103 protein-coding genes, 1 tRNA gene and 4 pseudogenes (2 of these 108 only partly in view) are annotated in these 115,343 nt (G+C 51.2%); 56 read left to right on the plus strand and 52 right to left on the minus strand.

Annotation, left to right across the window (positions count from 1 at the left end; translation table 11 throughout):
- The 4 genes from mukB to NAL19_RS08890 all read left to right on the plus strand — a co-directional run.
- A protein-coding gene (gene mukB / locus NAL19_RS08875; RefSeq protein WP_263059455.1) for a chromosome partition protein MukB crosses the window boundary here: on the plus strand, positions 1-2,577 show its 3' portion. 1,863 nt of this gene lie to the left of the window's left edge; only the last 2,577 of its 4,440 coding nucleotides appear in the window; its start codon lies beyond the left edge, outside the window; its stop codon occupies positions 2,575-2,577.
- 551 nt (positions 2,578-3,128) lie between these two features.
- The gene (ldtD, locus tag NAL19_RS08880) at positions 3,129-4,868 is read left to right on the plus strand and encodes a L,D-transpeptidase (protein WP_263059456.1); all 1,740 of its coding nucleotides are present in this window, start codon (positions 3,129-3,131) and stop codon (positions 4,866-4,868) included.
- A 185-nt stretch (positions 4,869-5,053) separates the two neighbouring features.
- On the plus strand, positions 5,054-5,602 hold the full coding sequence (locus NAL19_RS08885; protein WP_263059457.1) for a YcbK family protein: 549 nt from the start codon (positions 5,054-5,056) through the stop codon (positions 5,600-5,602).
- Between the two features lie 80 nt (positions 5,603-5,682).
- Positions 5,683-6,330 carry an MBL fold metallo-hydrolase gene (locus NAL19_RS08890; RefSeq protein WP_263059458.1) on the plus strand — a complete coding sequence of 216 codons (648 nt, stop codon included), beginning with the start codon at positions 5,683-5,685 and terminating at the stop codon, positions 6,328-6,330.
- Positions 6,331-6,409: 79 nt separating this feature from the next.
- Here the strand turns inward: NAL19_RS08890 and NAL19_RS08895 are convergent, their stop codons facing one another.
- The 4 genes from NAL19_RS08895 to pncB form a co-directional block, all read right to left on the minus strand.
- Entirely contained in the window at positions 6,410-7,600 is a 1,191-nt protein-coding gene (locus NAL19_RS08895; RefSeq protein ID WP_225087872.1) for an amino acid aminotransferase, read from the minus strand.
- A gap of 319 nt (positions 7,601-7,919) precedes the next feature.
- Positions 7,920-9,023 carry a porin gene (locus tag NAL19_RS08900; RefSeq protein WP_284144956.1) on the minus strand — a complete coding sequence of 368 codons (1,104 nt, stop codon included), beginning with the start codon at positions 9,021-9,023 and terminating at the stop codon, positions 7,920-7,922.
- 295 nt (positions 9,024-9,318) lie between these two features.
- Complete coding sequence (asnS, locus tag NAL19_RS08905; protein ID WP_102116306.1) at positions 9,319-10,719, minus strand: asparagine--tRNA ligase; 1,401 nt, start codon at positions 10,717-10,719, stop codon at positions 9,319-9,321.
- Positions 10,720-11,175: 456 nt separating this feature from the next.
- Positions 11,176-12,381 carry a nicotinate phosphoribosyltransferase gene (pncB, locus tag NAL19_RS08910; protein WP_225087873.1) on the minus strand — a complete coding sequence of 402 codons (1,206 nt, stop codon included), beginning with the start codon at positions 12,379-12,381 and terminating at the stop codon, positions 11,176-11,178.
- A gap of 223 nt (positions 12,382-12,604) precedes the next feature.
- Between pncB and pepN the strand changes: the two genes are divergently transcribed.
- The 3 genes from pepN to NAL19_RS08925 all read left to right on the plus strand — a co-directional run bounded on the left by pepN (position 12,605) and on the right by NAL19_RS08925 (position 17,388).
- Positions 12,605-15,220, plus strand: coding sequence for an aminopeptidase N (gene pepN / locus NAL19_RS08915; RefSeq protein WP_225087874.1), 2,616 nt, complete (start codon positions 12,605-12,607; stop codon positions 15,218-15,220).
- 368 nt (positions 15,221-15,588) lie between these two features.
- Positions 15,589-16,599: a quinone-dependent dihydroorotate dehydrogenase gene (gene pyrD, locus NAL19_RS08920; protein ID WP_263059459.1), complete on the plus strand. Its 1,011-nt coding sequence runs from the start codon at positions 15,589-15,591 to the stop codon at positions 16,597-16,599.
- Positions 16,600-16,800: 201 nt separating this feature from the next.
- The gene (locus NAL19_RS08925) at positions 16,801-17,388 is read left to right on the plus strand and encodes a cell division protein ZapC (protein WP_263059460.1); all 588 of its coding nucleotides are present in this window, start codon (positions 16,801-16,803) and stop codon (positions 17,386-17,388) included.
- A gap of 94 nt (positions 17,389-17,482) precedes the next feature.
- On the opposite strand, the gene NAL19_RS08930 is transcribed toward NAL19_RS08925, so the two are convergent.
- Both NAL19_RS08930 and NAL19_RS08935 read right to left on the minus strand, forming a co-directional pair.
- On the minus strand, positions 17,483-18,586 hold the full coding sequence (locus NAL19_RS08930; RefSeq protein ID WP_263059461.1) for a YcbX family protein: 1,104 nt from the start codon (positions 18,584-18,586) through the stop codon (positions 17,483-17,485).
- Between the two features lie 65 nt (positions 18,587-18,651).
- Positions 18,652-19,859 (minus strand): IS3 family transposase gene (locus tag NAL19_RS08935; protein WP_263059643.1). Its coding sequence is split into 2 segments (ribosomal slippage): positions 18,652-19,538 and positions 19,538-19,859, totalling 1,209 coding nucleotides; the frame shifts between segments, so codons are not numbered across the junction.
- Positions 19,860-20,046: 187 nt separating this feature from the next.
- Here NAL19_RS08935 and rlmKL point away from each other — a divergent pair.
- The 7 genes from rlmKL to NAL19_RS08970 all read left to right on the plus strand — a co-directional run bounded on the left by rlmKL (position 20,047) and on the right by NAL19_RS08970 (position 30,376).
- Complete coding sequence (gene rlmKL, locus NAL19_RS08940; RefSeq protein ID WP_263059462.1) at positions 20,047-22,164, plus strand: bifunctional 23S rRNA (guanine(2069)-N(7))-methyltransferase RlmK/23S rRNA (guanine(2445)-N(2))-methyltransferase RlmL; 2,118 nt, start codon at positions 20,047-20,049, stop codon at positions 22,162-22,164.
- A gap of 3 nt (positions 22,165-22,167) precedes the next feature.
- On the plus strand, positions 22,168-24,096 hold the full coding sequence (locus NAL19_RS08945; RefSeq protein WP_225087879.1) for an ABC transporter ATP-binding protein: 1,929 nt from the start codon (positions 22,168-22,170) through the stop codon (positions 24,094-24,096).
- Between the two features lie 304 nt (positions 24,097-24,400).
- Positions 24,401-25,708, plus strand: a complete 1,308-nt coding sequence (gene pqiA, locus NAL19_RS08950) for a membrane integrity-associated transporter subunit PqiA (protein ID WP_225087880.1) — start codon at positions 24,401-24,403, stop codon at positions 25,706-25,708.
- The gene (gene pqiB, locus NAL19_RS08955; RefSeq protein WP_225087881.1) at positions 25,695-27,335 is read left to right on the plus strand and encodes an intermembrane transport protein PqiB; all 1,641 of its coding nucleotides are present in this window, start codon (positions 25,695-25,697) and stop codon (positions 27,333-27,335) included. The genes pqiA and pqiB overlap by 14 nt, the downstream gene beginning before the upstream one ends.
- Positions 27,335-27,901, plus strand: a complete 567-nt coding sequence (gene pqiC, locus NAL19_RS08960; RefSeq protein WP_225087882.1) for a membrane integrity-associated transporter subunit PqiC — start codon at positions 27,335-27,337, stop codon at positions 27,899-27,901. Before pqiB ends, pqiC begins: the two co-directional genes overlap by 1 nt.
- Before the next feature lie 319 nt (positions 27,902-28,220).
- Positions 28,221-28,388, plus strand: coding sequence for a ribosome modulation factor (gene rmf, locus NAL19_RS08965; RefSeq protein WP_010276992.1), 168 nt, complete (start codon positions 28,221-28,223; stop codon positions 28,386-28,388).
- A gap of 428 nt (positions 28,389-28,816) precedes the next feature.
- Positions 28,817-30,376 carry a methyl-accepting chemotaxis protein gene (locus tag NAL19_RS08970; RefSeq protein WP_225087883.1) on the plus strand — a complete coding sequence of 520 codons (1,560 nt, stop codon included), beginning with the start codon at positions 28,817-28,819 and terminating at the stop codon, positions 30,374-30,376.
- A 453-nt stretch (positions 30,377-30,829) separates the two neighbouring features.
- Here NAL19_RS08970 and NAL19_RS08975 read toward each other — a convergent pair.
- Positions 30,830-30,919, minus strand: a tRNA-Ser gene (locus NAL19_RS08975).
- Positions 30,920-31,198: 279 nt separating this feature from the next.
- On the opposite strand from NAL19_RS08975, the gene NAL19_RS08980 reads away from it, so the two are divergent.
- Positions 31,199-31,936: a phosphatase gene (locus NAL19_RS08980; protein ID WP_225087884.1), complete on the plus strand. Its 738-nt coding sequence runs from the start codon at positions 31,199-31,201 to the stop codon at positions 31,934-31,936.
- A gap of 63 nt (positions 31,937-31,999) precedes the next feature.
- A complete protein-coding gene (locus tag NAL19_RS08985; protein WP_263059463.1) occupies positions 32,000-32,578 on the plus strand; it encodes a molecular chaperone in 579 nt (192 codons plus the stop codon).
- Positions 32,579-32,656: 78 nt separating this feature from the next.
- Here NAL19_RS08985 and NAL19_RS08990 read toward each other — a convergent pair whose 3' ends face one another.
- The 3 genes from NAL19_RS08990 to mdtH all read right to left on the minus strand — a co-directional run bounded on the left by NAL19_RS08990 (position 32,657) and on the right by mdtH (position 35,458).
- Positions 32,657-33,223 (minus strand): lipoprotein, encoded by a 567-nt coding sequence (locus NAL19_RS08990; protein WP_225087886.1) that lies wholly within the window; start codon positions 33,221-33,223, stop codon positions 32,657-32,659.
- Between the two features lie 200 nt (positions 33,224-33,423).
- Positions 33,424-34,071 carry a glutaredoxin 2 gene (gene grxB / locus NAL19_RS08995; RefSeq protein ID WP_225087887.1) on the minus strand — a complete coding sequence of 216 codons (648 nt, stop codon included), beginning with the start codon at positions 34,069-34,071 and terminating at the stop codon, positions 33,424-33,426.
- Positions 34,072-34,252: 181 nt separating this feature from the next.
- On the minus strand, positions 34,253-35,458 hold the full coding sequence (gene mdtH / locus NAL19_RS09000; protein ID WP_225087888.1) for a multidrug efflux MFS transporter MdtH: 1,206 nt from the start codon (positions 35,456-35,458) through the stop codon (positions 34,253-34,255).
- Positions 35,459-35,773: 315 nt separating this feature from the next.
- Between mdtH and rimJ the strand changes: the two genes are divergently transcribed.
- The 4 genes from rimJ to murJ all read left to right on the plus strand — a co-directional run bounded on the left by rimJ (position 35,774) and on the right by murJ (position 39,664).
- Positions 35,774-36,358 (plus strand): ribosomal protein S5-alanine N-acetyltransferase, encoded by a 585-nt coding sequence (gene rimJ, locus NAL19_RS09005; protein ID WP_225087889.1) that lies wholly within the window; start codon positions 35,774-35,776, stop codon positions 36,356-36,358.
- A 9-nt stretch (positions 36,359-36,367) separates the two neighbouring features.
- Positions 36,368-37,006, plus strand: a complete 639-nt coding sequence (locus NAL19_RS09010) for a YceH family protein (RefSeq protein WP_263059691.1) — start codon at positions 36,368-36,370, stop codon at positions 37,004-37,006.
- Between the two features lie 29 nt (positions 37,007-37,035).
- Positions 37,036-38,001 carry a Gfo/Idh/MocA family protein gene (locus tag NAL19_RS09015; RefSeq protein WP_225088142.1) on the plus strand — a complete coding sequence of 322 codons (966 nt, stop codon included), beginning with the start codon at positions 37,036-37,038 and terminating at the stop codon, positions 37,999-38,001.
- A gap of 127 nt (positions 38,002-38,128) precedes the next feature.
- Positions 38,129-39,664, plus strand: coding sequence for a murein biosynthesis integral membrane protein MurJ (gene murJ / locus NAL19_RS09020; RefSeq protein WP_225087892.1), 1,536 nt, complete (start codon positions 38,129-38,131; stop codon positions 39,662-39,664).
- A 215-nt stretch (positions 39,665-39,879) separates the two neighbouring features.
- Here the strand turns inward: murJ and argS are convergent, their stop codons facing one another.
- The gene (gene argS / locus NAL19_RS09025) at positions 39,880-41,610 is read right to left on the minus strand and encodes an arginine--tRNA ligase (protein ID WP_263059464.1); all 1,731 of its coding nucleotides are present in this window, start codon (positions 41,608-41,610) and stop codon (positions 39,880-39,882) included.
- A 658-nt stretch (positions 41,611-42,268) separates the two neighbouring features.
- Between argS and NAL19_RS09030 the strand changes: the two genes are divergently transcribed.
- Both NAL19_RS09030 and cutC read left to right on the plus strand, forming a co-directional pair.
- Complete coding sequence (locus NAL19_RS09030; RefSeq protein ID WP_263059465.1) at positions 42,269-42,817, plus strand: VOC family protein; 549 nt, start codon at positions 42,269-42,271, stop codon at positions 42,815-42,817.
- Positions 42,818-43,226: 409 nt separating this feature from the next.
- Entirely contained in the window at positions 43,227-43,985 is a 759-nt protein-coding gene (gene cutC, locus NAL19_RS09035; RefSeq protein WP_263059466.1) for a copper homeostasis protein CutC, read from the plus strand.
- Between the two features lie 165 nt (positions 43,986-44,150).
- Here cutC and cmoB read toward each other — a convergent pair whose 3' ends face one another.
- From cmoB to NAL19_RS09060, 5 genes are all read right to left on the minus strand, one after another.
- Positions 44,151-45,137, minus strand: coding sequence for a tRNA 5-methoxyuridine(34)/uridine 5-oxyacetic acid(34) synthase CmoB (cmoB, locus tag NAL19_RS09040; RefSeq protein ID WP_263059467.1), 987 nt, complete (start codon positions 45,135-45,137; stop codon positions 44,151-44,153).
- Positions 45,134-45,877: a carboxy-S-adenosyl-L-methionine synthase CmoA gene (gene cmoA / locus NAL19_RS09045; protein WP_225087897.1), complete on the minus strand. Its 744-nt coding sequence runs from the start codon at positions 45,875-45,877 to the stop codon at positions 45,134-45,136. Before cmoA ends, cmoB begins: the two co-directional genes overlap by 4 nt.
- 170 nt (positions 45,878-46,047) lie before the next feature.
- Positions 46,048-46,443 carry an MAPEG family protein gene (locus NAL19_RS09050; RefSeq protein ID WP_225087898.1) on the minus strand — a complete coding sequence of 132 codons (396 nt, stop codon included), beginning with the start codon at positions 46,441-46,443 and terminating at the stop codon, positions 46,048-46,050.
- A 154-nt stretch (positions 46,444-46,597) separates the two neighbouring features.
- Complete coding sequence (locus tag NAL19_RS09055) at positions 46,598-47,410, minus strand: DUF72 domain-containing protein (protein ID WP_225088143.1); 813 nt, start codon at positions 47,408-47,410, stop codon at positions 46,598-46,600.
- Positions 47,411-47,499: 89 nt separating this feature from the next.
- Positions 47,500-48,717 carry an EAL and HDOD domain-containing protein gene (locus tag NAL19_RS09060; RefSeq protein ID WP_263059468.1) on the minus strand — a complete coding sequence of 406 codons (1,218 nt, stop codon included), beginning with the start codon at positions 48,715-48,717 and terminating at the stop codon, positions 47,500-47,502.
- A gap of 457 nt (positions 48,718-49,174) precedes the next feature.
- Between NAL19_RS09060 and aspS the strand changes: the two genes are divergently transcribed.
- The 6 genes from aspS to ruvB all read left to right on the plus strand — a co-directional run bounded on the left by aspS (position 49,175) and on the right by ruvB (position 54,489).
- Complete coding sequence (aspS, locus tag NAL19_RS09065) at positions 49,175-50,971, plus strand: aspartate--tRNA ligase (protein WP_263059469.1); 1,797 nt, start codon at positions 49,175-49,177, stop codon at positions 50,969-50,971.
- Between the two features lies 1 nt (position 50,972).
- Positions 50,973-51,416 carry a dihydroneopterin triphosphate diphosphatase gene (gene nudB, locus NAL19_RS09070; protein WP_010275904.1) on the plus strand — a complete coding sequence of 148 codons (444 nt, stop codon included), beginning with the start codon at positions 50,973-50,975 and terminating at the stop codon, positions 51,414-51,416.
- 23 nt (positions 51,417-51,439) lie between these two features.
- A complete protein-coding gene (locus NAL19_RS09075; RefSeq protein WP_015840062.1) occupies positions 51,440-52,183 on the plus strand; it encodes a YebC/PmpR family DNA-binding transcriptional regulator in 744 nt (247 codons plus the stop codon).
- A gap of 63 nt (positions 52,184-52,246) precedes the next feature.
- Positions 52,247-52,768, plus strand: coding sequence for a crossover junction endodeoxyribonuclease RuvC (ruvC, locus tag NAL19_RS09080; RefSeq protein ID WP_263059470.1), 522 nt, complete (start codon positions 52,247-52,249; stop codon positions 52,766-52,768).
- Positions 52,769-52,859: 91 nt separating this feature from the next.
- Entirely contained in the window at positions 52,860-53,477 is a 618-nt protein-coding gene (gene ruvA / locus NAL19_RS09085) for a Holliday junction branch migration protein RuvA (RefSeq protein ID WP_263059471.1), read from the plus strand.
- A gap of 7 nt (positions 53,478-53,484) precedes the next feature.
- Complete coding sequence (gene ruvB / locus NAL19_RS09090; RefSeq protein WP_225087905.1) at positions 53,485-54,489, plus strand: Holliday junction branch migration DNA helicase RuvB; 1,005 nt, start codon at positions 53,485-53,487, stop codon at positions 54,487-54,489.
- Positions 54,490-54,560: 71 nt separating this feature from the next.
- Here ruvB and NAL19_RS09095 read toward each other — a convergent pair.
- From NAL19_RS09095 to NAL19_RS09105, 3 pseudogenes are all read right to left on the minus strand, one after another.
- Positions 54,561-54,752 (minus strand): annotated as a pseudogene (locus tag NAL19_RS09095) (carbohydrate porin); the annotation flags it as partial.
- A gap of 3 nt (positions 54,753-54,755) precedes the next feature.
- Positions 54,756-55,055 (minus strand): annotated as a pseudogene (locus NAL19_RS09100) (PTS lactose/cellobiose transporter subunit IIA); the annotation flags it as partial.
- Positions 55,056-55,072: 17 nt separating this feature from the next.
- Positions 55,073-56,209, minus strand: a pseudogene (locus NAL19_RS09105) (PTS sugar transporter subunit IIC); the annotation flags it as partial.
- Between the two features lie 458 nt (positions 56,210-56,667).
- On the opposite strand from NAL19_RS09105, the gene NAL19_RS09110 reads away from it, so the two are divergent.
- A complete protein-coding gene (locus tag NAL19_RS09110) occupies positions 56,668-57,627 on the plus strand; it encodes a LacI family DNA-binding transcriptional regulator (RefSeq protein WP_225088145.1) in 960 nt (319 codons plus the stop codon).
- Positions 57,628-57,706: 79 nt separating this feature from the next.
- Here NAL19_RS09110 and znuB read toward each other — a convergent pair whose 3' ends face one another.
- Both znuB and znuC read right to left on the minus strand, forming a co-directional pair.
- On the minus strand, positions 57,707-58,492 hold the full coding sequence (gene znuB, locus NAL19_RS09115) for a zinc ABC transporter permease subunit ZnuB (protein WP_263059472.1): 786 nt from the start codon (positions 58,490-58,492) through the stop codon (positions 57,707-57,709).
- On the minus strand, positions 58,489-59,247 hold the full coding sequence (znuC, locus tag NAL19_RS09120) for a zinc ABC transporter ATP-binding protein ZnuC (RefSeq protein WP_263059473.1): 759 nt from the start codon (positions 59,245-59,247) through the stop codon (positions 58,489-58,491). Before znuC ends, znuB begins: the two co-directional genes overlap by 4 nt.
- A 76-nt stretch (positions 59,248-59,323) precedes the next feature.
- On the opposite strand from znuC, the gene znuA reads away from it, so the two are divergent.
- The 3 genes from znuA (at position 59,324) to lpxM (ending at position 62,964) form a co-directional block, all read left to right on the plus strand.
- Positions 59,324-60,343, plus strand: coding sequence for a zinc ABC transporter substrate-binding protein ZnuA (gene znuA / locus NAL19_RS09125; protein WP_263059474.1), 1,020 nt, complete (start codon positions 59,324-59,326; stop codon positions 60,341-60,343).
- A 12-nt stretch (positions 60,344-60,355) separates the two neighbouring features.
- On the plus strand, positions 60,356-61,678 hold the full coding sequence (mepM, locus tag NAL19_RS09130; protein ID WP_263059475.1) for a murein DD-endopeptidase MepM: 1,323 nt from the start codon (positions 60,356-60,358) through the stop codon (positions 61,676-61,678).
- 314 nt (positions 61,679-61,992) lie between these two features.
- The gene (gene lpxM / locus NAL19_RS09135) at positions 61,993-62,964 is read left to right on the plus strand and encodes a lauroyl-Kdo(2)-lipid IV(A) myristoyltransferase (protein WP_263059476.1); all 972 of its coding nucleotides are present in this window, start codon (positions 61,993-61,995) and stop codon (positions 62,962-62,964) included.
- Between the two features lie 138 nt (positions 62,965-63,102).
- Here lpxM and pyk read toward each other — a convergent pair whose 3' ends face one another.
- Together pyk and NAL19_RS09145 are read right to left on the minus strand one after the other, a co-directional pair.
- Positions 63,103-64,545: a pyruvate kinase gene (pyk, locus tag NAL19_RS09140; protein WP_263059477.1), complete on the minus strand. Its 1,443-nt coding sequence runs from the start codon at positions 64,543-64,545 to the stop codon at positions 63,103-63,105.
- Between the two features lie 256 nt (positions 64,546-64,801).
- Positions 64,802-65,671 (minus strand): MurR/RpiR family transcriptional regulator, encoded by an 870-nt coding sequence (locus tag NAL19_RS09145; protein ID WP_010275858.1) that lies wholly within the window; start codon positions 65,669-65,671, stop codon positions 64,802-64,804.
- 367 nt (positions 65,672-66,038) lie between these two features.
- Between NAL19_RS09145 and zwf the strand changes: the two genes are divergently transcribed.
- Both zwf and NAL19_RS09155 read left to right on the plus strand, forming a co-directional pair.
- The gene (gene zwf, locus NAL19_RS09150; protein ID WP_015840076.1) at positions 66,039-67,514 is read left to right on the plus strand and encodes a glucose-6-phosphate dehydrogenase; all 1,476 of its coding nucleotides are present in this window, start codon (positions 66,039-66,041) and stop codon (positions 67,512-67,514) included.
- Between the two features lie 167 nt (positions 67,515-67,681).
- Entirely contained in the window at positions 67,682-68,323 is a 642-nt protein-coding gene (locus NAL19_RS09155) for a bifunctional 4-hydroxy-2-oxoglutarate aldolase/2-dehydro-3-deoxy-phosphogluconate aldolase (protein WP_263059478.1), read from the plus strand.
- Between the two features lie 84 nt (positions 68,324-68,407).
- Here NAL19_RS09155 and purT read toward each other — a convergent pair whose 3' ends face one another.
- The gene (gene purT / locus NAL19_RS09160; RefSeq protein WP_263059479.1) at positions 68,408-69,586 is read right to left on the minus strand and encodes a formate-dependent phosphoribosylglycinamide formyltransferase; all 1,179 of its coding nucleotides are present in this window, start codon (positions 69,584-69,586) and stop codon (positions 68,408-68,410) included.
- A gap of 200 nt (positions 69,587-69,786) precedes the next feature.
- On the opposite strand from purT, the gene NAL19_RS09165 reads away from it, so the two are divergent.
- Positions 69,787-71,838, plus strand: a complete 2,052-nt coding sequence (locus tag NAL19_RS09165) for a S9 family peptidase (protein ID WP_263059480.1) — start codon at positions 69,787-69,789, stop codon at positions 71,836-71,838.
- Positions 71,839-72,207: 369 nt separating this feature from the next.
- Here the strand turns inward: NAL19_RS09165 and NAL19_RS09170 are convergent, their stop codons facing one another.
- The gene (locus NAL19_RS09170; protein ID WP_225087915.1) at positions 72,208-72,438 is read right to left on the minus strand and encodes a DNA polymerase III subunit theta; all 231 of its coding nucleotides are present in this window, start codon (positions 72,436-72,438) and stop codon (positions 72,208-72,210) included.
- A gap of 371 nt (positions 72,439-72,809) precedes the next feature.
- Here NAL19_RS09170 and ftnA point away from each other — a divergent pair, with 371 nt between their 5' ends.
- The 4 genes from ftnA to NAL19_RS09190 all read left to right on the plus strand — a co-directional run bounded on the left by ftnA (position 72,810) and on the right by NAL19_RS09190 (position 75,263).
- The gene (ftnA, locus tag NAL19_RS09175) at positions 72,810-73,316 is read left to right on the plus strand and encodes a non-heme ferritin (protein ID WP_225087916.1); all 507 of its coding nucleotides are present in this window, start codon (positions 72,810-72,812) and stop codon (positions 73,314-73,316) included.
- A gap of 282 nt (positions 73,317-73,598) precedes the next feature.
- On the plus strand, positions 73,599-73,955 hold the full coding sequence (locus NAL19_RS09180; protein WP_225087917.1) for a YebY family protein: 357 nt from the start codon (positions 73,599-73,601) through the stop codon (positions 73,953-73,955).
- Between the two features lie 559 nt (positions 73,956-74,514).
- Complete coding sequence (gene cspG / locus NAL19_RS09185) at positions 74,515-74,727, plus strand: cold shock protein CspG (RefSeq protein ID WP_010275831.1); 213 nt, start codon at positions 74,515-74,517, stop codon at positions 74,725-74,727.
- A 389-nt stretch (positions 74,728-75,116) separates the two neighbouring features.
- Positions 75,117-75,263: a hypothetical protein gene (locus tag NAL19_RS09190; protein ID WP_225087919.1), complete on the plus strand. Its 147-nt coding sequence runs from the start codon at positions 75,117-75,119 to the stop codon at positions 75,261-75,263.
- 47 nt (positions 75,264-75,310) lie between these two features.
- Here NAL19_RS09190 and NAL19_RS09195 read toward each other — a convergent pair whose 3' ends face one another.
- Together NAL19_RS09195 and NAL19_RS09200 are read right to left on the minus strand one after the other, a co-directional pair.
- Positions 75,311-75,793, minus strand: coding sequence for a hypothetical protein (locus tag NAL19_RS09195; RefSeq protein ID WP_263059481.1), 483 nt, complete (start codon positions 75,791-75,793; stop codon positions 75,311-75,313).
- 264 nt (positions 75,794-76,057) lie between these two features.
- Positions 76,058-76,285: a YdgH/BhsA/McbA-like domain containing protein gene (locus NAL19_RS09200; RefSeq protein WP_263059482.1), complete on the minus strand. Its 228-nt coding sequence runs from the start codon at positions 76,283-76,285 to the stop codon at positions 76,058-76,060.
- A 204-nt stretch (positions 76,286-76,489) separates the two neighbouring features.
- Between NAL19_RS09200 and NAL19_RS09205 the strand changes: the two genes are divergently transcribed.
- Both NAL19_RS09205 and NAL19_RS09210 read left to right on the plus strand, forming a co-directional pair.
- The gene (locus tag NAL19_RS09205) at positions 76,490-77,557 is read left to right on the plus strand and encodes a malate/lactate/ureidoglycolate dehydrogenase (RefSeq protein WP_263059483.1); all 1,068 of its coding nucleotides are present in this window, start codon (positions 76,490-76,492) and stop codon (positions 77,555-77,557) included.
- A 39-nt stretch (positions 77,558-77,596) separates the two neighbouring features.
- A complete protein-coding gene (locus NAL19_RS09210) occupies positions 77,597-78,292 on the plus strand; it encodes an extensin family protein (RefSeq protein WP_263059484.1) in 696 nt (231 codons plus the stop codon).
- Between the two features lie 19 nt (positions 78,293-78,311).
- Here the strand turns inward: NAL19_RS09210 and NAL19_RS09215 are convergent, their stop codons facing one another.
- The 4 genes from NAL19_RS09215 to yebS all read right to left on the minus strand — a co-directional run bounded on the left by NAL19_RS09215 (position 78,312) and on the right by yebS (position 84,144).
- Positions 78,312-78,503: a YebW family protein gene (locus NAL19_RS09215; protein ID WP_263059485.1), complete on the minus strand. Its 192-nt coding sequence runs from the start codon at positions 78,501-78,503 to the stop codon at positions 78,312-78,314.
- Between the two features lie 116 nt (positions 78,504-78,619).
- Positions 78,620-80,074, minus strand: a complete 1,455-nt coding sequence (gene rsmF / locus NAL19_RS09220; protein ID WP_263059486.1) for a 16S rRNA (cytosine(1407)-C(5))-methyltransferase RsmF — start codon at positions 80,072-80,074, stop codon at positions 78,620-78,622.
- Between the two features lie 144 nt (positions 80,075-80,218).
- Positions 80,219-82,861 (minus strand): PqiB family protein, encoded by a 2,643-nt coding sequence (locus tag NAL19_RS09225; protein WP_263059487.1) that lies wholly within the window; start codon positions 82,859-82,861, stop codon positions 80,219-80,221.
- A gap of 2 nt (positions 82,862-82,863) precedes the next feature.
- Positions 82,864-84,144 (minus strand): membrane integrity lipid transport subunit YebS, encoded by a 1,281-nt coding sequence (gene yebS, locus NAL19_RS09230; RefSeq protein WP_225087927.1) that lies wholly within the window; start codon positions 84,142-84,144, stop codon positions 82,864-82,866.
- A 307-nt stretch (positions 84,145-84,451) separates the two neighbouring features.
- Between yebS and NAL19_RS09235 the strand changes: the two genes are divergently transcribed.
- The 3 genes from NAL19_RS09235 to prc all read left to right on the plus strand — a co-directional run bounded on the left by NAL19_RS09235 (position 84,452) and on the right by prc (position 87,836).
- Complete coding sequence (locus tag NAL19_RS09235; protein WP_263059488.1) at positions 84,452-84,958, plus strand: GAF domain-containing protein; 507 nt, start codon at positions 84,452-84,454, stop codon at positions 84,956-84,958.
- Between the two features lie 84 nt (positions 84,959-85,042).
- Entirely contained in the window at positions 85,043-85,801 is a 759-nt protein-coding gene (gene proQ / locus NAL19_RS09240) for an RNA chaperone ProQ (RefSeq protein WP_263059489.1), read from the plus strand.
- 19 nt (positions 85,802-85,820) lie between these two features.
- The gene (gene prc, locus NAL19_RS09245) at positions 85,821-87,836 is read left to right on the plus strand and encodes a carboxy terminal-processing peptidase (RefSeq protein WP_263059490.1); all 2,016 of its coding nucleotides are present in this window, start codon (positions 85,821-85,823) and stop codon (positions 87,834-87,836) included.
- A 121-nt stretch (positions 87,837-87,957) separates the two neighbouring features.
- Here the strand turns inward: prc and NAL19_RS09250 are convergent, their stop codons facing one another.
- From NAL19_RS09250 to potA, 6 genes are all read right to left on the minus strand, one after another.
- Entirely contained in the window at positions 87,958-88,824 is an 867-nt protein-coding gene (locus NAL19_RS09250; protein ID WP_263059491.1) for a helix-turn-helix transcriptional regulator, read from the minus strand.
- A gap of 44 nt (positions 88,825-88,868) precedes the next feature.
- A complete protein-coding gene (locus NAL19_RS09255) occupies positions 88,869-89,501 on the minus strand; it encodes a YbhB/YbcL family Raf kinase inhibitor-like protein (RefSeq protein WP_263059492.1) in 633 nt (210 codons plus the stop codon).
- 320 nt (positions 89,502-89,821) lie between these two features.
- Positions 89,822-90,865 carry a spermidine/putrescine ABC transporter substrate-binding protein PotD gene (potD, locus tag NAL19_RS09260; RefSeq protein ID WP_263059493.1) on the minus strand — a complete coding sequence of 348 codons (1,044 nt, stop codon included), beginning with the start codon at positions 90,863-90,865 and terminating at the stop codon, positions 89,822-89,824.
- A gap of 84 nt (positions 90,866-90,949) precedes the next feature.
- On the minus strand, positions 90,950-91,726 hold the full coding sequence (potC, locus tag NAL19_RS09265) for a spermidine/putrescine ABC transporter permease PotC (RefSeq protein WP_263059494.1): 777 nt from the start codon (positions 91,724-91,726) through the stop codon (positions 90,950-90,952).
- The gene (potB, locus tag NAL19_RS09270) at positions 91,723-92,583 is read right to left on the minus strand and encodes a spermidine/putrescine ABC transporter permease PotB (protein ID WP_263059495.1); all 861 of its coding nucleotides are present in this window, start codon (positions 92,581-92,583) and stop codon (positions 91,723-91,725) included. Before potB ends, potC begins: the two co-directional genes overlap by 4 nt.
- Positions 92,567-93,697, minus strand: a complete 1,131-nt coding sequence (potA, locus tag NAL19_RS09275; RefSeq protein WP_263059496.1) for a spermidine/putrescine ABC transporter ATP-binding protein PotA — start codon at positions 93,695-93,697, stop codon at positions 92,567-92,569. The genes potB and potA overlap by 17 nt, the downstream gene beginning before the upstream one ends.
- 370 nt (positions 93,698-94,067) lie before the next feature.
- Between potA and pepT the strand changes: the two genes are divergently transcribed.
- Positions 94,068-95,300 carry a peptidase T gene (pepT, locus tag NAL19_RS09280; RefSeq protein WP_263059497.1) on the plus strand — a complete coding sequence of 411 codons (1,233 nt, stop codon included), beginning with the start codon at positions 94,068-94,070 and terminating at the stop codon, positions 95,298-95,300.
- Between the two features lie 77 nt (positions 95,301-95,377).
- Here pepT and NAL19_RS09285 read toward each other — a convergent pair whose 3' ends face one another.
- The 8 genes from NAL19_RS09285 to rluE form a co-directional block, all read right to left on the minus strand.
- Positions 95,378-96,499, minus strand: coding sequence for a cupin domain-containing protein (locus NAL19_RS09285; protein ID WP_225087937.1), 1,122 nt, complete (start codon positions 96,497-96,499; stop codon positions 95,378-95,380).
- A gap of 135 nt (positions 96,500-96,634) precedes the next feature.
- Positions 96,635-98,089, minus strand: coding sequence for a two-component system sensor histidine kinase PhoQ (phoQ, locus tag NAL19_RS09290; protein WP_263059498.1), 1,455 nt, complete (start codon positions 98,087-98,089; stop codon positions 96,635-96,637).
- Complete coding sequence (gene phoP, locus NAL19_RS09295; RefSeq protein ID WP_263059499.1) at positions 98,086-98,775, minus strand: two-component system response regulator PhoP; 690 nt, start codon at positions 98,773-98,775, stop codon at positions 98,086-98,088. Before phoP ends, phoQ begins: the two co-directional genes overlap by 4 nt.
- 241 nt (positions 98,776-99,016) lie before the next feature.
- A complete protein-coding gene (gene purB, locus NAL19_RS09300; RefSeq protein ID WP_263059500.1) occupies positions 99,017-100,387 on the minus strand; it encodes an adenylosuccinate lyase in 1,371 nt (456 codons plus the stop codon).
- 130 nt (positions 100,388-100,517) lie between these two features.
- Positions 100,518-101,156: a high frequency lysogenization protein HflD gene (hflD, locus tag NAL19_RS09305; RefSeq protein WP_180741147.1), complete on the minus strand. Its 639-nt coding sequence runs from the start codon at positions 101,154-101,156 to the stop codon at positions 100,518-100,520.
- A 2-nt stretch (positions 101,157-101,158) separates the two neighbouring features.
- Positions 101,159-102,265 (minus strand): tRNA 2-thiouridine(34) synthase MnmA, encoded by a 1,107-nt coding sequence (mnmA, locus tag NAL19_RS09310; RefSeq protein WP_010275749.1) that lies wholly within the window; start codon positions 102,263-102,265, stop codon positions 101,159-101,161.
- A gap of 138 nt (positions 102,266-102,403) precedes the next feature.
- Positions 102,404-102,850: an NUDIX hydrolase gene (locus NAL19_RS09315; RefSeq protein ID WP_225087942.1), complete on the minus strand. Its 447-nt coding sequence runs from the start codon at positions 102,848-102,850 to the stop codon at positions 102,404-102,406.
- Positions 102,843-103,469 (minus strand): 23S rRNA pseudouridine(2457) synthase RluE, encoded by a 627-nt coding sequence (gene rluE / locus NAL19_RS09320; protein ID WP_225088146.1) that lies wholly within the window; start codon positions 103,467-103,469, stop codon positions 102,843-102,845. The genes NAL19_RS09315 and rluE overlap by 8 nt, the downstream gene beginning before the upstream one ends.
- Before the next feature lie 131 nt (positions 103,470-103,600).
- Between rluE and icd the strand changes: the two genes are divergently transcribed.
- Complete coding sequence (icd, locus tag NAL19_RS09325) at positions 103,601-104,854, plus strand: NADP-dependent isocitrate dehydrogenase (protein ID WP_015840115.1); 1,254 nt, start codon at positions 103,601-103,603, stop codon at positions 104,852-104,854.
- Between the two features lie 134 nt (positions 104,855-104,988).
- Here the strand turns inward: icd and NAL19_RS09330 are convergent, their stop codons facing one another.
- The 7 genes from NAL19_RS09330 to NAL19_RS09360 form a co-directional block, all read right to left on the minus strand.
- A complete protein-coding gene (locus NAL19_RS09330; RefSeq protein WP_263059501.1) occupies positions 104,989-106,128 on the minus strand; it encodes a phage integrase Arm DNA-binding domain-containing protein in 1,140 nt (379 codons plus the stop codon).
- On the minus strand, positions 106,118-106,354 hold the full coding sequence (locus tag NAL19_RS09335; protein ID WP_116166573.1) for an excisionase: 237 nt from the start codon (positions 106,352-106,354) through the stop codon (positions 106,118-106,120). Before NAL19_RS09335 ends, NAL19_RS09330 begins: the two co-directional genes overlap by 11 nt.
- A gap of 78 nt (positions 106,355-106,432) precedes the next feature.
- Entirely contained in the window at positions 106,433-106,909 is a 477-nt protein-coding gene (locus NAL19_RS09340; RefSeq protein WP_263059502.1) for a hypothetical protein, read from the minus strand.
- A gap of 46 nt (positions 106,910-106,955) precedes the next feature.
- A complete protein-coding gene (locus NAL19_RS09345) occupies positions 106,956-107,141 on the minus strand; it encodes a hypothetical protein (protein WP_263059503.1) in 186 nt (61 codons plus the stop codon).
- A 98-nt stretch (positions 107,142-107,239) separates the two neighbouring features.
- A complete protein-coding gene (locus NAL19_RS09350; protein WP_263059504.1) occupies positions 107,240-107,992 on the minus strand; it encodes a hypothetical protein in 753 nt (250 codons plus the stop codon).
- A complete protein-coding gene (locus NAL19_RS09355; protein ID WP_263059505.1) occupies positions 107,989-108,189 on the minus strand; it encodes a hypothetical protein in 201 nt (66 codons plus the stop codon). The genes NAL19_RS09350 and NAL19_RS09355 overlap by 4 nt, the downstream gene beginning before the upstream one ends.
- A complete protein-coding gene (locus NAL19_RS09360; protein WP_263059506.1) occupies positions 108,186-108,512 on the minus strand; it encodes a hypothetical protein in 327 nt (108 codons plus the stop codon). Before NAL19_RS09360 ends, NAL19_RS09355 begins: the two co-directional genes overlap by 4 nt.
- 289 nt (positions 108,513-108,801) lie before the next feature.
- Between NAL19_RS09360 and NAL19_RS09365 the strand changes: the two genes are divergently transcribed.
- The 10 genes and pseudogenes from NAL19_RS09365 to NAL19_RS09410 all read left to right on the plus strand — a co-directional run.
- A complete protein-coding gene (locus NAL19_RS09365) occupies positions 108,802-110,010 on the plus strand; it encodes an IS256 family transposase (protein ID WP_263059507.1) in 1,209 nt (402 codons plus the stop codon).
- 22 nt (positions 110,011-110,032) lie between these two features.
- Entirely contained in the window at positions 110,033-110,752 is a 720-nt protein-coding gene (locus NAL19_RS09370; protein WP_263059508.1) for an N-acetylmuramidase family protein, read from the plus strand.
- Positions 110,753-111,073, plus strand: a complete 321-nt coding sequence (locus NAL19_RS09375; RefSeq protein ID WP_015840528.1) for a hypothetical protein — start codon at positions 110,753-110,755, stop codon at positions 111,071-111,073.
- Positions 111,070-111,312: a hypothetical protein gene (locus NAL19_RS09380; protein WP_044202447.1), complete on the plus strand. Its 243-nt coding sequence runs from the start codon at positions 111,070-111,072 to the stop codon at positions 111,310-111,312. Before NAL19_RS09375 ends, NAL19_RS09380 begins: the two co-directional genes overlap by 4 nt.
- An 84-nt stretch (positions 111,313-111,396) precedes the next feature.
- Positions 111,397-111,924 (plus strand): hypothetical protein, encoded by a 528-nt coding sequence (locus tag NAL19_RS09385; RefSeq protein ID WP_263059509.1) that lies wholly within the window; start codon positions 111,397-111,399, stop codon positions 111,922-111,924.
- 78 nt (positions 111,925-112,002) lie between these two features.
- Complete coding sequence (locus NAL19_RS09390) at positions 112,003-112,344, plus strand: hypothetical protein (protein ID WP_263059510.1); 342 nt, start codon at positions 112,003-112,005, stop codon at positions 112,342-112,344.
- A gap of 85 nt (positions 112,345-112,429) precedes the next feature.
- Positions 112,430-112,819 (plus strand): annotated as a pseudogene (locus NAL19_RS09395) (Gp49 family protein); the annotation flags it as partial.
- 192 nt (positions 112,820-113,011) lie between these two features.
- Positions 113,012-113,218 carry a RyR domain-containing protein gene (locus NAL19_RS09400; RefSeq protein WP_263059692.1) on the plus strand — a complete coding sequence of 69 codons (207 nt, stop codon included), beginning with the start codon at positions 113,012-113,014 and terminating at the stop codon, positions 113,216-113,218.
- A gap of 64 nt (positions 113,219-113,282) precedes the next feature.
- Positions 113,283-114,155 carry a terminase gene (locus NAL19_RS09405; RefSeq protein ID WP_263059511.1) on the plus strand — a complete coding sequence of 291 codons (873 nt, stop codon included), beginning with the start codon at positions 113,283-113,285 and terminating at the stop codon, positions 114,153-114,155.
- A 47-nt stretch (positions 114,156-114,202) separates the two neighbouring features.
- Positions 114,203-115,343 carry the 5' portion of a terminase gene (locus NAL19_RS09410; protein WP_263059693.1) on the plus strand. Its footprint extends 524 nt past the window's final position, so the window shows 1,141 of its 1,665 coding nt (coding positions 1-1,141); it begins with the start codon at positions 114,203-114,205; its stop codon lies beyond the right edge, outside the window.

The following is a 115,343-nucleotide window of genomic DNA, read 5'->3' on the forward strand; positions in this document are numbered from 1 at the left end:
TTTGAAGATAGCCGTCAGGTGACGGAATTCATGCAGCAGTTGCTGGAGCGTGAACGTGAAACTACGGTTGAGCGTGATGACATCGCTACCCGCAAACGGCAAATTGAAGCGCAGATTGAGCGGCTGAGCCAGCCCGGTGGTTCCGAAGATCCGCGCCTGAATGCGCTGGCGGAACGCTTTGGTGGGGTGCTGCTGTCTGAAATTTATGATGATGTCACGTTGGATGATGCGCCGTACTTCTCGGCGCTTTATGGCCCCTCTCGCCATGCCATTGTGGTCGCCGATCTCTCGCTAGTACGTGAACAGCTTGCTGGCCTGGAAGACTGCCCGGAAGATCTGTATCTGATCGAAGGCGACCCGCAGTCGTTTGATGACAGCGTGTTTGCCGTTGAAGAATTGGAACGTGCCGTGGTGGTAAAAGTCGCGGAGCGCCAATGGCGTTACTCGCGCTTCCCGGAAGTGCCGCTGTTTGGCCGCGCCGCGCGAGAAATGCGCCTGGAAAGCCTGCGTGATGAGCGAGAAGCACTGGCCGAACAGTATGCGACGCTGTCGTTTGACGTGCAGAAAACGCAGCGCTTGCACCAGTCCTTCAGCCGTTTCATCGGTACGCATCTGGCTGTCGTTTTTGATGAAGATCCCGAAGCGGAAATTCGTACGCTCAGTTCCCGCCGCGGCGAGCTGGATCGCGCCATTGCCAACTTTGACGGCGAGAACCAGCAGCAGCGCCAGCAGTATGATCAAGCGAAAGAGGCCAGCGCACAGCTGAATAAACTGATTCCGCGTATTAGCTTGCTTTGCGACGAGACGTTGCAGGATCGCGTGGAAGAGATTCGTGCCGAGCTGGATGAAACCGAAGAATCTGCCCGGTTCATTCAACAGCATGGGGCGACGCTGGCTAAGCTGGAACCGCTGGTTTCTGTCTTACAAAGCGACCCGCAGCAGCATGAGCAGTTGCAGGAAGATTATACTCTGGCACAGAACGCACAGCGGCAGGCAAAACAGCAGGCATTTGCGCTGACTGAAGTGGTACAGCGTCGTGCGCATTTCAGCTATGCCGATTCGGCTGGCATGCTGGGTGAAAATGCCGGCCTGAATGACAAACTGCGCCATCGTCTGGAACTGGCTGAGGCGGAACGGACAAAAGCGCGCGAACAGCTCCGCCAGCATCAGGCACAGCTGACGCAGTACAGCCAGGTTCAGGCGTCGCTGAAAAGTTCTTACGATGCCAAGCAGGATATGCTGAAGGAGCTGACGCAAGAGCTTCAGGATATCGGCGTACGTGCGGATGCCGACGCCGAAGAACGTGCCCGCCAGCGCCGTGATGAACTGCATGCGGCATTAAGCACTAACCGTTCGCGGCGTAACCAGTTGGAAAAACAGATTACGTTCTGTGAAGCCGAAATGGACAGCTTGCAGAAGAAACTGCGCAAGCTGGAGCGTGATTATCACCAGATGCGCGAGCAGGTTGTCACCGCGAAAGCCGGTTGGTGTGCGGTCATGCGTTTGGTGAAAGATAACGGCGTCGAACGCCGCCTACACCGCCGCGAGTTGGCGTATATGGAAGGCGATGAATTACGTTCCATGTCGGATAAGGCGCTGGGTGCGCTGCGTCTGGCGGTGGCGGATAACGAACATCTGCGTGATGTGCTGCGGCTTTCGGAAGATCCGAAGCGACCAGAGCGCAAAATCCAGTTCTACATTGCCGTTTACCAGCATCTGCGCGAGCGTATCCGTCAGGATATTATCCGCACTGATGATCCGGTAGAAGCGATTGAGCAGATGGAGATTGAACTTAATCGTCTGACTGAAGAGCTGACGGCGCGTGAGCAGATGCTGGCAATCAGCTCACGCAGCGTGGCAAACATCATCCGTAAAACGATCCAGCGTGAGCAGAACCGCATTCGGATGCTGAATCAGGGGCTGCAAGCGGTGGCGTTTGGTCAGGTGAAGAGTGTTCGTCTCAACGTCAACGTGCGGGAAACGCATACTACGCTGCTTAATGTGTTGTCCGAACAGCAGGAAATGCATCAGGATCTGTTTAACAGCAATCGCCTGACCTTCTCGGAAGCGTTGGCAAAACTGTATCAGCGCCTGAATCCTGAAATTGATATGGGACAGCGCACGCCGCAAACGATCGGTGAAGAGCTGCTGGACTACCGAAACTACCTTGAAATGGAAGTTGAGGTAAACCGTGGCGCGGATGGTTGGCTGCGAGCGGAAAGTGGGGCGCTGTCTACCGGGGAAGCGATTGGTACCGGGATGTCAATTCTGGTCATGGTCGTGCAGAGCTGGGAAGAAGAGTCTAAGCGCCTGCGTGGTAAAGATATTATTCCATGCCGTCTGCTCTTCCTCGATGAGGCGGCACGTCTGGATGCCAAATCGATTGCCACGCTATTCGAGCTTTGCGATCGTCTGGAGATGCAGTTGGTTATCGCAGCACCGGAAAATATCAGCCCCGAAAAAGGGACGACGTATAAGTTGGTGCGTAAAGTCTACCAAAATAACGAGCACGTCCATGTGGTCGGGCTGCGTGGTTTTGGCGCAGACGCGCCTGAGACGCAAGAGCAAGCCTCGTAGTGAAGCGCAATAACGTTTATCGTTGCCAACGTGGCAGCACTTTTCCTCTATAATGATAAAGCCGCTTTTTTAAGCGGCTTTATTTTTTTCATAAAAACCTACGTAAAGAAAATGCTGCCAGCGAATAGGTGCATCAAACTCGTAAGATAATAACCAGAAGAAGAAGCAAAAATATTTTTCTCTTTATATACTGACGATAAAACGAGTGCAGGCTGTAGAAGGATTTGCGGTTGTATATTGTACCGTTGCGACCATGAATAGCGGGCGCTATATAAAAAACGATCATCTTTCATTCTTTATCGTTTTCTACAATAGGAAACGAAAAAATGAGCTTACGCCAGTGCGAGCGAATTCGGTTTGTTATTTCCATGTTCAATGTGGATTGTCGTAAAAGCATATACCCTAAATAATTCGAGTTGGGTGAAGGCGGCAACCGAGCGAATCCCCAGGAGCTTACACAGGTAAGTGACTGGGGTGAGTAAGGGCGGCCAACGCACAAGCAGCTTAAAGTATGACGGGTATAGTGATTAATAAGTACAGGGGATAAATGGATGTTGTTGTTACATAAACGAAAAATGGTCAGGCTGCTGTTGCGCGTGGGTTGTATTTGGGTCGGAAGCCTGTCTCCTTCGTTTTCGGTGCTGGCAGCATCTCCGACGGTGGTATCTGGCTTAGCACAAAGCTCAGGCGTGGTGTCCGTCGAAAATAGTCGTGCAGGGCTTCTGTCAGCGCTGCCGCACGGTATGACGTTACATTATCTCTCTGATTTATCATCGCTTTATGCCCAACATCAGATGCAACCGATGTGGGCGGATAACCGCGCGGTACAACAGTTTCAACAGCAGCTTGCTGAAGTAGCGATCGCGGGCGTACAACCGCAGTTCACCACGTGGGTGACCTGGCTGACCGATCCGCAATTGACCGGGTTTGCGCGTGATGCTGTTTTATCCGATGCGATGCTGGGCTATTTGCAGTTCGTCTCTGGCGTCGAACGCAACGGCAATGACTGGTTGTACAGCAGTGTGCCTTATCGTTTGCAATCGCCAGCAATCAATATTGTGTCTCAGTGGCAACAGGCCGTTAAATCCGGTACCAGCGCCGCCTATGTGGTTTCGCTGGCACCGCAGCACTCGCAGTACGCCAAAATGCATGAGGCGCTGAAAACGATGCTGACGGATAATCGTCCGTGGCCGAGCCTGAATATGACGGAGTCTCTGCGTCCGGAACAACAGAGCCGGGAGCTGGCGGTACTGCGTGAAATTCTGCAACGTACCGGTATGCTGTCGTCAACGGAGAGTATTACGCTGTTTAACGAAAATGCCGCCGCGACAACGGTAGCGAACGTGCAGGCTCCGCTGGCCTATAGCGATGCGGCGGATGGCGATCTCTACTCGGGAGAACTGGTTGAGGCGGTGAAACGTTTCCAGCATTGGCAAGGGCTGGAGGACGACGGCGTCATTGGTAAGCGTACGCGTGATTGGCTCAATGTGTCCCCGCAAATGCGTGCGACGCTGCTGGCGCTGAATATTCAGCGTCTGCGCCTGCTGCCGGATAATGTGCACACCGGGATTATGGTGAATATCCCCAATTATTCGCTGATCTATTATCAGGATGGTGCTGAGCGTTTATCGTCGCGTGTCATTGTTGGGCAACCTAAGCGTAAGACGCCGTTGATGAGCAGCTCGCTGTATAACGTGGTGGTCAATCCGCCGTGGAATGTCCCGACGACGCTGATTCGACAGGATATCATTCCTAAAGTGGTGCGCGACCCCGGTTACCTACAGCGGCATGGTTATACGGTGTTGTCCGGCTGGAGTCAGGATGCAGAAGTGATTGATCCCTCAATGATCGATTGGCAAGTTGTGTCACCAGAGCGCTTCCCTTATCGCCTGCGTCAGGCACCTGGGGCGAATAACTCTCTGGGACGTTATAAATTCAATATGCCAAATTCGGAAGCCATTTATCTGCACGACACGCCTAATCACAATCTGTTCCAACGTGATATTCGGGCGCTGAGCTCCGGCTGCGTTCGGGTCAATAAGGCATCGGAATTGGCTAGCATGCTATTGCAGGATGCGGGATGGAATAATAGTCGTATTTCTTCCACCTTGGATCAGGGGAATACCACCTTTGTTTCAATGAAACACCGGATTCCAGTCAATCTCTATTATCTGACGGCGTGGGTAGCGGAAGATGGCAGGCCGCAGTTCCGCACAGATATTTACAATTATGATGATACTGCCCGAGCCGGGACGAAAGTGCTCTCCAGAGCCGGGCTGTTGCTTCAGTAAGTATTGAAAATACGGACATTAGTGGTATTGATATTTTATCGTTTTGCGGGGGATCGATGCGATCTCCCGCAAACCCGTAAGCAAAGCGGGTTGACTCACTTTTCTCTGGCAGTTAAGGTTCAAGGCGGTGCGTTTTGCGCCCCCTTTTATACTTATTACCGTTTTTTAGCCAGGGTACTTGTTCTATGGATCACATTGACAATCATCGCCGTAAGTGGCTTGCACTGGGTGGTGCCGCGTTGGGCATCGCACTGCTTCCCGGTCAGGCATTTGCAACGTTATCTACGCCCCGACCACGAATTTTGACGCTGGACAATCTGAATACCGGAGAACGGCTAAAAACGGAATTTTTTGATGGTAAACGGTATAACAAATCAGAACTCTCCCGCCTGAATCACTTTTTCCGCGATTATCGCGCCAATAAAGTCAAAACGATTGACCCCCAGCTTTTCGATCAGCTTTATCGTTTACAGGTTATGCTGGGCACCAATAAGCCCGTACAGCTGATTTCCGGTTATCGCGCGATAGATACGAATAATGAATTACGTGCGCATAGCAAGGGTGTGGCAAAGCAGAGTTACCACACGAAAGGGCAGGCGATGGATTTCCATATTGAAGGCGTTCAACTGGCTAACATTCGTAAAGCAGCGATGAAGATGCGTGCAGGTGGGGTGGGCTACTACCCACGTAGCGATTTCGTTCACATCGATACCGGCCCCGTCCGTACCTGGTAATTCGCTATGCAGCGCTACACTTTTTTGATTCGGCTCGCGAAGACATCGCGAGCCGCTCAGTTTATTCAACATGGAGTGATATGAAATATCAAATTGTCCCAGTGACGGCATTTAGCCAGAACTGCACGTTGTTATGGTGTGAAAAAACGAATGAAGCGGCGATTGTCGATCCCGGTGGTGATGCAGAGAAAATTAAACGTGCCGTTGCGGATGCAGGGATTTCGGTTAAACAGATTCTGTTAACGCACGGTCATTTGGATCATGTGGGCGCGGCTGCCGAATTGGCTGAACACTATCAGGTCGCGATTATTGGCCCGCAGATTGAAGATGCCTTCTGGCTGGAAGGGTTACCTGCACAAAGCCGGATGTTTGGTCTGGAAGAGTGTGCACCGCTGACGCCATCACGTTGGTTACAGGAAGGGGATGAAGTGACGGTGGGAGAGACAACGCTGGCAGTTTTTCATTGCCCTGGTCATACCCCCGGCCATATTGTTTTCTTTGATGCGGAATCGCGTCTGGCACAGGTGGGCGATGTTATTTTCAATGGCGGCGTGGGTCGTACCGATTTCCCACAGGGGAATCATCAGGCGCTGATTGCGTCTATCAAAAATAAACTGCTACCGCTGGGTGACGATGTGACGTTTATTCCAGGGCACGGCCCGATGTCAACGTTAGGACATGAGCGCAAAACCAATCCTTTTCTGCGGGAAGATGCCGCGATTTGGTAGTTTCAGCTCCCTCTATCAGTAAGAGGGTAGAAATGAAAAAGCCGACACACTGTGTCGGCTTTTTTGATCGCTAAATGCATCAGAGTACGGCAACAATCGCTTCGCAGAGCGGTGCCATGTTTTCCGGCGTCATTCCCGCAACGTTGATACGGCCAGAGTTCACCGCATAAACGCCGAATTCGTCACGCAGACGCAGAACCTGCTCTTTAGTCAAACCGCTGAATGAGAACATTCCATTCTGGTCGATGATGAAGGAGAAATCCTGCTGCGCGCCTTTTTCCTGCAAGGTGTTCACGAACAGCTGACGCATGCGTTGGATGCGCTCACGCATCGCCGTCAATTCCTGCTCCCAAATGGTCTTCAGGGCGTCGTTGCCCAGAATGGTCGCTACAACGGTCGCACCGTGTGACGGAGGGTTAGAGTAGTTTGCGCGAATAGCGGCTTTCACCTGGCTGAATGCTTTATCTGCCGTTGCGGCATCGGCAGCAACCAGCGTACAGGCACCGACGCGCTCATTGTACAAACCGAAGTTTTTAGAGTACGAACTGCATACGATCAGCTCATCGTGCTGCGCGGCGAAGAGTCGCAGGCCTTCAGCATCTTCTTCCAGACCGCGGGCAAAGCCCTGATAGGCGAAGTCAAACAGCGGCAACCAGCCTTTCGCTACTGACAGTTCAGCCAGCGTAGCCCATTGCTCAGCGGTAGGGTCGATACCGGTTGGGTTATGGCAACAGCCGTGGAACAGCACCACGTCACCCGCTTGGGCAGCGTTCAGGCTGTTTAGCAAGCCATCAAAATCCAGCGCGTGGTTCGCTGCATCGTAGTAGTCATACTGGCACACTTCCAAACCGACGGCAGAGAAGACGTTGTTGTGGTTTGGCCAGGTTGGGTTGCTGATCCAAATGCGTTTTGCAGACGTCTGATTGGCAATGAAATCGGCTGCTACGCGCAACGCGCCGGTTCCGCCTGGGGTTTGCGCTGTACGGGCACGTTTGTCTGCAATGATGGCGTTCTGCTTGCCAAACAATAGCTCCTGCGTGCGCTGACCGAATGCTGGCAGACCGTCAATGCCCAGATAATTTTTGGTGGTTTCATTTTCCAGCAGATACTGTTCTGCTTTTTTGACGCTGGTCAGAACCGGCGTTTTGCCGGTTTCATCTTTATAGACACCAATACCCAGATTGATTTTATTCGCGCGGTCATCGGCGCGGAAAAGATCGGTCAGCCCGAGAATAGGATCGGCCGGTGCGGCAGAGATATTTTCAAACATTGCCAGAATGTTCCATAACTGAGATGAAATAAGAATTCTCAGAGTACCGTCAGTAAAAGGCTTTGCCAACCGTTGATGTCAAAAAGAAAGGGAAATAACAGGGAGGAGGAAAGAGACGAAATAAAAGACTGGCTAGACGAGAATAATTGGCGCAGCGTGGCGTAAAGCTGGAACCAAAAAAACGCGGTAAGCGTTTTTCAACATTGCTAGTGAGGACACCGAAGGAGGGTTATCTGGCACTCAATAAAAAAGACAGAACCGAAGCTCTGTCTTTTCATGCAAGACGAACGATTAACTCGTTACGTTATGCGATGCCAACTTAGAACTGGTAAGTCAGGCCAAGAGCAACTTTATCGTCGTCGTTGATGCCGTAAACATTGTCAGACTTGATCAGGTTGATGTCGTATTCAGTGTAAACAGACATGTTTTTGTTGAATGCATAGGTTGCACCCAAGCTAACATATTTATTGATATAGTCATTCACACTAGCTGCGCCGTTAGATGATTTTGCCTTAGCTTGAACGTAGCCCAGAGAAGGTGTCAGACCAAAATCAAAATTGTATTGAGCGACGGCTTCAAAAATTTCAGTTTTGTCAGCGAATGTGTCGATTGTACCGCCGGTAACCGGGATATCTTCAATGAAACTGACATTGCGGTACTCGCCATATGTTGCTGCTAAATAGATGCTGTTTGCATCATATTTCAGGCCAGTAGCCCAAGCTTCTGCTTTTTTACCTTTACCTGTAATGGTAGCATTTTGATCAGCAGTACGGTTAATTGCAGCGTAAGAACCAACAACACCTAAACCGATATCTGATGTGTAAGAGGAAGAAATACCCCAGCCGTCGCCATTCTGACGAGACAGTTTACGAGTGTTACCTTCGTTCAAGGTATCAGAATCGTTTTTACCTTGGTATTGAACAGCAAAATTCCAACCATCAACCAGACCGAAGAAATTAGCGTTACGGTAAGTAGCAACACCAGTAGAACGGCCAGTCAGGAAGTTATCGGAGTTAGACTGATCGCCACCCCATTCAGGAAGAACGTCAGTATAAGCGATACCATCGTATGCAATGCCCAGATTACGGCCATAATCGAAAGAACCGTAATCAGCGAATTTCAGGCCGGCAAACGCATAACGCGTTCTGGTGCTTTGCCCTTCTTCTTTGTTGCCCGCAAATTGCGCTTCATAACGACCAAAGCCAGTCAAGCCACTCGCGATTTGAGTTTCACCCTTGAAGCCCAGACGAGCATAGGTGTCATCACCATTGTTATTCTTGTCATCAGAAAACAGGTGTTTAGCAGTAACTTTACCAGTCAGATCCAGCTTGTTGCCGTCTTTGTTATAAACTTCTGCTGCGTTGGCGGTGCCCGCGACTAACAGAGCTGGGATTACTACTGCAAGAATGTTGCGTTTCATCATTATTACCCTCATTGGTGTTATTTAGACACCTGCCACTGCCATAAATAATTCTTTACGGAACTATTCCTGAAAGTTTGGTGTCTTCCTGTGTCTGAACGCAGTTTTCCATTCACACGTCCGTTAATCCACCCTAAAGATGCTACAAACTTCGTAATCACGTAATAAATGGAAATAATGTGTGTCTAAATGTAAATTTCAGGGAACTTTGTGAGACATAACAAAAATTAAAAAAAAAGAGCCGGAAAACCCGACTCTTCTTTTCTACATATTTGTTTTACTTATATTAAATTTTTATTTAGAAACTGGCGTTCCTCGGTGTGCGCGGGAAAGGAATCACATCGCGCACATTTTGTACACCGGTAACATAGGCAATCAGTCGTTCAAAACCTAAACCGAAACCGGAATGGGGAATGGTGCCGTAACGACGTAAATCGCGATACCACCAGTAGTCTTCTTTATTCAGACCCATCTCTTCCAGACGGCTATCCAACTGCGCCAGACGCTCTTCACGCTGAGAGCCGCCGATGATTTCACCGATGCCCGGTGCCAGAACATCCATCGCGGCAACGGTTTTACCGTCGTCATTCATACGCATATAGAAAGCTTTGATGTCTTTCGGGTAGTTTTTAACCACAACCGGTGCTTTGAAGTGCTGCTCCGCCAGATAACGCTCATGTTCGGAGGAGAGGTCAACACCCCAGTAAACCGGGTTCTCGAACTGTTTTCCGCAGTTCAGCAGGATTTCGACGGCATCGGTGTAATCCACCTGAGCGAAATCGGAGCTGACGAATTTTTCCAGACGGGTGATAGCTTCTTTATCGACGCGCTCGGCAAAGAACGCCATATCATCGGCACGCTCGTTCAGTACGGCCTGGAAAACATATTTCAGCAGGTTTTCAGCCAGACCGGCTACATCATCCAGCGTGGCGAAAGCAACTTCCGGTTCGATCATCCAAAACTCAGCCAGATGGCGGCTGGTGTTTGAGTTTTCCGCGCGGAACGTTGGGCCAAAGGTGTACACATTGGACAGCGCACAGGCGTAAGTTTCGCCATTCAACTGGCCAGATACGGTCAGGAACGCTTCTTTGCCGAAGAAATCTTCGCTGAAATCCACTTTGCCTTGTTCAGTACGCGGCAGATTTTCCAGATCGAGGGTAGAAACGCGGAACATTTCACCCGCACCTTCGGTATCGGATGCGGTAATCAGCGGGGTAGATACCCAGAAGTAGCCGTTCTCATGGAAGAAACGGTGAATGGCCTGTGCCAGCGTATGGCGAACGCGCGCAACGGCACCGATCAGGTTGGTGCGTGGACGCAAATGCGCCACTTCACGCAGGTATTCGATACTGTGACGCTTTGCCGCCATCGGGTAAGTATCGGGATCGTCAACCCAGCCGACGACGTTGACGTGGGTGGCTTGCAGCTCGAAGCTCTGTCCTTCACCCGGAGAGGCGACGACGTTACCGGTGATTTCTACGGAGCAACCGGTGGTCAGGCGCAGTACGTCATCCTGATAATTGGAGAGATTATTATTAACGACAGCCTGTAACGGATTAAAGCAGGAGCCGTCATAAACGGCGATAAAGGAGATACCGGCTTTAGAATCTCTCCGGGTACGTACCCAGCCGCGCACGGTGACTTCGCTGTCAACGGCGACACGGCCTTGCAGTACATCGACTACAGGCACTACGCTCATAAAATTCTCTCTTTAATTAATCGTGTTTAAGAAATATATCGTGGTTAAAACGCCAAATGGCCCAATCCGAGCCATTTGCTATGTTACTTGCGATGCAACAGGACACAAGCAGAAATCACCGGAATGGCGCGAAGTTTTCGCGTATCACAGTGAATCTGCTGCAAAGTTGGTCAAATACCCGTCATACTTCAAGTTGCATGTGCGTTGGCTACGCTACTCGGCACACTAACGTGTACCTCGCCCCGTTGGGGCCGCTGCAAGCAGCGTTCAAATCTGCCTCTGGCAGATTTGTCAGTCACCCGAATCACTTACTTAAGTAAGCTCGTCGGGATTCCCTCTCTTGCCGCGTTACGATGCTCATAAATGAGCATCGCCCTAAAGGGCTAACGCTTCGCGTTATTCAAAACGAACTCGTTTTGTCCTGAAACTCGAATTATTTAGGGTATATGGGAAAGCTTAACTGGCCTTTTTCACACGAGGCAGGTCAAACGCTTTGCGTAACTCACACACGAAGTTCTGATCCTGGCAGATGGTTTTACCCGGGCTATCGGAGAGCTTTGCCACCGGTTTGCCGTTGCATTCCACCAGTTTGATGACGATATTCAGCGGTTTCACGCCGGGGATATCGCATGTCAGGCGCGTGCCGATACCAAACACCAGATTCACGCGTTGCCCGAAATGACGGTACAGCGTCAGCGCTTTATCCAGATTCAGATTGTCGGAGAAGACCAGCGTTTTGCTCATTGGGTCGATATTCAGGCGCTGATAATGTGCAATGGCTTTCTCTCCCCAATCGACCGGATCGCCGGAATCGTGACGCAGCCCCTGATAGGCTTCAGCGAACGGCAAATCGAAATCACGCAGGAAGGCGTCCATGGTGATGCAGTCGGTTAATGCGATGCCTAAATGCGAGGGATATTCATGCAGCCACATTTGCAGTGCGGCGCGCTGGCTGTTGGCCAGTGTTGGGCTGATTTGCTGATGAGCCTGAAACCACTCGTGCGCCTGTGTGCCGACCGGTGTGATACCCAAACGGCGTGCCAGATCGTAATTACTGGTGCCGATGAGGTAAGGGAAATCAGCTTGCAGTGCCGTCACAATCGTCTGCTGGACATCACGAGAGAAACGCCGACGCGTGCCGAAATCCATCAGCTTGAAGCGACTGAGATCCACATCCGCGCTGTTTTGGCGGAAGCTCTCCAGCGAGGCGGAGAGTCGGGCGAGAGCCTGCTCGGTTGTGACGTCGGGCGAGCGATGCCGATGCACGACTTCACTGATGACCGCCAACAGGGGAACTTCCCACAAAATCACTTCACGCCACGGTCCGGTGATGCGGATATCCAGCTTGCCAGCGTTATTCTTGATCGAAACCTGCCGCGGATTAAAGCGAAAGCCTCGCAGCCAGTGCAGGTAATCCGGCTTAAAGAACGGCAGAGAAGAAAGATAGGTAAACTCGTCATCACTTAATGACAAGAAGCGCATCAGATCGACCTGATGGGCTATTTCGTCGGCGTAAACGCCTAATAACTCATCACCGCGGCAGCGAAATTCAGCTGCAACGTCAACATCATAATAGTGATGATACACCGCCTGTTGCATGTGCAGCTTGTAGGCGTCGGTATCCAGCAATGCGTGTAGAATCGGGGAAGTGTGCAAAGTCATAATGCGTTACAGCATCCTCGTAAGATGCATATCCACCATCGGGACAATCAGCAATGTCCGGCCAGTATACCTTGATTATCCGTTTATTACATTACGACAACATAGCGAGACGTGCGGGCGCGAACCACGGTACGATGATTATCCTCATTATTTTGTCGTGGTAACATTAAGATAACAGGCTTAGACTTGATCTTTGATGCTTATGACGAGGTGGAAACTTTATATGAATCAACAGCCGCAAATAAAATATCGCCATGACTACCGTGCGCCGGATTATACCATTACCGATATTGCACTGGATTTCGATCTCCATGCCGAGAAAACGCGCGTAAAAGCCGTGAGTCAGGTGGTGTTGCAAGGGGAGGCTGGCGCGCCGTTGAAGCTGGATGGGGAAGGGCTGGTTCTGATCGGGCTGAGCGTTGATGGGCAGCCGTGGACACATTATCAGCAGCAGGACGATGGCCTGATCCTGACGCAACTCCCTGCGCGTTTTACGCTCAGCATCGAAACGGAAATCAATCCCATCGCCAATAGCGCGCTGGAAGGGCTATATCAATCCGGTGAAGCCCTGTGTACGCAGTGTGAGGCCGAAGGTTTCCGTCATATTACCTACTATCTTGACCGGCCGGATGTGCTGGCAAAATTCACTACGCGCATTACGGCGGATAAAGCACGCTATCCTTATTTACTCTCTAACGGCAACCGCATGGCGCAAGGGGAGCTGGAAGGCGGCCGCCATTGGATTGAGTGGCAGGATCCATTCCCGAAACCGGCCTACCTGTTCGCGCTGGTTGCCGGCGATTTTGATGTCCTTCAGGATCGTTTCACGACACGTTCTGGCCGTGATGTGGCGTTGGAGCTGTACGTTGACCGTGGCAATCTCGATCGTGCCGGCTGGGCGATGACTTCGTTGAAGAATGCGATGAAGTGGGACGAAGAGCGCTTTGGCCTGGAATACGATCTCGACATTTATATGATCGTTGCTGTTGATTTCTTCAACATGGGGGCGATGGAAAATAAAGGGCTGAACGTATTCAACTCTAAATACGTGCTGGCCAAGGCAGAAACTGCGACGGATAAAGATTATCTGAACATTGAAGCGGTGATCGGCCATGAATATTTCCACAACTGGACGGGTAACCGCGTGACCTGCCGCGACTGGTTCCAGCTTAGCCTGAAAGAAGGGCTGACGGTGTTCCGCGATCAGGAGTTCAGTTCCGATCTGGGATCGCGTCCGGTGAATCGTATTGATAATGTGCGTGTCATGCGCGGCGCGCAGTTTGCCGAAGATGCCAGCCCGATGTCGCATCCGATTCGTCCCGATCAGGTGATCGAGATGAATAACTTCTACACGCTGACGGTCTATGAAAAGGGATCGGAAGTGATCCGCATGATGCACACCTTATTAGGTGAAGACGGTTTCCAGGCAGGTATTCGTCTGTATTTTGAGCGTCATGACGGCAGTGCGGCAACCTGTGATGACTTTGTGCAGGCAATGGAAGACGCCTCCGGTGTCGATCTCACGCAGTTCCGCCGTTGGTACAGCCAGTCAGGTACGCCGGTGCTGACCGTGCGTGATGACTACGATCCGCAGACGCAACAATATCTGCTGAGCGTGAGCCAAATGACGCCCGTTGGTGCCGATAAACAAGCCAAACTGCCGCTGCACATTCCGCTGGATATCGAACTGTACGATCCGCAAGGGCAGGTGATTCCGTTACAGAAAGACGGCCAACTGCTGGCGTCGGTGCTTAATGTCACCGAATCCGAGCAAACGTTCATTTTCGATCAGGTGCCTTGCCGTCCGATTCCTTCTTTATTACGTGAGTTTTCTGCGCCAGTAAAACTGAACTATGCCTGGAGCGATGAACAGCTGACGTTCCTGATGCGTCATGCGAGCAATGCGTTCTCACGGTGGGATGCAGCACAGAGCCTGTTGGCTAACTATATCCGTCTGAACGTTTCCCGTTATCAGCAGAAGCAGCCGCTTTCCGTGCCGATGCATGTCGTCGATGCTTTCCGTGGCGTACTGCTGGATGAAAAACTGGATCCGATGCTGGCCTCTCAGATTCTGACATTACCAAGCGAAAATGAGATTGCCGAGCTGTTTGACGTCATCGATCCGACGGCGATCGCCGCTGTACGTGAGAGCATGACGCGCACAATAGCGAAAGAGATGGCGGATGAGTGGCTGGCGGTGTATCACGCCAATCAGGCACCACAGTATCGCATCGAGCACGCGGATATGGGTAAACGTGCGCTGCGCAACGTCTGCCTGCATTATCTGGCATTTAGCGATGAAGCGCAGGCGAATAAACTGGTGCAGGCGCAGTTCCGTCAGGCGGATAACATGACTGATTCGCTGGCCGCGCTGTCGGCGGCGGTTGAGGCACAGTTGCCAGTGCGTGATGAATTGCTGACGCAGTTTGACAACCGCTGGCATCAGGATGGTTTGGTTATGGATAAATGGTTTGTGCTGCAAGCCACTAGCCCGGCCGCCGATGTGCTGACCCGCGTGCGTGAGTTGCTGCAACACCGTTCATTTAGCCTGAATAACCCTAACCGTCTTCGTTCGCTGGTAGGGGCGTTTGCGGCCGCTAATCCGTCGGCTTTCCATGCTGAAGACGGCAGTGGTTATCGCTTCCTGACGGAGATTCTGAGCGATCTGAACACCCGCAATCCGCAGGTCGCGGCTCGGGTGATCGAACCGTTGATCCGCCTGAAACGCTATGATGCTAAACGTCAGGCGCAAATGCGTCAGGCGCTGGAGCAACTGAAGACGTTGGAAAATCTGTCCGGTGATTTGTTCGAGAAAATCAGCAAGGCACTGCAAGACTAATCCTGCCACGCTATTAGCACAGCCACACGCGGTATCCTGCCGGGTGTGGCATTCTCTCTTATGCCATTTCTCACTTCCGCAAACGTTTTACTTTCCGCAGAGATGGCACTACCATCACCGACCGTGAATTCATAATCTTAGATTGTGACGATTATTTTTTGCGGAATGATAACGGTGGTAGGGGATAGAAGAGTAAAGCGTCCGCGCCAGGGATGGCGCGGCTCGAGCTTACAGGGATGTACTTGCAGCGTCTTTACGATCTATCCCTTACCACAGCGTGACGTAACGTTATTATCAAGCGCTAATCCACTATTGCTTACTTTCAGCGTAGGCAAGATACCTTTGCGATAGGGGTCTCAGGAGACAATATGTTCTATCCCGTTATCAAAAAAGCCCTGTTTCAGCTTGATCCAGAGCGTGCACATGAGCTGACCTTCCAACAATTACGCCGTATTACCAACACGCCTTTTGAATTTCTCGTCCGTCAGTCTGTTCCGACTAAGCCGGTTACCTGCATGGGATTATCTTTTAAAAACCCACTTGGTCTGGCGGCGGGATTAGATAAAGACGGCGAATGTATTGATGCATTAGGCGCAATGGGGTTTGGTTTTATTGAAGTAGGGACGGTAACGCCGCGCCCACAATCTGGTAATGATAAGCCGAGATTATTCCGCGTAGTGGAAGCGGAAGGGTTGATTAACCGGATGGGTTTCAATAATAAAGGCGTGGATTATCTGGTTGAGAATGTAAAGCAAACGCGCTTTGGCGGTGTATTAGGGATCAACATTGGCAAGAATAAAGATACGCCAGTTGAGCAAGGTAAAGACGATTATTTGATCTGCATGGATAAAGTTTATCCTCACGCAGGCTATATCGCGATCAACATTTCGTCACCCAATACGCCGGGATTACGCAGCCTGCAATATGGTGAAGCACTGGACGATCTTTTGCTGGCGATAAAGAACAAGCAGGCGGAATTAAAAGAGAGACATCAGAAATATGTCCCCGTGGCGGTAAAGATCGCGCCGGATCTTTCTGAAGAAGAATTGATCCAAATTGCCGATAATCTGGTTCGGCATAACATCGACGGGGTGATTGCCACGAATACCACGCTTGATAGAAAACTGATTCAGGGATTAAACCACTGTGGGCAGACCGGGGGATTAAGCGGTCGTCCATTGCAGACCAGCAGCACGGAAATTATCCGCCGTTTGTCACAGGAATTAGCCGGACGTTTACCGATTATTGGCGTTGGCGGAATTGATTCTTTGGTCGCCGCACGTGAAAAAATGGCGGCTGGTGCATCGCTGGTGCAGATATATTCTGGCTTTATTTTCCACGGTCCTCGTCTGATTAAAGATATCGTTACACATATTTAATCCGACATTCCTTTCATTTTTAGCTGGGGGTTTATTTATCCCCCCAGCTAGTCTATATTTTATCCGTTTGCGTAAATAATCTATCAACCGATGTCTGATTTTCTTACCGCGACGTTTATGTCGATGAACACTTAATGAAGTGTAAGAAAACACAATCAGCCATTTCTGATATTTCTACTGTGAAGACGAAGGGTAAATAATATGAAGTTAAAACCTGACGATAACTGGCGCTGGTATTTTGATACCGAACACGATCGCCTGATGTTGGATCTGGCTAACGGCATGTTATTCCGTTCTCGTTTTCCCTCTAAAATGTTAACGCCGGATGCTTTCAATGAATGTGCTTTCTGCGTTGACGACGCCGCGTTATTTTTTACTTATAACGACAAATGCCAGAGAGCGGCGTTGCACCGCGACCTTCAAGGCGAATTAGTCTTGAACGCGCTGGTGGCGACCCGATTCCTCAAACCGTTAATGCCGAAAAGCTGGCACTTCATCCAACAGCCGGATGCTGTGACCCATTCGCCGCAGGCGGGGGATATTGTGCAGGTACAGCTCACTGAGACCCATGAAACGGCCTGTTTTCTGGTGGCGGAAGCAGGAGATAAAGCCTGTCTCTGCTTGCTGGCGCAAGAACAACTGTCATTAAATGGGAAGACGATGGGGTTGGGTGATGCCATAAAAATCATGCACGACAGATTAATGCCTGCCGCTGTGCAGAATAGCGCTGATTGGGAAACCACATTGGGTGAAGGCACGTCGGCATTTGAGTACGCCAAGGTCGTCTAAACCCTCGGCTATACCCGTCATATTTCACGCTGCACGTGCGTTGGCTTGTCTTTGGTTATTACAGTACAGAGGTTCTTGCAGTACAGATGCTTTTCTATTGCAAATGAAGGTCACTCTGCGGAATACAGCTACAGCTAAGAATTTCGCCGTTTCCTTTGATAGCGCTTTGCTTCAGTGCGGAAACCTCCCCGCTGACTAACGTCAATTTACAGCACCCGCATAGTCCTGCCCGGCAAGAATAGGGGACGCGAATGCCCTGTTGCTCCAACTGCTCCAGCAAAATCTGCTGATTGTTCCCTTGCAATACTTTTCCCTGATAGTGAAGGGTGACAGCTTGTTCACTTTTTTCGGGAACCGAAAGGCTTTCGACCACCTGACCTGAACCGTAAGGACGTGGCGGTTTGGTGGCTAAGACTTCCAGCGTGTCACCTACGCGAATGATGCCCGTATTTCTGGCGACCAGATTTTGTCCAAAATCAACATCGCCGTTTTCCGCAGTGCGGAACGATTGCAGCGTTGCCAGCGGTTCTCCTGATGGGTGCTTACGGCCACGTTCGATGCTGACGGTGGTGAAAATACAGCGGCTACAGGGTTTGACGACGTCAAAAATAACCTCGCCAATACGAATGGTCTTCCAGCTATCTTCGGCAAAGGCGTCCGCGCCTGTCACCACCAGATTGGGGCGAAATTGCTCGATTTTAATGCCGGCGGGGCAACGCTGGCGTAACGCCTGAAATGAGGCGTCATTGATTAACAGAAACGGATAGCCGTCAGCAAATGCCAAAGGCACTTCTGGATAATGCTTAACCCGTCGCGACGGTTCATTGCCCACCCAGCGCAGCTGGACGGCGCGCTGAAAATAGTGGCTTAACCAGACATTGATGGAATCAGGCGCGACGAGTGCCGTAAAGTGCGTTCCCCAGACTTCTGTCGGCTGCGGTGCTGCGGTGAAGTCGGCAAAACGTATGGTGGCGGTTTGGCCATCCGGCGCGGCAATAAACAGCCCGTCCGGCAGCAGCGCCGGTGTAAACAACACCATTTGTGGATACTGGCGAGCGGTAATAAAGGTTCCATCAAGTTCGGTAATCATAAAGGCACGATCGTTCGCCAACCCGCTGACAGATGCCATCGCGTGGGACAGTTGTAGCCCTCGCATTGATTTTACCGGATGAATATAAAGCCGCGTTACGCCAATCACTGACCTGTTCCTTGCCAAAGTAAAACGGTGATCTTGACCCGCCATCTCCGGACAGCTTTTGTATCTTAAGTTAACGATGCCCGCTGCCGCCGGTATTCCCTCGGAGAGTGATATCCCAGCGCACTGTGCGGGTGGTTCTCATTGTAATGCGTGAACGCTGCTGCAAGGTTTTTCAGTGCTGTTCTCACATCCGGTTTTGGCATAAACGCGATATAATCTTCCTTCATCGTTTTCACGAACCGCTCGGCCATGCCATTGCTCTGCGGGCTGCTCACCGCTGTTGTGCAGGGCTCCAGATTTAGTTCTCTCGCGAACCTGCGCGTTTCATGCGCGCTATACGCTGAACCGTTATCCGTCAGCCACTGCACCGGGATGTCCGGCAACCTGTCTCCGAAGCGCTTTTCCACTGACCTCAGCATCACATCCTGCACGGTCGAACTATCGTAGCCTCCCGTGCTCGCCGCCCACTCTATGGCCTCCCGGTCACAGCAGTCCAGAGCGAACGTAACCCGTAGTTTTTCACCGTTGTCGCATCCGAACTCGAAGCCATCTGAGCACCAGCGCATATCGCTTTCTGCCACCGCGATTTTACCCTTATGCTCGCGCTGCGGCCGCTCTGGTTTGTCATGCAGTAACAACAGCTTATGTTTGCGCATTATCCTGTAAAGCCGTTTGGCATTTACCGGCGGCTGCCCCTCTGCACGACGTTGCTTACGCAGGATACCCCACACACGTCGATAGCCGTAGCTGGGCATATCGCTGATGATACCGAGGATGGCCGACAGTATTTCAGCGTCAGCTTCGTCATTACGCCGGTTACAGCGACTGTCCTGCCAGTCGGCAGAACGCTTAATCCGCAGTGACAACTGCGCACGCGACACGCCCATGGTACGGCTGACCTGAGCTATTCTCCGTCCTTTGGCAACAAGGGCGCGTGCGCTATCCATTTTCGCGACTGACTGTACTCCACAGCTTCTTTCAGGATCTCAACTTCCATCGTCTTCTTGCCCAGAAGGCGCTGAAGCTCCCGGACCTGCTTCAGAGCAGCGGTAAGCTCGGAAGCAGGAACGACTTCCTCTCCGGCCGCAACGGCGGTGAGGCTGCCTTCTTGATATTGCTTCTTCCACTTAAACAGCAGGCTGGGCTGGATACCATGCAGACGGGCGACATGGGAGACATTCATGCCCGGCTGCATCGTCTGCTGGATAATGGCGATCTTCTCCTGTGGAGTTTTACGTTTACGGACTTCTTGCCCTAACAGGATCCCGGTCATCTCAAAATTGGCGTTAGTATTAGACATATATTCAAGCCTATCTCTTATCTGGAGATACAGCTACTGTCTGGTGTTTCAGGGGGCTAGATCAGCCAAAGTAAAACGGCAACTTTATGACAAGCGTCTCGGATTAGCTATAATGCGCCTCAATTTCTTTTATGAATCTATTTTTGGTGATAGTGACGACATGAATGCTTTGTTTGCCAGCACGGCGCGGGGACTGGAAGAGTTATTAAAAAGCGAACTCGAATCATTGGGTGCGCAGTCCTGTACAGTGGTGCAGGGTGGTGTCCATTTTGAGGGTGATAACCGCCTGATGTACCAGAGCCTGCTGTGGAGCCGTCTGGCGTCGCGCATTCTGCTACCGCTGAATGAATTCAAGGTACACAGCGACCTGGATTTGTATCTGGGCGTGCAGGCGATTGACTGGTCAACGGTTTTCAGCATCGATAAAACCTTTGCCGTCCATTTTACCGGCACCAATGAAGATATCCGCAACAGCCAGTACGGCGCGTTAAAAGTCAAAGATGCGATTGTGGATAGCTTTACGCGCAAAACCGGACAGCGGCCCGATGTGGCAAAGCAGCAGCCGGATATTCGTATTAACGTCTTTTTACAGCGTGATACAGCGAGTGTCTCGCTGGATTTAAGCGGCGAAGGGTTGCATCAACGTGGCTACCGCGATCTCGCGGGGCTGGCACCGCTGAAAGAAAATCTGGCTGCGGCGATTGTGTTACGTTCCGGCTGGCAAAACGGCACGCCGTTGGTAGACCCGATGTGTGGTTCCGGGACGTTGCTGATCGAAGCGGCGATGATGGCTGCCGATCGTGCACCCGGTTTACACCGTACGCACTGGGGATTTAACGCCTGGTTAAAACACGACGCCGAACTCTGGCGCGAGGTGACGGCGGAAGCACAAGTGCGCGCCCGTCAAGGCTTGCAGGCAACGACCTCACGCTTCTTCGGATCGGATAATGACCGCCGGGTGATTGATATCGCTAAGGCCAATGCACGTCGTGCAGGCGTAGCTGAACTGATTTCTTTCGGTGTAAAAGATGCGGCACAGCTCCAGAACCCTTTGCCGGAAGGCCCTAAAGGTACGGTCATCAGTAACCCGCCTTACGGTGAGCGTCTGGAAAGTGAACCCGCACTGATTGCCCTGCATAATATGCTGGGTCGTAAAATGAAAAGTGATTTTGGCGGCTGGCAGCTCTCGCTGTTCAGTGCGTCGCCGGAGCTGCTGAGCTGTCTGCAACTGCGTGCTGAACGCCAATTCAAGGCGAAAAACGGCCCGTTAGACTGCGTACAGAAAAATTACCAACTGGCAGAAACGCAAAGTGCATCCGCAGGGCAAATCGCGGAAGATTTTGCCAACCGCCTGCGTAAGAACCTGCGTAAGCTGGAGAAATGGGCGGGTCAGCAGGGTATTGAATGCTATCGCCTCTATGATGCCGATCTGCCTGAATATAATGTGGCGGTTGACCGCTACGGCAGTTGGGTGGTTGTACAAGAGTACGCGCCACCGAAAACCGTTGATGCGCAAAAAGCCCGTCAGCGCCTGTTTGATGTTATTAACGCGACGCTGAGCGTGCTGGAATTGCCGTCAAACCGTTTGGTGCTGAAAACGCGTGAACGTCAGAAAGGCAAAAACCAGTATGAGAAACTAGCGCAGAAAGGTGACTTCCTGCTGATGGAAGAGTTTGGCGCCAAGCTGTGGGTCAACCTGACCGATTACCTCGATACCGGTTTGTTCCTCGATCACCGTATCGCCCGCAAAATGTTGGGTGAGATGAGCCGTGGCAAAGATTTTCTCAATCTGTTTGCCTACACCGGCACGGCGAGCGTACACGCCGGATTGGGCGGCGCACGTTCAACGACCACTGTCGATATGTCACGTACCTATCTGGAATGGGCGGAGAAAAACCTGCGGGTGAATGGCCTGACCGGACGTCAGCACCGCCTGATTCAGGCGGATTGCCTGTCATGGTTGCATAATGCGAATGAACAGTTTGATGTGATCTTCATCGACCCGCCGACCTTTTCTAACTCAAAACGGATGGAAGAATCGTTTGATGTCCAGCGCGATCATCTGGCGCTGATGAAGGATCTCAAACGTCTGCTGCGTCGTGGCGGCACCATCATGTTCTCGAATAATAAACGTGGCTTCCAGATGGATAGCGCTGGTTTGGCCGCGCTGGGGCTGAGCGCGAAAGAAATCACCGCGCAGACCCAGTCACAGGATTTTGCCCGTAATCGTCAGATTCATAACTGCTGGCTGCTGACGCACGCCGGTGAGGAAAAGTAACCGATGTCTTTAATCAGTGTTTCAGGTGCGTGGCTGTCGTTCAGCGATGCACCGCTGTTGGATAACACCGAACTCCATATCGAAGAGAATGAGCGCGTTTGTCTGGTTGGGCGCAACGGTGCGGGCAAATCAACCCTGCTGAAAATTCTGGCCAAAGAGATTCCGCTGGATGATGGCCGCATTACCTATGAACAGGATCTGATTGTTGCACGTTTACAACAGGATCCTCCCCGTGATGTCGCGGGCAGCGTCTTTGATTTTGTCGCCGAAGGGGTCGCTGCACAGGCGGACTACCTGAAAAATTATCACGCCATGCTGCGTTTGGTAGAAAGCGACCCGAGCGAAAAGAACCTGAATCAACTGGCTAAGTTACAGGACGTTCTGGAGCATCAGGGTTTGTGGCAATTGGAAAGTCGCATTCACGAAGTGCTGGAACAGCTTGGCCTGTCCGCTGATGCGCCGCTGGCGTCACTTTCCGGCGGCTGGCTGCGTAAAGCCGCACTCGGCAGAGCGCTGGTGAGTTCGCCGCGTGTACTGTTGTTAGATGAACCGACTAACCATCTGGATATTGAGACGATAGACTGGCTGGAAACGTTCCTGAAAACGTTCCAGGGCAGCATTATCTTCATCTCCCATGACCGCTCGTTTATTCGCAATATGGCGACTCGTATTGTCGATCTCGATCGCGGCAAGCTGGTTTCCTGGCCGGGTAACTACGATAAGTATCTGGAAGGAAAAGAAGAAGCGCTTCGGGTGGAGGATCTGCAAAATGCGGAATTCGATCGCAAGCTAGCGCAGGAAGAAGTGTGGATCCGTCAGGGCATAAAAGCCCGCCGTACCCGTAACGAAGGCCGTGTGCGTGCGCTGAAGGCCATGCGTCAGGAACGCGCACAGCGCCGCGAAGTGATGGGCTCGGCGAAAATGCAGGTTGAAGAGGCCGCCCGCTCTGGCAAGATTGTGTTTGAACTGGAAGACGTGAACTATCATGTCGATCAGGGTGCGCAGGGGGATAAGAAAGTCCTGACGCGCCATTTCTCCGCTCAGGTACAGCGCGGCGACAAAATTGCGTTGGTGGGGCCGAATGGCTGCGGTAAAACCACGCTGCTAAAATTGATGCTGGGTGACCTGGAACCGGTCAGTGGACGCGTGCACTGTGGCACGAAGCTGGAAGTGGCCTATTTCGATCAGCACCGCGCCGAACTCGATCCGGAACGTACGGTGATGGACAACCTGGCGGAAGGCAAGCAAGAAGTGATGGTCAACGGCCGCTCACGTCATGTATTGGGTTATTTACAGGACTTCTTGTTCCATCCGAAACGCGCGATGACGCCGGTAAAAGCGTTGTCGGGTGGGGAACGTAACCGCCTGCTGCTGGCGCGTTTGTTCCTCAAGCCCAGCAACCTGTTGATTCTTGATGAACCAACCAACGATCTGGACGTGGAAACGCTGGAACTGCTGGAAGAGTTGATCGAAAGCTATCAGGGAACCGTTTTGCTGGTCAGCCACGATCGTCAGTTTGTTGATAACTCGGTGACCGAATGCTGGATCTTTGAAGGTGAAGGCAAGATTTCTCGTTTTGTCGGCGGGTATTACGATGCACAGCAGCAGCGTGCCACAGCAACGCCACTGCGAACGGCAGCAGCGCCAACGCCAGCGGCAAGCACGACGGCAACGAGCACCGCACCGTCCGCTAAACGAAGCACGGGAAAATTAAGTTATAACCAGCAGCGCGAATTAGAGCAGTTGCCACAGCGCCTTGAGCAACTGGAGCAGGACATTGCGTCGCTACAGGCGCAGATGAATGATGCGGGTTTCTTTAGCCGTCCACGTGAAGAGACACAGCAAGTCTTAAACGCGCTGGCGGAAGCGGAAAGCGCGTTGGAAACCTGTTTCGAACGTTGGGAAGAGCTGGAAGCACAGAAAAACGGCTAATTCATTCAGATTTCTGGCAAGCTTATTTCTCGAACGAGAACGGTGATAATGGGATAGAAGAGTAAAGCGTTTGCGCCAGGGACAAAAACGTCAGGAACGTTTTTGAACGTCGCTAGCGACGGCCCTAAAAGGGTGAATCTCAGGGATGAGATTCATATCTGCGCAATCCGAGCGTACAGGGACGTATTTACAGCGTCTTTACGATCTACCCATTATCACCGCACGATGTACTTTACCTGTGCACTTATGGCATTGGTGACGATGCTTTCAGTCAGAAGCTGACGAGTTTTGAAGGAGAGGATGTATGTGTTCCCATCACGATCGGCATGACTGTCATCTTCAACACGATCCTCATCATGATGACTATATGCTTTGCCCGCAGTGTGACCTGCTGGTGGAGTTGCCTGAACTTTTGCACGGTCAGAAGGCGACCTGTCCGCGTTGTAAAACGGCGCTAACCAGCAGACAGACGGAACCGCGCAAACGGCCGGTTGGCTACGCGCTGAGCGCGCTATTCATGCTATTGCTGGCAAACCTCTTTCCCTTCGTTTCTATGCGCGTGGCGGGCATCACTAGCGAAATTACCCTGATACAGATTCCTAAAGTGATGGTGGCAGAAAATTATGCCAGCGTCGCGACGCTGTTTATGCTATTTGTGCAACTGGTTCCGGCCTTAAGTATGGCGACCCTTATTCTGCTTTGCTTGCATGCCTCGCTGCCGCTGGCGTTGAAAAAAAGCATGGGCAAGATGCTATTCCATCTTAAGAGCTGGGGTATGGCGGAGATTTTTCTGGCTGGCGTGCTGGTCAGTTTTGTTAAACTGATGTCCTATGGCGATATCGGTATCGGCACCAGTTTTATGCCTTTTGTCCTGTTCTGTGTATTGCAACTGCTGGCTTTCCAAAGTCTCGACCGTCGCTGGTTATGGAATGACATCGTGCCGCCTCCTTCCTTGCCTGCGCCCCCTGTCTTGGGGGAAAGTGGGCTGTCACAAGGGCTGCGTTCGTGCTCATGCTGCACCGCTATCCTGCCAGCCAACCAGTTAACTTGCCCGCGCTGCCACTCACGTGGACATGCTCGTAAGAAGCATAGCCTGCAATGGACACTGGCTCTGCTGATCACATCTGTGATGTTGTATATCCCCTCTAATCTGATGCCGATTATGGTGACCGAAGCCTTCGGCGATCGCATGGGATCGACGATCATGTCGGGCGTCATCCTACTGTGGGGGATGGGGTCTTACCCCGTTGCAATGGTCATTTTTGTCGCTAGCGTCATGGTTCCATCGCTAAAAATGTTGGCGCTAGGTTGGCTTTGTTGGCAGGCCAACGGCAAAACCAAAAACACGGAGGACAGCGAGCGGATGCATGTCATCTATGAGATGGTTGAGTTTGTCGGACGCTGGTCGATGATTGATGTGTTCGTGATTGCCGTCCTGTCTGCGATGGTGCGGATTGGTCGACTGATGAGTATTTATCCCGCCGTTGGGGCGGTGTTGTTTGCGGCCGTGGTCATTTTGACCATGTTTGCCGCGATGATGTTTGATCCCCGTCTGTTGTGGGATCGTCGCAATGATGTTCTTCATAAGGAGCCTGCCGTTGGCGAAAAATAATCATGCCGTTGCGGATGTAGAAACGATTAAACGCTGGTCGCCGGTCTGGATTGTGCCGATTGTCACGGTGCTGATCGGCGCCTGGATACTGTTTTACCATTTCAGTCATCAGGGGCCGCAAATTACGTTGATTACCAGCAACGCTGAAGGCATTGAAGCGGGCAAAACCGCGATCAAGAGCCGTAGCGTAGATGTTGGGGTGGTTGAAAGCGTGGTGCTGAGCGACGATCTTCATCGGGTACAGATTAAAGCTCGTCTGAATGACGGCATGGAGAAACTGTTAAAGCAGGACTCTGCTTTCTGGGTGGTGAAACCGAAAATTGGTAGCGAAGGGGTTTCCGGTTTAGGGACTCTGTTATCCGGCGCTTATATCGAGTTGCAGCCCGGAGTCCATCAGGAAGATAAACGCGAGTTTACCCTGCTGGATGCTCCGCCGCTGGCCTCGCCGGATGCGAAAGGCATCAGGGTGATACTGGACAGTGAACAATCCGGGCAATTGAATGCGGGCGATCCGGTTCTGTTCCGCGGCTATCGGGTGGGGTCGGTGGAAACCAGCGCATTTGATCCGAAAGCGCGTAAGATGCGCTATCAGCTGTTTATCTCTGCACCGTATGACGGTCTGGTCACGACCAATGTTCGTTTCTGGAAAGACAGCGGCGTCGCGTTTGATATGTCGGCACAGGGAATGCGTGTCGAAATGGGCTCGCTGACCACGTTGTTCAGCGGGGGCGTCAGTTTTGACGTGCCTGCTGGATGGGAACTGGGCGATGCAGCCCAGACCATGGCGCAGTATCGACTGTTTGATAGCCAGCGCAGCATTCAGGACTCGCTATACACCGAATATAAAGAGTATCTGCTGTTCTTCAGCGAATCGATTCGTGGTCTACAGGCGGGCGCGCCGGTTGAATTTCGTGGTATTCGTCTGGGCACGGTTGCCGAAGCGCCATTTTTCCCAAAAAATATGAAGCAGGATCTGGATGATGATTATCGTATTCCGGTACTGATTCGTATTGAACCTGATCGCTTCGAGAAGAAGATTGGTGGCTCTTTCGACTTTGAACAGCATCTGAAGCAGGCGCAATCGCTGGGGCTACGCGCCTCGATGAAGTCGGCTAACCTCCTCACGGGAGCGCTCTATATCGATCTCGATTTTTATCCAAAAGAGAAAGGGGATAAACCGCTGTTCGTTATGGATGGCTACCCGGTTCTGTCGACCATTGACGGCGGCCTGTCGCAGATTCAGCAGAAGCTTATGGCGGTGTTAGATAAGGTGAACAACCTACCGCTGAATCCGATGGTCAATGAAGCGACGAAGACACTGACGGAAAGTCAGGCCACGCTGCGTGAAATGCAGAAAACGCTGGCGACGTTAAACAAGCTGACGTCCAGCAAAGCGATGCAGGATCTGCCTGAAGACATGCAAAAAACGCTGCTTGAACTGAATCGCAGTATGAAAGGCTTCCAACCCGGCTCGCCGGCGTATAACAAGATGGTGGCGGATATGCAGCGCTTGGATCAGGTGTTACGGGAGCTACAGCCTGTGCTACGCACTCTGAATGAGAAAAGTAACGCGTTGGTGTTTGAAGCCTCGGGTAGTCAGGATCCTCAGCCGAAGAGGGCAAAATAATGATGAAAGCATGGACACTGGCTTTGGCGCTGGTATTGAGCGCGTGCAGCAGTAGCAATACCCAGAAAACGTATTATCAGCTACCGACAATAGCAGATACCAACACGACGCAGGCTGCGGTGACTCAGGGACACCCGCTTTGGGTTGAACATGTCAGCGTGGCTGACTATCTCGTCAATGCAGGCTTGGTCTACCAGACTAACGATGTGCAGTATGTCATTGCCAGCAACAACCTGTGGGCCAGCCCTCTGGATCAGCAATTACAGCAGGCACTGGTGACGAACCTGGGGCATAAACTGCCCGGTTGGGTCGTGACCACACAGCCGCAGGGAAGCGATCAGGCAGTGCTGAACGTTGCGGTTACGGGCTTTCACGGTCGTTATGATGGCAATGTCATCGTGCGTGGAGAGTGGATGCTGACCTATCAGGGGAAAGTGGTTAAGCGCCCCTTTAGCGTCGTGCTGCCACAAACGGAAGACGGTTATGACGCGCTGGTCAGAACGTTGGCGCAAGGTTGGCAGCAGGTTTCTCAGTCGGTTGCCCAGCAGGCCGCGACGCTGAACTAGCTGTTACTTGGCAATAATCGTTGCAGGTGCTCGGTATCGTCCGATCATAATTTGAAACAGCGGCGTTTCTAAAAAAGCAGGCCTCTAAAGATGTAATGCTGTGATTGCATTACGTTTTTAGAGGTTTTTTATTATTTTCAATTAGTTACGATTTTCCACTGTTGAGTGAGGAAAATTCCTATTTTGGATCACAAATATGACACTGGCGTGAATTTTGCGCCTTGACCTTTGGCGACAGAATCGGTATTGATAGTCTGTGGTTGCTTATAAAGTAATCATTGTTTTCTTTCCACCAGATAAATAATGAGGGAAATAAGGCATGAAGAGACAGAAACGCGATCGCCTGGAACGGGCTCATTCACGTGGTTATCAAGCAGGTATTGTCGGTAGACCGAAGGAATTTTGTCCTTATCAATCTATTAATGCCCGGTCTTACTGGTTGGGAGGCTGGCGAAAAGCCATGGAAGACAGGGCTGTTACCGCTTAGCGCGCCTTGTCATTAGAAGGAACGCCTCCGCTTTTGCGGAGGCTTTTGTTTTTTAGCGGCGAAATACGCTGATTCTTCTTCTCTCTGTTCATCGATGTCGATCCATCGATAGATACGACTCATGAACACCATCAACGAACGCGATAGATAAACACGATCGGCAAACCGATGGGACCTCAGATAACAATCTGGGGCGTTGGTCATTTCTGTAACGTTATTTACCTGTTAATTTCGATTTCGATCATTTTTATCACTTTTTTCTGTCTTTACTGCTCGATATCGTCTTTAAATTGAGCGAATAGGATAATTTTTCATTATTTATTGTTAAAAAATCTATCATTACTCTCTGGATGGTATGGTTCAGGACGGCAATGTAGTGTAATTTTTTGTTCGGAATTTTCTGAAAAGCGGTTAGGGAGAAATATATAGTGAAATTACGAACCAGAATTGCACTGCTATGCGGTACAACCTTATTAGGGATGTTAATTTTATCTGCGGTAGCGCTGAATACGCTCTATAACACGATGATGAGCGAACGCATCGGTCAGCTTTCTACTTTAGTTGAACTGGCTCATTCGGCGGCACAAAAGGCGTATGATCTTGAGAAAAGCGGTCAACTGTCGCATGAGGAAGCGGAAAAAGAGGCCAAGCGCACGATCGGCCGTTTCCATCAGGGCGATCGCTATTTCTTTGTGCGCGGTTATACGAATGATGTGAACTACGTTCATCCTAACCCTAAACGTATTGGCATCGTCGACGCCAATGGCGGCAAAGAAGCAGGAGAACGCTACCGCGCTTCGCTTCAGGGCAATACGATCGGCACCGTGATTGCAGAAGGAACGCGTCCGGGGCAGCAGAATAAGGTTGAGAAACTTTATGCCGTCATGAAATTCGAGCCGTGGGATTGGACGATTGGCTACGGTGATTACATTGACGATATCCAGCAAACATTCTGGCGTAATGCACTGATCCTGTTGTCCTTAGGGTTGGTTCTGCTGTTAATCATCTCTGCGTTTGCGTGGAACATGTTGCGTACGCTGATGCGCCAGCTCGGCGGTGAGCCGCAGTATGCCGTGGATGTTGTACGCGAAATTGCGGAAGGTAATTTACGCGTCGATGTTGAAACAAAGCCGGGCGATCAAACCAGTATTCTTTACGCTATCCGCGCGATGCGCGACAACCTGTCTCATTTGGTTAATCAGGTGCGCAGCAGTACCAATTCCATTGCTACCGCTTCAACGCAGATCGCATCAGGTAACGGCGATTTGTCTGCTCGTACCGAATCGCAGGCCAGCGCATTAGAACAGACGGCGGCGGCAATGGAACAGCTGACCGCGACAGTGAAACAGAATGCGGACAATGCACGCTATGCGAATGAACTCGCGGTATCGGCGTCGGATGTGGCTGTGCGCGGTGGTGACGTTGTCAGCCGCGTTGTCGTGACGATGGATTCCATCAGCCTATCATCACGCAAAATTGTGGATATCATCGGTGTTATCGACAGCATAGCTTTCCAGACCAACATTCTGGCGTTGAATGCGGCGGTAGAAGCGGCACGCGCTGGTGAACAGGGCCGGGGCTTCGCCGTGGTCGCGAGTGAGGTTCGCACGCTGGCACAGCGTTCAGCATCTGCTGCCCGGGAAATTAAAGGCCTGATTGATGACTCTGTGGCCAAGGTGGGCGAGGGCACGGATTTCGTGAAGCAGGCGGGCGATACGATGAATGAGGTGGTTGAAAGCGTGCATCGCGTCACGTCTATGATGGGCGAAATCAGTGTGGCAAGCGCAGAACAGCGCTCTGGGATTGAACAGGTCAATCTCGCGATATCGCAGATGGATCAAAGCACTGAGCAGAATGCGGCACTGGTTGAAGAAGCGCTGGCCGCAGCGAGATCGCTGAGTGAACAGGCGCAGGAGCTGTCACGCACCGTTGAACAGTTCCGCGTTGATGAATCTGCAGGCAGCTATCTGGCGTTGGGGGCAAGATAGTTGCCATAAACTGGCGGGGTCAGGTATCCGGCTGACCCCCGTCAAGGTTTCTCATCCGTTTCAGCACCATAAAAGAAAACGCCCCTGACTTACGTCAAGGGTGGTTGGGATGAGTATATTGGGGGGATTGACTCGCGGCGTCCTGCCGCTCGCCCTGCGGGCCGCCGTTGGCGGTCCAAAACGCCAATCCTGTCGTTTTGTCGAACCCTGTCAAGACTTCTCATCCGCTCCAGCACCATAAAAGAAAACGCCCCTGACTTACGTCAAGGGCGTTTGGGATGAGTATATTGGGGGGATTGACTCGCGGCGTCCTGCCGCTCGCCCTGCGGGCCGCCGGTGGCGGTCCAAAACGCCAATCCTGTCGTTTTGTCGAACCCTGTCAAGGCTTCTCATCCGTTCCAGCACCATAAAAGAAAACGCCCTTAACTTGCGTCAAGGGCGTTTTCTTTTATATGGCGGTGAGGAAGGGATTCGAACCCTTGATACGTTTTCACGTATACACACTTTCCAGGCGTGCTCCTTCAGCCTCTCGGACACCTCACCGGGGTCTCGCCGTCTTACATCTCAGCGGACGGCGCTAATGTAGGTAAATTGCCGAACAGCGTCAACAAACTTCTGCATTCAATGCGCGCAATTAGCTAAAGTTAACGCAATTTGTTGCTTTGCTCACCGTTTTTGCGCTCGCCTTCCATTCATTCCCCGTCGTGACGCAAAAAACTGATGTTTCATTTGTGTTAATCATGCGTTGTAATTTCGCTCACTGGCTGCGGAATATCCCTGAAAATGGTATGCTGCCTTGCAAACGTTGACTCAGGAGAATCTATGTATCCCGTCGATTTACATATGCACACCGTTGCCAGTACGCACGCTTACAGTACCCTGCATGATTACATTGCTGAAGCTCAGCAGAAGAATATCCGCCTGTTCGCCATTACCGATCATGGCCCGGATATGGCGGATGCACCGCATTACTGGCACTTCATGAATATGCGCGTTTGGCCTCGTCTGGTTGATGGCGTAGGTATCCTGCGCGGTATCGAAGCGAATATTAAAAACATTGAAGGCGAGATCGACTGCACCGGCCCCATGTTGGATCAGGTGGATGTGATTATCGCGGGCTTTCATGAGCCGGTTTTTCCACCACAGGATAAAGATACGCACACTACGGCGATGATCGCGACTATGGCACGCGGCGACGCACATATCATTAGCCACCCCGGTAACCCAAAATTTCCTGTCGATATCCGCGCAATTGCGGAAGCCGCGGCGAAATACAATGTGGCACTGGAGCTGAATAACTCCTCTTTCATGCATTCGCGCAAAGGCAGTGAACCAAACTGTCGGGCGATTGCGGAAGCCGTTCGTGATGCAGGTGGATTACTTTCTTTAGGTTCTGATTCCCATATTGCGTTTTCTCTGGGAGACTTTACCCACTGTGAACGTATTTTGCAGGAAGTGAATTTCCCGCAGGATCGGATATTGAATGTAAGCCCTCGGCGCGTGTTGGATTTCCTCGAACAGCGTGGAATGCCGGTTATCGCTGAGCTTGCTGATTTGTGACACTGTCACTTAAAGGGATCGTCACATAAAGGCATCGTCACTTAAAAATAAATAGGGTTATCAATGAACGAGTTTTCTATTGTGTGCCGCCTATTGGGCACGCTGTTTTATCGCCAGCCGCAGGATCCTTTGCTGACGCCGCTGTTCACGCTGATTAAAGAGGGGAAATTGGCGCAGCATTGGCCGCTGGAGCAGGATGCCTTGTTGGCCCGTTTGCAAAAGGGATTGGATTTACCCGCAATGGCGGCGGATTATCAGGCACTGTTTGATAGTGAAAACGGCTCGGTGTCGCCGCTGCGCTCATCCTATGACAGCGATGCGGATGATGCGGAAATTCGTACTTTTCTACAACAGCGCGGTATGCCGTTAAATGACGGCGCGGTTGGTCATTTCGGCAGCTTGCTTCTTGCGGCGTCATGGCTGGAAGATCAGGCACAAGAAGACGAAACGGCGGCGCAGATTACCCTGTTTGATGAGTATCTCTTGCCGTGGAGCGATCGTTTTCTCGGGAAAGTGGAAAGCCACGCCACCACCGCATTTTATCGTACGCTGGCAATAGTGTGCCGTGAAGCGCTGGAAGCCATGCGAGATGAACTGGGTGAAAGCGATGAAGAAGAAGACGAGCCGGAAGCAGAAGAATAATCCGCGGGTATGAAACCTCGCAGTATGAAAACGAGTACGCCGATAGCAGACACGATGTGTGCTATCGGCGAGTAGGCATTAGTCAGTAAACAGGATAACGATCTGGCCAGGTTTGATTTCGATGCCTTTCGCCATCTTCTTCGCCAGTGATTCTGTTGTGCTCTTATCCGCATTCAACACGTAAGCCGGTTTTTGGTCAAAATAGCTTTTCAGCGATTGATTGAGGTAAGGGCTTAGCGTTTTCATTATCGTCTGCATTTTTTCAGGCTGTACCGTGTAATCAACCAATTCCATGTCTTTCAGGTAAATCGCGCCCTGCGCTTTATCAAATACCGGCTGCGCTTTTAGCGTCAGTTTCATATCGGCAGCCTGATTGCCCAACAGGGATGAAATATCGACCTTTGCATTGCCCGCTAACGTGACTTTCCCCGGTTCTGCCCGACCAATCTGGCTGGATAGCTCGGTTAAAACGATGTGCGCATCCACCACGCCAGGCACGCCCAGCTCTTTCTGGTAATCATTGTGTTTTTGCAGGTACTCATTCACTTCCTGTTCACTGAGCGTGTATTGCGTGAGTTTATTACAGCCGCTGAGTGTAAAAGCCAGCAGCACTGCGGCCGCGGCCATCCATCCTGATTTTTTCATTATTCTGACCTCTTAATGCTATTGACGCGCACAACCCACCCATCGGTGGCGTGTGTTCATACGGGCAATCTATTTGTGTTAGCAACCAACACGATTACGCATCGGCAGCGTGCGCCTGATGCACAGGGTAAACAATAGGATAGCACTGAAACAGCAGAGAAACGCCGCTTCAGGACGAAGCGGCGGAGTAAATCGAAGGGTTAGATTGCCAGGCTGCTGAGCAGCGTTACCTGAGTCTGTTTCGCCATGTTATCCCGATAGTCTGCAACGCGCGAAGGAGGCGTGACGCCCGCCACGATAGACAGCGAGCGGAGCAGTGGGAAGAGGTCGATATCATCTGTCGATAGCTCGCCGTTACAGGCGTTTGGCTGGACAATCAGCGGATCCAGATCCTGCAAGTCATTGTTCAATTTCTTAATCAGCCCCTGAGAATGGCTCAGGTGATCGGCAAAACTGCCTAGCTGGGCTTCCTTCTTATTAATAAAGTATTGCCGGGCGGAAGCGGAGGCAAATTCTTCAAAGGCTGCCTGAGCAAAGCGGGGGATAATCAGACGTGGCGTATATTCGGTAACTTTACGCAGCCAGGCAGCGATGGCGGGGTTGGTGGAACCGGTCAGCAGCGGCTTGCGGTCATAATGATCAATGAAATGAACAATGTCCATGCTTTCAGGCATGTGGCTGCCATCGTCTTTTTGCAGAATAGGCACCATTTTTTGGCCGATTAACCGCTCTGGTGTTGCGGCGTCATCATTCGCCAGTATTTGCAGTTCGACAGGGAGATTCTTCAGGCCGAAGATCATGCGCGCCTTAACGCAGTAGGGACAGTGATCGTAAATGTAGAGCTTCATACGTCGTCTCCTAAATTACAGGTTTTAGACAAAGACCGCAGAGCGGCCACGCGTGTAACCCATCATCAAACAAGGTGAACCGAACGTGCGAGAAGGCTCGCGACGAAACAATTGTTTGAATGTATTAGGAAAGTATAGGAGGGCTTTACCGACGAGATCAAACTCGTCGGTAAAATTCAGACTAATGACCACCCAGCATCGCAGGCTCGATGCGGCGTTGATTGAACTGCCAATACAGAGCGGCTAACGTCAGGAACCCGATAGTACCGAGCATGAACCACGGCAGTTCCGGCTGGTTCAACGCATGTCCGGTATCGAACAGCCAACCGCCGCCGCTATAACCAATCGCACCACCGAGCGCCAGCCCAAGCCGACTGAACCCCATATAGCTCCCTCTGGCTCTGGAATCCGCCAGCGAGGCGCTCAAGGTTTCACGCGCGGGTTCGGCGATAATCGAACCAACGTAAAACAGGCTGATTAGCAGCAGCAGGGTTTGCAGTTCTGTTGTCATCCCAATAGGGAACATGCTGACGGACATGATAAAAAGCCCCGCCATCAGACGTTGTTCCAGCCGGAAACGTTTCTCACTCCAGCGGGCGATAGGGTACAGCAGCGTCAACGACAGCGTTGCTTCAATGGCGTACATCCATTTCACCGCAGACGGCGTTCCGGCGATTTCGTTGACCATAATCGGCAGCATTAACAGCACCTGCACGGCCAGCATGTAGTAGCCTGTCAGGGTTAACACATACATGAGAAAACGACGGTCGCGAATAACGCGTGTCAAACCTTCCACTATCGGCGTTTTGACCGTTGAGATGCGATAGGCTGGCAGCAGCCAGGCATTGAGCGCTGCCGCGAGCACGAAGATGACGGCACCCGCCCAGCAGACGATCTCAAAATCGTACTGGAGCAACCAACTGCCGATAAGGGCGCCGATAACGGCACCTGCACTGTCCTGCATCATTAACAGCGAGTAAAAACGGCCGCGTTCCTGCGGGCGCACCAGTTTGATAACCAGTGCGGTGCGCGGCGGGTCGAAGAGCGTGCCGCCGAGACCGGACAGTGCGCAAGACAGCCAGAGTAGCCAAGGCTCGTCGGCAATGGCCATGAACACAAAACCGGAGGCGCGTAGCAGCATCCCGGTAATAATCATCGGTTTGGCACCAAAACGGTCAGCAATGGCCCCGCCGAAAATACCGAGCCCTTGCTGAATAAACTGGCGCAATCCTAACGCGATACCGACTAATAATGCCGCCCAGCCGAGATCGTCGACAAAACGAATGGAAATAAGGGGAAAGACAACAAAGAATCCCAGAACCACCAGCATATTATCGAGTAATAAAAAATATTTACCCAAGCTCCGAGCTTGCGACATCAGAGGCATGTTTCACCACAACGAAGAAAGGAGGAAAATAACAGACGTGACTATTTTGTACTCTAATTCGACTTTGGTATAGCCTATTGTTGGATAATATTTTTTTATCGATTTAACGTTATCCGAGTAGCATTTCGGCGAGAAAAAATGGCTTTCCTGATTCAACTGCGCAATAACTCGGCGACGAGGATTTTACGTCTCTGAATTTATGTGGTTATAGTAAGGATTATCGGAAATGCCGATATTTTCTGCTTATGTGGAATAGTGATTTTTTCAGCGGCGATTAATTTTACTTATCGATAACATGGAGAGGCAGGGGGAAAAATGTTTGGCTATCGTTCAACGCCAGCAAGAGTGCAATTGACAACCGACAGGCTGGTGGTGCGTCTGGCCCATGAACGTGATGCATGGCGTCTGGCTGAATACTATTCTGAAAACCGTGATTTCCTTAAGCCGTGGGAACCCGTGAGAGACGCCAGCCATTGCTATCCATCAGGCTGGCAGGCGCGGCTGAGCGTGATTAACGATATGCATAAGCAGGGCAGCGCCTATTACTTCCTCCTGTTGGATCCGAATGAAAACGAAGTGTACGGCGTGGCGAATTTCAGCAACGTGCTACGGGGATCGTTTCATGCCTGCTATCTGGGCTATTCGCTTGGCCAAAAATGGCAGGGACAGGGGCTGATGTACGAAGCGCTGCAACCGGCAATACGTTATATGCAGCGTCAGCAGCATATGCACCGCATCATGGCTAACTATATGCCGCATAACCAGCGTAGTGGGAATTTGCTGGCACGTTTGGGGTTTGAACGTGAGGGCTATGCGAAGGATTATCTGCTGATTGACGGCAAATGGCAGGATCATGTATTAACCGCGCTGACCAACGCCGAGTGGAAGTCTCCGCGTTAAGGAAAAATGATGAAATTCCAATTGGATGCTCGTGAAGCCCGCGTGATTGGCTGCATGCTGGAAAAGCAGATCACCACGCCGGATCAATATCCGATGTCGTTAAACGGCATCACCACGGCTTGTAATCAGAAAACCAACCGCGAACCTGTGATGGAACTGAGTGAAAGCGAGGTGCAGCAAACGCTGGATTTACTCGTGAAGAAGCATTTTCTGCGCACGCTCAGCGGTTTTGGTAATCGTGTCGTGAAGTATGAACATCGTTTTTGCAATTCTGAATTTGGCGACCTGAAACTGTCACCAGCGGAAGTGGCGTTGGTGACAACGCTGCTTTTGCGAGGCCCTCAGACGCCAGGTGAACTGCGTACGCGCGCGGCCCGACTGTATGAATTTTCAGATGTCAGCGAGGCTGAATCCACGCTTGAACAACTACAGCAGCGCGACGATGGGCCGTTTGTCGTCCGACTGGCGCGGGAAGCGGGTAAGCGAGAGAGCCGCTATCGACACCTTTTCAGCGGTGAAGCCACTGATGCGGCGACGCTTGATGCGCAAAGCGCAAACGATGATTCACATACGCTGACCGAACGGGTTGAGGCGTTAGAAAAAGAGGTCGCTGAACTCAAACGTCAGCTTGCCGCGCTGTTAGCGTAATCAATCGGTATCAGGGAGAAAAATCAATGATGAAGCCTCAGCTTACGTCTGCGCAAAGCGTCTCGGAGAATAGCGGTGTTAGCCAATGTCCCCGTATCGGCGTTGTCGGGCTGGGTTCTATCGCGCAGAAAGCGTATTTGCCGATTCTTAGCCAAGCCGAACGCTGGGAATTGGTTGGCGCATTTTCTCCCGACCAGCAAAAGACACAGCGGATTTGTCAGCACTATCGGATGACGAGTTTCTCTGCGTTGGACGTGCTGGCTGCACAATGTGATGCCGTTTTCGTGCACAGCAGCACCGCCAGCCATTTTTCTGTTGTGAGCCAACTGCTGAAAGCTGGCGTCGATGTTTATGTGGATAAACCGCTGGCAGAGACATTGGAGCAGGCGGAAGCGTTGGTTGAATTGGCAGAGCAACGACAAAAAATTCTGATGGTCGGCTTTAATCGTCGGTTTGCGCCGTGCTATCAGCAGCTAAAACAGCGGCTGGATCAGCCCGCATCGCTACGCATGGATAAACATCGGGTTAATGGTGTTGGGCCACAGGATGTGCGTTTTACTCTGCTGGATGACTACCTGCACGTGGTGGATACGGCGCTCTGGCTGGCGGGAGGCGAGGTCCAACTGATTGATGGCGTTTTGCATGCGAATGCGGAAGGCCAACTGCTGTATGCCGAGCACCATTTCCAGAGTGGTAGCTGTCAGGTAACGACCAGCATGCATCGTCAGGCTGGCAGCCAGCGGGAATGGGTTCAGGCCGTTACCCATGGCGGTCTCTATCAGGTGGATGAGATGCGTGAATGGCGTGAAGACCGCGACGGTGTGACGCTCCGCCCTGCCGTGCCATCCTGGCAAACCACGCTGGAACAGCGCGGATTTGTCGGTGCGGTGCAGCATTTTATGGCGGCGATTGAACAACGGAAACCAGCGGAAACATCCGGTAACCAGGCGTTGCTGTCCCAGCGCATGATTGAAAAATTGCTGGGAAAAAGCTGAAAAGTTCAGCGGTTATGACAATGCGCGGTAGCTATTGCTCGCGCAATGCGTAGACTAGTCGCACCTCGCAATCAGGATGACCTCAACGGGTTACTAATCGGTCCTGAACCATTCAGAACATAATCGGATGAATTTACTTAAATCACTGGCTGCCGTCAGTTCCATGACCATGCTATCGCGCATTTTAGGATTCGTGCGCGATGCGATCGTCGCCCGTATTTTTGGTGCCGGCATGGCGACGGATGCCTTCTTTGTGGCGTTCAAACTGCCTAACCTGCTCCGGCGGATTTTCGCGGAAGGCGCATTCTCACAGGCATTTGTGCCTATTCTTGCTGAATATAAAAGCCAGCAGGGTGAAGAAGCCACCCGAACGTTCCTCGCTTATGTTTCCGGTATGCTGACGCTGATTCTGGCGTTGGTCACCGTCGCGGGAATGGTTGCCGCACCCTGGGTTATTATGGTGACCGCTCCCGGTTTTGCCGCGACGCCAGAGCGCTTTGAGCTGACCTCGGATCTGTTAAGAGTCACGTTTCCCTACATCCTGCTGATTTCGCTGACCTCTATGGTGGGGTCGGTGCTGAACACCTGGAACCGTTTCTCGGTGCCGGCGTTTGCCCCGACATTGCTTAACGTCAGCATGATTGGTTTCTCGCTGTTTGCCGCGCCATATTTTAACCCACCGGTGATGGCGCTGGCCTGGGCGGTGTTGGTTGGCGGTTTACTGCAACTCGGCTACCAGTTACCGCATCTGAAAAAGATTGGCATGCTGGTATTGCCGCGCCTGAAATGGCGGGAACCGAGCGTCTGGCGAGTCATGAAACTGATGGGGCCTGCGGTTCTGGGCGTCTCGGTAAGCCAGATTTCACTCATCATCAACACCATTTTCGCGTCCTTCCTCAGTGAAGGTGCGGTGTCATGGATGTATTACGCCGATCGCCTGATGGAGTTCCCATCCGGTGTTCTGGGCGTGGCGCTGGGAACGATCTTACTTCCGTCTCTGGCGAAGAGTTTTGCCAGTGGTAACCATGATGAATACTCCCGTCTGATGGATTGGGGGCTTCGCCTGTGTTTCCTGTTAGCGCTGCCGAGTGCGGTCGCATTAGGTATTTTGGCTAAACCGTTGACGGTGTCGCTGTTCCAGTACGGCAAATTTAGCGCCTTTGATGCGCTGATGACCCAGCGGGCGCTGATAGCTTACTCGGTTGGGCTGATGGGATTGATTGTCGTTAAAGTGTTAGTACCTGGCTTTTATTCCCGACAGGATATCAAGACGCCAGTCAAAATCGCGATAGTCACGCTGATTCTGACGCAGGTGATGAACCTGATCTTTATCGGCCCGCTGCAACATGCCGGTCTGGCGTTGTCCATCGGTCTGGCCTCCTGCCTGAATGCAGGGCTGCTGTACTGGCAACTGCGTAAGCAGGATATTTTCCAGCCACAGCCAGGTTGGCGGCGTTTTCTGATACGCCTGCTGGCCGCGGTTATTGTGATGTCGCTGGTTTTACTGGGGATGCTGTGGTGGATGCCCGCGTGGGATGACGGCAATATGACGATGCGAATCTTGCGTTTGCTGCTGGTTGTGGTTGCGGGGGCGGGCTCTTATTTTGCCACGCTGGCGCTGTTGGGATTCCGTCCGCGGGATTTTGCCCGCCGTAGCGTGTAACAACGTTATTGAATACAACGGTGATAATGGAATAGAAGAGTAAAGCGTTTGCGCCATGGATGGCGCAAGCCGAGCGTACAGGGATGTATTTACAGCGTCTTTACGATCTATCCATTATCGCCGCGTGACTGTCTTTGCCTGTAACGCAAAACGCCATTGGTGGCAGCACCAATGGCGTTTGTGTTTCAATGCATCCGTTTTCAGTCGATGGAGACTTACATCTTCTCGACGGTTTCGATGCCCAGCGTATCCAGACCTTGCTTCAGCGTTTTCGCCGTCAGCAGCGCCAGTCTCAGACGGCTTTGACGCACGTCGTCACTGTCGGCATTGAGAATCGGGCAGTGCTCGTAGAAACCAGAGAACAGACCCGCCAGATCGTACAGGTAGCTACACATCACATGCGGTGTGCCTTCGCGGGCGACGGTGGTGATAGTTTCTTCGAATTGCAGCAGACGCGTGGCAAGGGCAAATTCGCGCTCATCGCTCAGCGTAATCGGCTGCGTTAAGCTGTCTTCCTGTATGCCCGCACGTTTGAAAATTGACGCGACGCGGGTGTAGGCGTATTGCATGTAAGGTGCCGTGTTACCTTCAAACGCCAGCATATTGTCCCAATCGAAAACATAATCCGTGGTACGACTTTTCGACAGATCGGCGTATTTGATCGCGCCGATGGATACGACTTGCGCCAGCGCGGTTAACTCATCGTTTTCCATTTGTGGATTTTTCTCTGCGATGAGCTTCAGAGCACGATCGTAGGCTTCATCTAACAACTCGGACAGTTTAATCGTCCCGCCTGCACGCGTTTTGAATGGCTTACCGTCTTTGCCCAGCATCATGCCGAACATATGGTGTTCCAGACTGACGGAATCAGGCACATAGCCCGCTTTACGCACGATGGTCCAGGCTTGCATCAGGTGTTGATGCTGGCGGGAGTCGATGTAGTAAAGCACACGATCGGCGTTCAGGGTTTCATAACGGTATTTGGCGCAGGCGATATCCGTTGTGGTATAGAGGTAGCCGCCATCCTTTTTCTGGATGATGACGCCCATCGGTTCGCCTTCCTTGTTTTTATATTCATCAAGGAAAACCACCGTAGCGCCTTCGCTTTCTACCGCCAGACCTTTTGCCTTCAGATCGGCGACGATACCCGGCAGCATGCTGTTATACAGGCTTTCACCCATCACATCCTGCTTGGTCAGCGTGACATTGAGGCGTTCATAGTTGATCTGGTTTTGCGTCATGGTGATATCGACGAGCTTGCGCCACATCTGGCGGCAATATTCATCGCCACCCTGCAATTTCACCACGTAAGCGCGTGCGCGTTCGGCGAAATCGGCGTCTTCATCGTAGTGTTTCTTCGCTTCACGATAGAAGGCTTCAAGATCGGACAGATCCATCTCGCTGGCGTTTTCGTTTTGCATTTTTTCAAGATAGGCAATCAGCATGCCAAACTGCGTACCCCAGTCACCGACGTGGTTGGCACGAATGACATTGTGACCCAGAAACTCCAGCGTACGGGCCGCGGCGTCACCAATGATGGTCGAACGCAGGTGGCCGACGTGCATTTCTTTCGCGACGTTGGGGGCAGAATAGTCAATCACGATCGTTTGTGGTTCAACCGGCGTTAAACCCAGTTTGGGTGCATTCAGGGCGTTCTCAACCTGGCTCGCAACCCACTGCTTATCGAGAAAAATATTAATAAATCCCGGGCCTGCGATTTCTGTTTTTTCTGCAATGCCCTCCAGCGCCAAAAGCTGGACGACTTTTTCGGCCAATTGTCGCGGCGGCATGCCCAGTTTTTTTGCCACGGCCATAACGCCATTGGCCTGATAATCACCAAACTGTGCTTTTGCCGACTGACGAATCTGAGCTTCGCTGTCTGCTGGCGCGCCCGCGGCGGTTAACGCCTGGCTGACTTTTTCGGAGAGAAGAGCCTGAATATTCACCGGTTTACCTTAAATAAAAAATTAAGCCTTGCTTATACCATATTTGCCTTTCTTCGTCAGCAGACGGGGAGGTGGAGCGGGATGTTCAGGCGAAAAAATGCCCGCCAGGCAGGATAGGAAAAAGGAACGATGAGAAGGAAAAAAGAGATAAGGAGAACACGACAAAAAAGAAAATGCGGCTTGAGGTAGAATTAAAATAAATAAAAATTACGATCTTAACGTTTTCTTGAACGATTATTTACACCAATTTTATGTGAGTCTCTGGTTTTAAAATGACGAAAAATAGCGTATGCCGCAATAGCGATAAGCGCGATGGATATAATGAGTAAAACCATGATGATATCTCTGCGTTATTATTTGTTTTCTTAATTTATACGTTTTCTTTTAGGCGTTCAATGGGGTAACTCTTATTTAAGATTCCTCCCAGAATAGATTGCGAGAAGTATCGCAGATTAACGCCGGGTAAAAAACATTTCCGTTTATTAATCAAGCAGCACGGTTGTCTTTTCTTTGCATTTAATGCGTTTCACGTAACGGAGGTGTAAATAAATGTACAGGGAGAAAAGTAGAATTTAATTAGAATGTGTCACGGGTGTGATATTCTCACCGCGCGAATGGTTAGTGATAATGTGAGATGCCGCGAGGAGTTTTACCCGATATGTTACCCAATGATTTGATAACGGATTTAGCGCGTTTTGAGCACGCGTTGCAGGAATTGGCCGATGTACTACAGCTGGATTTAGGCGCATTTCATGCTGACCATATTTCTCTGCGCTGTAACCAAAATACGACGGCTGAATCCTGGAAAGCGGCGCTGCTAAAGACGGGCCGCCTACTGTCTGAAAACCAGATCAATGGTCGCCCAATCTGCTTGTTTATACTGGATAAGGCTATCGCGGTCGGCCCTTGGGAAATGACGTGTATCGAGCTACCGTGGCCGGGGAAAAAACATTATCCGCATGAAGGATGGGAGCATGTAGAACTGGTGCTGTCTGGGGAGGCGGAAACGCTGCATCAGCGTGCGCTGGCCTGTTTGTCTGATGATGCGCTGCGTACGCCGGGTATCAAGCTGAAATTCAGTTCTCCACAAGGTGAAAAGGAACGAATACCTAATCCGACGCTGGCGATAACCAATGGGAAAGTGACAATAAAATTCCATCCATTTGATATACGCGATGTTGTCGCGAGCGAAATGTCTTCACAATGAAAATAGTGAAGAATGTGTACGTAGAGTAATCAGAAAGATAACATTGGTTGAAAGTTAAAATGGCATGTCACGTTATTCATGCCATTTTCTTTTGCTGTATACCCTAAATAATTCGAGTTTCAGGCAGGCGGCAAGCGAGTGAATCCCGATGAGCTTACACAAGTAAGTGATTCGGGTGAGTGAACGTAGCCAACGCACCTGCAATTTGAAGTATGACGGGTATAGAACAGATTAATAAAACTGTGGTTTATGTCATGTTTATTTCGGCAATCTATCGCGCTCATTGTGACTCCTGTCTCCTCACGATATGGATGTGAATGCCATAGTTATTACTTTAATCGGCCTGATGATTCGCCGATTCTTCGCTAATTAAGAAAAGTAGTCTGAGAGTTTACATGGAGGAGCAGCGATGACGAAACTGGAAGTATGCTGTTATAGCGTTGATTGTGCCATAACAGCAGCGCAGTCTGGGGCTGACAGGATTGAACTCTGTGCAGGACAACGGGAAGGCGGATTAACCCCCTCCTATGGTGCGCTGCGTGGTGCTCGTGAAAAGGTCGCGATTCCTGTGCACCCGATTGTGCGTCCGAGAGGCGGTGATTTTTGCTACAGCGCGACAGAACTGGCTGCCATCAAATACGACATTGAGCAGATTCGCGAAATGGGGTTCCCCGGCGTCGTTGTCGGTGTGCTGAATGAGGAAGGACATATTGATTTGCCCAAAATGCGTGAAATCATGGCAGTAGCGCAAGGCATGGCAGTAACCTTTCATCGCGCGTTCGATATGTGCCTGAACCCTTACATTGCGCTGGAACAACTCACTGAACTCGGCGTATCGCGCATATTGACCTCCGGACAGCAGCAGACGGCGGAGAATGGGCTGCGGCTATTGCGTGAACTAACACAGGCCAGTCGCGGTCCAATTATTATGGCGGGCTCTGGCGTGCGGTTGACTAACTTGCACAAATTTCAGCAGGCCGGTATTCGCGAACTGCACAGTTCCGCTGGTCAATGGACCCCATCCCCTATGCGCTACCGAAAAATTGGCGTGTCGATGTGTTCTGATACAGAGCTAGATGAATTTAGCCTGTATTGCGTGGATGGCGATGTAGTGGCTGCAATGAAACGGGCGGTCAGTCCGGATCGTGAAATGCAGTACGTGTCATAACCTCAGGCATGTCGTGGGGTGGCGATAGACGTAGTGTGTAAACAGCATCGCAATCAACACGGCATCATCATTCTTCAATTTTGCCGCGCAGCATACCCTTCGGTTTGCATGGCAAGTACCAGGCCCCAACGTGTTGTTGGGGCTTTTTTTGTCGAGCACAGTAATTTAGGGCTGGTAGATACCGGGTTTACGAGCAACCAGTACGGCTCGTACCGGTGCGGGGTAGCCTTCCACCGTTTTGGTCGGATCTTCAGGATCGAGGAACTCAGCCAGCGATTCTGTGATCATCCAGTCTGTCCGACGCTGCTCCTGCGTTGTCGTGGTGCAAATATCGACGACGCGGACATCAACAAATCCGCATTTCTCAAGCCATGTGGTCAAGGCAGTCGCGGAAGGGATGAAATACACATTGCGCATTTGCGCGTAGCGTTCTCCTGGCACCAGCACCTGGTTTTCATCGCCTTCAATGACGAGGGTTTCCAGCACCAGTTCACCGCCCGCTACCAATTGATTCTTCAATTGCCACAGGTGATCGAGTGGGGAACGGCGGTGATACAGTACGCCCATCGAAAACACCGTGTCAAAAGCGGCCAGTTCGGGGAGTTGCTCAATGCCGAGCGGCAGAACGTGCGCACGTTGATCGTTGCCTAGCAGTTTACGTACCGCTTCAAATTGACATAAAAACAGCTGCATAGGGTCAATGCCGACCGCCATCGTGGCGCCTTCACCGACCATCCGCCACAGGTGATAGCCGCTGCCGCAGCCCACATCCAGAATCAGACGATTCTTCAACGGGCTGATATGTGGCAGAACGCGCTGCCATTTCCAGTCAGAGCGCCACTCTGTGTTGATATCTACACCGTAAAGCGAAAAGGGCCCTTTACGCCAGGGCATCAGGTTACGCAGCAGCTTTTCAATACCTTCACGCTGCCCCTCGGAAATATCGGGTTCCATGCGCGCGGTGACACTGTCGTTTAAATCCAGGGCGGTTGGCGTCAGCGAGGGGAGATGTTCCAGCGAGTTAAACCAGAGTTTGAACTTACCGTGCAAGGATTCCTGCTGCCAACTGCTGAGCTGTGAAGGCAGCGTGTTAAGCCAGTGGCTGAGCGGGCCTTTTGCGATTTGCTGATAAAAATTGCCGAAATCGATCACGCCTTTTCCTCTGCTTTCACGGCTAATAACGAACCAAAATTAAAACATTGAAACCACGTTTCGCTATGCTCAAAACCGGCGCTCGCCAGCCGAGCCTTATGAGTTTCTACCGAATCGGTCAGCATGACGTTTTCCAGCATGCTGCGCTTCTGGCTGATTTCTAACTCGCTGTAGCCATTTGCCCGTTTGAAATCGAGGTGCATGTTGAACAGCAATTCGCCGACGTCTTTGTCTGCAAAATTGAATTTTTCAGAGAGGACGAGCACACCGCCGGGATTTAATCCCTGATAAATACGTTCAATAAGTACCTGACGCTGAGAAGGTTCCAGAAATTGAAGCGTAAAATTCAGCACCACCATCGACGCATTTTCGATATCAATGTTCAGGATATCGGCTTCGATAATCTCGACGGGCGTATCGGAACGAAAAGCGTCGATATGGCTACGGCAACGTTTCACCATGGCCGGAGAATTGTCGACCGCGATAATTTTGCAACCGGGAACAGAGATATTGCGTCGCATGGACAGCGTCGCAGCGCCCAGCGAGCATCCCAGATCATAGACGTGACTATCTGGACGGACGAAGCGTTCTGCCAGCATGCCAATCATCGAGATGATGTTGGAATAGCCGGGAACAGAACGTTGGATCATATCGGGAAATACGTCAGCAACGCGTTCGTCGAATGTCCAGTCGCCTAAATTGGCAATTGGCACAGAAAAAAGCATATCGCGGTTTGGCATGGCGGAAAGTTGTACTGAGAGTAATAAAGAGGCGCGTATTCTAGCAGAATACGCCGTAGCCTTCACCTTTCACATTGTGTCGGCGTAGGATTATGGACGCGGCTTTTGATGCCCGGGCGCAGGAATGTTCGTGCGACCGGGAAGGCAGTTGGCGTTCTTGTTTCGCGCCATCAATACAGCGTGAAAACCAGATCCCAGGGGAGGTAATAGAGGTTTGCTGCAATCATCAGGATAAGCGAGGCATACGTTGCCGCCATACCTGAACGCCGCCAGCGAAATTCGCGGTGCCGAAGGCCGTAATAGTGAACTAAACGTCCGGTAATCAATAAGATGCCGCAGAAATGGATCATAATGACAAGGGCGCCGTTCATTTCCATCAGCACCAGCAAAATCGCCGCAATCGGGATATATTCAACCGCATTGCCATGTACTCGGATGGCGGTTTGCAATTCATAAAATCCGCCGTCGCCATAGGCCACGCGATACTGCATTCTGAGTTTCACAACATCAATAGACAGCTTTATCAACAAGATTGCGCCAAGCACGATATAGAGCGCACTTACCATGTTTTACTCCGTAACCTAACCGAAAACGGCTTGCAGAATAATAGCTTTACCTAACGCAACTGTCGCCTATAAAGGCCGATTTTTTTAGCGGAAATGCGTTGCGTTGCCAAATGGTTTATAACCAAACGGGCTAACACCTGCCTGAGCGGGTGGATCAAAAGAGCGTTGCCTGCTGTGGCCAATCCGGCTGGGGCGGCAAGGTTGGGTCGATCTCAGCGAGTAGCGGCCAAAGCTGTTGCGCCAGTGGAGGAGCATCACCAATATCCGGTGTGTGAATGAAGAAGAAGGGATTGGCCTCGTTCCATTGCGGCAGTTTGTTACGCCACGACTCGAACCAGCGAAGATTTTCTTCCGGCGTTTCACTACCGATAAAGCGGATAAGCGGCTGTGTGGCGGTGAGCACGGCGTGTACTGGCACGCGAGGTTTCTTACGCTGGGCCTCACGCATGGCTGCACTGTCTGGCGCGGCATGGTGAACCGGACGGCTGTCGAGAATCACGCGGTTAATGCCGCGCTGCTGCAATCCCTGATTCAGCGCGCGCTCCTCATCACCTTTGGCAAAAAATAGCGGGTGACGCACTTCCACGCCGTAGCCAAATCCCTGCGGTAAGGCATCGAGAAAACGCCATAGAACGGGGAGTTGCGCAGGGCCGAAAGCGGCAGGGAGTTGCAGCCAGAGCTGCCCGATACGGTGTGCAATGGGTTCAATGCATTGATAAAAAAGGCCGACATCGCTGTCACAGTTCTGCAAGGCGGCTTTATGGCTGATCGTTGAAGGAAATTTAAAGCAAAAGCGGAAATCGTCATGCGTCATATCACGCCAGCGCCCGACGATCTCACGTGAAGGTAACGCATAAAAGGTCGTATTGCCTTCAACGCAGGTAAAGTAGCGGCTGTAATCGGCAAGATCGTTGAGTCCTAACCGACTCCATGCCGGGTGCTGCCATTGCGGTAATCCGATGTACATCATCGCACCATCACGTCATTAAACCTCAAGAGAATGGCGCTGATTATCGCGCAATTGTCAGCACCGTGCGAGTGAGTTGGAGACATCGTTTATAAAATCTCATCGGCCCACTGCGTTGCTTCTCTTATCATGGTAAAGAAGTCTTCTTCATTGAGACCTAATTGCGTTAAAAGCGGTTCAAGTTCTTCCCATTCTTGCTGTTCATATTTAGAAATTAGCGTCAGATAAGGTGCGAGTTCGCCAGTATGATCCAATAAACTCTGGTTAATTTTTTCGGATAGCGCGATTTGTGAGAGCAGCAGGGGCATTGGCGAGTCTAATACGGCATCAAGCAGCGACAATAATCCGCACAAAAATGCCTCGGTGGTATCCTCCTTTACATTAAAAGAGGCATACAATAATTCGAAGAATCTGGCGCGAATTAAACTGGTTCGATAAAGCTCGCTGGGTTTATTTTCATTACTGTTGGTAATGCTGATTAACGAGACAAAACGTTTGAGTTCCCGTTGCCCAAGCAGCATGGCCATAGAACGGAACGACATTGAGGTTGCTGTGATGCCAAAACGGGTGTTGTATTTGATGTTGGTGATGTGGCGCATCAATTTATAATAAAGCGACAGATCCGCACACACTAATTCCTCGATCGTGGCATAGTTGATTTCGGGCTTATTGACTTCTCTCAGTAATCTGATGGTATTACTGGAGTTATTGGCCAGCTTCTTCGATTTAATCATTTCAGGACGGCTGAAAAAATATCCCTGAAAAAGTGAGATCCCCAGCTTTTTGCTTTGCTGGTATTGCTCATGTGTTTCTACTTTTTCGGCCAGATAAGTTAATTTACGCTGCGAGGTTCTGTTGATGAAGTTTTCAATATCATCAAACGTCGACAGGGTTAAATCGAATTTGATGATATCAACGTAAGGTAAAAAACGATCCCACTCTGAACCCATCGAGAAATCATCCAGTGCAATTCTGAAGCCCTTTCTTTTTAGCTTTTTTACGGCGACCAAGAGATCGTTGTTGGGAGGCGAATTTTCAAGAATCTCGATAACGACTTTTTCTTGTGGCAAGACCTCTGCCTGACCATTGATCAGCAGTTGATGGGGGAAATTAATGTAGTAAGGTTGTTCAACCACGGATTTTGTTAGTGGGTTGGTTAAGAACTGATCGGAAATAAGCTGTGCGGTCGCAAATTCAGGACTGACGTCAGGAAATTTATTGGTGATGTCCATGCGAAAAAGGAGCTCGTAGGCGACCGTTTGAAGATGGCTATTTAAAATGGGTTGACGGGCAACAAATGAATACATAGCTGTTCTCCATGTAAATCATACGCATTTGCCAGTAGTGGAAAGCGCTTTTTATTAAAATTTTTATAAAAATCAGCAATTACTTGGTAATTCTAGCAGGTTTTATTAAAAAGGAAGGTCGGTTTCCCTAAATCCTCATGTGATGCACACTGGCAAATTTTACCGCTTTGAGCTGATGACTCGGGCTTCTTCTTTTGCTCACTTTTGCAACAACTTTATGCTGATTGATGAACATTCCGTTAACCGGAACGGAAATTTCGTAAAAAGAGTAGGCGGCAGCGTCGCAGAGCGTTACCTTCATGCTTATCGTTCGGGCGAATATCCTTTATAATAGCCGCCTTTTTTCATCGGACAGTAACCCAGAAAAACCATGCCGTGCAGCGAAAATGCCACTGTTTTTGCACTGTGATCTACCGTGAAAACGTGTGAGCTGGCGGATGAGTAAAAGGACATCGTGATGCGTACTAATTATTGCGGGCAGTTGAATTCGTCCCATGTGGGCCAGGAAGTGACATTGTGCGGTTGGGTTAACCGCCGCCGCGATCTGGGTGGTTTGATTTTTATTGATATGCGTGACCGTGAAGGGCTGGTTCAGGTGTTTTTTGATCCGGATCGTCAGGACGCATTTAAACTGGCATCCGAGCTGCGTAACGAGTTCTGCATCCAACTTACCGGTGTGGTACGCGCCCGTCCAGAAAGCCAGATCAACAAAGATATGGCGACGGGTGAAGTCGAGATTTTTGCCAGTGCGCTGACTATTGTTAACCGCTCTGAAGCGTTGCCGTTGGATTCCAATCAAACCAACACCGAAGAAGCCCGTCTCAAATACCGCTATCTGGATTTGCGCCGCCCTGAAATGGCGCAGCGCCTGAAAACGCGCGCACGTATCACCAGTTTTGTTCGCCGCTTTATGGACGATCACGGCTTCCTGGATATCGAAACGCCAATGTTGACGAAGGCGACGCCGGAAGGCGCGCGCGACTATCTGGTGCCGAGCCGCGTACATAAAGGCAAGTTTTATGCGCTGCCGCAGTCTCCACAGCTGTTCAAACAACTGCTGATGATGTCTGGTTTTGACCGCTACTATCAGATAGTCAAATGCTTCCGCGACGAAGACCTGCGAGCTGACAGACAGCCAGAATTTACCCAGATCGATGTGGAAACCTCTTTCATGACCGCGCCTCAGGTGCGTGAAGTGATGGAGAAACTGGTGCGTGAACTGTGGCTGGACGTGAAAGGCGTCGATCTGGGCGATTTCCCGATCATGACGTTCGCAGAAGCGATGCGCCGTTTCGGTTCCGACAAGCCCGATCTGCGTAACCCGCTGGAGCTGGTTGACGTCGCCGATCTGGTGAAAGACATCGACTTTAAAGTGTTCTCCGGCCCGGCAAACGATGCCAAAGGCCGCGTTGCCGCTATTCGCGTTCCGGGCGGCGCGCAGTTAAGTCGTAAGCAGATTGATGAATACGGCAAGTTTATTGAAATCTATGGTGCGAAAGGCCTGGCTTACATTAAGGTCAACGAGCGCGCCAAGGGGCTGGAAGGCGTTCAAAGCCCCGTCGCGAAATTCCTGAATGAAGACATCCTGTCTGCGCTGTTGGATCGTACCGCGGCGCAAGATGGCGACATCCTGTTCTTTGGCGCAGACAGCGCGAAAGTGGTGACCGATGCGCTGGGCGCGCTGCGTCTCAAGTTGGGCCGCGATTTGAGCCTGACGAAAGACAATAGCTGGGAGCCGCTGTGGGTCGTCGATTTCCCGATGTTTGAGGAAGATGGCGAAGGCGGCCTGGCTGCGATGCACCATCCGTTTACTGCACCGCGTGACATGTTGCCTTCTGAACTGGCTGCTAACCCAGTTTCGGCGATTGCCAACGCCTATGACATGGTGATTAACGGTTATGAAGTGGGCGGCGGTTCTGTGCGTATTCACAACGGTGACATGCAGCAAACCGTGTTCAGCATTCTGGGCATTACCGAACAAGAGCAGCGTGAGAAATTTGGCTTCCTGCTGGACGCGCTGAAATATGGTACGCCGCCGCATGCCGGTCTGGCCTTTGGTCTTGACCGCCTGGTGATGCTGCTGACGGGCACCGATAACATTCGTGACGTTATCGCCTTCCCGAAAACAACGGCAGCCGCCTGTCTGATGACTGAAGCACCAAGTTTCGCCAACCCGGCCTCGCTGGAAGAGCTTGCCATTGCGGTTGTCGTAAAAGGGAAAGCGGCTCAGGATGGAAAATCCGAGAACGAATAAGATGGTATATAAGCGACCCGTTTCGGTTCTGGTGGTGATCTATGCCCGTGACACTGGGCGGGTGCTGATGTTGCAGCGGCGTGACGATCCTGAATTCTGGCAGTCGGTAACCGGCAGCATAGAAGAAGGGGAAAGTGCGCCGTATGCCGCACAGCGTGAAGTCAAAGAAGAAGTTAACATTGATATATCCGCAGAAGCGTTATCACTCTTTGATTGTCAGCGCTGTATTGAGTTTGAGCTATTTGCTCATTTGAGACGTCGCTATGCGCCGGGAGTAACGCACAATACCGAACACTGGTTTTGTCTGGCGTTACCTGCTGAGCGCGAGGTGCAATTATCCGAGCATCTTGCCTACCAGTGGTTGGATGTGCCCCACGCGGCACAGTTGACCAAGTCCTGGAGCAACCGGCAGGCGATTGAGGAATTTGTTATTTATCCGGCCTGAACAGGCTTTTTTCGGAGATTTTTATGGCAGGTCATAGTAAGTGGGCTAACACAAAGCATCGTAAAGCAGCACAGGACGCCAAACGCGGTAAAATCTTTACCAAGATTATCCGCGAACTGGTTACCGCAGCCCGTCTGGGCGGTGGCGATCCAGGTTCTAACCCACGTCTGCGCGCCGCGATCGATAAAGCACTGTCCAACAACATGACGCGCGATACCCTGAACCGCGCGATTGCCCGTGGCGTCGGCGGTGACGAAGATGCCAACATGGAAACCATCATTTATGAAGGTTACGGCCCGGGCGGCACGGCTGTCATGGTGGAGTGCCTGAGTGATAACCGTAACCGTACCGTTTCCGAAGTACGCCATGCGTTTACAAAAACCGGTGGTAACCTGGGAACGGATGGTTCCGTTTCGTACCTTTTCACCAAGAAAGGCGTTATTTCTTACGCGCCAGGTCTGGATGAAGATGCGGTGATGGATGCGGCGCTGGAAGCGGGCGCGGACGATGTCGTGACGTACGACGACGGCGCAATTGACGTCTTCACGCCGTGGGAAACGTTCGGTAACGTGAAAGATGCGCTGGATGCGGCAGGTCTGAAAGCGGAGTCGGCTGAAGTCTCCATGATCCCGTCCACCAAAGCGGATATGGATGCGGAAACGGCACCGAAACTGATGCGTCTGATCGACATGCTGGAAGATTGCGACGATGTGCAGGAGGTTTACCACAACGGTGAGATCTCCGATGAGGTGGCTGAACTGCTGTAATGGCAGGTCGGTAATGCAGAGTAGCAACGGCTATCTACACGGGCGAATCGGCGGAGCGGCACGATGACAATAATAGTCGGCATTGACCCCGGTTCGCGCGTGACGGGCTATGGCATTATTCGTCAGCAGGGGCGTCATCTGACGTATCTCGGCAGCGGCTGTATCCGCACCGTGGTGGATGATATGCCCACGCGGCTGAAGCTGATTTACGCTGGCGTCAGTGAAATTATCACGCAATTTCGCCCAGACTGTATGGCGATTGAGCAGGTTTTCATGGCGAAAAACCCGGATTCGGCCTTGAAGCTGGGTCATGCTCGTGGTGTGGCTATCGTCGCAGGGGTGAATCAGGATCTGCCGGTGTTTGAGTACGCCGCGCGTTTGGTTAAACAAACCGTGGTAGGGACGGGTGCGGCGGATAAAAAGCAGGTGCAGCATATGGTTCGCTCGTTGCTGAAACTGTCAGCTAGCCCACAGGCGGATGCTGCCGATGCGCTGGCGATTGCCATCACCCATTGCCACTTTAGTCAAAGCCTGCTGCGCACGTCGGCGGCGAAAGTGAACCCACTGGCAGGACGACTGCGCTGAAACAGGAGGCTGGATATTCATCCAGCCTTTTTTATGTTATATACTCGTCATACTTCAAGCCATTCATTCCCTAAGTAAAAGGAAGCGCAACGTGATAGGTCGTCTCAGAGGCATTATCCTGGAAAAACAGCCGCCGCAGGTGCTGATAGAAGCTAACGGCGTGGGTTACGAAGTCCATATGCCGATGACGTGCTTTTACGAACTCCCTGAACTCAATCAGGAAGCGATTATTTTTACTCACTTCGTTGTCCGTGAAGATGCGCAACTGCTGTTCGGTTTTAACGATAAGCAGGAGAGGGCGCTGTTCCGTGAGCTGATTAAAGTGAATGGTGTTGGGCCGAAGCTGGCGCTGGCGATTCTCTCAGGCATGTCCGCGACGCAGTTTGTCAGCGCGGTTGAACGCGAAGAAATCGGTGCGTTGGTTAAGCTTCCTGGCGTCGGTAAAAAAACGGCGGAAAGACTGGTTGTTGAAATGAAAGATCGCTTCAAGGGCTTGAGCGGCGATCTGTTTAATCCGGTCAGCGATATTCCGCTGGCGTCGCCTGCGAGTGCAGAGAGCCGCACCAGCGATCCGGAAGCGGAAGCCGCAGCAGCACTGGTTGCGCTGGGCTATAAACCGCAGGAAGCCAGCCGTATGATTTCCAAGGTCTCGCGCCCTGATGCCGACTGTGAAACCCTGATCAGGGATGCACTGCGCGCGGCGCTGTGAGGTATTCATGATAGAAGCTGATCGTTTGATTTCCGCTGACGCCGTTCCAGAAGAAGAGTTTCTTGACCGTGCGATGCGGCCTAAGCTGCTGACCGAATATGTGGGGCAGCCGCAGGTGCGTGAGCAGATGGAAATTTTTATTCAGGCGGCCCGCAAACGCGGGGATGCGCTGGATCATCTGCTCATTTTTGGCCCTCCCGGTTTGGGGAAAACGACATTGGCGAATATTGTCGCCAATGAGATGGGCGTAAATATGCGCACAACGTCAGGCCCGGTGCTGGAAAAAGCCGGTGATCTTGCTGCGCTGCTGACCAACCTTGAACCGCATGATGTGCTGTTCATTGATGAAATCCATCGTTTGTCGCCCGTTGTGGAAGAAGTGCTGTACCCGGCGATGGAAGATTACCAGTTGGATATCATGATCGGTGAAGGACCCGCTGCTCGGTCGATCAAACTCGACTTGCCGCCTTTTACGCTGATTGGCGCAACGACGCGTGCTGGTTCGTTAACCTCGCCGTTGCGCGATCGTTTCGGCATTGTGCAACGTCTGGAGTTTTATAACGTCACCGATCTCCAGTATATCGTTGGCCGCAGCGCACAGTGTTTAGGGCTGGATCTGACATCGGATGGGGCGCTTGAAGTGGCGCGTCGTTCGCGCGGTACACCGCGTATTGCCAACCGCTTACTACGCCGGGTACGTGATTTTTCCGAGGTGAAGTCGGAAGGGGCAATTACCGGAACCGTGGCGATGCAGGCGCTGGATATGCTGGCGGTGGATACCGAAGGTTTTGACTACATGGACCGCAAGCTGCTGTTGGCGATCATCGATAAATTCATGGGTGGCCCCGTTGGGCTGGATAACTTAGCGGCAGCGATTGGCGAAGAACGTGAAACGATTGAAGACGTGCTGGAACCGTTTTTGATTCAGCAAGGGTTCATTCAGCGTACGCCGCGCGGTCGGATGGCGACACAGCATGCCTATCGGCACTTTGGCTTAACGCGCGAGGAGTAGCGTCATCTGCGCACGTTTTCCTACATTGCCCACATTCAGGGAGACCATATGGTCTCCCTGAGTTTATGGGACTAGAACCAGGCTTCCCACATTGCCCCAACGTTGAACGAATCGAGCTTCGTGTTGACGCCAGTGGTTGTCCGCGCGGTGTGTTTGTTATCCACTTCTCCGCCAGTAACATAGAAGCGTAGCATCGGTCTGAATTCCGGCCCCATCGCGATCGAGACATTCTGGGAAAGCGTCAGTTTCCACCCTTTATTGTCACTTCTTTGGTATAAATGAATAATCTCTTCTGATAATTCGCGGGCGAGCAGGGATGTCATTAAATGGTCTTGAGCATGAACCATAATCAATGTCATCGGTTGTCTGGCTTCTCCTGCATCCTGTTCGATCAGCTGAGTTTGCATCTGGTGAGCCTTACGCGCGTAACTATCGGCTTCCTTCAGCAGATTTTTGGCTTCATCAATGTTGCCTTTACGCGCAGCGTGTAGCGCCTCAAAACACAGGCTGCGTGACTGTCCAGCATTGACGATAATTTCCATTACTGCATCTTCTAATGTAATCATCATATGACCTATTTTTTTGTTGTCCACGGCGTGAGCGATACCACCTGTGCCAGCCACCCCATTTTGGTTGCGGTGTAAGCCAGTACAGCATTGACCATCGGTACGAAAACAAAGGGGAGGAACAGCATTGGGTTCATGATGATGGGCGCGCCAAACATGATCGGCTCGTTGATGTTAAAGAAGCTCGGAACGACGCCCATTCTGCCGATGGTTCGCAGCTGCGTTACCTTGCTACGTAACAGCAGGAAGGCCAGCGGTAGCGTTGAACCGACGCCGCCAATCAATAGATAGTGATCCCAAAAGCCCTGTAAATAGATATGTGGCAAGACGTCGCCAGCTGCCAGCGCGGCCTGATTCACGGCCAGATTGGTCATCCAGAATGGGTTCATGATGCCGGTGACAATCAGAGAACCGTGGATCCCCGAAAACCAGAAAAGCTGGCACAGCAGCACAGACAGAAGAATGGCAGGCAGCGAGTCGGAGGCGGACACCAGCGGTGCCAGCAGGTGCATAATCGCTTCGGGAATGATCATGCCTGTTTTTGCTTCAATGAAAAGATTGAGCGGGTGTAGCGTCGCGACAATCACTAACACGGGAATGAGGATTTCAAACGAACGGGCGACCCCCGCCGACACTTCTTTTGGCAAGCGGATGGTAATCTTGTGCTGCTTCAGCGCCGCATAAACACGGGTGGCGTAGATGGACGTCAGTAAGGCGGTGAAGATCCCTTGTCCTGACAGGTACTCGGTAGAAATTTTGTTATCGGCGTAAGGGGCGGCGATGAGCAGGAAAGCCATAAACGCCAATAGACCGGACATGACGGAGTCGAGATTAAGCTGTCGTCCCAGGCTGGCACCCACACCTACGGAGATGAAAAATGTCATTAGCCCCATACTCAGTTCGAAAGGCAGCATCAGCTGTGCGCGATAGGTGATAGAAAAATCGAGCCAGGTACGGGCAAATTCGACGGTGGTATCGGCGGAAAAGGGAGGGAAAATAAACACCAGCATAAATGAGCCGATGATCATAAAGGGGAGTGCGGCGGTAAAGCCATCGCGGATAGCGATCACATATTTTTGTTGTCCTAAACGCCCGGCCAGCGGGGTAATCGATTGTTCGATCGCAGCAATCGTTGATTGATATAAGGAACCCATGTGAACACCTTTCTTGTGTGTCGCCGCAGCAGCGGCAGATCGTCACCAAGTATGTTATCGCCACGTTTTATGCCGTGATGCATGGTATCTCAATGCGTTACGGCGATATCGCGAATGGCCGCCTGTTATGAACGTGAGTCTATACCCGTTATTTTTTCCGCGGCGGACCGCATTTTCTGCCAAGCAGAATGTAAAAAGTTATTGCCACGATGATTGGATATCATATGGAAACCGTTTTCCATGCAAAGAAAAGAGAAGTGTGATGGCGGTCAATGTGTGATGATTTCTGGCGATATTAATTAGATTTACATCACATCTTATGGGGAGAAATACTTATTGGATGTGAAACGGATAATCGGTTTCCATGCCGGATAGAAAGGGTTATACTGCCGGGCAATACAAAGCGCTGTTGGTGTTCAGGGTTTTAAGTCGGATTTAGCGTTTTCCAGGGGCAAATGATGTCTACAATCAACGATGTATCGCGTTTAGCTGGGGTGTCTAAAGCCACAGTCTCCCGGGTGTTGAGCGGTTCACGCGGCGTAAAGGAAGCCAGCCGTCTCGCGGTGTTAAAAGCGGTTGATGAGCTTAAATATCGGCCGAACGTCATCGCTCAATCGCTGCTGAGTCAGTCAACTGGCTGTATTGGCGTCATTTGTGCTCAGGACAACATCAACCAGACGACTGGCTATCTTTATGCGCTGGAAAAACACTTTAGCCGGCATCAAAAGCATCTCTTGTTGCGGTTTGCCAGCAGCAGAGCAGAAGTCATGAGCGTGCTGGATGAACTGACCAGCGGCCTGTGCGATGACATCTTAATCATCGGCGCGCGTTTTCCGCTGAATCTGTCCGATAAGAATATCATTCTGATCGATTGCATGGAGACGGACACGGCGAACAGTCTGCAATTCGATCACGCTTTTGCCACAGAAACGGCGTGCAATTACCTGATCAGACAAGGAAGACGGCAAATCGCGCTGATTAATCCCGCCGCCAGCAGTTCCGCGGAACAGGTGCTCTTAGGATATAAACGGGCGCTGGAAAATAACTTCTTGCCGTTTAACCGTAACCTGATCTTTATGGATGCGTCTTCATCGTCGTCGGTGGCGTTGCAAGTATTGCTCAATAACAGCACGACGCTGAACTTCAATGCGTTGCTGGTGGCGGATGAACTGGAAGCCAAACGTGTTATTACGCAGCTTCAGGCGTTTAATAAATCTGTGCCAAAAGACATCATGGTGTTCAGTCTGGCGGGATCTCTCGATATTCCGGGCATTCCGGCGATACCGGCAATTGAATATTCGATGGATGCGGTGGCGGCGAGAATCGTGTCCTGGCTCAATGAGAAAACACAGGACGTGCTGGGTTCGTATGTCTTGCGGGGGGATTTAATCATTCCCGATATGGCGAACCGGCAATAAACACGGTTTTCCCTCACGCCAAAAAGAAAAGCCCTTCTGAATGCTATTTCAGAAGGGCTTTTTTCATCTTGTACGTCTGTTAGACGGGTTGTTGCTTCAGCAGGCTGATAATAAACAGCAGCGATGCGCACAGCACCACTGATGGTCCGGCCGGCGTATTGTAGCCAGCCGAGAAGGCCAAACCACCCGTCACGGCAATCATGCCAACAATCATTGCGATACTTGCCATTTGTTCTGGTGTCCGCGCGAAGCGTCTGGCGCTGGCGGCGGGAATAATCAGCAGCGACGTAATGATCAGCGCACCAACAAATTTCATGGCAATACCAATGGTTAGCGCAGTGGTTAGCATCAACAGCAGCTTGGTACGCTGTAGTTTCACGCCGTCGACGTGCGCCAGCTCCGGGCTAATTGTCATCGAAAGCAGCGCGCGCCATTGCCAGCGCATAATGGCCACAACGACAATCACACCGCCACCGATGACCCACAGATCCTCTGTCGTGACGGAGAGCAAATCACCAAACAGGTAAGCCATCAGATCCACGCGCACGTTATTCATTAGGCTAACCACAACTAACCCCAGCGACAGGGCACTGTGTGCCATGATGCCGAGTAAGGTATCGACGGCCAGATAGGGACGCCGCTCCAGCCAGACAAGCCCCAGAGCCAGAATGAGTGTCACGGCGATGACGGCAGCAAACAGATTAATGTTCAGCAGCAGGCCGAAAGCGATGCCAAGTAAGGAGGCGTGTGCCAGCGTATCGCCGAAGTAAGACATTCGCCGCCAGACGACGAACGAACCCAGCGGACCTGCCGCAATAGCCAGTAATATCCCCGCCAGCCAACCGGGAAACAGCAGTTCGATCATGCGTCGTTTCCACCTTGTCTTTTCAGAATGATACGTCCCTGTAGATCGTGACGATGATTATGGTGGTGGCGATAAATCGCCAATTGCTCCGCGCCGCGGTGGCCAAACATCGCTAAAAATTCAGGATGAAGGGAGACCACTTCAGGCGTGCCGGAGCAGCAAACATGTTGATTAAGGCACAGAACTTCATCAGTTTTTGCCATCACCAAATGCAGATCGTGCGAGACCATCAGCACACCGCAGTGGAATTCCTGCCGTAGTTGATTGATGAGATCGTACAGCGCCAATTGCCCATTGACGTCGACACCCTGTGTCGGCTCATCCAGCACCAGAAGCTGAGGCTGATTGAGCAGTGCGCGCGCTAATAGCACACGTTGGTTTTCGCCGCCGGAAAGTTTCTGCATCGGCTGTTCCAGCAGGTGTGCCGCTTGTACGCGCTTAAGGGCAGGTAAAATATCCTGCTTTTTCACGCCAGGACGCAGTTGCATAAAGCGGCTGACGGTCAACGGCAGCGTGGTATCCAGATGCAGCTTCTGCGGAACGTAGCCGATACGCAGTGCGGGATCCCGGGTCAGCGAACCGGAAGTGGGGGACAGTAACCCCAGAACGACGCGCACCAGTGTCGATTTCCCTGCGCCATTCGGCCCCAGCAGTGTCAGAATTCGACCTGCCTGCAAGGTAAGAGAAATATCTGACAAGACCTTTCGGCTGCCAAATGTAACGGAAATATTATTAAGTGATACCAATGTGGACATATAATTCGGCTTGCACAACCCATGTAACGTTATATTATAACAGGTAACACGATAAAAATCGATGGGAGCGATTTTCATGCAGCAATCTATTCAACAAAAAAAAGCTATTCAGCAAAAAAAATGGTTAAAAAGTGTGTTTGTTGCCAGCGCGCTATTCGCGAGCGGGATGTCAATTAGTTCGGCATCCGCGGCGGTCATTACGTCAATTCGTCCTTTGGGATTCATTGCGTCGGCGATTGCCGATGGCGTAGCGCCAACGGAGATTTTGTTACCTGATGGCGCATCGCCCCACGATTATGCCTTGCGCCCGTCTGATGTCCAGCGTTTACAGTCCGCCGATCTGGTGATTTGGGTTGGTCCGGAAATGGAAGCCTTCCTTGGAAAACCGTTAGCGAAAGTTCCACCCGCAAAGCAGATTGCACTTTCCGAGTTGCCTGCCATTAAATCTGAGCTGGAAAAAGAGGCTGGGCACGATCATGAGGGTGAGCATGAACAGGTGCATGATGACCATGAGAAAGGCCACGATCACAGCCATGCCGCCCATGATGACGGCGACGATGGCCACCATCATGGCGAATTCAATATGCATATTTGGCTGTCGCCGGAGATGACAAAACAGGCGGCAATTGCCATTCATGCAAAATTATTGGAACTTATGCCTCAGAATAAGGACAAACTAGACGCGAATCTGCTTTATTTCACGGATAAAATCGCGCAAGCAGATGAAAAAATTGTTAAGATGCTAGCGCCTGTGCAGGGTAAAGGCTATTTCGTGTTCCATGATGCCTATGGCTATTTTGAGAAACACTACGGATTAAGCCCCTTGGGTTACTTCACGGTTAACCCCGAAATCCAACCTGGAGCACAGCGTTTACATCAAATACGAACACAGTTGGTTGAGCAGAAAGCCGTATGCGTTTTTGCTGAACCACAATTCAGGCCAGCCGTTATTAATGCTGTTGCCAAGGGAACCGACGTGCGCTCGGGTGTGCTCGATCCATTGGGAAGCAATATTGCACTGGGTAGAGATAGCTATGCCGATTTCTTGTTGCAGCTATCGAACCAGTATGTGAGCTGTCTGGAGGAAAAATCATGAGGATACGAATAAGTGCAGCAGATAGTCCGAACTATCGCTCTGGCGTATAACAGCTTACCTCGGCCCCATCGCGTCATGCTGGGGTCGCTTACCGTTGTGACATTGGCCGTTGCTGTTTGGCGACCTTTTGTTTATCCCCACGTCGATGATGCTCCTGTGATCGTGAAAGATATCGATCTGGAAACTAACCAACTCCGTACGCTGACGCCAGAAGCCAGTGAACCTATAGACCAGCCCTCGCCAGATGACGATATTCCACAAGATGAGCTGGATGATAAAGTTGCCGATGAAGGCAGTTCACATGAGTATGTGGTGTCTACGGGCGATACCTTAAGCAGCATTTTAACGCAATATGGTATCGATATGGCGGACGTTACCCAACTCGCCGATCAGAATAAAGATTTGCGTAACCTGAAAATTGGTCAGCAAATTTCATGGTCACTGGGTGAAAATGGCGATCTGCAAAGCCTGACCTGGCAGATGTCTCGCCGTGAAACGCGCATTTATGAGCGCGTCGGTGACGATTTCAAAGAACGCATTGAAACGCTGAAAGGTGAGTGGCGTAACAGCGTTCTGAATGGCCGAGTCACGGGCAGTTTTGTCAGCAGTGCGCAAAATGCCGGTTTGACCAGCGCAGAAGTGCGTGACGTCATCAAAGCGCTGCAATGGCAACTGGATTTCCGTAAGTTACGCAAGGACGACACGTTTTCTGTTTTGATGTCTCGCGAAATACTCGATGGTAAAAGTGAACAGAGTGAGCTGATCGGCGTTCGTTTGAATACCGGAGGCAAAGATTATTACGCCATTCGCGCTGAAGACGGAAAATTCTACGACCGTGAAGGTTCAGGGTTGACGCGTGGCTTTATGCGCTTCCCTACGATGAAACAATTCCGTGTTTCCTCCAACTTTAATCCGCGCCGTTTGAACCCGGTGACAGGGCGCGTTGCGCCGCATAACGGTGTCGACTTTGCTATGCCAGTCGGTACACCGGTTCTGGCCGTCGGAGACGGTGAAGTCGTGATTGCCAAACGCAGTGGCGCGGCGGGTAACTATGTTGTCATCCGTCATGGTCGTCAATACACCACTCACTTTATGCACTTGAATCGTATATTGGTGAAATCCGGTCAGAAAGTGAAACGTGGCGATCGTATCGGATTGTCTGGCAACACCGGGCGTTCAACTGGCCCGCACCTGCATTATGAATTCTGGATTAACCAGCAGGCAGTAAACCCGCTAACGGCTAAACTGCCGCGTTCTGAAGGACTTGTGGGCAAAGAGCGTCGTGATTATCTGGCGCAGGTGAAAGAAGTGGTACCGCAGCTTAAGTTTGATTAACCATATCCGTCATACTTCAAGCTGCTTGTGCGTTGGCCGCCCTTACTCACCCCAGTCACTTACTAGTGTAAGCTCCTGGGGATTCATGCGGTTGCCGCCTTCATGCAACTTGAATTATTTAGGATAGATATACTGCATGTTATGCCGGTGGCTTGCTGCCGGCATTTTCATTTATAAAACAGGTTCATGTTATAGAACGCGGTCTCCTGATTTTTGTTGCTAAGCGGGCGAGCTTTTACGTATTGTCGGCGAGTTTGCTAAACGCTAAGCGGCAACGATGATGATGTTTACTGATTGATCTGAAGAGTTTAGGCATGGAAAAAGAAAAAAAATCGAACGCTGAATTTGTTCCCCAGTTTCAACGCGCCTTTTTTCATCCGCGCTATTGGGGCGTTTGGTTAGGTGTTGGCGTAATGGCGCTTGCCGCCTATATTCCGGCGCGATTGAGAAATCCGGTGTTGGGTGGGTTAGGGCGTTTTGTCGGGAGAATATCAAAAGGCGCCCGCCGCCGTGCCCGTATTAACCTGCTGTATTGCATGCCGGAGTTAACGGAAGCACAGCGTGAAACCATCATCGATGACATGTTTGCGACAGCGCCTCAGTCGATGATCATGATGGTGGAAGTCGGGATTCGTAACCCAAAGAAAATCGAGAAATATGTTCGCTGGCACGGTGAAGACATTCTGGACCGTATTAAAGAACAAGATAAGAACGTGATCTTTTTGGTGCCGCACGGATGGGGCGTCGATATTCCGGCGATGCTGCTGACTTCGCGCGGGCAGCGTATGGCAGCCATGTTCCACAATCAGAAAAATGCGCTGGTGGATTATTGGTGGAATCGGTTACGCCGTCGCTTTGGTGGTCGTATCCATGCGCGTAACGACGGCATTAAGCCGTTTATCAGCTCCGTGCGTTCTGGGTGCTGGGGTTATTACCTTCCCGATCAGGATCACGGCCCTGAACACAGCGAATTTGTTGATTTCTTTGCGACTTATAAAGCCACGCTGCCTGCTGTCGGACGGCTGATGAAAGTATGCCGTGCTGATATCATTCCGCTGTTTCCGGTGTATAACGCGAAAGACGGCTGTCTGGATGTGTTTATTCGCCCGCCGATGGATGATTTGGCTGAAGCAGATGACGTCTATATTGCTCGACGCATGAATGAAGAGGTGGAAATTCTGGTCAGGCCGAATCCTGAGCAGTACACCTGGATTCTGAAACTGTTGAAAACCCGCAAGCCGGGGGAGATTGAACCGTACTGTCGGGATGATTTATACCGCAACTAGTTGATATTGAGTCACTAAACGCGAGATGAGCGGCGGATACTGACTGACAGAAAAAGAGATAAAAAAGCCGGACGAGAAATCGTCCGGATTTTTACTGGAATGAACCGTCTGCCTGCTAGCGAACGGTTATGGTAACGATTATTCCACGCGCAGGATGCGGATCGTGTTGGTCGTGCCTACGGTACCCATGATGTCACCCTGTGTGACGATAACCAGATCCCCAGACATCAGGAATCCTTTATCGCGCAGGCGAATCACCGCATCGTTAGCGGCAGCCACACCGTCCGTGTAGCTATCGAAATGCACGGGGGTGACGCCGCGGTATAATGCTGTCAGGTTCAGCGTTTGCTCATGGCGAGACATGGCAAAAATCGGCAACCCAGAACTGATACGGGACATCATCAGCGCGGTGCGACCTGATTCCGTCATGGCGATCAGTGCCGTAACCCCTTTCAGGTGGTTGGCGGCATACATCGCAGACATCGCAATGGATTCTTCCGTGTTATCAAACTGCACGTCAAGGCGGTGCTTGGAGACGTTGATGCTTGGGATTTTCTCCGCGCCTAAACAGACTTTCGCCATGGCGGCGACGGTTTCAGCCGGGTACTGACCCGCAGCGGTTTCTGCCGACAGCATGACCGCATCGGTACCATCTAGCACGGCGTTGGCAACGTCCATCACCTCTGCGCGCGTTGGCATCGGGTTGGTGATCATCGATTCCATCATCTGCGTGGCGGTAATGACGGCACGGTTCAACTGACGGGCGCGACGAATCAATTTCTTCTGAATGCCCACCAGCTCTGGATCGCCGATTTCAACGCCCAGATCGCCCCTCGCCACCATCACCACATCGGAAGCCAGAATAATGTCATCCATCGCGGCATCTGAGCAGACGGCTTCAGCACGTTCAACTTTTGATACGATCTTGGCGTGACAGCCCGCATCGCGCGCGAGGCGGCGTGCGTAGTTGAGGTCTTCACCTGTACGGGGGAAAGAAACGGCCAGATAGTCGACGCCAATTTTTGCGGCAGTAATAATGTCGGCTTTATCTTTTTCCGTCAGGGCTTCAGCAGACAGACCGCCGCCGAGTTTGTTGATGCCTTTGTTGTTAGACAGCGGGCCACCAACGGTGACTTCGGTATACACTTTCAGGCCTTCAACCTGAAGCACTTTCAGTTGTACACGACCATCATCCAGTAACAGGATATCGCCAGGTACGACGTCGCTCGGTAAGCCTTTGTAATCGATCCCAACTTTTTCTTTATCGCCTTCGCCTTTCGCTAAGTTGGCATCCAGCAAGAATTTGTCGCCGACATTCAGGAAAATTTTACCTTCTTTGAAGGTAGAAACACGAATTTTTGGACCCTGTAGATCGCCAAGAATGGCAACGTGGCGGCCCAATTTAGCCGCAATTTCACGAACTTTGTTGGCACGTAATAGATGATCTTCTGGTGTGCCGTGAGAAAAATTCATGCGTACTACGTTAGCGCCCGCACTGATAATCTTTTCGAGATTATTATCGCGGTCGGTAGCGGGCCCCAGGGTGGTGACAATCTTGGTTCTTCTGAGCCGTCTGGACATGTATAACTCCGTTCACTTGTGAAGCTGTAGTGTTGCGATTAAGCGTCGAATAACGGTGCAAAATGTCACTTTACAACAAAACTATTTCACCTGCGTTATCCGAACATCGTGTTGAGTCTGATTATCATACTGTACAGGTAATCCCCGTCATCTTTCCATGCCCGTCGTCTGTGGCCATTCAAGATGAGCGGGTAGATGATACCGCTCATTTTTCATAGGTATAACTCAAAAACAAAGCACAACATAAACTTATCTATCACCTGAAGGGATTAATCAGTCGCTCGTCTTTATCAAAGCGAGATTCGCGCAAGGCCTCTTTGACCCGCTTCAGGTTATCACGAAACTTCTCTCCGCGGCGCAGTGTGAAACCTGTCGCCAGAACGTCGATCAGCGTCAACTGGGCGATGCGAGACACCATCGGCATATAGACATCGGTATCTTCAGGCACATCAAGCCGCAACGCCAGCGAGGCCTCACGCGCGAGCGGCGTGCCGTCTGAGGTGATCGCGATGACGGTCGCGTCGTTCTCACGTGCTAACTGTGCCATTTCGACCAGACTTTTGGTTCTGCCAGTGTGGGAGATCAGTACCACCACGTCGCCGTCGCTGGAATTCATGCAACTCATACGCTGCATAACGATGTCATCAAAATAAACGACGGGAATATTGAAGCGGAAAAATTTGTTCATCGCATCGTGTGCGACAGCCGCGGAGGCGCCCAGACCGAAGAAAGAGATTTTTTTCGCCTGCGTCAGCAAATCCACGGCGCGGTTGACGGCAGTGACATCCAGGCTGGATTTCACCTGTTCCAGACCCGCCATTGCGGATTCAAAGATTTTACTGGTGTAGGCGTCAACGCTGTCATCTTCTTCAACGTTACGGTTCACATAGGGCGTACCGTTTGCCAGACTTTGTGCCAGATGTAGTTTAAAATCGGGAAAACCTTTCGTTTCAAGGCGGCGACAGAAACGATTGACCGTTGGCTCGCTGACGTCGGCCATTTTGGCTAAGGTCGCGATGCTGGAGTGAATGGCTGTCTGCGGAGTGCTTAGGATCACTTCAGCAACTTTTCTTTCCGATTTGCTCAAGAGTTCTAGGTGACTCTGGATTTTTTCCAGCATATTCATACGACAAGGGCCATGTAAGTTTTTTCCAATTTCAACTAAAGGTACAACTGGCATGCATTACGTGAAAATATACTACGACCCTGTACTGGTTGGCAGCGGGCAACACGTTAAGTTAGGTCCTTTTTTTGCCAGAACATGACATGTGTCTAACTTTCAGAAAAGTAATCGACTGTCAGAAACGACGAAAAATTTCGCTTTAGGGCGAATGCATAAGTGATTTCAGCCGCTGCACAGACCGATTTATGTGTGGTTTTCAGCCAATAGCGACCATTATTTGGCATTTTTATGATGGGTTTACTGGCTGTAGTCAAAAAGAGTACATTATCGCTGTAATAAAATTACAGCATCCTGCAACGAGGAGATGAACATGGCGGTAACTTCAACAGCCCAAGCGTGCGATCTGGTTATTTTCGGTGCCAAGGGCGATCTGGCGCGCCGTAAATTGCTGCCTTCCCTGTATCAGTTGGAAAAAGCAGGCCACATCCATGCGGACACCAAAATTATCGGGGTGGGCCGCGCAGATTGGGATAAAGCGGAGTATACCCGCGTCGTGCGCGAAGCGCTTGACACCTTTATGAAAGAAGCCATCGACGATAAGTTGTGGGAGACGCTAAGCAGTCGGCTGGATTTCTGCAATCTTGATGTGGAAGACACGAAAGCGTTCAACAAACTGGGCAAGATGCTTGACCAGAAAAACCGTACCACCATTAACTACTTTGCGATGCCGCCGAGCACATTCGGCGCGATCTGCAAAGGGCTGGGAACCGCAGGGCTGAATAAAGAGCCGGCGCGCGTGGTGATGGAAAAACCACTGGGTACCGATCTGGCGTCTTCTCGCGTCATTAACGATCAGGTCGCGGAATACTTCAATGAGTGCCAAGTTTATCGTATCGACCACTATCTCGGTAAAGAAACCGTACTGAATCTGCTGGCGCTGCGTTTTGCCAACTCGCTGTTCTCCTCAAACTGGGATAACAGGACGATCGACCATGTGCAGATTACGGTAGCGGAAGAAGTCGGGATTGAAGGGCGCTGGGGCTATTTTGATAAAGCTGGCCAGATGCGCGACATGATCCAGAACCATCTGTTACAGATTTTGACGATGATCGCGATGTCACCGCCATCTGACCTGACGACCGACCGTATCCGAGATGAAAAAGTGAAAGTGCTGCGTTCACTGCGTCGTATCGATCGTTCCAACGTGCATGAAACGACCGTACGCGGCCAATATACGTCTGGTTTTGTTCAGGGACACAAAGTGCCGGGCTATCTGGAAGAAGAAGGCGCGAACAAAAGCAGCAGCACGGAAACCTTTGTCGCGATTCGTGTCGACATTGACGACTGGCGCTGGTCCGGCGTGCCGTTCTACCTGCGTACCGGTAAACGCCTGCCGACCAAATGTTCAGAAGTTGTCGTGTACTTTAAAAACCCTGCGCTGAATCTGTTCCACGATTCTTACCAACAACTGCCGCAAAACAAGCTGATCATTCGTTTGCAGCCTGATGAAGGTGTAGAAATCCAGATTCTGAATAAAATCCCAGGATTAGAGCACAAACACCGCCTGCAAACGGTGAAACTGGATCTGAGCTTCTCGGAAACCTTTAATCAGCAGCATTTGGCCGATGCCTATGAGCGTCTGCTGCTGGAAACCATGCGTGGTATTCAGGCACTGTTTGTCCGTCGTGATGAGGTGGAAGAAGCCTGGAAATGGGTGGATTCCATCATGGATGCATGGGGTATGGACAATGATGCGCCGAAACCGTATCAGGCGGGAAGCTGGGGGCCTGTGGCATCCGTGGCGATGATTACCCGCGATGGCCGTTCCTGGAATGAGTTTGAATAATTTTTTGATAATGCGTCAGTAATTGAGATGCCGAGATCGCTCGGCATCTCACAGTTTTAATGTATGGCTAACGGTGCGGTCGGACATCTGCGGTGACGCAGATCCCTGTGGCAGGGGCGCGCTATATAATTAATGATGCCTTCGGGCATGACTGGAGATAACTTTTGATGAAAAACTGGAAAACGAGCGCGGAACAGATTTTGACAACGGGTCCCGTTGTTCCTGTGATTGTGGTCAACAAACTGGAACACGCGGTGCCGATGGCAAAAGCGTTAGTCGCGGGCGGCGTTCGCGTTCTGGAACTGACATTGCGTACCGACTGCGCCATCGACGCGATCCGCGCGATTGCGAAAGAAGTACCCGAAGCCATCGTAGGTGCGGGTACGGTAACAAACCCTGAGCAACTGGCGGCCGTAGTGGAAGCTGGTGCCCAGTTCGCCATCAGCCCTGGTTTGACTGAGCCGTTGCTGAAAGCGGCGACAGCAGGCAACATCCCGTTGATTCCAGGTATCAGTACGGTGTCTGAACTGATGCTGGGTATGGATTACGGCCTGCGTGAGTTCAAATTCTTCCCTGCGGAAGCTAACGGTGGTGTGAAAGCCCTCCAGGCGATCGCGGGTCCGTTTGCTCAGATCCGTTTCTGTCCAACCGGTGGCATTACGCCAAATAACTACCGCGATTATCTGGCGCTGAAGAGCGTGCTGTGCGTGGGTGGTTCATGGCTGGTGCCGAACGATGCGCTGGAAAGCGGTGATTACGCGCGTATTACCGAACTGGCGCGTGAAGCCGTTGCAGGTGCAAAAGCCTAAGTTTGCTCGTGACTGAATGATAAAGGCCACTCGTAGTGAGTGGCCTTTTTTTATCTCATGCCTTACCCGGTTGGTGGCAGTCTATCAGCCGCTGACTTTTACACCTGCCGCGACGCGCTTAGCGATTGCCACTGCATCGTCCGTGGTTTCTGCGCTGGCTAATGCGACGCCCATGCGACGTTTACCGCTGATATCCGGCTTACCAAACAGGCGAATTTGCGTATGAGGGAGTAGTGCACTTTCCAGTCCCTGATAGCGCACATTATTGCTATCGAGTTCCGGTAAAATCACAGCGGAAGCCGATGCGCCATATTGACGAATTGCGCCAATGGGTAACCCCAGAAACGCGCGAACGTGCAAGGCAAACTCGGAGAGATCCTGAGAAATCATCGTCACCATGCCAGTATCGTGCGGACGAGGGGACACTTCGCTGAAGATGACCTCATCGCCACAAACGAACAGTTCAACACCAAAGAGACCATAGCCACCGAGCGCTTTCACAACATCGCTGGCCATTTTTTGCGCGCGTTCTTGCGCCAGTGCACTCATCTGCTGCGGTTGCCAGGACTCACGATAGTCGCCATCTTCCTGACGATGCCCGATAGGCGCACAGAAATGAATACCGTCAACCGCATGGATGGTTAGCAGCGTGATCTCAAAATCGAAATTCACCACCCCTTCCACGATGACGCGCCCACCGCCTGCGCGTCCGCCCTGTTGGGCGTAGTTCCACGCTTGCGCTAATTGTTCCGCAGAGCGAATCAGGCTTTGCCCTTTGCCGGATGAACTCATGACCGGTTTCACAATGCAGGGATAGCCAATCGCATCTACTGCCTGACGAAAACTCTCTTCGCTATCGGCAAAACGATAGGTGGAGGTCGGAACGCCGAGCGTTTCGGCTGCCAGACGGCGGATACCTTCACGGTTCATGGTCAGACGTGTGGCTTCAGCGCAGGGAACAACATGGTGACCCTGTTTTTCCAACGTGACTAGCATGTCGGTGGCGATAGCCTCAATTTCCGGCACGATATAATCAGGACGCTCGGCTTCAACCAGCGCTTTCAATGCATCGCCATCCAACATATTGATGACGTGGCTGCGATGCGCAATCTGCATGGCTGGCGCATCGGCATAGCGATCGACCGCAATTACTTCGATTCCCAAACGCTGACATTCAATCGCCACTTCTTTGCCTAATTCACCGGAGCCAAGCAGCATCACTCGTGTGGCATCCGCACGCAGGGCGGTTCCAATCGTTAACATAACCTTATACCTGATCGGGTTGTGAAAAATGGCCGCAGTATAAACGAAAACGTTTGCGTGCGCATTAAAGAGGGCGTGCATTGGAATGCGGTGCGCAAAAGCGCACCAAGAGATAAGGCGGTGGCTTGGCATTACTGGGCAATCGTGCCACTCTTCTTGCAGAGTGAAAATTTTATGTTAAGACAACGAGATCCGACACGATGAAGACACCGCAAGCTGAAAAACGCCCCCATGTGATGAGCACGCATGGCGATACGCGTATCGACAATTATTACTGGCTGCGTGATGACCAGCGTGCCGATCCACAGGTGCTGGCCTATCTGGAACAGGAAAATGCCTATAGCGAGGCGGTAATGGCACCTCATGAGGCGCGCAAGCGGTCACTGTATGACGAAATGGTTAAGCGTATCCCGTCAACGGATATGTCTGTGCCGTATGTCAGAAAGGGTTATCGCTATCAAAGTCGTTATGAGCCGGGCAAAGAGTACGCCATTTATCTGCGCCAGCCCGAGCAGGCAACAGACGGGTGGGAAACGCTGCTGGACGGAAATCAACGAGCGGAAGGGCACGAATTTTATAGCCTCGGAGCGCTTGAAGTTAGCCCGAACAATGCGCTGCTGGCACTTTCGGAGGATTTTTTATCCCGTCGGCAGTACACGCTTCGTTTTCGCGATCTGAACAGCGGTGAGTGGCTGCCGGATGTGATCGAAAATGTCACGGCGGGGGCGGAATGGTCGGCGGATTCGACGGTTCTGTATTACGTGCGCAAGCATGAGCAAACGTTATTGCCGTATCAGGTCTATCGTCATCGTCTGGGGAACGATCCGGCACAGGATGAGCTGGTATATGAAGAGAAAGACGACACCTATTATGTCAGCCTGAGTAAAACGACATCAGAGCACTATATCACCATTTATCTCAGCAGCACGACGACGACGGAAGTGTTGTTGCTCGATGCGACGCACCCGGATGCTGTGCCGCAGGTCTGCATTCCACGCCGGAGAGATCATGAATATGGTATCGACCACTATCAGGGTCAGTTTTATCTGCGTTCTAATCGGGAAGGTAAAAACTTTGGTCTCTACCGTTCGGGCAAACCCGATGAGCAGACGCTGGAAACGCTGATTGCACCACGTGAAAGCCGTGTGTTGGAAGGGTTTGAGCTGTTCCGTGACTGGCTGGTGGTCGAAGAGCGGGAGCGCGGTTTGACCAGCCTGCGCCAGATTCACTGGCATACGCAGGAAGAAAAAACGATCGCCTTTAATGACGCGAGTTATGTGACATGGCTGTCTTACAACCCGACGCCAGACACGGCCTTGATGCGGTATGGCTATTCGTCAATGACAACCCCCAGCACGCAATATGAATTGAATCTGGATACGGGCGAACAGCAGTTACTTAAACAAGCTGAAGTGAAAGATTTCTCTTCGGACAATTACCGGAGCGAACGCGTATGGATCACAGTTCGAGATGGCGTCGAGGTTCCTGTTTCTCTTGTTTACCATCGCGATCATTTCAGCCCAGGTAAGAATCCGATTCTGGTCTACGGCTACGGCGCTTATAGCCATAGTTTGGATCCGGATTTCAGTGTGAGTCGCTTGAGCCTGTTGGACCGAGGGTTCATTTTCGCCTTAACGCACATTCGCGGCGGTGGTGAGCTGGGGCAACAGTGGTACGACGATGGCCGGTTGCTCAATAAAATGCATTCCTTCACGGATTTCATCGATGTATCGCAGGCATTAATAGCAAAAGGCTATGGCGACAGGAAAAACATGTTCGCAATGGGAGGCAGTGCGGGAGGATTATTGATGGGCGCGGTGGTGAATATGGCGCCTGAACTGTTTAAAGGCGTTGTCGCTCAGGTTCCATTCGTTGATGTGCTGACGACGATGCTGGATGAGTCTATCCCATTGACGACCGGCGAGTATGACGAGTGGGGCGATCCGAATGAGCAAACCTACTATGACTACATCAAACAATACAGCCCCTATGACGGTGTTATCGCACAGCGTTATCCACATTTGCTGGTGACGACCGGGTTGCACGATTCTCAGGTGCAGTGTTGGGAACCTGCGAAGTGGGTCGCGAAATTGCGGGAGGTCAAAACCGACGATCGTCTGGTGTTGCTGTACACCGACATGGATGCCGGGCATGGCGGAAAATCTGGTCGTTTTAAACGCTATGATGATATCGCGTTGGAATATGCTTTTCTGCTGATGGTGCTTGAAATACCTGAGGGCGATCGTGGATAAGAGATAAAGCGTAGCTATGAGGGTAAACCCAATCTCGGGTTTACCCGATTGGCACGGTGCATTACTTCGGTTACCAAAATTTAGGTTATCAATGAATACCTAGGTAATATCAGCCTGCGTTTTTTTCGCTTTTTTGTCAGCCCGCTTTTCGGCGGCTGTTCTTAGCGGTTTCTTCTTGCTGTTTTTTTTGCTATCCAGTCCTTTACTCATATCTTGCCTCGCTTGATAAAAGGTTAGGTTGCCACTCCATTAACCTCCTGTGCGGGCCGATATGCAAGTAGAAAATGGTTTTTGCTGTGTAAGAATGTAACCCGCGGAAAGGGATATTTTCCGCGGTACAGGCGGCATAGACTGGAATGAGGGGGAAGGCTATTTAGCTTTGGGCTCGTAGGGTAAACGCGAGAACTGAAGTGAGCGCTGGCGATAAAACATTACGCGTTCGCGAAAATAGTTACGTAGGTGCTCGGGCTGCTCTCTCTCAACGGCCTCTGGAATGACCGGCATATTGTAACGTTCTTTGAAGGCAACGCCTGATGCCGCCAAATCCACGTTAACTTTATCCATCTCCTCTTTGGACAACTCCGCCAGACTATAGCCCATACCATTTTCTCCTGCCGATTGATCACAGACTGATGTGCGCCACGGTAAAGTAGTGGCAGGAAAATGGCAAGTGTTCGCCTTATCATGTGGATGTTTATTATTCTTATTACGAAATAGGAATCATTTTTAATACGGAAATTTCATAAGTGATATAAAACGCGGTTGTTATTTTTGATAATAAAAATGATTCGCAATAATATATTCCCCTAAGAGGTAGTTGATAATAAATATCAATAACAATATTCGTAATGCATTGTTTTTGTTGTTTGTTTTATTAATTAACTTGTGATGTTAATAAAGTGTTTTTTATTTTATTTTTTCAGGCATAATGCCCTGAATAATTTCACCTGCCGGGAAAATAGGGAGTTAATATGTTAAAAAAAGAAATGATTCAGAAGCTGAATGAGCAACTTAATCTGGAATTTTATTCCGCGAATTTGTATCTGCAGATGAGCGCATGGTGCGGTGACAAAGGTTTTGAAGGCGCATCCAGTTTCCTGAAGACGCATTCTCAGGAAGAAATGCAGCACATGCAGCGCCTGTTTGACTATCTGGACGACACCGGAAGCCTGCCTGTATTAGGCGCGATTGCTGCACCGCCGATTGATTTTGATTCATTGGCTGATGTCTTCAAGCTGACCTATGAACACGAACAACTGATCACTGCAAAAATTAATGAGCTGGCGCATGAGGCGATGGCGCTGCAAGACTACTCCACATTTAACTTCCTGCAATGGTACGTTGCTGAACAGCACGAAGAAGAGAAACTGTTCCGTTCCATTCTGGACAAACTGGCTCTGGTCAAAGCCAGCGAAGGCGGCCTGTTCTTCATCGATCAGGACCTGAAAAAAATGTCTGCGGCGGCACCGTCAGCCTAACGACAAGCGACGCTTCTGTCGGCCAATGATGACTTGAATGATGCGGGATACTGTTCTCTTTATCCCGCAATTTTCCCCTTCTGAACGACCTTTCTGCCGGTATCAAACCGCCGATGTTATTCCTGACGTCGCGCTCGACTTCATCTGCCTCTGTCGCTATGATCGCCTCAGTAGTGATATACAACATTCTGTTTTATAAGGTTTGTGCCGTCTTTCTCTGAGTTAGATAAGACTGCAAAACTTACACACATCATTGTCTGAATACGCCATGTCGGGAATACCATGATGAAGAAACTCTTGCTATCTATCGTGCTTACCTCACTTTCTGTGAATGCTTTTGCTGCTGCGAAACTGGCCAATATCAGCCGGTTGGAATACGGCGATCGTTGGGCTTTCACCCGTGAAGAAGTTCAACTGATTTGCCGCCCAGGTAATGCGCTGTACGCCTTACACACCGGGACGCTGATGCAGTATCCGCTGAACGATGTTGCTATCGCACAGATGAAGTCCGGGCAGGTGAGTGCACAGCCGATAGATGCAATCTGGTTGGACGATCCTAAACATCCCGGCCAGAAGAAAAGTCTTCAGCCATTTATCGAGCGTGCAGAACAACTGTGTCAGCCAGAGGCGACACCATGAAGTAATTGATTTATCTATTGATGTTAACCAGTTACTTCTTAATGGTTAAAACAAAGTGTGAAATCTGTTCCATTTGTGATAATTACGCGCGGGTTGAGGCTGGAAAACGTGGGGGAGTTGGCTAAGCTTAAATCTACAGGGCTAGCACAGCTTGTATAAATGCCAACTTTTAGCGCACGGCTCTCCCAAGAGCCATTTCCCTAGACCGAATACAGGAATCGTATTCGGTCTTTTTTTTGGTTTAAAACCCTAATGAATGAAAAACGGCGTTCAGTCGTCTATTTTCTGATTTGTTTTTTCTTTAAAAAAGAGAAAAATTGGCTGCAACGGGGCTGTTTTATAGCATGCCTGAAAATAATATCTTGCTAAAGATTGTTAGACGTGCGTTAATAGCTCGTCGGTTTGATTCGCAGACCTAAAAGCAGTTTAGTAAAGCAGTTCTCATCTCCAAGTGTTATCCATAGATATCCCTTCTTTTGAGCCTCCTTCTCGTTGCTAATTAAATTCTGTGCACAGGCCCTATTTGCCGGAAGGCGCTATACAAATTAAGGTAATCTCTATGTCTAATAAAATGACTGGTTTAGTAAAATGGTTTGACGCGGGTAAAGGTTTTGGTTTCATTACTCCTGACAACGGCAGCAAAGATGTATTCGTACATTTCTCTGCTATTCAGAGCAATGATTTCAAAACGCTGGACGAAGGCCAAAAGGTTGAGTTCACCATTGAAAATGGCCAGAAAGGCCCAGCAGCTGGCAACGTTGTCGCACTGTAAGACGCCGCGCCGTAATAAAGCTACACTAAGCTGCACTATAAATTTGAAGTGATGCTTTTCTTGCGATAGCGATGATGGTTTAAGCCGGAGCAGTCAAGAGAAGTAATAAAGAACCCCTGGCGTGAAGCTGGGGGTTTTTGTTTAAACCTCATACTGTATCTTCAGCAGATGTTATTTTCAGAAATCATCGGAAAATATATCTTGCTTCGTATCACCTACAGATATTCCCCTTCGTTAGCTATTTTATAAATAGCGAAAATAATTGTTCTCTCTTATATAAAATATCTTTGTCACAACGGAATCGGAAGATTCATGCCCCGTTTGTAGCGATTATCGACTAAGTTAATAGAAGACAACGTTAATAAAACACGACGTGATAGGAGGAAACGATGACTGAGAAAAATGCAGACACCAAACATAAGGATGAAAAGGATCATCCGGCAAAAGAGGCGCCGAAAGATCGGGGAGAGATTCCTCGCAAACGCGATGACAGCAAAGACGATGTTGAAGATCCGTTTGATGCGAATAAGGATTAATAGGTTGGCGACAGATTTCTGTCGCCAATGTCATGCGGAAAAGAGAATCAGTGCGTTTTGGCCGCCGCAGCACCCAATGCGTCAGGGGTGAAATAATCGTTGTCGTCGACAATCGGAATATAAATTCTGACCCACTCGGTGCCTTCAACCATCTCCCAGCTATGTCCTTCCCCCTGCGTATCGGCGGCAATCAAAACCGTTCCGGGAGAAAGCAGGAAAGTAGAACCATCGCTGACCCGAAATTTCAGCGTGCCTTTCAGCGTGATGACATATTGCTTGCGCGGTGCTGGGTGGACATTCATTTCCCAGGCTTCAGTGGCATTACTGAGCCAAAATTTCTGCGCGGTGATTTTTTCCAGCGCGGGCACGCTGCCTGTCACGAAGGCTGAGTGATTGTCGGGTGTATTGATCAGTTTGATGGCCGGTATCCGTGCTTCCTCAGCGTGAGTCGAAGGAGGCGCAGCCGAATAAGCCGTAGCGGAAAACCATAATCCGGCAAGCGCCAGAAGAAAACGCGATGTCTTTTTCATTTAAATAAAATCCATATTATCTATGTCCGATGAGCAGGCAAAACCCTATCTATGTCGGCCGTCTCTGTGTACGTCTTACAACGTCGGGGATGGTACTGCTGGGGGAGATCCTTCACCAGATGGTTAAAGCAATCGCACTGATTGGTATCGCGCTTGATTTGTTTGTATTTTATTCAAAATGGGAGGGGGAATCGGCAAGTGGGCGCAAGATGGGGAAAGCGATGCGACAGAGGAGCCCTGAGGCTCCCTGACGTCTGGCACGGTTTATTTATACAGAATCGCGGTGCCGCGTAATTGATTGTTACCGGTAGCAGAAACGATGCGATATGACGATGCACCCGCTTTTTTGGCTTTTTGCGCAACCTGTGCTTCGAAACCGTCTAACGTTTTTGCACCGCTAACGGAAACCGTCGCGATTTCTTGTGCTGCAAAAGCGCCGAAAGACAACGTAGAAAGTGCGATAACTGCGATAAAATTTTTGATGTTTTTCATGATTCATTCCTTCACGTTTTATGGTGTTAATTAGGCGATTTGCCTTGATGTGAGAAATGATAGCTCTATGTTCTGGCAATGAATACCAGATAGATTTGCTATTCTTTTTCAAAAATATTGTTCTTTATTGGCTGTGCCATTCATTCCGGTTCCGCAGTAGGATGAAATCGGTGAAGAATAAATCAGTAGATGAAGGGAAGAGATATGCAGATTTCAGCCAGTCGTCTGATGGCGACGATGCAAAGCGTATTGCAAAAAGCAGGATGTGAAGAAAACGAAGCCCGTATTGTCACCGAACACCTTGTGAGCGCGAATCTGAAAGGGCATGACAGCCACGGAGTGGGGATGTTGCCACACTATGTGGAGTTTATCGGGAAAGGCATCATGCACCCGAATACCCCGGCGCGTTTACTGCGCGACAGCGGAGCGGTGCTGCAATTTACTGGCGATCGTGGGTTTGGTCAGCGTACAGGTAAAGAAGCGATGCAGGCGGCCATTGACCGAGTGAAAACGACGGGCGTGTGTTTAATGACGCTGTCGTCTACCTGCCATTTGGGACGCATCGGTACCTATGGGGAAATGGCGGCGGACGCCGGGCTCGTGTCGATACATTTTGTCAACGTCAACGATCTTGACCCGATTGTGGCGCCCTGGTGTGGCAGTGAGGCGCGTTTTGGGACGAACCCTATCTGCATTGCGTTTCCGCCCACGGCGCATAATGCGGCCTTTATTCTGGATTTCGCCACCAGCGTGGTGGCGTTGGGGAAAACCCGTGTTGCGTATCTGGCAGGTAAAACCTTTGATGAAGAGGTCATGCTGGATTGCAACGGCGTGTCTACTAACGATCCTAAAGTCATGTGGGAAGGCGAGAAGCACGGGGCCTTAAAACCGATTGCGAAACATAAAGGTGGCGGATTGATTTTAGCGGCTGAAATGCTGGCGGGATTACTCTCCGGTGGTGGAACCATTCAACCGGAGAACGAACGTCAGGGGGCGATCGTCAATAACATGACGACGATTGTTATCGACCCAGCCAGCATGGTGTCGATGGCATGGTTGCAAAAAGAATATGATGCGATGCTGGATTATGTTCGTTCTTCAACGGCACCCGATCCGGCACAGCCCATTTTAATGGCTGGTGAACCAGAACGTATTTCTCAGGCGCAGCGCCACGCAGACGGTATTTATCTGTCCGATCAGGAGTGGCAGAAAATTGTGGAGGCGGGCGTCTCTCTGGGGATGAATCCGGCTGAGTTTACGCTAATAGCATAATATGACTCAGGAGAAGGAAATAATCGGAGGGCGGTGCTGATGCGGGGATGGTTGATAGCTGCGGTGATATTGGGGGCGTTAGCGGCGATGGCACCCTGGATCCAACGTCAACTCCCGCCCGGTTACGATCCCTTTTCTCCACTGTCCGTCGATGACCCGCCTACGTTTATTACCCGACTGAAAATGAAATCTGTCGCCAGCGATCCTGATGCTTGTTTGGCAGTGTTAAAACAGGCGCGGGAAAACGGGCGGCTACGCTTCTCCGAGGCCAATAATATCAGTGGGCAATGTCCGGTGGCGTCGCCCGTGCGGGTGCAAGGTTTTGGCGTGGTCACACTCAGTTCCAGCTTTCTGGCGAGTTGTCGATTAGCGTTGAGTAGCACGATGTTTGTGACGCAGGTCGCTGTGCCGCAGGCGCGGTCGCTTGGCACGTCGCTAGCGCGCATCGACCATATGGGCAGCTACGCCTGTCGCAATGTCTATCATCGGCCAGAAGGACGCTTGAGTGAGCATGCAACGGCGGACGCGTGGGATATCGCGGCGTTTCGTCTCTCTGATGGACGACAGATTAGCGTTCTGAACCAGTGGCCGGCAACGGACGATCGCGGCAGCTATTTACGCGCCACGTTCAGGGAAAGCTGCCGCTTTTTTGGTAACTCGCTAGGGCCGGAATACAACGCCGCACACGCTAATCACTTTCACTTTGGTATGCGCGGTTTTGGCGTGTGTCGATGAGAAAACGCAGATGGGAAAACTAAAACTCAGCATGCTCTTGAGCGGGGATCCAGAAGCCATCGATATACTCTTCGATGGGGAAACAGCCCGCGCGGCGCAGGCGTTGTTCATCCATCGCTTGCAGACACTGCGCTTCGGTATTGTAGGCACCGACGACCACATCGTCACAGCCATGCCCGAGATAACAAACAAATATCACTAACGCAAACATGCTGTTCTCCAGACATTACTGATCCTCTCTAGAGAGGATAGATGAAAATCCGTGAGGGAAGAGAGAACGCATGGTTCATCAGGTGGTTTTATCGCCACCTGATGCAGAAACCGTATTTATTCTTTAGCCAAAGGTTGAGCAGAAGAGGCGCCATCCCGCACTAAATCGCGCGGCAGGCTGTTTTTTATCCGGCTATTGATGCGTTTGGCCAGACCGACGGGGGTGTTCTGGTAGGTTAAAATCAGCTCATCCGCAGCAGGGATCGGTTCTGGATAACAGTCTTTGCCCTGAAACCACTCGCAGGCGATGTTATCGGTCAGCGCGTAGGCATTGCCTGCGTGTGGATTGGCCAGCGCGACAATCGCTTCATGTTGCCAGCGGAAACCTTTAGGGAAGCGCTCGGCGAGTTTAATGCCAATCCGCGAGAATTTGATATTGCCAAAAGCAGAGGTTAGCGCCGCAGGGAAAAGCCAGATCTCGCTATCACGCTGCCACAGTTGCAGTAACGTCTCATCCCAGTAAATGCCCTGCTTACGTGCCGCCTGTATGAGTGGTGTGCAATCTTTGGGGGCAACCGGAGAGAACGGGAATTTACCGACTTTATAACCCGGGCGCGGCAGCGGCGGCACGCTGGCCGTCTTGCGCAAACGGGCAACAAAGAAGCCTTCGCTGTCATAAATCTGTGGGAAGACGTGCAGGAAACCGTCTTCCGTTGTGGCACGTTCGGCATCGGTGAAGAGGTCGCGTAACGATTCAAATTCACACGCCTCGGGAAACTGTGTCTGTAACCAATGGCAAACTTGCTGATTTTCCTGCCGATTCAGCGTACAGGTGGAGTAAATCATCACGCCGCCGGGCTTCAGGGCATGGAATGCGCTCAGAATCAGGTCGCGCTGCGTGGCGGCTATCTCGGTAATGCTCTCCTGATACCAGTGGCTCATAGCCGTCGGATCCTTCCTCACCACGCCTTCACCGGAACACGGGGCATCGAGCAGTATTGCATCAAAATATTCCGGCAGCGCTGCGCCGAAAACCCGCCCGTCGAAGTGTGTCAGCGCGGTATTGCTGACGCCGCAGCGGCTGATGTTGGCATGCAGCACTTTTACCCGACTGGCCGAATACTCGTTGGCGATAATGGCCCCTTCATTATTCATCCGTGCTGCGATCTGCGTGGTTTTAGAACCCGGTGCGGCCGCGACGTCCAACACCGTTTCCAGCGTATCGTTGCAATGGAACAGAGCGCTGACGGGCAGCATGGAGCTGGCTTCCTGAATGTAAAACAGCCCGCTTAGGTGCTCCAGCGTATTGCCTAGCCGCGTGTTTTCCTCTTCTGCATTCAGCAGCCAGAAGCCTTCCTGACACCAGGGAATCGGTTCGAGCTGCCAGCCATAGGGTTGTACGAGCTGCAAGAAGGCATCGACGCTGATTTTTAACGTATTGACGCGGATGCTCCGGCGCAGTGGGCGCTGGCAGGCGGAAATAAAATCGTCCATCGAAAGCGATGAAGGCATGATGTCCCGCATCGTGTCGAGAAATTCAGCTGGCAGGCTGGCTGGGGTAAATTTTGCCACGGCGTGGTTCCGTACAGTTTATTCAGTAAAACGAGGGGAAGAAGCGGCGAAGTGTAGCACGGTTCTTTCATGCATCATGCGAAAACGACAAGATGGCGCGTGAAAACGACAGGGCGATCGTTGCCGCCCTGTCGGGTATGAGCGTTAATTATTGGGAGGATTCGGAATCGCCGTACCCCATTGCCGCCACTCTTTGGGTTCCTCGTTTCGCAGCAGGAAATGTTTCCCTTCCTGCGCTTTAGGCGCGAGCGGCGTGCTGGGCGGTGTGGCAAACGCGATACCGCCGCGGATGAACTGCTGGAAGGTTCCGCTCTTGATGACGCCGCCCGTCAGGCCAAACTCCAGATTGTAGCCAGAAGCGAGCCAGAAGACGGAATTGTCACGCACCAGATGCTGATAGCGCTTGCTGATCCGCAGCGACACCGCGATACGATCGGAAAGCGTACCCAGCGACAGGCCAGTTACCGTACCCACTTCTATGCCGCGGAACAGCACTGGCGTACCGACCTGTAACGCGCCAGCTTCCGGTGCGTCAACGCTGATATTCAAGCCGTCCTGATAGCGAGAATCGGAGATCGTGGCCTGTTGCAACTCAAAATTACGTGTGACGCTGCCGTTACCCGGTTCGACGTTGATATAAGGCTGGAATAGTGTTTCCAGATGGTTCACGCCAGCGGCGGAAATTTCCGGTGTGACGACGGAAAAACGCGTTCCGGCACGGGCGAAATTACGCACATATTCAGGATAGAGCACGGCCTGTACCAGCACTTCGTTACGCTGCTCGGACAGCTTCAACGAATCCAATTGACCGATATCAATGCCCAGGTAGCGAATCGGCATGCCCGGCGCGAGTTTACTGGCGTCGTAGGTGCGCAGAATGATACGGCTTCCCACGGCGCGCGCCGCCGTTTCGTTGTTGTACAGGACGCGCTTGCCGCCTTTAATTTCCGGTGCGCCTTCCAGATTATCAAAACTGATCGCGCCCTTAAGTGCCCGATTCAACGGGGAAGCCTGCACGGTCAAGCCTGAGGTATTCAACTGCACACGGGCGCCGCCTTCTGCCCAGAACACGCTGTTTTCCGTCAGCAGCTTACGGTGTTCGGGACGAATATAAACGTCAACCTCAAAGGTATCTGCCTTTGGCCGCACCCGCATGATTTCACCTACCTGAAATTTACGGTACAGCACGATGGAACCGTCCTGAATATCCGGCAGGCTATCGGTCACTAAGGTGAGGGTCGGTGAGGGGGTGGAACCACGAATACCTTCTTCGGCTTTTTCGAGATCGCTGAACAGCGGGTAACGGGTTTGCACGTCGCCTTTGCTGCCTGGTAAAACCTGAATACCGCCGCTGACCCACTCTTGCGCGCTGGCACCCAGCACTTGAATTCCATCCAGCCCCATCTTCACATTTACGCGGCTGTTAACGATGAATTTGCTGTCGCGGTGCAATAACTGACGATATCGTGGCTCGATCACCAAAATGAAGCTGACGCCTTGTTCATCCAGCGTGCGCTTCACCACCTGACCGATCTGCACACCGTGCAGCAGCACGGGTTGACCGCTATCAATGCCATAGCTCTGTGCCGCCGTGAGCTGGATAGACAGCGCGCCGGGCTGACTAAGCTGCTGTTGTCCACTATCCAGCACGGTAAAATGCTGGCGCGGTTCGCCTTCGCCGGGGATGAGCGTCAACGTTGGGCCGCTCAGCAGGCGTGACACATTCAGGTCGCTGAGCGAAAGCTGGGGTTTGCTGAGTTCGATACGTGTGCCTTCACGCATCAGCGACACGACGGAAGGATCGATGATTAGCTCTCCGCTGACCTTGCCGTCGTCTGGATTTAACGTGATTTTATTTAGCGTACCGACTTCCAGCCCCTGATACATCAGTGGGGTACGGCCTTCGGAGAGGCTGTCACCGGAAGGTAAGTCCAGCGCGATTTTCACTCCGCGCTGGCTCTGTGCCAGATCGGGATAGAGGCGATAAGATTGCTCGGCACTTGCGTCCTCGCTCTCTTCCGGTGAATCGAACGCGATCGCGCCGTTCACCAACGCCGCCAGATTTTCCATCTCAATTTTCGCACCGCTGACGCTGATGTCCGCATTAAAGCCAGACACGTTCCAGAAGCGGCTGTTCTTCTTCACCAGATGGGTAAAACGGCGTTCCACCAGCACGTCAATCATGACACCACGGCGATCCTGAGAAACGGTGTAGTCGTAGACTTTTCCCACCGGAATTTTGCGGTAGTAAACCAGCGAACCGGTGTTCAGTGAACCGAGGTCGTCCGCATGGAGGTGAATCAGCAATTCTCCGGTATTCACGCGGTATTTGGGCTGCGTATCCAGCGCAGAAAAGTGCTCTTGCGGCTCGCCGGAACCGGGCATCATCCCGATATAGTTCCCGCCCACCAGCGCATCCAATCCTGAAACCCCGGCGAGAGAGGCTTTCGGTGTGACCAGCCAAAACTGCGTCCCGCTGCGCAAGGCTTCCTTCATGTCACTTTTGATGCTGGCTTCGACCTGGATAGTACGCAGATCTTCGCTCAGCTTGATGTTTTGCACCGTGCCGACTTCCACTCCCTGATAGCGCACGGGGGTACGCCCGGCCACAATCCCATCGGCGGAGACGAAATCAATGGTGACGGTGGTGCCGCGCTCCTGCTGATTGGTGTAAATCAGCCAGCCAGCAATCATCAGCGCAATCAGCGGCAATAGCCAAAACGGCGACAGGCGACGCTTGTTTTTCACGGTCGCTTCGGTTGGTGTCCCAGGCGTATTATCTTGCATTGTTATTCCACATCAGTGTTATCCCACATCAGTCGGCTATCCAGCCATTCAACGGCAAGGATAGTGAGAATCACCGCCGCGCCAAAGTAAAAGGCAGCAGGCCCCATGGTGAAAGCGAGGAGTTGATCGCGATTGACGAGCGACATCGTCAAGGCAATCACAAATAAATCGAGCATAGACCAGCGGCCAATCCAGCGGATAATACGCAGCATCTTCATGCGCATCATGATATTGCCTTCTGACCGGAGATGGATACTCACCAGCAGCCCGAACAACACCAGCACTTTGGTAAACGGCACCAGAATACTGGCAATAAATACCACCAGCGCAACAGGAACATTGCCTGATGCGAGCGAAAGAATACCGGAGAAGATCGTGTCTTCTGTGCGGGCACCATTGACATAAATAATTGATATCGGTAACAGGTTAGCGGGGAACAGTAAAATGATGGAAGCAATCAGTGCTGCCCAGGATTTTTGCAGACTGTGCCGCTGGCGTAAGCGGAGCGGAATATGACAACGAGGGCAGCGCCCCCGATTGTCGGGCGAACTGGTGAAATGGCAGGAAAGACAGATACGATAGCGATCCGGTGCAATCAACGGCCTCATGCGCGGGTAAAACCGCTGCCACAGTTGGTCGGTATTTAAATGAATCAGCGTCAGCAGGCTTAAGCTCATCAGCGCCAGAAACGCGACCAGCCCGATACCCGCCTGAACATCCGCGAATTCACGAACTTTGATCGCGGCGACGGCCATGCCGACCAGATAGATATCCAGCATCATCCACTCTTTTAACCGTTGCAACATGAGCAGGATGGGGCGCAAATTCATGCCGATGCGGGGAGCAAAGAACAGGTATAACAGCGAAAAGACCAGCGTGAGCGGTGCGCCTACGGTACAGAAGGCGACCATACTTGCCGTGAGTGGATGCCCCTGACGGGTGATTTGCCAAATGCCTTCAAACAGGCTGGCATTGATGGTGACGCCCAGAAGACGAATGCTGATTAACGGTTCCGTGAAAGCAAACGGCATCAATACCAGCATGGCAACGGCCATCGCAGCAAGCCGGGAAATGGGCCAGTCTCTGCCTGAACTGACTCTGGCATCGCAGCGCGGGCAGTTCGCTGTCTGGTTCCGCTTCAACGGCGGCAGAGCAAAAAAGGCATCACATTCCGGGCAGCGATGATAACGATCGATCGCGGGAATGGCACTTTTCGCCCCCTCGGTTAACGGCGGTCGGGGAGAGGGAAACGGCGCAGGACTGGCAATATTATGTATTTTCATTTTCCCTGCGATCCGGTAGAAGGTGTTGAGTTCCGTTATATTCACGATAGATAACGTATTCACAGCTATTTAGTGTAACTGAAGGCTCAACGAATGATAAATTCATAATAAGGCTCTGATCTCTGCCCGATATTATTTTTCTGGTGGAAATAGCACGATATGCGTGACAGCAGTACAGTAAAGCGAAGGATTCTTCGCGCGAAGGCGCTAATCTTATGGCATTCTGTAACCGATGCTAATGCAGTCTGTGCGGGAATTGTTCGCACGGTTTTGAAAAGACAACGCTATACGTTATGAATAATACGTTATGAATAAACAAGAATTTTATCAGGATCTCTTTCGCGACATGTCATCGCTTATCGCGGATGAAAACCGTTTTATTACGATCTTATCAAACAGTAGTGCGTTGCTGTTTGAGCGTTTGGATGGGGTTAACTGGGCAGGATTTTACCTGTTGGATAACGACACGCTTTTCCTGGGACCGTTTCAGGGCAAGGTTGCCTGTGTGCGTATTCCTGTTGGCAAAGGTGTATGCGGTGCGGCGATAGCTGAAAATCGCATTCAGCGCGTGGATGATGTCCATGCGTTCCCCGGTCATATCGCCTGTGATGCCGCGAGTAACGCGGAAATCGTGCTACCGCTTGTCGTGAACGGGCAAGTGATTGGCGTTCTGGATATTGACAGTCCCCTTTATCGGCGTTTTGACGCGGATGATGAAGAAGGGCTGAAGGCCGTAGTTAGCGTACTTTGTGCTCAACTGGAAGCGAGCGATGTGATGACATTCATCAATTCTCTCATGTTGAGACAAGGTTAACGTGGCAATTGCCGATGGCGTCATTATAATGACGCCTGTTCATGCCTGCGCCGGTTGGCAAACCCGTTGTAATCAGGAAATTTCATGGAAAATCAACCTAAGTTGAACAGTAGTAAAGAAGTTATTGCCTTTTTGGCAGAGCGGTTCCCGCTTTGTTTCACCACTGAAGGTGAAACGCGTCCGTTAAAGATCGGTATTTTTCAGGATCTTGTTGAGCGTGTACCGGAGTCCGATAACGTCAGTAAGACGCAATTACGCTCTGCGCTGCGTCTGTACACCTCAAGCTGGCGCTATCTGTACGGTGTAAAATTGGGTGCCCAACGTGTCGATCTGGATGGTAATCCGTGTGGCGAGTTGGAACAGCAGCATGTCGATCATGCTCGCACGCAGTTGGAAGAAGCGAAAGCGCGAGTTCAGGCTCAGCGTGCTGAGCAACAGGCGAAAAAACGTGAAGCGGCCGGAGAATCGGCAGACGCGGCACGTGCTCCTCGTCCCGCTCAGAAGCGCGCGCCACGTCGCGATGCTTCAAACAATGCATCCCAAAACCGCACATCCCAAAACAGTGCACCGCGTAAACCTCGTCAGTCTTCTTCCGGCCAATCGCAGTCCTCTTCTCAGCAATCCGCTAATGCTCAATCTCGTCAGGCAAAACCTGCCAGCAATGAGCGTCAGCGTGTAGCGGTTACGGATGTTTCCAAACTGCAAATCGGTCAGGAAATCAAAGTCAGAGCCGGCAAAGACGCCATGGATGCTACCGTGCTTGAAATTGCCAAAGGCGAAGTCAGAGTACAATTGGCTTCTGGACTGGCGATGATTGTACGCGCAGAACATTTGCAGTTCTGATACGGAGGCCAACCTGGGCATGAACAACTTAGTCAGAATAACCGCCATCGCAGGCTTACTGCTGGCGGGCTCTAGTTTTGCAAATGAAAACATTACGCGTGTTGAGCAGATCCCTCAGCTACATCAGGAACCTCAACATGCTACTGTGAGCGACAGGGTGGCCTCACGTTTCCTGCGTTCGCATTATCGCCAGTTTATGCTGGATGCGCAGTTCTCAGAGAAAATTTTTAACCGCTACCTCAACATGCTGGACTACAGCCACAATGTGCTGTTGGCCTCTGATGTGGCGCAATTTTCCGGGCAAAAAGCCCAGTTGGGCGATGCGCTGAAATCGGGGCAGTTGGATGTTCCGTACGCGCTGTACAATCTGGCGCAGAAGCGCCGGTTTGAGCGTTTTCAATATGCGCTGTCGCTGCTGGATAAACCTGTCGATCTGACGGGCAATGATACGTTTGAGCTCGATCGCAGCAAAGCTCCCTGGCCGCAGAACGTCGGTGAACTTAACCGCCTGTGGGATGCCAAGGTAAAATATGACTGGCTCAGCCTGAAGCTGACCGGTAAAGATGATAAAGACATCAAAGAAACGCTGACCAAGCGCTACCAGTTTGCGATTCGCCGTTTGGCGCAGAGCAACAGCGAAGATGTTTTCCAACTCATCATGAACGCTTTTGCGCGTGAAATCGATCCGCATACCAGCTACCTGTCACCGCGTAACACCGAGCAATTCAATACCGAAATGAGCCTGTCGCTCGAAGGGATTGGTGCGGTGCTGCAAATGGATGACGACTACACCATGATTAATTCCATGGTGCCCGGTGGTCCGGCAGCGAAAAGTAAAAATATCACCGTTGGTGACCGTGTCGTTGGCGTAGGCCAAAACGGCAAACCGATGGTCGATGTTATCGGCTGGCGTCTGGATGATGTCGTTGCGCTGATTAAAGGGCCGAAAGGCAGTAAGGTGCGTCTGGAAATTCTGCCTGCAGGCAAAGGGACGAAAACCCGTATTGTCACTCTGACGCGTGAACGCATTCGTCTTGAAGACCGTGCGGTCAAAATGTCCGTCAAGACAGTCGGCAAAGATAAAGTTGGCGTGCTGGATATCCCCGGCTTCTATGTCGGCTTGACGGATGACGTCAAAGTTCAGCTCCAGAAGCTGGAAAAACAGAACGTCAGCAGCATCGTGATTGACTTACGTACTAACGGCGGCGGCGCGCTGACGGAAGCGGTAGGGCTTTCCGGCCTGTTTATCCCAGGCGGCCCGGTGGTGCAGGTGCGCGATAATAATGGCAAAGTGCGTGAAGACAGCGACACCGACGGCATTGTGTATTACAAAGGCCCGCTGGTGGTACTGGTAGACCGTTTCAGTGCTTCCGCCTCCGAGATCTTCGCGGCGGCCATGCAGGATTATGGTCGTGCCTTGATCGTGGGTGAGCCGACGTTCGGCAAAGGCACCGTGCAGCAATATCGTTCGCTGAATCGGATTTACGATCAGATGCTGCGTCCTGACTGGCCAGCGCTGGGGTCCGTGCAATATACGATTCAGAAGTTCTATCGTATTGACGGCGGTAGTACCCAGATGAAGGGTGTAACGCCTGACGTAATGATGCCAACCGGCACCGAAACGGTCGATACCGGCGAGAAGTTTGAAGACAACGCGCTACCGTGGGACAGCATCAAAGCGGCTAACTACACGAAGAGTGGCGATCTGAAGGTGCTGATTAGCACACTGAATGAGCATCATCAGGAGCGTATCGCCAAAGATCCTGAGTTCCAGTACGTTGCACAAGATATCGCTCGCTATAACGCGATGAAGGATAAACGCAACATTGTGTCGCTCAATCTTGCTCAGCGCGAGAAAGAGAATGACGATGATGAAGCGATGCGTCTGAAGCGGATTAACGATCGACTGGCGAGAGAAGGTAAAAAGCCGCTCAAATCGTTGGAAGATCTGCCGAAAGACTATCAGGCACCCGATCCTTATCTGGATGAAACGGTGAAAATCGCTCACGATTTAGCGCAAGAACAGAAAGACTGATACGCTAAAATCGCTCTGATTGTCTGAGATTGTTAAGCGCCCTGTGGGTTATCCGACAGGGCGCTTTTTTTGCAGGTAATTTCTGTCTTCACACCATCGCGGCGAGTGCAGTCAATGACGATTAACGGATCTTGGTGGGTGAACAGCCAAAACGGGTTTTAAACCGTTCGGAAAAACGTGCCGAGGATTTATACCCGCAGGCTTCAGCCAGACGCTGCATACTCCACGATGTCGTTTGTACCAGCATCATCGCGTGTTGCATTCGCGTTTCCAGCAACAGTACTTCAAAGCGAGTCTGCTCGGCAGATAGCCTTCGACGCAGCGTAGCCTCACTCATCGCCAATTGCCGCCCTGCTGACTGTGCGGTCCAGTGACGCTCCGGTTCTTCGCTGATAAGCGCACGCAGTTGTGCCGTAATGCCAGGCTGCGGTGGCGCGCCAAAATGGTATCCTCGTTCCGATAGCACCAACAGCATATCCATCAGACGCAGTTCGAGGCGCGATTCAGTGAGCGTGTTGCTCGTCATTCCCTCAACCAGATACTGCAAGGTATGAGTCAGATCGTCATCCAGTAAGAGGTGCGTGAAAGGCGCGGAAGGATGTACAGGAGCCAATTTTTCGGGATAGCGGTGATAAAACTGCGCCAGAAGCGTGGATGAAAATGTCAGAAAGAGTGACCGAAAGACGGCGTCATGACCGCCGGGCGTTTTCGTCAAATCAGCACTGGCATCAGGAGTAATCAGGCAAAGTTGAGACAGGGTGTCGATAACTGTCGTGCCGCTCTGCTCAATAAGGGTTAATTGGCCGGAGAGAACCAGCAGAAGCGTGGCTTCATAAAAATGAAAGCGCGTTGTCTGCTGTGGTGTGCGCAAATGGGGGTGGGCTAATGCACACAGGCCATACCGTTGTAGCGGCTGGCCTGACGGCAATATCCAGTCCGCCTCTGTACCCAGAGGCGGAGCTGAGGAGCGTAATGCGGTCACGCTCATTGCCCGTCATGCTTATAATGCGTCATTATCATCACGTATTATTATCACAACAGAGCAGGGTTCAACGTATACAGCCCGGTGAGTTTCGCTTCTGCCAATACTGGCGCGTTAGCCAGCGCAGCACGGACATTTGCCCCGTTAAGTTCACCTTCTATCGTTAAAGACGGTGTCGCGAGGGCGTAAAGCGTGAAGATGTAATGATGAACGAGTGCATCGTTCCACGGCGGGCAAGGGCCGTCATAGCCATAGTAGGTGCCTTTCATCTGCTCGTCCGTGGCAAACCAGACGGTGTAGTCATTAATGCCGTGTCGGAGCCCGGAGGGGGCATCCGGGCCTGCTTTCCCACGTGGGGTAATAGTATTGGAATGCGAAGCGGCGGGAATCTCACTGACGTTGGCTGGAATATCCAACAATAACCAATGGTAGAAATCGACACGCGGCAGAGAGGCGCTCACCTCGCGGCCTTCCTGATTCACATCGTCACCGCGGCTGGGTACATCTGGGTCGTGGCAAACCAATACGAAAGACTGTGTCCCTGTGGGAGCGTCGCGCCAGGCAAGGTGCGGATTATGGTTAGAAGACAGCGCAATGTGGCTGTTTGCATCCGGTACGGCAAAGGCGAACTCGCCTGGGATCGTGTCGCCGTCCTGAAAACTGTGGCTGGAGAGTTGCAGCATGGTGGTGTTCCTTATCGTGATTCTGCTGGGTGTGGAATCATTATAGAAGAAGCAGAGCACAATTATTTTCCTAATACCGTCAGGATAATGCTTTTAGCTGCCAATTTGATGGGGTGAGATGCTGTGAGGCAATAAGGCAACCAACGCTGCCGAAAATTTATCTGTGAAATTGAAACGGCGGTAATGGAATAGAAGAGTAAAGCGTTTGCGCCATGGATGGCGCAATCCGAGCGTACAGGGATGTATTCACAGCGTCTTTACGATCTATCCATTACCACCGCTCGACAGGTGATAATGGACGCTGTTGTGATTAATCGCGATTAACGGCCCGCTTTTAGCTGCTGGAAGTAGGTTTCATACAGCGTGCTGGCGCTGCCGACGTCGTTTTGCCATTCGCCTTTCGCGATGGTTTCGTCATCCGGATACAGAGTTTTATCCCCTGACACGTCCGGCGGGAGTAATTTTTTCGCTGCCAGATTCGGCGTCGGATAGCCGATAGTTTCTGCAACTTGTGCCGCGACTTCCGGGCGCAGCAGGAAATCGATCAGCTTCATCGCGCCGTCAACGTTTTTGGCGTTGGCTGGAATTGCCAGACTGTCCATCCAGAAGATGCCACCTTCTTTTGGCCAGATGACATCCAGCGGTGTTCCCGCCTGACGCGCCACGTAGGCAGAACCGTTCCACACCATACCCAGATTGACTTCACCCTCAATGAACGGGTTACCGGGGTTATCCGAGTTGAACGTCAGGACGTTTGGCATCAAGGCTTGCAGTTCTTTATAGGCTGCCTCAATCTCTTTCGGGTCGGTGGTATTCGCCGAGTACCCCAGCTTACGCAGGGCGATTTGGAACACTTCACGCGCGTCATCCGTCAGCAGCAGGCTATTTTTGTACTTGGTATCCCACAAATCGGCCCAACGGGTGACGCTGGTGGGGTCAATCACGTCGTGATTAATACCAATTGCCGTGGCACCCCAGATATAGGGAATCGAGTAGTCGTTATTCGGGTCGAAGGATTTATGCAGCAGGTTTGGATCGAGATTATGGAAGTTGCTGAGCTTGCTGGTATCAATCTTTTGCAGCATGCCTTCTTTGCTCATCTTGGAGATGAAATAGGTTGATGGCACAACCAGATCGTAGGCGCCGTCCTTATAGGTTTTCAGCTTGGCATACATACTCTCGTTGGATTCATAGGTGGAGTAAATCACCTTGATGCCCGTCTCTTTGGTGAACTGCTCCAACAGGCCTGGCGGCACGTATTCGGTCCAGTTATAGAAATAGAGCGTTTTGCTATCGTTGGCATTAGCGGTGCTGATGCCAAGCGCCAGCGCGCAGGCTGCCAGTAGGTGTGGCCACGTTTTCATTATGTTTACCTCCTAGTCCCAAAGGAAATGCCCGTTGTTTTCAGCGGGCATGAAAATCAGATGTGAATGACGTTAGCCGCTGCCTTATTTTCCAGTGCGGTCGCGTAAAATCAGTTGGCTACTGAGCACCAGCACGAGCGACAGAATGAGTAAAATCGTCGCCAGCGCGTTGACTTCAGGGGATACGCCAACTTTCACCATCGAGTAAATTTTCAATGGCAGAATTTCATACGCAGGGCCAGTGACAAACGAGGACACGACTACGTCATCCATCGATAGCGTAAAACTGAGCAACCAACTCGCAGCTACTGCTGGCATCGCCAGCGGTAGAATGATTTTCCGCAAAATAATCACTTCGCTGGCACCCAAATCACGTGCGGCTTCCAGCATCCGCACATCAAACCCTTTCAGGCGCGAATAGACGGTTACCACCACGAAGGGCAGACAGAACGTAATATGGGAAAACAGCAGAGACCAGAACCCGAGTGAGATGCCCAACAGCATAAAGAGCACCAGCAGCGAGATGGCCATCACGATATCCGGCGACATCATCACCACGAACAACATGCCGCCGACAAAAGGCTTGCCGCGAAAACGGTAGCGGTATAGCGCAACAGCCGTTAGGGAGCCAATTAGCGTGGCGAAGGTGGCGGAAAACACGGCCATCGTCAGCGAGTGCTGTGCGGCCTGAAGCAGACTATCGTTGTTCAGCAGCCGCCGATACCAGTCCAGCGTAAATCCCTGCCAGTTGATGCCAAAACGCCCCTGATTAAATGAATTCACGATCAGAATGACGATCGGGATGTACAGGTAAGCGTAAATGATGGACATAAATCCACCGCGAAGTAAGCGTCCGGTCATTCCAGCTCTCCCTTTTTGTTCAGCAGGCGAGCGGTGCGGTAGTAGATAAACAGCAGTATGCCCATGACTAGCGTCAGGCAGATGCTGGTGGCGGCACCAAACGGCCAATCGCGGATATTGAGGAACTGGCTTTTAATGACGTTACCGATCAGCAAATTCTTGGCACCGCCCATCAGATCGGCAACGAAGAACAAGCCCATAGCGGGCAGCAGCACCAGCAGGCAGCCGGCGATAATCCCCGGCATGGTTAGCGGGATGACGACGCGAATGAAGGTTTGCCACTTATTGGCACCCAGATCGCGCGCGGCTTCAAGGTAGGATTTATCGAGTTTTTCAATGCTGGAGTAGAGCGGTAGCACCATGAACGGCAGCAGGATGTAAATCAGACCGAGAATCACCGCTTCAGAGGTGTACATAATCCGCAGCGGCGTATCGATAAGGCCAGTCCAGAGCAGGAATTCATTCAGATGGCCGTGCGTACTCAGAAAGATTTTCAGCCCGTAAATGCGGATTAGCGAGTTGGTCCAAAACGGCACAATCAGCAGAAACAGCATCAGCGGCTGAATTTTTTTCGGTAAGCGCGCCAGAATAAAGGCAAACGGATAGCCCAGCAGCAGGCAGCAGAGCGTGGCGATAACGGCCATATTCAGCGAATGCAGCAGGACGGAAGCATAAAGCGGATCGGCCAGTCGCGTATAGTTTTCCAGCGTAAAGACCAGGCTGACGAAATGCGTGTCATCGCGCGTCAGAAAACTGGTGCCGATGATCATCAGGTTGGGCAGGAAAACAAACAGCACCAGCCAGGCAACGATGAGTGTGATAATGATGTTTTGAAAGCGTTTACGCGACTTCTTCATCGTGCAGGACGACCTCCCAACTTTCCACCCAGGTGACGTCGACTTTCTGGTTGAGTGAATGATCGAAGTCGGGATCGTCTTCGTTAAAGAACTCGCTAACCATGACCATTTTGCCGTTTTCCAACTCGATATTGGATTCCAGCGTCATGCCTTTATAGTTGCGTTCGCGCACGTAGCCCACCATGCCTTCCGCCTGCATACCGTCGCCCAGTTCTTCGACGCGCAAATCTTCTGGTCGTAGCAGCACGTTGAGGTGTTGGCCGACGGTGACCGGGAAACTGACGGTAATAGTGCACTCGTGGCCTTCGACCTGAGCGCGAACCCGCTGTTCGTCCAACGGTTCCAGTACTATGGCATCAAAAATATTGATTTCACCGATAAAGCTGGCGACGAACAGATTTTTCGGTTCTTCGTAGATTTCACGCGGCGTGCCGTCTTGCTCGATGCGTCCATCACGCATCACCACGATACGATCGGACATGGTCAGGGCTTCTTCCTGATCGTGCGTGACGAAAATAAAGGTGATACCCAGCTTACGTTGCAGCGCTTTCAGCTCATTCTGCATCTGCTTACGCAGCTTATAATCGAGCGCGGACAGGGATTCATCCAGCAGCAGAACTTTTGGTTGATTGACGACGGCGCGGGCGATAGCCACGCGCTGTTGCTGGCCGCCGGACAACTGGTGCGGGCGACGTTGCGCCAGTTCTTCCAACTGCACCATTTTCAGCGCGTCAATCACGCGTGGTACAATCTCTGCGGTGGGCGTTTTTTGCATACGCAGACCAAACGCCACGTTCTCAAACACGCTGAGGTGAGGAAACAGGGCATAACTTTGAAATACGGTATTAACGTGCCGCTGCTCGGCGGGCTGATGGGTGATGTCCTGCTTTTCCAGCATGACAGTACCGCTATCGACCGTTTCCAGACCGGCAATCAGGCGTAGTACGGTGGTTTTACCGCAGCCGGATGGCCCGAGGATCGTCAGAAACTCACCGTTATTAATGGTGAGATTAAAATGGGAAATGATGTCTTTGCCATCAAAGCTTTTATGGACGTTGAGCAATTCAATGACCGGCATATCAATGACCGGCATAGTCAGGGCGTTTTCTTTCATTAAGGTCGGGCTCTATTTCCTGATTTGGCCGACCAACGGCATCTCCGTTGCATCGCACCAAGGGTTATCACCTTTCAGACAGCGTGCGCAGTTAAGGGCGGCATTTTACGGGAAACGTTGCCTAACGCCAACTTGTGTGGCTCCACTTCCGGCCGGTTGACGACTGAATGGCGGTGATTCAGTCACTGAATTAGCGCGAATGTTTCCTTATTGTTACCTGATTTGGGCATTCTTCGTGACCCAGTTGCCGCTTTTTGGCCTGAATTCTGGTATGACGATTTGTTAAATCGGGAAAAAACTGACCTGACGCAATATCTGCCGGAGTAGCCCTATCCATAATGCCTTTCAGGGTTCAGGGGGCATAAATAAGATGGATAAATTACTCGACAGATTTTTGAACTACGTTTCATTTGATACACAGTCTAAATCCGGCGTCCGACAGGTGCCGAGCACCGACGGTCAGTTGAAACTGGCGCGTGCGTTGCAGCAGGAATTGCTCGAACTGGGATTTGAACAGGTTGTGCTCAGCAAACAGGGCTGCCTGATGGCGACGCTTCCGACTAACGTTGCCTGGCCCGTCCCGGCTATCGGCTTCATTTCACATATGGATACGTCGCCGGATTTTAGCGGTAAAAATGTTAATCCGCAGATTCTGGAAAACTACCGCGGCGGCGATATTGCCCTGGGAGTGGGGGACGAAGTGTTGTCACCTGTGATGTTCCCGGTGCTGCACCAGTTACTGGGGCAGACGCTGATTACCACCGATGGCAAAACGCTGCTGGGGGCAGATGATAAGGCGGGCATTGCGGAAATTATGACCGCGTTGGTGCGCTTGAAAAAAAGCCAGCTCCCACATGGCGATATTCGCGTTGCCTTTACGCCTGATGAAGAGATTGGCAAGGGCGCACAGTTTTTTGATGTTAAAGCCTTTAATGCGCAGTGGGCCTATACCGTGGACGGCGGCGGTGTTGGCGAACTGGAGTATGAAAATTTTAACGCCGCGTCAGTTCAGGTGAAAATTGTGGGTAACAATGTGCACCCCGGTAGCGCCAAAGGCGTGATGGTTAACGCGCTGACGCTCGCCTCACGCTATCATCAGCATGTGCCGGAGAGCCAATCGCCGGAGCAAACGGACGGCTATCAGGGGTTCTACCACCTTCACAGCATGAAAGGCTCTGTGGAGCGTGCGGATTTGCACTACATCGTCCGGGATTTTGACCGCAACGGCTTTGAGCAGCGTAAGCAGACGATGCTGGATATTGCGGAAAAGGTCGGCGCGGGGCTGCACCCGGATTGCTACATTGAAGTCACGATTACCGATACCTATTACAACATGCGTGAGCAGGTTGAGCAGCATCCGCACATTATTGCACTGGCGCAGCAGGCGATGCAGGATTGCGATATTGAGCCGAATATGAAACCGATTCGTGGCGGCACTGACGGCGCACATCTGTCATTTCAGGGGCTACCGTGCCCGAACCTGTTTACCGGCGGCTACAACTATCATGGCAAACACGAATTTGTCACGCTGGAAGGCATGGAAAAGGCGGTCTCTGTGATTATGCGTATTGCGGAACTGACGGCGCTGCGGGCAAAGCCGTAACGCTTCTATTCTATAGAGACGAATAAGGCGGGAATATCCCGCCTTATTATGGTGCAAACCGCTATTCAGACTTGGCCTTAATCCGCGAAGTACCAGTAGCCGCTGTTGATCAGTACCGTGAGCTGCGCGAGGAAGGATGGATCTTCCAGTGCATCGCCCAGCTGTTCCGCATCAATGGTAGGATGCTCAGCCAATGCAAACAGCGCTGTCTTGTGCGTGCTGTTCACTTTCTCTCCGTTAACGAAGCAGCTATCCCCAACGCAGATGACTCGCAGGCCGCCTAAACGGCGCAGCGGCTCACCCTGTTGCAGGTATTCATACACTTCGCCCGCCTGATAAGGTGGTTCCGGCGGTGAAAGATCGAGCTCATGGCGGGACTGGGAAATAAACTCACCAAACCAATTTTGGAAATGTTCCGGCTGTTGTACCAGATCCAGCATCATTTTTTGCAGCGCATCCAGTTCTTGCGGCAGCACACTAGCGATATGTTCACGAGAGGGAATATCGGGATCGCTGTAGCGATGGCTACCGAGTTCACGGGAAAGCACATAATCTGCAAAACCGCTAACCAGCTCGCGCGCATTTGGCGCACGGAAACCCACCGAGTAGTTCAGCGAGTTCTCCAGTGAATAACCTTCATGTGGGAAACCCGGTGGAATATAGACGATATCGCCCGGTTCCAGCTCTTCATCAATAATGGCATCAAACGGGTCGACCTGTAGCAGGTCTGGGTGTGGACAGTGTTGCTTCATCGGTATTTTTTCACCGATGCGCCAGCGGCGACGTCCCGTCCCCTGAATGATGAACACATCATACTGATCCAGGTGCGGCCCTACGCCACCGCCGGGAACGGAAAATGAAATCATCAAATCATCAGTACGCCAATCCGGCAGTTGGCGAAATGGCTGCATCAAGGCAGAAGAGGGCTCATGCCAGTGATCGACGGCCTGTACCAGCAGTGACCAGTTACTTTCCCCCAGATGATCATAGCTCTCGAAAGGGCCGTGGCTGACTTGCCAGCGTCCGTTCTGATGGCTGACCAGGCGGCTATCGACCTCGTTTTCCAACGCCAGACCGGCGAGTTCATCAGGTGAAATCGGATCGATAAAATGCGTGAAGCCGCCTTTAATCAGGAGTGGGCGCTTTTGCCAGTAGTTCGCTAAAAAATCCTGCCAGTCGAGATTGAGCTGATAGTCCATACCGTTTTCCAGAAACTCGTTTTTGAGGAAATGACTGTTCTTGAAGACATGATTTTTCTTGAAATAATCAGTATTTTAAAACAATCCGCATTGTGGCAATAAGTATAGCGGAAGCATCACGCGCTGTACTGCCTTTCACCCCTCATTCTGGCTCAGGTTCTGGCGGGAGAAAATAGCTTCGACTCGGGCGCCGCCCAGCGCGCTGTCGCTGATCAGGATCTCACCCTGATATTGTTCGATAATTTCGACGGCCACGGCGAGGCCGATACCTTGTCCGGGACGCATGCGGTCAGCACGCTGCCCTCGCAGGAAAATCATTTCGCGCTTACTCTCATGGATACCGGGGCCGTCGTCATCAACAATCAGATGCAGCTTGTGATCGGAGTACTGCACGCTAATCTCGACAAACTCCAGACAGTATTTACAGGCGTTATCAAGAATATTGCCCATCACTTCCATGAAATCATTCTTCTCACCGACAAAGGTCAGTTCGGGGGGAATATCGAGCGTCAACACCACGCCTTTGCGTTGATACACCTTATTTAGCGCGGAACACAGGCCATCCAGCAGCGCCGGAACCGAGTGTACTTCGCGTATCAGTAAATTATGTTCGGAGCGCACGCTGGCGCGATGCAGGTAATAGCCAATTTGCTGCGAGATGCGGCTGATCTGCGCCAGCATAATAGGTTCAGCCTGATCGATAGTGATCTCTTTACCGGTACGCAGCGCGCGCAATGTGGTCTGTAAGACGGCCAGTGGCGTTTTCAAACTGTGGGTGAGATCGGTGAGCGTCGTGCGGTACTTATGGTAGCGCTGGCGTTCGTTGTTCAGCAGGATATTCAGGTTTTTTACCAGACTGAACAACTCGCGCGGCGGATTTTCATCCAGCTGTTCGCGCGTGCCTTTTTCCAGCTCGGCGATCTGTTTTACCAGGTGTTGAATAGGACGCAGACTCCAGTGAGCGCCCAGCCACAGCAGGGGAAGCACCAGCAGCAGGTTGGCGATTAATACATAACTGAACCAGTCCCACACCATGTCCTGCTGTTGAAGTTCCTGCGGAATGCGATCGATGACCACTATCGTGATAGAAGGGAGATGTTCGGTCTTCGGATAAACGTTCACGGCGATGGAATGCGTTAGCGCATTGCTGCGCGCACCATTCAGTGCTCGCAGACTGCTCAATAGCAAGGTATTGCCCGTTAATACCGCGCTGCTGGTATCGGTGTCGGTATCCAATTCATGATAGGCCGTTTTGTTCAGCCATTCCCGGTTGATCAGCGCTTCCAGTTCGGGAACGTGCTTTTCGCGCCAGAGCATATTGCCATGCTCATCGTATATCAGCACCAGCGTGGGAAAATTGATATCGACGTCGGGCGGCGTGATGATGTTCAGTTGGTTATCGCGCCACTGGGCGAGGCTGTAGTAGAGGTTACTTTCGCCGCGCAGGAGGCGGAATGAGGTTTTATCAAAGTTGACGCTGTAACCGATAATGGCGACGATGCCATAGGCTAGCGACAACGCCAGTACAATGGCCGCTGTCGCGAGTAAAAAACGAATGCGAAGTGAGAAGGGAGGCTTCTTACCGCTCATACTGAGCCTGAAGGTGTATTAATATCAAAACGATATCCTTGTCCACGCACGGTCGTGATCACATCCGGTGCCTCTGCTTGCTGAATTTTCTTACGCAGTCGCCCCATCAGCACGTCGATAGTATGACTTTCCCGCAGTTCTGCATCGGGATACAGCTGTAGCATCAGCGATTCTTTGCTGACAACCTTGCCTTTGTTACGAATCAACGTCTCGATAATGGTGTATTCGAACGCAGTGAGTTTGATAGGCGCGCCGTGGATCACCAGCTCGCGGCGTGACAAATCGATCTCAAAGGGTGGCAGGCTGATGATTTGAGATGCCAGCCCGCTATTGCGCCGCATCAGCGCCTGCAACCGCGCGACGACCTCTTCCATATGGAACGGTTTAGTCACGTAATCGTCTGCACCGGCTTCCAGCACCGCCACTTTGTCCTGCCAGCCTTCACGCGCTGTCAGCACCAGAATCGGGAGTTTGACCTGATGCGCACGCCAACGACGGATCATGCTCATGCCATCTTCATCAGGCAACCCGAGGTCGACAATGGCAATGTCCGGCATATTCTCATGCAGAAAATAATCCGCTTCTTTGGCGTCAGACGCGGCATCAACCTGATGCCCCATTTCGTTCATCTGAACGGTTAAGTGATGGCGCAGTAATACATTATCTTCAATGACCAGAATCCGCATCGTTATATCCTCTGTCGAATAGATAGGGGGCATATTTATCGAAATATTTTTATATATCCTATCTTTCATCTGTCACGTATATCGCTCCCGCGTATCAACATTATACGCAGAGAAAGTGATTTATTTTATTTGTTAAATTATCCACAGGGAGCATAAACCGGGTTTAAACGGGCTGAAAATGGCAGTTAACTGGCGGGCAGGACACCCGCCAGAGAGAGGTCGTGATAGGATTCAAGAACGGTTATTTCAGGTCATCGACCATAGCGATAGCGCGGCCTATGTAATTGGCTGGCGTCATGGCTTTCAGACGCGTTTTTTCTGCTTCTGGTAGTGCCAGACCATCGATGAACTCCTGAATGCCCGCGGCATCAACGCGTTTACCACGCGTCAGCTCTTTCAGCTTCTCGTACGGTTTTTCAATCCCGTAACGGCGCATGACCGTCTGGATCGGTTCTGCCAGAACTTCCCAGTTGTGATCCAGTTCATCTGCCAGACGATCGCGGTTCACTTCCAGTTTGCTGATGCCTTTCATCGTAGCCTGATAGGCGATCAGTGCATAGCCCACACCTACGCCCAGATTACGCAGCACGGTGGAGTCGGTGAGGTCACGCTGCCAGCGAGAAACCGGCAGCTTGCTGGCCAGATGCGCCAGAACAGCGTTCGCCAGACCCAGGTTGCCTTCTGAGTTTTCGAAGTCAATCGGGTTCACTTTGTGCGGCATGGTGGAGGAACCGATTTCGCCTGCAATGGTTTTCTGTTTGAAGTGATTCAGCGCGATGTAGCCCCAGATATCACGATCAAAGTCGATCAAAATCGTGTTGAAACGCGCGATGCAATCGAACAGCTCGGCGATGTAATCGTGCGGCTCGATCTGCGTGGTATACGGGTTCCAGTTGATGCCCAGTGAGGTGACAAAGCTTTCGCTAAACTGGTGCCAGTCCACTTCCGGGTAGGCAGCCAGGTGGGCGTTATAGTTACCGACGGCGCCATTAATTTTACCGAGAATCTCAACCTGTTGCAGTTGACGATACTGGCGCTCCATACGATAGGCTACGTTAGCGAACTCTTTACCGATGGTGGAGGGCGTAGCGGGCTGACCGTGTGTGCGAGAAAGCAGCGGGATATCACGGTATTCCTGCGCCAGCGTTTTCAGCGCATCAATGATTTGACGCCAGTGCGGCAGGATGACGTCGCGGCGAGCGGTATCGAGCATCAGCGCGTGAGACAGGTTGTTGATATCTTCTGACGTACAGGCGAAGTGGATGAATTCGTTGACGGCGTGCAGCGCAGGAATGGCGGCCACCTTTTCTTTCAGGAAGTATTCAACGGCTTTCACGTCGTGGTTGGTCGTACGCTCGATGGTTTTAATGCGTGCCGCATCTTCTTCACTGAATTCGGCGACAATTTTATCAAGGAAAGCGTTTGCGTCCGCGTCAAATGCAGGAACTTCCTGGATCTCTGCACAGGCTGCCAGTTTTTGCAGCCAACGTACTTCAACCTGCACACGGAATTTCAGCAAACCGAATTCGCTGAAAATGGTGCGCAACGTGCTGACTTTATCGCCGTAGCGTCCATCAATTGGGGAAACGGCGGTCAGTGAGGATAATTCCATCGCAAGCAACTCCTGAGATTGGTTTCAATAACGATTAATTTCAATAAAAACAATTATTTAAATAACGGCAACCGATTTTGTGACGCTGGCGTGAATCACACCAGCGTCAGTCATAGCGGCAAGAATAGCATCAAACGGATGGGCAACGCGCCAATATCTGTTTCGCTTCTTTAACCAACTGGCCGCGTGAGAACATCAGCTGTAGGCGTCCGCCGCCAATTTGCTGCCAGAGTACCGCAGAGCGGATACCGGCCAGCAGAGCAGCACGCACTTTTGCCTGCACCTGACTGTTTTTCAGCACTTCCGGCGAACCGGTAACCTGAATACGCGGACCCAGTGTGCTGATGACATCCACGTAAATTGCCGCCAGCGCGCTGACAATCGTTTCGGAAAGCAGTTCGAAATGCTCCAGTTGGCGCTCCAACTGTCCAATGCGTTTACCTAATTCATCAAGCGCGGCAGGCTTCGCTTTCAGCTTGCGCTCTAGCGCAATCAGGCTGAAGGCATAGCGTGATAATTCTGCACCGGCACCTTTATTACTGCTGGTGTTCAGAATACCTAACAGCGTTTCCACCCCAATTTTCAGGTTTTGCTCGTCATTGCCGTAAACGGCCAGCGTGGATGCCGGGTTGAGGTTCAATACGCTGTTTAGCGAGGTGTGCAGTGCAGCGTTATTACACTGACCCGTATGGGCCAACTGCTGGACGACATGCGCTGATTGGCAAATACCCGCTAACGCCAGCGTAATCTCATAATAATTCTTAGCCACGTTTACTCCTGTAAGCGTTCTTCAATGATGCCGCCGCCAAGGCACACGTCGTCCAGATAAAAAACGGCGGATTGACCCGGCGTCACGGCTGCAACGGGCTCATCAAAACGTACGGTAATGCGATCGTCGCCAAGTGGCGTAACGGTGCAAGGGATATCCGCCTGACGGTAACGGGTTTTCACCGTACAGCGTAATTCAGCGGTGAGCGGCTGACGGTCAACCCAATGCAACTGTTGTGCGATTAAGCCGTAGGACATCAGGCGAGGGTGTTCGTGCCCCTGCGCGACATACAAAATATTATTAGCGACATCTTTATCCACCACGTACCAGGGATCTTCGCCGCCGTCTTTGACGCCGCCGATGCCCAAGCCTTTACGCTGCCCCAGCGTGTGGTACATCAGCCCCTGATGTTGTCCCATCGGTTTGTTGTCGTCGACGGACAGAATCGGACCCGGCTGTGCGGGCAGGTAGCGCGCCAGAAAATCAGTAAATTTGCGCTCGCCGATAAAGCAGATACCGGTAGAGTCTTTCTTCTTGGCGGTTGCCAGTTCAAGCTCTTCGGCGATCTTGCGCACCTGTGGTTTTTCCAGCTCACCGACCGGGAACAGACTTTGTGCGATCTGCTCGTGGCTCAGCGTATAAAGAAAATAGCTCTGGTCTTTGTTGCCGTCCATGCCGCGCAGCAAACGGCTCTTGCCGTCGACGTCATGGCGACGAACATAGTGGCCTGTCGCGATATAGTCTGCACCGAGATCCTCGGCGGCGAATTCCAGGAAGGCTTTGAATTTGATTTCTTTATTGCACAGGATATCGGGATTGGGGGTACGGCCCGCTTTGTATTCTTCAAGGAAGAGTTCAAAAACGTTGTCCCAATATTCAGCGGCAAAGTTGACGGTATGTAATTCGATACCCAGCTTGTCGCAAACGGCTTGCGCATCGGCAAGGTCGGTGGCTGCCGAGCAATATTCCGTGTCGTCGTCTTCTTCCCAGTTCTTCATGAACAGGCCTTCAACATGATAGCCCTGTTGCTGTAACAGGTAAGCGGAAACGGAGGAATCGACACCGCCGGACATACCGACAATCACTTTTTTCTGGCTGTTATCTGACATGGAAGTCTCACGAACTGAAATTTACTGACGCATTGATGCGAAAAACAAGCGGCATATTTTAGCATGTTGAACCGCGGGCTGCATCGCTATTCCTGCTGTGCGGTGCTTCGCTCACGTATGGCAGGAATAACAGGATGCCTAGAAAGGCCAGTTGAACGCACCCAGTACGGTTAACGGATAGCGTTCTGGCTGCTGATAGCAGCGAATACTTTCAGCCACCAGCGGCGAACGAAGCTGGCGAGAATGCAGAATTTCCTCGGCGGTCAACCAGCGACAGCATTCGATATCGCTGTCGTGCGGTTGGGTAGCGACCCGCGCAGGCAGATCGAGCGCGAAGCAAAAGCGTAAAAATGGCGTGCTGTCGGGCGCGATCCATTGGTGCAGACGCAAGAAACTCTGCGGTGTGGCCTGAATACCGGTTTCTTCCCACAGTTCACGGCTCGCCGCCTGAATCAGCGTTTCGTCGGCCTCCAGATGCCCTGCGGGTTGGTTCCACAATAATTTATCGTTAATTAATTCTTCGACGACCAGAAAATGGTTTTCGGCCTGTACCACACAGGCGACTGTCACATGGGGTTTAAACATCCGCTATCTCCTTCCATTCTCCGGGTAACAGGTTTTCTACCGTCTGATTGGCCATACCGTATCGAATCAGACGCAAGGTAGGATACCCGATATTCGCCGTCATACGACGGACTTGCCGATTACGCCCTTCATACAGCGTGATTTTTAGCCAGCAGTCAGGAATGCTTTTACGTTCGCGTATGGGGGGATTACGCGGCCACAGCCAGTTGGGTTCCGGTACGATTTCCGCCCCTGCGGGCAGCGTTTTGCCGTCATTCAGATCCAGACCGGTACGAAAGCGCATCAGGGCGGCATCGTCAGGAATACCCTCGACCTGAACATAATAAATTTTGGCTGTTTTTTGCGTTGGCTGAGTCAGTCGAGCCTGAAGTTTGCCGTCATTGGTCAGAATCATCAGGCCTTCGCTGTCGCGATCCAGACGACCGGCGGCATAAATACCGCTAACCGGAATGTAGTCTTTTAGCGTGCGGCGCCCGGCTTCATCAGTGAATTGTGGCAGGACATCGAAGGGTTTATTGAACAAAACGATTCGGCGCGGCGCATTGTCAGGTTGCCTTTTTCTTGCCGGCTGTGAGCTGAATCGTTTAACTTTGTGATTTTTAACAGGGAATTTATTCATCATCTTTATAGTCGCGGAAAACAAAAGCATTATACTCGAAATGGTTTGCGATTGGCGCGGGCTAAATATTCAAGTAGTATTGACACGCATCTTACAAGTCATTAACAAAATTGCGCTCGAAGGAGAGGTTAATGGAAAGCAAAGTAGTTGTACCGACAGAAGGTCAGAAAATCACGGTTGATGCTCAAGGTAAACTGGTTGTTCCAAACAATCCGGTTATCCCGTTTATCGAAGGTGACGGCATTGGTATCGATGTAACGCCTGCCATGATCAACGTCGTTGACGCCGCCGTGAAGAAAGCCTATCAGGGCAAGCGCGCGATTTCCTGGATGGAAATCTATACGGGTGAAAAATCCACGCAGGTATACGGTAAAGATGTCTGGCTGCCAGACGAAACGCTGGATTTGATCCGTGAATACCGTGTGGCGATTAAGGGCCCGCTGACAACGCCAGTCGGCGGTGGTATTCGTTCTCTGAACGTTGCACTGCGTCAACAGCTGGATCTGTATGTTTGCCTGCGTCCGGTACGCTACTACGAAGGTACACCTAGCCCGGTTAAACAGCCTGAGCTGACCGACATGGTGATCTTCCGCGAAAACGCCGAAGACATTTATGCAGGTATCGAGTGGAAAGCGGGTTCTGCTGAAGCAGACAAAGTGATCAAATTCCTGCGTGAAGAAATGGGCGTTAACAAAATCCGTTTCCCTGAGCAGTGTGGTATCGGCGTGAAGCCGTGTTCGGAAGAAGGCACTAAACGTCTGGTTCGCGCAGCAATCGAATACGCGATTACCAACGACCGTGATTCCGTCACGCTGGTGCACAAAGGCAACATCATGAAATTCACCGAAGGCGCGTTCAAAGACTGGGGATACCAGTTGGCGCGTGAAGAATTCGGCGGTGAATTGATCGATGGCGGCCCGTGGGTGAAAATCAAGAACCCGAACACTGGTAAAGAGATCGTAGTAAAAGACGTGATCGCCGATGCGTTCCTGCAACAAATCCTGCTGCGTCCTGCTGAATATGATGTGATCGCTTGTATGAACCTGAACGGTGACTACATTTCTGATGCCCTGGCGGCACAGGTTGGCGGTATCGGTATCGCCCCAGGCGCGAACATTGGTGACGAATGTGCACTGTTTGAAGCCACGCACGGTACGGCACCGAAATATGCGGGTCAGGATAAAGTGAACCCAGGTTCTGTGATTCTGTCTGCTGAAATGATGCTGCGTCACCTGCAATGGTTCGAAGCGGCTGACCTGATTGTTAAGGGCGTTGAAGGCGCGATCAAGAACAAGACCGTGACTTACGATTTCGAACGTCTGATGGAAGGCGCTAAGCTGCGGAAATGTAGTGAGTTTGCGCAGGACATCATCGATAATATGTAATCTTACTGTTATCACATTGATCGGCGGGGGCGCTTTGCTCTCGCTGATTTTTAACATCGAAAAAAGCCATTCAGTAAAATCTCAGTAAAATCTCAGTAAAATAGAGTGAAAAATCACCACATTCATGGTGGGCGCTATCCTGCTTTAATCTGAATTGTTACCCAATCTTTAGCGCGATCGTCGTTATAGCTATCTGTCTGCTGTTGTGATTTATGGCCCAGAAGCATTCGAGTATCGACGTCACCTTGCTCCCTATAAAGCCGCTCTGCTAATGACCGCTGTTCGTGAAATGTCGGCGGTGTACCGTTTTCCCACACAAGCGCCGTCTTATCCCTAGCTGCACTGAATCGCATTGTAATGGTTCTGGATGCCACGGCTGCACCACGCTCTGCTTGTGAGGTGGAACGAAAGAAGTGAACCAGATGAGGGCTGACAACGTAATCTCTGCACCGTGCAATGACATCGCGTAGCGTCCATCCTGTGGCGTTGGATTTCAGTGATAGTGGGATGGCAACCCGGGTGCCCGTTTTCTCTTGAACAACATGCAGGTGGTCATCCCAGATATCTGAAAACTTCATATTGGCAATATCCCCTAGGCGCTGAGCTGTCACCAGTGCCAGTAACATGGCGTTCCCCATGTATTGATGTTGAGCATCGGCCACATCAAAAATGGTCTGCCATTCATCCAGATCCAAACGCTGGCGTTGAATTCTTTTACGTGGCTGCTTGGTGGCAAGCGCAGGGTTATAACCAGGAGGAACTTCACCAGCATGCTGCGCCTCTTTGAAAACATCAATGAGGACGGAGCGAACTACCTGCGCCATGCGTGATTGCCCGTTAGCTTTATAGTCGTCCAAAATTTCTGCAATATCTTTAGCACCCACCTCCGTGAGTAATTTCATACCTGCGTGCTGATTAAATAAGGATATGGGTTTATTACGTTGTTTGTGAGTGTTGAACTTGATATCGCCTGATTTCAGCCTCTCATCTTGAATCGCTTTATATTTTTCCAGCCAACCGTTTACGGTTATACCTCTTCCTGAGATTGACAGGGTGCGTTCACGGATAGCAAATGCCTGTTTCACCTGCTGTTCGCTAATTCGTAGGTTGGCTTCTATTGCGATTGCGGTAGCGTCAGCCTCATTTGTTCCAAGTCCGTGCCTCTTGCCCGTTAAAGGGTGTTTATATTGCCAATAAACCCGCTTAGTTCGCGGGTCGGTAAAACAAAATAGATTTTGCACTTTAATGTTATGTTTCCGAGGTCTACCGGCCATCTGAAAGAATCCTTTTCAGCAGTGGGTTATCTGATTTATTTATTGTGGGTTCGGAGATCATGCCTATAAAGCGGGCATCTTGTTCCACCATCCATTTACGTCCGACTTTTTTCGGTGGCGGGGAAATCATGTTGTGCTTGGCATAGTGATATAGCGTGTTATTCGATGGTTTTTCATCACCGAATTCATCTATTGCCCAGACTTTGAGTAAAAGCATTCGCGCCATTGGTCAGTCCTTATAAAGGGCATGCCAAAGACACGCCCTAGTTTTGGTCGTTTGATCTACGTAAGGAAGGGGCTTTGGTTAGAAGAAAGTCCAGCTTTCCGTTTCGGCGTTATGGCCGAAGTTGTATCCGAGCTGAGGGGATGACAAATCCAAATTTTTCATTTCTTCAACAACGGTAGTGATAATGGCGATATCCTGATTTAACCGCATCAGATGATATTTCTTTCGACGTAGTAGGCTTTCTAACGCCAGTTGCTGTGATGGAAAGGAAAAAGAGCGTTCTGCTGATTTCGCGACTTTCTTGATCGCATATCGCATATTTTTCTTTTTCCACCCGTCGAGCCATCTCGCCTTATCCCGATCGATATCATAATCCTTAACCCAGTGAGCAGGGCATAGAAAGGCATAGCTATTGGTCTGGTGGAAGGCAATATATTGCTCGGCGATAACTTCAATTCCCGCTTCCTGAACGGTTTCAAAATATCGCCAGTAAACAGGGTAGCCATTATGTTCAGTTTTCGATTCCGGGAATGGAACCGACCATGATTGAGGCATGTATTCCTCCAGATAATAAAAACCCTGCATTCGCAGGGGGTGAGAGTTAAATTGATTCCTCAGCCTCTCTGAGGCGTCTGAGCTGCTCATCTGTCAACGATAAGTAAGTTAGCTCGTGCTCCTTGAGCCATTTGCTTATAAGTCTGACAGCTTCAAAAGCTGTGGCAGGATTGTTGGCGTCTGATAAGGCTGAGATAACCTTATTGATGGTTTGATCGTCGATCGTAGTCATTTTCTTTTTCCCAATAGATCGCGTTATTGCGTCAGGGGAATAGTGCTATCACGACAATGCTGGTACCTAATTTTTTGGCTGCTATTCTGCCAAAACATCTATAACTCAAAGGCCAGTTGCGGAGTGAAACGGTCTTTACTCTCGTCCCACATCAACGCGCTGGCGCTGTTCATTGACTCAATACGCTCGACAAGAACTGCCGCTCGCGTTTCTTTCGAGGCTGGCGCGTATGCTGATTTCTGCCACGCTTTATCGATCCCGATATTTCGAGCCACATTTGTACTGTCAGCTGACGATAGTGGAATGTGACGGAAAATATCTTTATCAAGCATCCGCAGTCCGTGCAGTTTACAAATCGGATAGCCGTTTTCATCAACAACATGGCGTATCAAATCGCGCAGTTTTGCGACGCATTTACGCGGCCGTTTAGCATCGTACTCACCCATTGTGCCGATCGCCACGCGGGGCCACTCATTACACAACTGAATAAACCGTTCATCAGGTTCGTTCATGTGCCATACCGGACAGCCAATGAATTTCCCATGCGGCCATTCAGCAATCAGAGCGTCGTTTTCCTCACTGCTACCGCCGATCACATCGGGGATAATTGCGAATGAAAAACCAGGATGATTAGCCCATTTCGCGACAAATTCGTAATACTCAGACCAATTCACAACACGTTTCTTTGTCCAGAAACTGAATGCGCCGTTGTCTAGCGCAAAACTTTGGGTAACTTCGCTAGCCAGTGCCAGTTGTCTGTGGTTTGCAAACGATATGAATGCATGCCGCCCTTTCCATGCCCTAAGAGCGCAGGTGTCAGGGGTAATAGGTCCTCCGTGGAAATGAATCATTTCACACCCTCGCTTAAATCAGTTGTTGCCTCTTCCCTGAATACCGCCCGAGATGGAGACCAATCACAGTAAGTGTCTGTTTCGACGTGTCCGAAAATGGCCTTGCATCGCTTGATATGAACGCAGTTACCGCAGGTCTTGCCTTTCGGTAGCCGCATTTTGTCGGGGTCGGATGGATCAAAGTTGATGGCTGTCATGTTGGTACCCAATTGATGCTGGACACAGACGGCAGCGCGATAATTGCATCCAGCAACTCCAGTTGCTTTGTTGATGTTACACGGCGGTAGTGGGAACGAACGGCGGTGGGGTACATCGCCGCCTTCATCCGGTGCCAGTCCTTCTTGTTGAAGACTGCCATTTCCCAATGCCTGCCGTAGGTCGATTGCCGGAACGTACGATCGCGTATTTCCACGCGGAACAGGGCGACACGATCGATGCCGGCACCGAGAATACTGGAAATACCCACAACGGCCTGTTGGCCGTCATGAGCTACGGTGACGGTTCTATTTAAGTCCGTCATTCATCCTCTCCTTTAAGAAAGCAAATCCAGTGGGTGTTACTGTGCTTGCCAGATAGGTGGCCGAATGACCGCATCGTTATCTGATGCGGCGATATTGTGGAGATATCAGCAGGGGATTAATCGTAGTGCGGGTAGTAGAAGCCATCAGGATCGCAATCAATGATAATTTTTGACTGCCCGTAGTACAGAGCGAACATCATTTTCTCCCAGTCTCTACGAGCCTGTACATAAATTTGTGTAATTGCCTGATTTTGATATGTTCAATCCAACATCAAAAGCAGGTTAATTTATGGACGAAAAACAATTACAGGCACTGGCTAACGAACTGGCCAAAAATCTTAAAACACCTGATGATCTCAGCCAGTTCGATCGCCTGCTGAAAAAAATCAGTGTTGAAGCCGCCCTTAATGCTGAAATGTCCCACCATCTCGGGTACGAGAAAAACCAGCCCAAAGCGGGTCTTAACGCACGTAACGGTTATTCCACAAAAACTGTCATTACTGGCGATGGCCCGCTCGAACTGCGTACTCCGCGAGATCGTGATGCCACATTCGAACCTCAACTGGTGAAGAAAAATCAGACCCGGATAACCAGCATGGATAACCAAATCCTGTCGTTATACGCCAAAGGCATGACTACCCGAGAGATCGTCGCGACGTTTAAGGAACTGTATGACTCAGATGTGTCGCCGGCCCTGATTTCAAAGGTCACGGACGCAGTGATGGAGCAGGTTGTTGAATGGCAGAATCGGCCGTTGGATAGCCTTTATCCCATTGTTTATCTTGACTGTATTGTCCTTAAGGTCCGTCAGGATAGTCGTGTCATCAACAAATCCGTGTTCCTGGCCCTGGGCATCAATATCGATGGTCAGAAAGAACTACTGGGTATGTGGCTGGCGGAAAATGAAGGGGCGAAGTTCTGGCTGAATGTGCTGACGGAGCTGAAAAACAGAGGTCTGAACGACATTCTCATCGCCTGCGTTGACGGTCTGAAAGGCTTCCCTGACGCTATCAATGCGGTCTATCCGCAAACCCGCATCCAGTTGTGTATAGTCCATATGGTGCGCAACAGCCTGCGCTTCGTCTCATGGAAGGACTATAAGGCCGTCACTCGCGACCTGAAGGCGGTTTATGGGGCCGCGACGGAAGAAGCGGCGTTGCAGGAGCTGGAAACATTCGCCAGGGTCTGGGATGAGCGCTACCCGCAAATCAGCCGGAGCTGGCGTGCAAACTGGGCGAATCTGTCAACATTCTTCGCGTACCCGAGTGACATCCGTAAGGTGATTTACACGACCAATGCCATTGAATCACTGAACAGCGTCATCCGGCATGCCATAAAGAAACGCAAGGTGTTCCCGACAGATGACTCAGTAAGGAAAGTGGTGTGGCTGGCAATACAGTCGGCATCAAAAAAATGGACGATGTCGATCCAAAACTGGCGGCTGGCGATGAGCCGCTTTATTATCGAGTTCGGTGACCGCCTGGACGGTCACTTCTGAGAAATGGCATTTACACAGAATCATGTACAAGGTCGCGAAAGATGCCGGAGTATGCCTTAAAAAGCTGCTCCGGTTTTTTATTGGTCAGTCCTCAAGCCTGCATGGTTCGCCCAGCAGGCTTTTTTATTTCCTGCACATAGAGCATGTTATGTCCAAAATTCTCACCCTTTTAGATTACCGAGTCGCCGCGAGTAGTTTGGGGGTTCCGGTTGCTACGGTTAAAGCGGTTACTGAAGTTGAAAGCAATGGCAGCGGTTTTCTATCTGATGGCCGTGTAAAAGTGCAGTATGAGCCGCACGTCATGTATCAGCAGTTGACGAAACATTTCGGCGGCGCTCGGGCAAATGCTGAATTAGCGAAACATCCTGATCTGGTGGCGCGTAAGCCTGGTAGTTATCAGTCTACTGATAAAGAAGACAAAGACATGGATCGGGCTGCCACTATCATTGATCGCGGCTGCGCGTTGCAATCTGCATCGTGGGGAGCATTCCAGATAATGGGCTACCACTGGAAAACCTGCGGCTATCCAACATTACAGGCTTTCATTAACGCCCAATACACAGCGGACGGCCAGCTTGATACGTTCGTGCGCTTTATTAAAGCGGATAACAAACTGCTGTCGGCGCTGAAAAGTCGTGATTGGGCAACCTTCGCCCGGATTTACAACGGCCCTGCGTACGCCAAAAACCGCTATGACACCAAACTTGAGAACGCGTATACCAAATACCAAGGGGCAGCATAAATGGAATGGTTGTCCCGACTGTGGGAGCAATTTCAATGGGCGGTCGCCGGACTGATTGGCGCGCTGATATCTGTACCGTTTCAAAGCGACCTGAGAACGGCGCGTGGGATTGCGATCTTCGTTTTCACGGGTAGCGCCTGCGCCCACTATCTGACAGGCATTGTCGGCGATTATTTCAATATCAACCCGTCGTCGGCTGGCGGGATTGGTTTTCTTCTGGGGGCATTCGGCGGTTCGCTGATTGCTGCCGTTATCAAGGCCATCGAAGCCGCCGATCTGTGGGGGCTTATCCGATCCCGATTTGGTGGAGGTGCGCAATGATTTTCACCATCGCCTACGTCACCATTCTTCTGTGGGCTGGGTGGTGCGTGTTCAGTGACCACGTTAAAGATGGGGTAATCGGCAAACTAATGTATTCGGCACTTTCTATTTCGTGCATGGGGGCGCTGATTGGTGGAAATGGAGCAGATAGACAAGCCGATAGCATTATTTTGCTATGTATTGCGATGATAGGAATTCGGCACTTTGTCCTAAAACAGCTTAATTTGTCTAAGAATTAGTCTTTTTTGAGCTGTTTTGGCGACGCTACGTGAAATCTGAATTCCTCACCCTCATCAATCCTCTCACTTTTTAACAGAGAAACCATGTTAACCACGAAAATGAAAGCGCTGCTGTTATGCGGCGGGTTGGCTGCTGCGTTCGGCGCGGGTTGGTATGCACAGGGATTACGGTGGGATGCGGATATTGCGCAGCGGGATAAGCAGCAATCGGAAGATATCAGCACAAGCCAGCAAGCGGTTATCGCCGAGCAATCACTTCAGTTCCATCGTTACAACGAAATCGCCAGGCAGGTGAATCAGTATGCCATCACCATCAAGGGTAAATCCGATGAAAAACAGATTATTTACCGGACAGTTATCAAACATCATCCTGCTAGTCGTGAGTGCGTGCCTGATGATGTCGCTGTTGGGTTGCTCGACTACGCGCACAGTCTACGTGCCAGCGCAATGCGTTCCACTGCCAGCAGAGTTAACACAACCGATTCTGGTGCCGCTGCCACCAAATGCAGATTGACGTATGGACAGGCGGTGTATTGGATTGACCCGTTATTGACAGCGATTGAACAAGCCAATAACCAATTTATCAATATCCGTAAAGCTGAAATGCATTAGCATAGTTGCTTTATTTATTCATCTATGAGACCGGCTTTGGTATTGTGACTTGACCTTTTATTCGCAAGGGAAATTCCTATGGCAAAGAAAGTCACGATTCTCCGTAAGTCTTTTGATTCGCAAGGGCAAGCTCAAGAGTTTTTCTCTAAAATCAGACTAAGGATTTTTGAAACGAAAGAAGAAATTAATCGTGGGGATGAGTTTGATCTACTTTCCGAGTTATATAAGAAATATTGCCAATATACAAACTATGAGACTAGTGGAACCCCTGAATCATTTAAGTCCCAATATGAGCGCAGAGGAAAAGGTAGTAATGGTGGAACAACTATCAGCCTAGCGGTTAGTTTCAACGGAGTAGACTATAAAACATTTTCAGCTGATAAAGCTGTTGTGGAAATTGCAAACAAGCAAAATCCATGACATTTATCTGAGTTCACAAGGTCTTAACTCTAAATAGCCTCAGCACCCGCTGGGGCTTTTTTTCATCCCAATAAAAGGTAATCCCATGACACAGGTCACCGATCAACACATTGAACAAGAGATTCAGGCCAAAGGTTTAATCGCCCCGCGAGTTACTCCTGAGCACATTGAAGGCATTATCGTTTCTGAGCACTATTTCACTGGCGCACAAGGTGACGCAAAGGCCGTGCAAGATGCAGCGTTTTCAGGTGGTGCAATCAATGCAGCAGCTTTGCGAGCTACGCCTGAATTGCTTAAACACCTCACCTTCTGCATTCTGGTGCTGCGTAATGGCTTCACTGTTACTGGCGAATCAGCCTGCGTATCACCTGAAAATTTCGATGCAGAAATTGGTCGCAAGATTGCCCATCAGAATGCGGTTAACAAAATCTGGCAGTTGGAAGGATATTTGCTGAAGCAACGCCTTTATGAACAATCATTGTCGGAGCCATTACCAAAACTCGGTGGTTGCTGTGATGATAAGCAGGAAATAGAGCGTCGAAACATTGAGCATGCCGCCCGTACCGCCCACGAAGTTAACCGGGCGTACTGCGCTGCGCTGGGCGATCACAGCCAGCCCAATTGGGAAGACGCACCAGACTGGCAAAAGAACTCTGCTATCGAAGGTGTGGTATTCCACCTCAATGGTGATCATCCGCCGGAAGCCAGCCATAACAAATGGTTGGAGTTCAAAAAACAAGATGGTTGGAAATATGGCCCAGTGAAAGACGCAGAGAAAAAAGAGCACCCGTGCTTTGTCCCGTATGACCAACTTCCTAAAGAGCAGCAGGTGAAAGATTATCTGTTTCGCGCTGTAGTCCACGCATTCAAGTGATTCATCAGGCATTCCAGAGTCACTTCCCAGAGGTGGCTCGATAATGCTTACTCAGTAGGACGCTATGGCAAAGTACGATTGGAAAAAGCTGCTGGCCGATTATGCTGCGGCATACTCAGCAACGGGAATCTCCCCAGCGGATTGGTGCGCTCAGAATGAGGTGCCGTATAGCTCTGCGAAGCGTTACATCACGATAAAGGCTGCAACGGATTTCATTGAGCAGAATTCGCAAATTCGCAGTTCGCAAAAAAGTGATTCGCAGATTCGCAAAGAGAAGGGCGCGAATCGCAAAAGCGAGAAAAAGCGCTATGATTCTGGCGATAACGATACGGAGGAATCAGCAGACGCAGACGACAGTGACGCCAGCGATCAACTGCCTGAAACTGAACCGCAACGGGATGCTAGCGGTCGCTTTGTTAAAGGGAACAATCTGGGCGGGAATTATGGTGTTCCAGCTAATGCGTTCCAGCCTGGCAATCAAATCCCGCGCAAGCATTCTGCTTATGCCAAATATCTGGACGCCGATGAGCTTTTTGAGGCGGTGCAAGAAACCGAGCTGCGCGATGAGCTGATTTTCACCCGCGCCCGTGCATTGTCAGTGACGAAAACGCTGAACAAAATCATGGAGGATTTGCAGAACGCTGAATCAGTCGAAGCGCGTATCGAGCTTTACGATAAGTTCATCAAGGCTGAGCAAGGGCTTGATCGCAACATTGCCCGGATTGAGTCGATCGAAAACAGCCTGAGCAAGTTACAGCTGGATGCGGTGAATGTTCCACGTCTGAGTGCTGACACGCAGCGCATTAAGGCGGCGACCGCCAAGCTGAAAGCAGAAACGGAGAAACTGACGGCGGAAAGTAAGGATGTGACGACACCGCTAACCGATGTGGTGCGTGATATTCACGCGATGCCGGATGATGGAATGCTGGCGCAATGACGACACCGCACTATGATGCCAGCCTCGTAGAAGACGAGTTGGACGGAATGACCGAGGCGCAGCAGCGCCTTTTTATTTTGTCAAAATTGAGCAATCCGTGGTGGCGGCTCAACAATCTGTACAAGATCGAGAATGAGAAAGGCCAGTTAGTCACGTTTCGGATGCGTCCGGCACAGCGCCGTCTGTTCCAGAACATGCATTATCGCAACATCATTCTTAAGGCGCGTCAGCTTGGTTTCTCCACGGCGATTGATATCTACCTGCTCGATCAGGCGCTGTTCAATAAGAACATCAAGTGCGGGATCATTGCACAGGATAAGACTGCCGCAGGCGAAATCTTCCGTACCAAGATATCGATACCCTTCGACAATCTACCTGGCTGGTTACGTTCGTCATTCAAGATTACCGAGCGACGCAGCGGGGCGAATGGCGGCTATATTCTGTTTTCTCACGGCTCCAGCATTCAGGTGGCCACGTCTTTCCGATCGGGTACGGTTCAGCGTCTGCACATTTCTGAGCACGGAAAAATCTGCGCCAAGTATCCGGCCAAGGCCAAAGAGGTACGAACCGGTACGCTGAACGCCGTGCATGATGGCTGTATCGTGTTTGATGAATCCACGGCGGAAGGCGTTGGCGGCGATTTCCATACCATGAGCACGCGGGCGCTTGAGCTGGCGCAATCCGGTGTCGATCTGACGATGCAGGATTACAAGTTTCATTTCTATCCGTGGTTTGACGATCCGAAATACGTTGCGCCCGTTCCGGCCGGTGGCCTGCGGCTGAGTAAATACCATCAGGAATACTTTGCCGCGGTTGAAGCGGCAACGCGTGTCACGCTGAGTGATGAGCAAAAGCAGTGGTATATCCGCAAAGAGGTCGAGCAGGGCGAGGAAATGAAGCAGGAATTTCCTTCTACGCCGCAGGAGGCTTTCTTAACCTCTGGCCGCCGTGTATTCGCCGCCATCAATGTGATGCATGCCGAAGGGCGCTGTAGTCCGCCGCTCATCGCCTATGACGTGGAGCCTGAAACGGGTAAACGCACAAAAGTGCAGGCACTGCGCGGCGGCGATAAAGAAGAGCTTCAGCGCACGTTACAAAATCATCTGCTGGTCTGGGAATTGCCGGATCCCGACGAGGATTATGCTATCGGTGCGGATATTGCCGAAGGTTTGGAAAATGGTGACCGTT

Origin of the sequence: Pectobacterium sp. F1-1, assembly GCF_025643735.1 — a bacterium.
In the GTDB taxonomy this organism is placed as follows: Bacteria; Pseudomonadota; Gammaproteobacteria; order Enterobacterales; family Enterobacteriaceae; genus Pectobacterium; species Pectobacterium colocasium.

What these genes read in the sequence shown, in the direction of transcription:
- ldtD (WP_263059456.1), top strand. Translation starts at nt 3,129, where the DNA reads ATGTTGTTGTTACATAAACGAAAAATGGTCAGGCTGCTGTTGCGCGTG.
- NAL19_RS08885 (WP_263059457.1), top strand. Translation starts at nt 5,054, where the DNA reads ATGGATCACATTGACAATCATCGCCGTAAGTGGCTTGCACTGGGTGGT.
- NAL19_RS08890 (WP_263059458.1), top strand. Translation starts at nt 5,683, where the DNA reads ATGAAATATCAAATTGTCCCAGTGACGGCATTTAGCCAGAACTGCACG.
- NAL19_RS08895 (WP_225087872.1), bottom strand. Translation starts at nt 7,600, where the DNA reads ATGTTTGAAAATATCTCTGCCGCACCGGCCGATCCTATTCTCGGGCTG.
- NAL19_RS08900 (WP_284144956.1), bottom strand. Translation starts at nt 9,023, where the DNA reads ATGATGAAACGCAACATTCTTGCAGTAGTAATCCCAGCTCTGTTAGTC.
- asnS (WP_102116306.1), bottom strand. Translation starts at nt 10,719, where the DNA reads ATGAGCGTAGTGCCTGTAGTCGATGTACTGCAAGGCCGTGTCGCCGTT.
- pncB (WP_225087873.1), bottom strand. Translation starts at nt 12,381, where the DNA reads ATGACTTTGCACACTTCCCCGATTCTACACGCATTGCTGGATACCGAC.
- pepN (WP_225087874.1), top strand. Translation starts at nt 12,605, where the DNA reads ATGAATCAACAGCCGCAAATAAAATATCGCCATGACTACCGTGCGCCG.
- pyrD (WP_263059459.1), top strand. Translation starts at nt 15,589, where the DNA reads ATGTTCTATCCCGTTATCAAAAAAGCCCTGTTTCAGCTTGATCCAGAG.
- NAL19_RS08925 (WP_263059460.1), top strand. Translation starts at nt 16,801, where the DNA reads ATGAAGTTAAAACCTGACGATAACTGGCGCTGGTATTTTGATACCGAA.
- rlmKL (WP_263059462.1), top strand. Translation starts at nt 20,047, where the DNA reads ATGAATGCTTTGTTTGCCAGCACGGCGCGGGGACTGGAAGAGTTATTA.
- NAL19_RS08945 (WP_225087879.1), top strand. Translation starts at nt 22,168, where the DNA reads ATGTCTTTAATCAGTGTTTCAGGTGCGTGGCTGTCGTTCAGCGATGCA.
- pqiA (WP_225087880.1), top strand. Translation starts at nt 24,401, where the DNA reads ATGTGTTCCCATCACGATCGGCATGACTGTCATCTTCAACACGATCCT.
- pqiC (WP_225087882.1), top strand. Translation starts at nt 27,335, where the DNA reads ATGATGAAAGCATGGACACTGGCTTTGGCGCTGGTATTGAGCGCGTGC.
- rmf (WP_010276992.1), top strand. Translation starts at nt 28,221, where the DNA reads ATGAAGAGACAGAAACGCGATCGCCTGGAACGGGCTCATTCACGTGGT.
- NAL19_RS08980 (WP_225087884.1), top strand. Translation starts at nt 31,199, where the DNA reads ATGTATCCCGTCGATTTACATATGCACACCGTTGCCAGTACGCACGCT.
- NAL19_RS08985 (WP_263059463.1), top strand. Translation starts at nt 32,000, where the DNA reads ATGAACGAGTTTTCTATTGTGTGCCGCCTATTGGGCACGCTGTTTTAT.
- NAL19_RS08990 (WP_225087886.1), bottom strand. Translation starts at nt 33,223, where the DNA reads ATGAAAAAATCAGGATGGATGGCCGCGGCCGCAGTGCTGCTGGCTTTT.
- grxB (WP_225087887.1), bottom strand. Translation starts at nt 34,071, where the DNA reads ATGAAGCTCTACATTTACGATCACTGTCCCTACTGCGTTAAGGCGCGC.
- mdtH (WP_225087888.1), bottom strand. Translation starts at nt 35,458, where the DNA reads ATGCCTCTGATGTCGCAAGCTCGGAGCTTGGGTAAATATTTTTTATTA.
- rimJ (WP_225087889.1), top strand. Translation starts at nt 35,774, where the DNA reads ATGTTTGGCTATCGTTCAACGCCAGCAAGAGTGCAATTGACAACCGAC.
- NAL19_RS09010 (WP_263059691.1), top strand. Translation starts at nt 36,368, where the DNA reads ATGAAATTCCAATTGGATGCTCGTGAAGCCCGCGTGATTGGCTGCATG.
- NAL19_RS09015 (WP_225088142.1), top strand. Translation starts at nt 37,036, where the DNA reads ATGAAGCCTCAGCTTACGTCTGCGCAAAGCGTCTCGGAGAATAGCGGT.
- murJ (WP_225087892.1), top strand. Translation starts at nt 38,129, where the DNA reads ATGAATTTACTTAAATCACTGGCTGCCGTCAGTTCCATGACCATGCTA.
- NAL19_RS09030 (WP_263059465.1), top strand. Translation starts at nt 42,269, where the DNA reads ATGTTACCCAATGATTTGATAACGGATTTAGCGCGTTTTGAGCACGCG.
- cutC (WP_263059466.1), top strand. Translation starts at nt 43,227, where the DNA reads ATGACGAAACTGGAAGTATGCTGTTATAGCGTTGATTGTGCCATAACA.
- cmoA (WP_225087897.1), bottom strand. Translation starts at nt 45,877, where the DNA reads ATGCCAAACCGCGATATGCTTTTTTCTGTGCCAATTGCCAATTTAGGC.
- NAL19_RS09050 (WP_225087898.1), bottom strand. Translation starts at nt 46,443, where the DNA reads ATGGTAAGTGCGCTCTATATCGTGCTTGGCGCAATCTTGTTGATAAAG.
- NAL19_RS09055 (WP_225088143.1), bottom strand. Translation starts at nt 47,410, where the DNA reads ATGTACATCGGATTACCGCAATGGCAGCACCCGGCATGGAGTCGGTTA.
- NAL19_RS09060 (WP_263059468.1), bottom strand. Translation starts at nt 48,717, where the DNA reads ATGTATTCATTTGTTGCCCGTCAACCCATTTTAAATAGCCATCTTCAA.
- aspS (WP_263059469.1), top strand. Translation starts at nt 49,175, where the DNA reads ATGCGTACTAATTATTGCGGGCAGTTGAATTCGTCCCATGTGGGCCAG.
- nudB (WP_010275904.1), top strand. Translation starts at nt 50,973, where the DNA reads ATGGTATATAAGCGACCCGTTTCGGTTCTGGTGGTGATCTATGCCCGT.
- NAL19_RS09075 (WP_015840062.1), top strand. Translation starts at nt 51,440, where the DNA reads ATGGCAGGTCATAGTAAGTGGGCTAACACAAAGCATCGTAAAGCAGCA.
- ruvC (WP_263059470.1), top strand. Translation starts at nt 52,247, where the DNA reads ATGACAATAATAGTCGGCATTGACCCCGGTTCGCGCGTGACGGGCTAT.
- ruvB (WP_225087905.1), top strand. Translation starts at nt 53,485, where the DNA reads ATGATAGAAGCTGATCGTTTGATTTCCGCTGACGCCGTTCCAGAAGAA.
- NAL19_RS09110 (WP_225088145.1), top strand. Translation starts at nt 56,668, where the DNA reads ATGTCTACAATCAACGATGTATCGCGTTTAGCTGGGGTGTCTAAAGCC.
- znuB (WP_263059472.1), bottom strand. Translation starts at nt 58,492, where the DNA reads ATGATCGAACTGCTGTTTCCCGGTTGGCTGGCGGGGATATTACTGGCT.
- znuC (WP_263059473.1), bottom strand. Translation starts at nt 59,247, where the DNA reads ATGTCCACATTGGTATCACTTAATAATATTTCCGTTACATTTGGCAGC.
- znuA (WP_263059474.1), top strand. Translation starts at nt 59,324, where the DNA reads ATGCAGCAATCTATTCAACAAAAAAAAGCTATTCAGCAAAAAAAATGG.
- lpxM (WP_263059476.1), top strand. Translation starts at nt 61,993, where the DNA reads ATGGAAAAAGAAAAAAAATCGAACGCTGAATTTGTTCCCCAGTTTCAA.
- pyk (WP_263059477.1), bottom strand. Translation starts at nt 64,545, where the DNA reads ATGTCCAGACGGCTCAGAAGAACCAAGATTGTCACCACCCTGGGGCCC.
- NAL19_RS09145 (WP_010275858.1), bottom strand. Translation starts at nt 65,671, where the DNA reads ATGAATATGCTGGAAAAAATCCAGAGTCACCTAGAACTCTTGAGCAAA.
- zwf (WP_015840076.1), top strand. Translation starts at nt 66,039, where the DNA reads ATGGCGGTAACTTCAACAGCCCAAGCGTGCGATCTGGTTATTTTCGGT.
- NAL19_RS09155 (WP_263059478.1), top strand. Translation starts at nt 67,682, where the DNA reads ATGAAAAACTGGAAAACGAGCGCGGAACAGATTTTGACAACGGGTCCC.
- purT (WP_263059479.1), bottom strand. Translation starts at nt 69,586, where the DNA reads ATGTTAACGATTGGAACCGCCCTGCGTGCGGATGCCACACGAGTGATG.
- NAL19_RS09165 (WP_263059480.1), top strand. Translation starts at nt 69,787, where the DNA reads ATGAAGACACCGCAAGCTGAAAAACGCCCCCATGTGATGAGCACGCAT.
- NAL19_RS09170 (WP_225087915.1), bottom strand. Translation starts at nt 72,438, where the DNA reads ATGGGCTATAGTCTGGCGGAGTTGTCCAAAGAGGAGATGGATAAAGTT.
- ftnA (WP_225087916.1), top strand. Translation starts at nt 72,810, where the DNA reads ATGTTAAAAAAAGAAATGATTCAGAAGCTGAATGAGCAACTTAATCTG.
- NAL19_RS09180 (WP_225087917.1), top strand. Translation starts at nt 73,599, where the DNA reads ATGATGAAGAAACTCTTGCTATCTATCGTGCTTACCTCACTTTCTGTG.
- cspG (WP_010275831.1), top strand. Translation starts at nt 74,515, where the DNA reads ATGTCTAATAAAATGACTGGTTTAGTAAAATGGTTTGACGCGGGTAAA.
- NAL19_RS09190 (WP_225087919.1), top strand. Translation starts at nt 75,117, where the DNA reads ATGACTGAGAAAAATGCAGACACCAAACATAAGGATGAAAAGGATCAT.
- NAL19_RS09195 (WP_263059481.1), bottom strand. Translation starts at nt 75,793, where the DNA reads ATGAAAAAGACATCGCGTTTTCTTCTGGCGCTTGCCGGATTATGGTTT.
- NAL19_RS09200 (WP_263059482.1), bottom strand. Translation starts at nt 76,285, where the DNA reads ATGAAAAACATCAAAAATTTTATCGCAGTTATCGCACTTTCTACGTTG.
- NAL19_RS09205 (WP_263059483.1), top strand. Translation starts at nt 76,490, where the DNA reads ATGCAGATTTCAGCCAGTCGTCTGATGGCGACGATGCAAAGCGTATTG.
- NAL19_RS09210 (WP_263059484.1), top strand. Translation starts at nt 77,597, where the DNA reads ATGCGGGGATGGTTGATAGCTGCGGTGATATTGGGGGCGTTAGCGGCG.
- NAL19_RS09215 (WP_263059485.1), bottom strand. Translation starts at nt 78,503, where the DNA reads ATGTTTGCGTTAGTGATATTTGTTTGTTATCTCGGGCATGGCTGTGAC.
- NAL19_RS09225 (WP_263059487.1), bottom strand. Translation starts at nt 82,861, where the DNA reads ATGCAAGATAATACGCCTGGGACACCAACCGAAGCGACCGTGAAAAAC.
- yebS (WP_225087927.1), bottom strand. Translation starts at nt 84,144, where the DNA reads ATGAAAATACATAATATTGCCAGTCCTGCGCCGTTTCCCTCTCCCCGA.
- NAL19_RS09235 (WP_263059488.1), top strand. Translation starts at nt 84,452, where the DNA reads ATGAATAAACAAGAATTTTATCAGGATCTCTTTCGCGACATGTCATCG.
- proQ (WP_263059489.1), top strand. Translation starts at nt 85,043, where the DNA reads ATGGAAAATCAACCTAAGTTGAACAGTAGTAAAGAAGTTATTGCCTTT.
- prc (WP_263059490.1), top strand. Translation starts at nt 85,821, where the DNA reads ATGAACAACTTAGTCAGAATAACCGCCATCGCAGGCTTACTGCTGGCG.
- NAL19_RS09250 (WP_263059491.1), bottom strand. Translation starts at nt 88,824, where the DNA reads ATGAGCGTGACCGCATTACGCTCCTCAGCTCCGCCTCTGGGTACAGAG.
- NAL19_RS09255 (WP_263059492.1), bottom strand. Translation starts at nt 89,501, where the DNA reads ATGCTGCAACTCTCCAGCCACAGTTTTCAGGACGGCGACACGATCCCA.
- potD (WP_263059493.1), bottom strand. Translation starts at nt 90,865, where the DNA reads ATGAAAACGTGGCCACACCTACTGGCAGCCTGCGCGCTGGCGCTTGGC.
- potC (WP_263059494.1), bottom strand. Translation starts at nt 91,726, where the DNA reads ATGACCGGACGCTTACTTCGCGGTGGATTTATGTCCATCATTTACGCT.
- potB (WP_263059495.1), bottom strand. Translation starts at nt 92,583, where the DNA reads ATGAAGAAGTCGCGTAAACGCTTTCAAAACATCATTATCACACTCATC.
- potA (WP_263059496.1), bottom strand. Translation starts at nt 93,697, where the DNA reads ATGAAAGAAAACGCCCTGACTATGCCGGTCATTGATATGCCGGTCATT.
- pepT (WP_263059497.1), top strand. Translation starts at nt 94,068, where the DNA reads ATGGATAAATTACTCGACAGATTTTTGAACTACGTTTCATTTGATACA.
- NAL19_RS09285 (WP_225087937.1), bottom strand. Translation starts at nt 96,499, where the DNA reads ATGGACTATCAGCTCAATCTCGACTGGCAGGATTTTTTAGCGAACTAC.
- phoQ (WP_263059498.1), bottom strand. Translation starts at nt 98,089, where the DNA reads ATGAGCGGTAAGAAGCCTCCCTTCTCACTTCGCATTCGTTTTTTACTC.
- phoP (WP_263059499.1), bottom strand. Translation starts at nt 98,775, where the DNA reads ATGCGGATTCTGGTCATTGAAGATAATGTATTACTGCGCCATCACTTA.
- purB (WP_263059500.1), bottom strand. Translation starts at nt 100,387, where the DNA reads ATGGAATTATCCTCACTGACCGCCGTTTCCCCAATTGATGGACGCTAC.
- mnmA (WP_010275749.1), bottom strand. Translation starts at nt 102,265, where the DNA reads ATGTCAGATAACAGCCAGAAAAAAGTGATTGTCGGTATGTCCGGCGGT.
- NAL19_RS09315 (WP_225087942.1), bottom strand. Translation starts at nt 102,850, where the DNA reads ATGTTTAAACCCCATGTGACAGTCGCCTGTGTGGTACAGGCCGAAAAC.
- rluE (WP_225088146.1), bottom strand. Translation starts at nt 103,469, where the DNA reads ATGAATAAATTCCCTGTTAAAAATCACAAAGTTAAACGATTCAGCTCA.
- icd (WP_015840115.1), top strand. Translation starts at nt 103,601, where the DNA reads ATGGAAAGCAAAGTAGTTGTACCGACAGAAGGTCAGAAAATCACGGTT.
- NAL19_RS09330 (WP_263059501.1), bottom strand. Translation starts at nt 106,128, where the DNA reads ATGGCCGGTAGACCTCGGAAACATAACATTAAAGTGCAAAATCTATTT.
- NAL19_RS09335 (WP_116166573.1), bottom strand. Translation starts at nt 106,354, where the DNA reads ATGGCGCGAATGCTTTTACTCAAAGTCTGGGCAATAGATGAATTCGGT.
- NAL19_RS09340 (WP_263059502.1), bottom strand. Translation starts at nt 106,909, where the DNA reads ATGCCTCAATCATGGTCGGTTCCATTCCCGGAATCGAAAACTGAACAT.
- NAL19_RS09345 (WP_263059503.1), bottom strand. Translation starts at nt 107,141, where the DNA reads ATGACTACGATCGACGATCAAACCATCAATAAGGTTATCTCAGCCTTA.
- NAL19_RS09350 (WP_263059504.1), bottom strand. Translation starts at nt 107,992, where the DNA reads ATGATTCATTTCCACGGAGGACCTATTACCCCTGACACCTGCGCTCTT.
- NAL19_RS09355 (WP_263059505.1), bottom strand. Translation starts at nt 108,189, where the DNA reads ATGACAGCCATCAACTTTGATCCATCCGACCCCGACAAAATGCGGCTA.
- NAL19_RS09360 (WP_263059506.1), bottom strand. Translation starts at nt 108,512, where the DNA reads ATGACGGACTTAAATAGAACCGTCACCGTAGCTCATGACGGCCAACAG.
- NAL19_RS09365 (WP_263059507.1), top strand. Translation starts at nt 108,802, where the DNA reads ATGGACGAAAAACAATTACAGGCACTGGCTAACGAACTGGCCAAAAAT.
- NAL19_RS09370 (WP_263059508.1), top strand. Translation starts at nt 110,033, where the DNA reads ATGTACAAGGTCGCGAAAGATGCCGGAGTATGCCTTAAAAAGCTGCTC.
- NAL19_RS09375 (WP_015840528.1), top strand. Translation starts at nt 110,753, where the DNA reads ATGGAATGGTTGTCCCGACTGTGGGAGCAATTTCAATGGGCGGTCGCC.
- NAL19_RS09380 (WP_044202447.1), top strand. Translation starts at nt 111,070, where the DNA reads ATGATTTTCACCATCGCCTACGTCACCATTCTTCTGTGGGCTGGGTGG.
- NAL19_RS09385 (WP_263059509.1), top strand. Translation starts at nt 111,397, where the DNA reads ATGTTAACCACGAAAATGAAAGCGCTGCTGTTATGCGGCGGGTTGGCT.
- NAL19_RS09390 (WP_263059510.1), top strand. Translation starts at nt 112,003, where the DNA reads ATGGCAAAGAAAGTCACGATTCTCCGTAAGTCTTTTGATTCGCAAGGG.
- NAL19_RS09405 (WP_263059511.1), top strand. Translation starts at nt 113,283, where the DNA reads ATGGCAAAGTACGATTGGAAAAAGCTGCTGGCCGATTATGCTGCGGCA.